Raw genomic sequence first — 115,343 nt, 5'->3', positions numbered from 1 at the left:
CCTTGCAGGGTATTAGGCGCTAGCCTTCGGCAATGCCGCGCATTACCGCCAGAAAGCGGGCAACCTCTTCGCGGCTATTGTAATGGGCCAAGGAGACGCGAACAGCTGACTCCATCCCCAGCGGGCGCAAGATATTGCCGGAGTAGTGGTCTGCCTTGCGAACATGGGTGCGGATCCCCTGATCATTCAATCGCTTCACGACCTCAACAGAATCCATCCCCGCGACGGCCAAACACACAAGCCCTTCACGCGCAGAGTTCTTGTGGCCGCCGATAACAGAAACCCCGTCCAGTTCGGCCAACCCTTTCTGGTTGCCGGTCCCGTGCATCATCGCGTCGATGAGAGAGGCCTCATGGGCCTTCATTGCCCGCCCTGCGGCCTCAATCTTGATGCGCAAGTCGCTGCTGTCGGTGAAGCGGCTGCCCAGCCAGTCGAAATAATCCACGACATCCGAAAATGTGGCGTAGGATCCGGTGTCACGAGTGCCCATTTCCCAGTTCTGTTCTGGTCCGCCGATCAACGCATTGTGCGGTAACGCGGCCAGTCGGTCAGAAATCCAGGCAAGGCCATAGCCATGCCTCGAAAACACTTTGTAGGGAGAGATGACATATCCGTCGATATCCGCCGCATCGACGTCAATCCCGCCGTGGGCCGCATGTTGGATGCCATCGACGATGATGAAGCAATCTGGTGCCACTTTGCGGATGGCCTGCGCGATTGCGGCAATATCAACACCCATGCCGGTGACGGGGGACGTGTGGATAATCGTGGCCACTTTCACATCGGGGGTTATGGCGGAAAGGTAGTCATCGGCCGTAACGGTGCCGGTTGCGTCATTATGCGCGACGACAACCTCTTTCAGCCCCGCAATGCCCGCCCAACGCACAGCGGCTGAGCGGGAGGCAGGATGTTCCAACGTGCTGCCCAGCACCACGCCGGGTTTCTCGGCGCCCAAACAGGCCACGGAAAGCAGGCGGAACAGCAGCTCGGTGCCGCTTTCGCCCACAAAAACCTGCCCGCTTTTGGCATTGAAGAAAGCATGCGCCTTGGCCTTGGCAGCTGCTATCTGGCGCATCAGCTCTTTGGATGCCGGATTGTCACGGCCTTGGTTATCAGGAATTGCTGCCATTCTTACCGAGGTTTCCACAACCGAACTCAGGGTCAATGACCCGCCGCCGTTCTCGAAAAAGATGCGATCCCCTTGCACCGGGCAGGTCGCGACATGGGCAAAGCGGCTGCGGATTTCATCTAGCAGGCCTGTTTGGTCTTCGATCATTTTCATTTTCCTATTTTCTGATGGCCTACAGGTAACCCCTGCATTTTTTGGTTACAACGTGTGCCGTTATGGTTCCTGTCTATGGTCACGAATTCCGTTTGGCGTGGTTACCCCCAAAAAGGCCATGTCGCGATCGACCTCTTCTGAAAGCAGGCGCATGGGCGCTGTCAGAAGAAATTGGCTTGAGCGGGGCAGGGTGGATGCGTAGGCTTTCTGCATGACCAAGCGCTCGCCTTTTCGATACTTCAAGACCAGCCCCGAGATCATCAGCCTTGCGGTGATGATGTATGTCCGGTTTCCACTGTCGCTTCGCAACGTCGAAGATCTGCTCCACGAGCGGGGCATCGACGTTTGCCACGAAACCGTCCGATATTGGTGGCTTCGGTTTGGCCCGATGTTCGCGGCGGAAATCAAGAAGCTGAAATCGAGCCGCTGGCAGTGGCATCTGGACGAGGTCTTCGTTAAGATCAACGGCAAGCAGCACTATCTTTGGCGGGCCGTGGATCACGAGGGCGAGGTTCTGGAAAGCTATGTTACCAAGCGTCGTGACAAGAAGGCGGCGCTGAAATTCATCAGAAAAGCAATGCGTAAACATGGCCAGCCTGAGATTTTCGTCACTGATAAGCTCCGCTCATACGGTGCCGCGCTGAAAGAGACGGGTGGTGTTGAAAGGCAGGAAACTGGCCGCTGGATAAACAACCGCGCTGAGAATTCACACTTGCCCTTCCGACGACAAGAGCGGGCGATGCTTGGATTTCGGGGCATGCGAGGTCTGCAGAAGTTTGTCTCGGTTCACGCCTCCGTCTACAATCATTTCAACCAGCAACGTCACCTCTATTCTCGGGACACTTTCAAGACCAACCGCGCCGCTGCTCTGAACGAGTGGCGCGGCCTTTGCGCGGCGTAATAGGGAGAGCCTCCGCCATAGCTGAGGCTGGTTCGGATTTGTCTGACAACGCCAACCCTTGTGTTGCGCGTCATCAGCGCCTTGATCGGGATCGCCCCCAGATCATCGGCGCGTACCGACGCGAGGCTGCCACCGAAACGGTCAATTGGCGTGCGGATATAGTCACAGATATACACATCGGACATATTATAGTTCCGGAACGATCAGATCCGCGACTGGACCGTCTGTGTGAAGAGATGCGCCAGTGAGGGCTTGCAGCGCGTCAAACGAGATCGCGGGCAGCTTTTCTCGCAGCACAAAATGGCTATCCTCAATGTCTATCACTGCTAAGGACGTATAAACCCGTGTGACACAGCCCACGCCAGTCAGGGGCAGGGTGCAGGCTGCAACCAGTTTTGGCTCGCCCGTTTTGGTCACATGGTCGGTGATGACAGCCACGCGCTTGGCCCCGTGGACCAAATCCATCGCCCCGCCAACGGCAGGCACGCCGCCTTTTCCGGTGGACCAATTTGCCAAATCGCCGTTTTGTGCAATTTCATAGGCGCCCAAAATGGCAACATCCAAATGCCCGCCACGCACCATCGCAAAGCTATCGGCGTGATGGAAAAACGCGGTGCCGGGGCGAATAGTGATCGCCTTTTTACCGGCGTTGATGCAATCCCAATCCTCATTGCCCGGTTTTGGCGCTTTCCCAAAATCCAGGACGCCGTTTTCGGTGTGAAAGATTGCCTGACGTCCTTCAGGTTGAAATTGCGCAACCATTTCTGGGAAACCGATCCCGAGGTTCACATAGGCCCCGTCTTCAATATCTTGCGCCGCGCGCCAAGCAATCTGGCCGTTTGAAAGTTTGAATGCGTCGATCTGGGTCATGGGTAAACCGCCTCCGCGCGGTTAAGCAATTCTTCTTGGGCGGGATGCGCAACCTCGGTCACGCTGTCCACAAAAATACCGGGGGTGATGATATGCTCTGGGTCCATGTCGCCAAGCGGGACAATCCGGCTAGCCTGCACGATGGTTTTTGCGGCAGCGGTGGCCATGATCGGATTAAAATTGCGCGCCGCCATCCGGTAGATCAGATTGCCGTGGCAGTCAGCGACTTCGGCCTTGATCAACGCGAAATCGGCTTTAAGCCAGCGCTCTTGCACATAGGATCGGCCATCGAATTGGGCGATCACTTTGCCCTCGGCCAATTCTGTACCAAAGCTGGTCGGGGTGTAAAACGCCGGAATCCCAGCCCCGCCCGCGCGGATCCGTTCGGCTAGCGTGCCTTGTGGGACGATCTCTAGATCAATCTTACCCGCGAGGTAGGCTTGGGTAAAGACGCGGGGATCGGCGGATCGCGGGAACGAGCAGATCATTTTGCGCACGCGGCCCTGTTCGATCAGTGCGGCGATCCCTACATGACCGTTGCCTGCGTTGTTGTTGATCACGGTAAGATCTTTGGCACCTTGGTCGATCAGCGCGTGGATCAATTCGATCGGCGCGCCAGAGCCACCAAATCCACCAATCATCACGGTTGCGCCGTCGGTGATGTCGGCGACAGCCTCTGCGAGCGATGCGCGTGTTTTGTCCATATTGGAGTCTCCAGGTTACCGCAAGCTACGGAGCAGATTAGGCCAAGCGCTCGTCAATTACATATTCAGATTCGGGGAGTTTATTAGCCCAATACAACTGACTGGGGTTCTCGAGCAGAATTTGACGTTCCAACCTGGTATCATTGATCCAGCTTCGGAATAACGAAAGCAATCGCGCGACATCAGGAGTGGGTGCCGGATATCGTACAAATGGAAAGTCTGTTGCCCAAAGCAGTTGACCGGCATTGGCTTCGACAAGCGCATCGTGGAAGGGGCGGATGGTATCAAATCCTTGGCCCTTAGCCGGGCGTCGGCAAATCGAGAGCTTGACTGACACGTCGCCGTCACGTGTCAGAGATAATAGTCGTTGAAAATACTCGTGGTTGACGCCTAGCGAGCTGTCAAAGCTACCCATGTGATCCAGCACGAGGCGCACGCCGCAACGTGATAGGCGCGACCAATGCGACAGCACAACAGGTAAGGGGGCCCAAATTTCCGCATGCATGCCGATTTCGGCAAGTTTCGGAGCGAGGTGGTCCAGCAACACATCCAGCGGCGTAGTACCAGGCATCCGGGTCCCATCATCAAGACGGTTTTCAACAAACCGAAGGCCGCGTATTCCCAGCTTTTTCATACGCGCAAGATCATCGACGGTCGTTGTGGCATCGGCAACACCGATCCCACGTGCTTGATCGCCAAAATCGTTTAAGGATTTCAGCAATAGCCCAAGGTCCCGTCCATAGGGTGTCGGTTGAACAAGCACGAGACGCTCAATTCCGGCTTCATCCGCAGTATTGCGCAGTGCGGACACTGGTGCGTACGGGGGCTCATATGCCGGTGCGTTTTCGAAAGGATAATTTTCCGGTTCGTCAAAAACATGTACATGACAATCGCATATACCAGTGGCGGTATGATCGGCGGTTGGGTTAGCATTCGAATTCATTTCAAACCTGCGTGCAAAAACTATCGAAGTGACGGTGCGCAAAACACTATGAGCGCGCCCTTTATGAACTGGATGTGTAATCTCCAGCGTTGTGCATCCAGCCCTTTTCTACGAAATCACGACGCACTGGTCCAAAGACATCGATAAGGATATGAGGGCCGACACCAACACCTTCGGTGGTGTGAATAAGGTCTGGTGGGATGATCGCAAGGCTGCCTGCTGATGCCTCAAGGTGCGCATCTTCAAGCCAGGTATTCGCGTCACGAGCCCAGGGCGCGCGGATGTGATGGATGAAGTCACCTTCAATTGCCAGCGAGCCCTGCTCAAAATCATCATGTGCGTGTGGCGATAGCTTCGTGCGGTCTCTTGGGCCCTGATATTCGACCCAATTGATACTCATTGTCGCGCTTTGCAGGAACTTTAGCCGTGGGTTGCCAACGGGAAAAGGCACCTCATCTATCGGATAGACATGGACTTCATGTGCCTTGGGGTGGTTTACCTTCAGCGGTTGCCCGACGGGGCGCACACGCGTATCCTCCTGAGCGTAAGCTTCGGCGTTCAGGACCGGGTTGGCATCGTCAATAAGGCCTGTCGTCAGAGCAAACACTTGTCCGTTCTTTGGGATGCCAATCTCCATATTGCCCGCCGGCAAAATTGCGACCGAGCGAGGGAGGATCTGCGTTTCTACCCCGTTCAGCGTTACTGATGCTTGGTTCCGCGCGGAAATAAGGATCGTTTCATCTGTGCTACCGAAGGAAAATGCCGTTGCATCCTGGCCCTGAAAGCAACTTACCGTAAAATTGTTCCCGCGAATGACCGACGGGCTTTCGGGCAAAAAATAATTGAGAGATACTGGGCGCAAAGTCATTTATCCTCTCCCTAATAATTGTTTTCGTTTGCACGAACGAATTGGCGCTGCAGTTCGAAAGTTGGTTGCGAGATCGCATATTCCGCCCCGCCAAGCCGCGTTACGGGTTGGGCAAGCGCAGTGTTGAAATACCCGTTATCGTCCAGAAAGCCGGGGGCAATATGCATGCCGATAATTTTTCCAAAGGTGACGTTCACTGATGGGCCGCCTTGTTCTTCACCAAACCTATGTGTCTCAACCACTTTGCACTCAAGAGAAACCGGCGAGCGCGCAACGCGCGGAACGTTCACAAATTGGCATGCCGCTTTTTCAAGTCCTGCATATTCGAATTCATCAACATCATGAGGGACCGGTGCAGAGGTCGCGTTCATCTCGTTCACCAGATCATAGCTGACCAAATTGAAAACGAATTCGCCTGTTTCACGCAAATTGCGTAAGGTGTCTTTTTCGGGGCGATCTTCGGGAGTATTGCACGAAAAGACGAGCAAAGGGGGATCGTTGCTCATGATGTTAAAGTATGAATAGGGGGCAAGGTTGGCTTTTCCATCTGCGCCGAGTGTACTAATCCATCCAATTGGTCGCGGAGCAATGATGGCATTAAAGATACCGCGCTTATAGTCACGCTTTCTAATATCTACAAAAATAGGATCCGGATTTGCCATCTAAAATTTCCCGCCTAGGCGCTTCAAGTGCGCATACATTTGGAGTGTAGCGCCTAGTGAAACGTGATTGCTGGGGCAACAGAGTTATTTTTCTGTTTCATCAAGTGAAACAAGGATGTGTAAATCTATAAGGATAGTTGCCTGGAGCGCCCCCCCCTAGCTATTAATCACCGGCATGCCGTTCTATTTTTTTGAGAAGGAAGAGTCCGTTGGCACAACAAGTATCAACCCTGAGTTTACGCGAAAAAATTGCCCAAGGCACTTTGATGAAGGGAAGTTTCGTAAAGATGGCTGGGCCCTCAAGCGTAGAGATCATGGGGGCTGTCGGATTTGATTTCGTGGTTATTGATTTAGAACACGGCGTGTTCGGGAATGCGGCAACTGATACTTCGCTTTTGGCTGCAAAGGCTGCGGGGATCGCGGCTGTTATCCGAGTTCCTTCGTTTGAAGGAGATAGCATTGCAACAGCGCTCGACGCCGGCGCGACAGGGATTCTTGCGCCACATATTTCCAGTGTTGCAGATGCCAACGCGCTTGTAGGAAAGTGTCGTTATCGCGGCGGGCGGCGCGGTTTTTCAGGCGTGACACGGGCTGGAAATTATGGCGGTAACCGCATGTGGGAACATATTGATGCGGCCGATGCCGCCATCGGTGTCATCGCGATGATTGAAGATCCAGAAGCGCTTTTGGTTATCGATGAGATACTAGCTGTTGAAGGGCTGGATGCGGTGTTTGTCGGTCGCGGGGACTTGACCGTCGCCTTTAATGCGCCGTCGCGCGACAGTACATGTGTCGTGAATGCCGTCGATAGGATTCTGGCGGCAGCAAAACAGCATGGTAAGGCCGTTTGGCTGATGGTTGAGAGTGCGGAAGAGGCAGCTGATTTTGCAGCCAAAGGCGCTAGTTCATTTATTATTTCGTCAGACCAAAGCGTGCTTTACCGAAACTGTGCCAAAATTTCAAAAGAGTTCGATAGCCTAGTCAGTCAAGATTGATGTGGTTTTTTAAGGCCAATAGGCCGCTTCTAATGCGGCCTCAATCTTGGTTACGGTGTCGCGGGTCTTGTCAATCAGTGCCTCACGAGTCTGTGCTTTATCAATAGCCGATCGAAAATAAGTAACGCCGAAAGTTGCCATAACCCTCTCGCCGAGCATGATTGGGAAGGCAATTGTACCTGACGACCTTGGTTCCAGATCGGCGTTCCTTTCGACGAAACCATCCTTGCGGGCCTGAGAAACCATGAGTTTGAAAGCTTCATCTGTGATGCTGTAGTTCTCGGGGTCTCTCGACGTCCGCATGACGCTGCGCAAAATATCCTGTTCTGCTTGCGGGCAAAAACATGCGTAGGCGCGCCCAAGCGCACGGCCGCCCAAGCTTAGCCTGCGCCCAAGAGATGCATGAAAGGGCGCGATGGGGCTGCTGGATGTTGTGCTGTAATTGATAACAACGGCATCAAGATCAAGCATGCAGATCGCACAGGGCCACATAATGTCATCGGTCAGGGCATTGGCCAACGGATGGGCGACTTCAATGACCATCGGAGCGCCATGAAACCCGGAACTTAGGCGGTTCACGGTTGCTGTAACATGATACCCACGTGTTCGTTCGTCTTGGGCCACATAGCCAACACCTACAAGCGTTTGCAGCAACCGCACGATAGTGGGTTTGGGGATGCCCGTGGTTTCGTGGATGTCTTTAATAGATGCAAGCCCGCGACGGTTTACATACTCAAGAACGGTGAAGGCCTTTGTTACGGATTGGACCGGATCGAAGCTCATAGTGTCTATAACTCTCTGTTTTCATGGTTTTGCTTTAAGGGGCGGTGCCGCAGGGAGGGCAGAACTGTTTACGCAAATCTTGTTTGAAAGAAGCCGGATAATTGGTGTGAGATTCAGGCATGGACTGATTGAAAACACAAGACCGGTTGTTTCACTCAGTGAAACTATTTGGGTTGTGCGCTTGTGGTTGAGATTTATCTTCTCTAATTAATTGGAAGTGGGTGACGGGAGGCCCAAAGCTCGTTTGGCCGCGGTGAACTGCGCATTTGCCGGGTAGTTGAGCTGAACGAGGTAGCCAAAAATAAACTGGGAGGAGCCGTCTTGATGTTAACCACGACAAGTCGTCAGACATGTGAATTTTGTTCGCGCGGCGCGTGGCCAGTGCAGAACGCACAGGGAGATCGCACATGACACTTCAATCATCAGGCGCGCTGCCGCAAATTGAAATCACTGGTTCTGACCTTACCATCGAACAGGTGGTTCAGGTCGCTCATCAAGGTGCGGGCGTCATTCTGGCCCCTGTTGTGGCAGAGCAGATGGCCACGGGTCGTCAGATCCTTGAAGAGGCGATCGCACGCGGCGAGCGGATTTATGGCGCAACCACCAGCGTTGGCCCTCGAACATCTGCAAGTCTAAGTCCAGAGCATATCGCGGAGTTCAGCAAGCGCCTGCTGCGCACCCATCACGTTGGTCACGGACCAGAAGCAAGCCAGAACATAGTTCGCGCAACGCTTTGTGTTCTTTTGAACGCCTTGGCAAGCGGCCGGACAGGCGCGCGCATGCAATTGGCACAGATCTTGGTAGATGCACTGAATCAGAACAAGCCGGTTGTGATGCATCTGTGGGGATCTATGGGTCAAAGCGACATGTCAGCGATGGCTGACATTGGGCTCGCGCTTTTTCAGGACTGCGAATTGGCAGCTGGCGAAGCGCTTGCGATTTTGAATAGCAGTGCGCTTGCAACAGGCATGGCCGCGATATCTTATTCGGCCTTGCATGGTATACTGCGTTTTGCCACCAGCGTCGCCGCTGTCAGCATGGATGGCTTTGCAGCAAACCCCTCAATTATTTCAAACACCGCTTTGGAATCGCGCCACTTTTCAGGGGCGCATATTCATGGTGCTGCACTCCGCACAGAGCTTGACGGCAGCTATCTGTTTGAAAAAGAGGGCCCCAGAAACCACCAAGACCCGTTGTGCTTTCGGGCATTGCCACTGATCCACGGTGCCGCAGATGACAGCCTAACATTCGCCGGTCAGCAGATCGCCCAAGAGTTGAATTCGGCCCAATGCAATCCTGTGATTTCGCTTGAACATCGCACGCTGGCTGCGACGGCAAATTTCGATATGGTGACCTTATGTATGGCGCTTGATGTGATGCGCCAAGCATTCACACCGGTTTTGACAAGCGCGACGGAACGCGTGGCGAAGATGGTTGATACAACTTGGTCCGGGCTTCCCATCGGATTGATCGAAGACGACGGAATTGGCGCGCCGGGCTTCAACGGTGTGGCACTCTTCCACAAATCAATCACCTCGGAAGCACGCCTGCTGTGCGCGCCCTTGGCGGGCGAGCTGGCCAGCTCCAGCCATTCGAATGCAGTGATGGACCGTGCTTCACTTGCGGTTCTTGGCGCACGGCGGGCGCTTGAATTGCACACTTTGGCGCGCTCCATCATCTCGATGGAGCTTATGGTTGCCGCACAAGCTATCGACATGCGAGGTCAAAAACCTCTCGGAAAGGGAACTCGTCAACTTTACGAGTTCACGCGCGAAGTTGTGCCGTTTGCTTCTGGAGCCTCTGGAATACCCGATGTCCGGCGTCTCATGGATCATCTGGACAACGCAGAAAGCACAGCGCTGGCGGACTGGACAACAGAACAGAACGGTACTGCTTATGCGGCACCTCGCCCCCAACGTATGTAAGGAAGATAGCGATGCCGACAGCTACGACGCAATCACGGCCACATCCGTTCAACCTTAAGGGCTTCAACTGGGGGCTTAGCTATTGGATTCTACTACCTTCTCTGGCGCTCTTGGTTGGCGTATTTCTCTATCCGATTATATCCATCGGGATTAGAAGCTTTACCGATCCAGAGGTTGGCTTTTCAAACTATACTGCGCTGTGGCAGGATGGAGGAACAATTCGGGTCATCCTCAGGACGCTTAAAGTTGGCGCGATAGTCGCGATTGTCACTGCGATAATCGCTTACCCCTATGCATATACAATGACGCTTGTTTCGCCAAAGATGCGGAATATCCTGATGATTATTGTAATGTTGCCTTTCTGGACGTCTGTCATCGCGCGCAACTTTGCTTGGGTGCTTTTGCTTCAGCGTGGTGGACCTGTCGACTCGTTTTTCTCTTTGATTGGCATTGATGGTGTTGTCCTGTTACGCACCTCGACCGGTGTGACAATTGCGATGGCGCAAGTTCTTCTGCCGTATATGGTGCTGCCACTTTATAATAATCTTCGCAGTATTGACCGTCGTTTGCTTGATGCGGCCTCCTCTCTCGGAGCACCGCGCTGGCGGGCCTTTTTTGATATCTACCTTCCACTTTCGGTTCCTGGTCTGCTGGCGGGCATCTCGCTGGTATTTGTTATGACGTTGGGCTTCTATGTGACGCCTGCAATCTTAGGCTCACCACAGGAATCCCTTGTGTCTCAGCTGATTGCCGCGCGCATTACAACGATGTTGGATTTTGGTGGAGCAGGTGCTCTTGCCGCGGTCGTCCTATTGATAACTATCGTCATCATGGGGGTCGTGCGCAAGATTGGAAGTCGTCCTGGCTTGGATCAAGATGAATTGGGAAAATAAGAACATGATTACCTTTCCATTTTTTAAGAAACGCGATGCTGGGCCGGGCCCGATCTTGCAACTGATCACGCTTTTGATTGCGTTGCTTATTATCTTGCCGGCATTCATCATCATTCCCGCCAGCTTCAGCGCCGGGACAAGCTTTCAATTTCCTCCGCAAGAATGGTCCTTGAGATGGTACCACAGTTTTTTCACGTCACCGGTTTGGGTAAAATCACTCTTTCGTTCGCTTGAGATCGCTAGCATCGTTGCAGTTCTTTCGACGATCTTGGGTGTTGGAGCGGCCATCGGGATGAAAAATGCGACGCGGCGAATCCACTCTTATTTGTTCCTGTTCTACACGGCGCCAATTGCTGCACCGTCAATTGTGATTGCCCTTGCCGTTTATTCGGTTTTCCTTAAATGGCATCTCGCAGGGACCCAAACAGGACTTGTTCTTGCCCATACGATGCTGTCGATTCCCTTTGTTGTCACAACAGTCGTGGCGAGCTTGGCGAATTACGACGAAAGGCTAGAGCTTGCTTCCTCAAGTTTGGGCGCGCCTCCGTGGCGTACTTTTGTTCAAATAAAGATGCCGTTGATCGCACCGGGCGTGATTGCGGGCTTTCTCTTCGCATTCGTAAACTCTTTCGATGAATTCACTGTCGCGTTGTTCTTGCAAACGCCCAGCATGCGAACGCTGCCCGTGCAGATGTATAATTCAATCATCCTCGACTTGGACCCGACAATTTCTGCTGCCTCAAGTGTAATCATCGTCACGACGACGGCTGTCTTTTTGCTGTTCTCGTTGAAGATACAGAATAAAAACACCTAGATACTGTACTGGACCGATCATGGAAAAGCACTCAATTCGCATTACGAACACGACCCACTACTACCCCGGGGGGTAATCGCCCCCTTTTTAACGGGGTGCATCTGTAGAACTTACGCGGCCATTTTCAGTTTCATAGCGGGTGTGATGCCGCCGATGCCCATGTTCGGGCGGTCGTTGTTATATGTCCAGAGCCATTGTGTGGCCTGATCCTGAGCCTCCTCGATGCTTTCGATGATGTATTGATCCAGCCATTCATGCCGAACCGTCCGGTTGTAGCGCTCGACATAGGCGTTCTGCTGGGGCTGTCCGGGTTGGATGTGCTGGATCGTAACACTATGTTTCTCAGCCCATTTTCTCAGTGTTTCGCTGATATATTCCGGCCCATTGTCGACCCTGATCGTGCCCGGTTTTCCGCGCCATTCGATAATGCGATCAAGGCTGCGGATGACCCGTTCGGCAGGGAGCGAGAAATCAACCTCGATCCCCAGCCCTTCGCGGTTGAAGTCGTCCAACACATTCAAAAGCCGAAAAGCCCTGCCGTCGCCGAGGCGATCCGCCATGAAGTCCATGGACCAGGTCACATTCGGTCTGTTCGGGACCGCCAGAACGTCAGGCTTCTCCCGTTTCAGCCGCTTGCGCGGCTTGATGCGCAGGTTCAGTTCCAGCTCACAGTAGATCCGGTAGACCCGCTTGTGGTTCCACGGATGCCCCTTCACGTTGCGCAAATGCAGGAAACACAGGCCAAATCCCCAAGTCTTGCGCGCATCCGTCAGCCCTGTCAGCAGATCGGCGATCACCTCGTTCTCGTCTTTCAGCTTCGGGCTGTAACGATAGCAGGTCTCGCTGACCTCGAAGGCCCGGCACGCCAGCGCGATGCTGACGCCCCGTCGCTCTACCGCCGTTTCGGCCATCTCGCGGCGCTGAGATGGCCCCGTTACTTTTTTCCGAGGGCTTCCTTCAATAAGTCCGCCTGCATGCTCAGATCTGCATACATCCGCTTCAGCCTGCGGTTCTCTTCCTCCATGGCTTTCATCTGGCTGACCATGGATGCATCCATGCCACCATACTTCGCACGCCATTTGTAAAACGACGCATTGCTCATGCCATGTTCACGGCAAAGCTCGGCCACCGGCACACCACCTTCGGCTTGGCGCAGGATCGCAAGGATCTGGGGTTCGCTATATCTGGTCATTTTCATTCAAAATCTCCTCGTTCATCTTGCCGAGAAAATTCTACTTCCGCAGCCCCTTACTTTCGGGGGGGATTACCCCCACCAGTCCTTCCGAAGCCCAATCGTCCGCCTCAACCTTCCAGACAGTCTGTCGACTGGTGTAGAAGTACCATTCCCGCCTATCGGCAATCGGCTTCCAGTCAACACGCACATTGCGGCCGTCATTCATATTCTCAACTATTGTACCGACCGCTTTGATGGCCATGACGGAAACTGCATGGCCATGGTTTTCAAATGGCAGGTCGTGCTTTCGAGTGTAGGAGGATTTGATCGCAATTTGGTCACCAGATCGCATCGATTTAACTTCAGATTGGAATTTGTCATGCGGCCCACTGTCCGGCGTCTCCTGCGGTCCCCGCGCTTGTCGGGTCCGGGTCCCCATCAGATCTGGCAGTCTTGGCTATTCCGCCTCTGGCGGCAGGGTCGAGGCCATATCTGTGATCGCTTGAAATTCCGCCAGAAACTCAGGCCGATGCTGCATCAGATACCGGATGATCCGGGCGTTCCCGAGCAGCTTTGCCAGATAGCCCTTGATGACGGTCAGCTGCAGGTGGTCCTGGCCGTAGGAGTCTTGGATCGAAGTGATACCCTCCTGCAGCCGGGCCAGCTCGCGCTCCATGCGGGCCATGGCCTCCGGAGTGATGCCCCTCATCTTCTTGGGTTTCTTCGTGTCCACCAGCTGCGCCTGGGGCGTTCCTGCCAAAATTGCGGAGATGTAAGCTGGCGAGTAATTGTTCGCGTTCATCATCAGCTCTGCCGCCTCGATCTGGCGCATGGCTTTCATCTTGCGCAGGACTTCGAACACGGCGGTCGCGCAGTGTTTGTCCTTCAGGATGCCCACGGCCTCTTCGCAGATCCCGTCGAGGAGCTTGGCCTTGCGCACAATGCTGCGCGGATTGAGGTCCAGCGCCAGGGCGATCTTTTCTTCGGAGACACCGCGCTCGATGGCCTTGCGGATCATCTTGTGCTCCTGGATGGGCGCAAGACGGCTGATCCGCTTGTTGTAGGTGAAGGCCTCGTCGTCGGTGGAAATCAGACATTCGACCCGTTCGATGCCGAGATCCTTCAGCACCTCGATCCGGATATGCCCGTCAAGCAGCATATAGGTGTCTTCCGCACCCGTGGATCGCGTGACGACCGGCGGTTCGACCAGGCCAACCTCTTTGATGGATGCCGTGATCTGGCGGTACTTGTGGCTGGATTTGACCGAAGCGCTGAGGGCGCGCACGGGCAAGACGGCCTCAACCGGCACGGTGACGCAATCGCTTTCAAAGCCGAGCGTAACCGTGTCCGGGGTTTTGCGCTTGCCCCGGCTCATTCTGCCGCTCCCGCATCCAGTGGTTGCCCGAGACAGGTGGGAAGGGTGTCCAGCCCCTCGGCACGTAAAAGCGTCAGGAAATGGTCATCGTCGCGCAGTGCGCGAAACGCCTCCACGACAAACATCAGGCGGCCTTGTGTCAGTTCGGCTTTCTTGATCAGTATCTTCTGTCGCTCTGCTTCCTGTTGATAAGCTCGCACAAGCGCGTCGCTGGTCAGGGGGCGCTTGGTGCCGTCGCTTCTGCCATAGCGGGTGCGATGAAGATGCGGACCCTGTGCATCGCGTTGCTGGATGAGACGGCGCACGGCGGCCAGTTTCTTGCCGCGCAGTTTTTTCTGGGTGTAGGCGTCCATCAGAGCGCGCTGACCGCCCTCGGCATCAGTCTTTGAAATGTCGATGGCGAGGTTCAGCGGCAGAAGGCCGGTTTCCACGGCCGAGACCAGCCGTTCTTCCCCGCGCTCCAGAAGCCCCGCGATCATGCCGACATAGTCTGGCGTGACGCCGATCTTGTTAGCGATCTGGCGATCATTGTAGCCTCGTTTGCGCAGGTTACCGATCTCGCGCATTAGGTCGATCGGGTTGTGCTGGCGGCGTGCACAGTTCTCCACCAGGCTCATAACCAAGCAGTCGCTCTCGTCGGCGTCGATGATAATGGCCGGTATGGCATCCTGCTGAAGCTCCATGAACGCCTCGAGCCGCCCTTGTCCACAGACGAGATCATATTCGGTAGGGTCGGTTCCTGCACGCTGCGCCACGGTGATTGGTCGCTTCAGACCGATCTTCGCTATGTTCTCGACCATTTCTTCGAAGTTGCGCCGGTTGCGCACACGGGGATTGAGGATGCGAATTCGGTCGGTGGGGATGAGAGTGACGTGTTTCTGGGCAATGTTTTGGGCGTCGTCTGGCATCAGGCGGCCTCCGTGATCCGGGCCCGGCCAGCGAGCGCATAAAAATAGTCGAGCGTGTCAAAGCGATAGGCGTCCAGCGACAGCCCGTTCTGCTCGGCCAGATTCAGTCTGGCCATGGTCATATCGATGCTCGGCAGCAAGTAATAATCGCGCGGCGCTTCGTTCAATTCGTCCATGCGCACGGCAATCGTGATGTCCGGCACCAGGCCAGTATCGAGGCGGATGCGCCATCGCAGGGAACCGCCCTGCGTCTCGAAACACCGGGCCAGCACCACCGACACCGTGAACTCATCATTGATGCGGATCAGGTCGGTGTCCGGATCTTGCATAGCCTGGCCGCCGCGTTCCGCGACCCCGTCGAGGATCTGGGCCACAATGCCCGGATGAGCCTGCCGCAAGGCCCGGTTGATCTCGACGTAGCGATAGTCGCGCTCCGGCTCGTAGCCGATCATCTGGTAGGCGCGCAGCAAGCTGCCGAAGCGGTTCCGGAAGGCGCTGGAGGATGGCACGTTGTCCTGTTCATCAATGATCAGTCCTGACAGCACGCCTTTCTGTTTCAGCACGGCGCGCAGGGCTTCGAGCAGTTCGGCGTCCGTGAAATACTGGCTGCGCGCGTCAACGATCTCGCGCGCGCGCAGAAATAGCGCCTCGTCCACGATGGCGGGGTAGGCCCCCTCGGCCCGGATCCACATTTCGCGTGGGTTCACCACTCGCTTGTGCTTCAGCTTGAAGGACACCTTGTTGTAGACGTTGTTGCCGATGTATTTTTCGTTGGTCAGGACCTGGTGCACCGATGCTCGGGACCATGACCGCTCAAGATCCGTCAGATGCCCCTCGGCATTCACGGTTTCCGCAATCTCACGCTCCGAGCAGCCGTCCTCGACGAACATCCGATACATGCGGCGCACGACGTCTTGTTCCTGCTCAGGGCCCGGAACTAAAACGACACGGTCAGTCTGAAAACTCTTCTGTTGGCCGCGGGACAAGGCACCCTTCGGGTTGCCGTGTTCGTCGATCAGTACCCGGCGCAACCCATATCCAGCCGCACCGCCTTGCCGGTATCCAAGCTCCACCAGGCGGCATTGCCCCGCGAAGACCTTTACCGAAAGCTCACGGCTGTATTCGCCCGCCATCACCCGCTTGACGGTTTTCAGAAGGTTGGAGCCGATGCTGCCGTCGTTTTCGAACTGCTCGCCGCAATAATGGACCCGGATCCCGGCGCGAGAGCAGACATGCTCGTGGTAGGCCCCTTCATCAGCATCCTGAAACCGGCCCCAGCGGCTGACGTCATAGACCAGAATGGCCTTGAAATCCGCCTGGCCGGTTCGGACCTCTGCCATCAGGTTCTGCAGCGCTTCGCGGCCGTCCAACCGCAATCCGGACCGACCGGAGTCCTCGAAGACGCGCAGGATCTGCAGGCCCCGGGCGGTGGCGTAATCCCGAATGATGTCGAGCTGGCTCTCGGTCGAGTACTTTTGGTGATCGGTCGACATCCGCACATAGGCGACGGCAGGAACATCCGTTTCATGCGGCTCGTCGCTCTTGTCGGAATGGGTCGCCCATCGACCAGTCACATGCGTATCTCCTCATAATTCCAGGAAAATCCATCGCTTCCGTCGGAATCAACGGTTGAATTCCTCTCACTCATGTAAAGCGAAGGAGTGTGGAATGTCGTTTCCGAAAAAGGGCAAGTTCTTTCCAAAAGAAAACGGATATAATGGAAAAGGCGGCCATCAGACGAACGGATGCTTTGTCGAAGAAATCGCATCGGCGTTAAAGCGGTCGCTCGGCGACAGTCGGGCGGGTGTCAAAACCGTGGCGGCTTGGACGGGTGCCAACGAGAAGACGGCGAAGAACTGGTTCTCGGGCACGTATGGACCGAGCGGTGCGCACCTGATTGCGCTGGCGCGGCACTCTGACGAGGTGTTGGGCTCCTTCCTGGCGATGGCAGGACGCGAGGATCTGATGGTGGCGATCAAGCTCGCGGCTGCCGAAGACGCGATTTCGGATCTGCTTGATGCCGTGCGCCAGCTTGGTGGTGACGACCCGAACGGCAAAATCAGCTGATCAGCCGAGCGAACTGAAAGCTATTGTCCCTCAATGGCGCGCAGGATTTCGGAGCAATCCCGTGCGGTGGAAAACTGCACGGGAGAGGGTTGGGCGCGTGACTCATTCCCTCCGCCATAAATTCTTACGCAATAATTTACTTTACCCAATGTAAACAGCGTATTAGTGCTATTTTCGGGTTCCGATAATGCCGTGGTCAGGACTGTTGCCGACCAACATTGAGCACGCCTATGAGATAGGCACATCGGAATTGCATTTGAACCAGCACGATGTTGGCAGCCATCGCGCTGCCCACGGGTCGAAGCATGCACCCGGGATGATCTCCGACGAAGGCCGCGGCGAAAGCAGAATGGCTCAGAAAGACGTTGTTATCAAATCCGCAACTATGCGGTCGGATGCGTATGTCAAAAAGCACTTGACTGAGACGTCCCCGTTACCGAAGGCCTGAACCTAGGCTTGCGGGGCGATAAAAGTGCGGTTCCAGCAGCGCTTCGTATACTTTTCGCATTTCGGCACGCTAGAAGTTGCGTCGTTTTCAAGCAATTGAAAGAAAACCATAAATCCTAGAACTGTGATCGGTTTCTGGGTGTGATTGGAAAACTTTTACGTTTGATCGGGTTAGTGGCCTTGGACGCGGGCGCGCTTTGCCTATATGGGCAGGACGTGCTGCTTTCGCATTGGCTTGCGAAGGGCGCGCACCGGATATAGGGTGCGCGGCGATAAAACGGGGGTTTTCCCCACCGACCGAGAGGAATTTTTGAATGTTTGCAACCCCCGCCTATGCGCAGGCCGCTGATGGTCTCACCGGAACCTTGACCTCGTTGATGCCATTGGTCTTGATCTTTGCGATCATGTACTTTTTGTTGATCCGCCCCCAGCAAAAGAAGCTGAAAGAGCATAAAGCCATGGTTGAGGCGCTGCGCCGTGGCGATCAGGTGCTGACCCAAGGCGGTCTTCTTGGCAAGGTTGTCAAGGTTGGTGATGATGGCATCGTCGAGGTGGAAATCGCTGATGGCGTGAAGGTGAAAGCGCTTAAGCACACTATCGCGCAAGTCATGTCCAAAACCGAACCGGCTGCGGCCTAAGTTCAGAAAGCCATATCTTATGTTGCAGATCCCGCTGTGGAAGCGCGCGATAATCTGGGGGCTGTGCGCCCTTGGGGTTATCCTGACCGTGCCGAACCTGTTTTATACACAGGTTGAAACGCATAATGACGCCGTAGCGGCGGTGGAAGCAGCAGGGGGCGTGGCCACGCCCGAGCAGGAGGCGGCCATTGCGATGTGGCCGTCTTATTTGCCCTCGGGGCTGGTGAACCTCGGGCTTGATTTGCGCGGCGGCGCGCATTTGCTGGCAGAAGTGCAGGTGGCAGATGTCTATGCCGCCAGAATCGACGGCATGTGGCCCGATGTGCGCGATGCCCTGCGCGACGTGCGCGATGATGTTGGGGGCGTGCGCCGTCAGCCTTCGGTTGACGGAGTTTTGCGGGTCGCGATTGCCAAGCCCGAAGGGATGCCTGTTGCGCTTGCTGCGGTGCGGGCCTTGGCCACGCCGGTGGTTTCGCTGACGGGCGTCGGGCAAAATGATATCGAGGTGACGGCAGAGGGCGACGTGATCGTCTTGCAACTGTCAGAGGCTGAACGTGTGGCAACCGACAGCCGCACCATCCAGCAGTCGCTAGAAATCATTCGCCGCCGCGTTGATGCGGCGGGCACGCGGGAACCGACGATCCAACGGCAAGGCGATGACCGGATCTTGATTCAGGTCCCCGGCATCGGTTCCGCCTCGGAGCTGAAAGCCCTGATCGGGACCACGGCGAAGCTGACCTTCAATCCGGTTGTGGGGCAGACCAGCGATGCGGGGACCAACCCCGGCGCGCGCAACCTGCTTTTGCCGTCGCTCGACAATGAGGGGCAATATTACATTGTCGAACAAACGCCTGTGGTGACAGGCGAGGATTTGACCGATGCGCAGCCTGCCTTTGACCAGAATAACCGCCCCGCCGTGAGCTTCCGTTTCAACCCGTCGGGCGGGCGCAAGTTCGGGGATTATACCGCGAATAACATCGGCAGCCCGTTTGCTATCGTGCTGGACGGGGCGGTGATCTCGGCCCCTGTTATCCAATCGCATATCGCGGGTGGCTCGGGGATTATCACCGGGAACTTCAGCGTTGAAGAAAGCACCAATCTGGCCGTGTTGCTGCGTGCAGGTGCCTTGCCGGCCGAGATGACCTTTCTTGAAGAGCGTACGATTGGCCCTGAATTGGGACAAGACAGCATCGACGCGGGGCGGCTTGCCTCGCTGGTTGCGATGGGGGCGGTTCTTGTCTTCATGATCGCATCTTATGGCTGGTTTGGTGTGATGGCCTCTGTCGCGTTGGGGTTCAACGTGATGCTGATTTTCGGCACGCTGAGCATGATTGGCGCCACTCTGACCTTGCCGGGGATTGCGGGGATTGTGCTGACCATCGGCATGGCGGTTGACGCCAATGTGCTAGTGTTTGAACGTATCCGCGAAGAGCTGAAAACAGCGCGTGGGCCTGCACGGGCGATTGAGCTGGGCTATGAAAAGGCGCTTTCGGCGATTGTGGATGCCAATGTCACCACCTTCATCATCGCGACGATTTTGTTTATGGTCGGCTCCGGCCCGGTACGCGGGTTCTCGGTTACTTTGGGGATCGGGATTCTTACCTCCGTCTTTACCGCGATCTTTGTGACGCGGCTGTTCGTGGCAACGTGGTTCCAGTACCGCCGCCCCAAAACCATCGAAGTGTGAGGGTGAAACCATGCGTCTAAGACTTGTTCCACAAGAAACAAACTTCAACTTCTTTGGTTATGCCAAGTATACCTTTGGCGCGTCTGTTGTCGCGGTGACCGCATCCTTGATTATCATCGTCATGATGGGGTTGAATTTCGGCATCGACTTCAAGGGCGGCACCACGATCCGCACCGAAAGCACCGCTTCGGTGGATGTCGGGGCTTACCGCGCGGCGTTGGAGCCCTTGGGGCTGGGCGATGTGACCATCACCGAGGTTTTTGATCCAAGCTTCGGCGACGATAAGAACGTGGCGATGGTGCGTGTTCAGGCGCAAGAGGGCTATGAGGCGGTGACGCCGGAACTGATCCTTGAGATCGAGGGTGCTTTGCAGGAGGTTGATCCTTCGATCAGCTTTCCGTCGGTCGAATCCGTCGGCCCGAAGGTCTCGGGAGAGCTGATCTGGTCGGCTGTCTTGGCGGTTCTGGGGGCGCTTGGGGCGATTTTGATCTATATCTGGCTGCGGTTTGAATGGCAGTTCGCGGTCGGGGCCGTGGTTTCGCTGGCGCATGACGTGATTATCACCGTGGGGATATTTGCATTGTTCCAGATCAAGTTCGATCTGGCGGTGATCGCGGCACTGCTGACGATCTTGGGCTATTCGATCAACGATACCGTGGTGGTCTTTGACCGTTTGCGCGAAAATTTGGTGAAGTATAAGACCACTCCGCTGATCGATGTGATGAACCTTGCGGTGAATGAAACCTTGAGCCGGACATTGATGACCTCGGGGACGACATTGGTGGCACTGACAGCGCTTTTGGTGCTGGGCGGTGATGTGATCCGCGGGTTTACCTTTGCCATTACCTTTGGTGTTGTGGTCGGGACCTATTCCTCGGTCTACGTGGCCAAGAACGTCGTGCTTTACCTTGGTGTCGATCGGGACCCGAAGAAGGGCGATGCGCCGGGCACACAATTTTCCAACATTGATGCGTAACTGATGCGGTTAACCGAAATCACATATGACAATGCCCAGCCCATCGACAGCTATGGGCCGGGTTTCTTTCGGGTTGCCGGGCAGGTTATTCATGGGCCGATGTTGGTAACGCCGTGGGATGCGGGGCCGTGGGGTGGGTTGCAAGATACGGATACGCCGCTTGCCTTGGTCGGCAAGATTGATGTGCTTTTCGTGGGTATGGGGGCCGAGATTGCGCATGCCCCCACAGCGTTTCGGGAGACGCTGGAAGCCGCGGGAATTGGGGTTGAGGTGATGAACTCCCCGGCGGCGGCGCGCACCTATAATGTGTTGCTGTCCGAGGGGCGCCGGATTGCTGCCGCCCTGTTACCAGTTGGGTGACCGCAACCCGATTTATGCTAAATCCGCAACAATCGACGTTTGCCGTGCATTTACCATCAGCGCATGATAGGTGCAAATTGGGGCGGGCTGGTTGACAGCGTGGCAGCGCAACACCAAATAAAGTATCCAAAGTGGGGAAAGCCGATGTTGCCGAAATGCCGGGACATGGCCTTCCTGCCAGATAAGGAAATGAGATGAGCGAGATCAAATCCCCGAGCTACCCAGTATTGCCATTGCGCGATATCGTGTTGTTCCCGCATATGATTGTGCCGCTATTCGTAGGGCGCGAAAAATCTGTACGTGCGCTGGAAGAGGTGATGGCAGAGGATCGCCAGATACTATTGTCCAGCCAGATCGACCCGACGGTCGACGACCCGGACGCGGATGGTATCTACCGCGCCGGTGTTTTGGCGAATGTGTTGCAGCTGCTGAAATTGCCCGATGGCACCGTAAAGGTGCTGGTTGAGGGCAAATCCCGTGTGCGCATCACCGAATTTGTCGAAAACCCCGATTTCTTTGAGGCCGAAGCCGAGGCTCTGACCGAGCTTCCGGGTGAGGAAGAGACTGTGACTGCCTTGGTGCGTGCCGTGGCCGATGAGTTCGAGCGTTACGCAAAAATCAAGAAAAACATCCCCGAAGAGGCGCTTTCTGCCGTGGCCGAAACGCGTGAGCCGTCACGGCTGGCCGATCTGGCTGCCGGGCATCTGGGCGTTGAGGTTTCCGAAAAGCAGATATTGCTGGAAACGCTGGATGTCGGCAAGCGGCTGGAGCTGGTTTACGGCCATATGCAAGGCGAGATGAGCGTTTTGCAGGTTGAGAAAAAGATCAAAACCCGCGTCAAAAGCCAAATGGAGCGCACCCAGCGCGAGTACTATTTGAATGAGCAGATGAAGGCCATTCAGAAGGAGCTTGGCGACGGCGAAGAGGGCCAGAACGAGATTGCGGAACTTGAGGCGCGGATTGCCAAAACCGACCTGTCGAAAGAAGCTCGTGAAAAGGCCGAGGCCGAGCTGAAGAAGCTGAAAAACATGAGCCCGATGAGCGCGGAAGCGACCGTTGTGCGCAACTATCTCGATTGGTTGCTTGGGGTCCCATGGGGCACCAAATCTCGTGTGAAAAAGGATTTGGCCAAGGCGCAAGCCGTGCTTGATACCGACCATTACGGGCTTGAAAAGGTCAAGGAACGGATCGTCGAATATCTGGCAGTTCAGGCACGTTCGGCCAAAATGAAGGGCCCGATCCTGTGCTTGGTCGGCCCCCCCGGTGTCGGGAAAACCTCTTTGGGGCGGTCTGTTGCCAAGGCGACGGGGCGTGAATTCATTCGCATCTCGCTGGGGGGTGTACGTGACGAGTCGGAAATCCGCGGTCACCGGCGCACCTATATCGGGTCTATGCCGGGCAAGATCATTCAAGCGCTGAAGAAAGCAAAGACAACCAACCCGTTGATCTTGCTGGATGAAATTGACAAGATGGGGCAGGATTTCCGCGGCGATCCAGCGAGCGCGATGCTTGAGGTGCTTGATCCAGAGCAAAACGCGACCTTCACCGACCACTATCTGGAAGTGGAATATGACCTGTCGAACGTCATGTTCCTGACCACGGCCAACAGCTACAACATGCCGGGCCCGCTTTTGGACCGGATGGAGATTATTCCGCTGTCGGGTTACACCGAGGATGAAAAGCGCGAGATTGCGAAGCAGCATTTGATCCCCAAGCAAATCAAGAATCACGCCTTGAAAAAGGGTGAATTCTCGATTGCCGATGATGCGCTTTTGGAGGTGATCCGCACCTACACGCGTGAGGCGGGCGTACGGAACCTTGAACGGGAGCTGGCAAAACTGGCGCGTAAGGCCGTGACAGAGATCGTGAAGGGCAAAACCAAATCGGTTGATGTGACAATCGAGGGGCTGGAAGGCTTCCTTGGTGTGCAGCGTCATCGCTATGGTTTGGCCGAAGAGGAAGATCAGATTGGCGTGGTGACAGGCTTGGCTTGGACCTCTGTCGGGGGTGAGTTGCTTTCGATCGAGGCGCTGCGTTTGCCGGGCAAGGGCCGGATGAAAACGACTGGTAAGCTGGGCGATGTGATGAAGGAATCCATTGAGGCGGCAAGCAGCTTTGTCCGCTCCATCAGCCCGGAAATCGGGGTGAAACCGCCGAAGTTCGAGACGACGGATATTCACGTCCACGTGCCGGACGGGGCGACGCCCAAGGATGGTCCATCTGCCGGTCTTGCAATGGTCACGTCGATCGTTTCGGTGTTGACACAAATCCCGGTGCGCAAGGATATTGCGATGACGGGCGAAGTGTCGCTTCGCGGGAATGCGATGCCGATTGGGGGCTTGAAAGAAAAGCTGCTGGCTGCATTGCGGGGCGGTATCAAAACCGTGTTGATCCCGAAAGAGAATGAAAAAGATCTTTCGGAAATCCCCGATAATGTGAAAGAAGGCTTGATCATTATCCCGGTGACCCATGTCCGCGAGGTTTTGAAACACGCTTTGGTGCGCCAACCAGAGCCTGTCGAATGGGATGAGGCCGCCGAGGAGGCCGCCGCCGCCGCGCGGCAGGCCCGTGCTGATAGTGCCATTCAACAGACTGCGCATTAAGCACGCTATTGCAGATCAATGGGGGCGCAGGCATTGCTTGCGCCCTTCTGTCGTTAGAGGGGCGCATTGCACAGGATTGTCAGCCCTAGAATACGCGAGTTCACCCCGACCAATGCATAAAAGGAAGCAGGTTCCATCATGGCGAAACCAAATACAGTCGTCCCGAATGCAAAAAAGACACGCACAGCGGCCATCAAGCCAGCGACGGTGATCGTTCCGACCGTTTCGGTGCAGGGGGCTGCAAGTGCTGATGCGCCGAAGCTGGCCAATGCGGGTGCTGACCAGCCGCATATGCTTAAAAAGCAAGAGTTGGTGGAACGGATTGTCAAAGCGACGGGTGTCAAAAAGAAGGACGTTAAGTTGATCTTGGAGGCGTCCTTGGGTGTTCTTGGCGATGCGCTTTCAGCGGGAGAAGAGCTGAACGTCCCACCTCTGGGTAAGATGAAGGTAAACCGCCAGAAAGCCGAGGGTGGGACCGAGGTCCTTATCCTTAAACTGCGCCGGTCGGGTGCGAAAACCGGCTTGCATGACGGTCCTAAAGAGGGACTTGCAGCTGGGGGCGACAACGATTAAACCACCCACTGTCGGGTGATTAGCTCAGTGGTAGAGCGCTTCGTTCACATCGAAGATGTCAGGGGTTCAAATCCCTTATCACCCACCATTTTTGAAATATGTTCGGTGTTTGGGACTGAATAATTTTAAACAATTTACCCCATTCGACAACGCCCACCACGACCGCGCTCCAGATAAGAGCCGCTGCGATAGAGGCCCATTGCGCCCATTTTCGCTCTTTGGGTGAGGAGGGAACGGTCGTGTTGCGGGCATTGATAGCTTGGTAGCCGCCTTCAACCCAATCTTTGCTGGCCAGCATGACGCGCTCTGAATCGTAGGGTGGGCGGCGGTCGATGTGGTTAGCTGCGCCGTTTTCTTCTTCCATAGAGGTGGTCCTTCGTCTTTTCCCGTCTGCGCAATCGATTGCCACCGCAGTGGTGGCGTTCCGGTTGACGGTGGTGCCGAAAGGCCAGCGCCGAAATGCAAATTTTCTGTCTGCATAAGTTGCGTTAAACAGCGGAACCCCTGGCATTGTCACTATCCTTTTCGATGACTCATTTAGGCTCTTTGTAGCGCCTCAATCAGGGCCTCAGTTTGGCGGTGGTAAGGCGTGCAGATGTTCCCTAACCGTCCGTATCCGTATTCATTTTCGTCCTCTGAACCGATTGCCAAGGAGGTTTCAGGGGCAGCGTTCGGTGCATTTTCAAAACCTCAATCCGGGTGGGTGATGTTGTTGGGCGGTTCCATTGTGGATTGGCCAACCTGAAGGTGATGAAAATGAGAAAGCAGATCCAAAGCAAGCGGTCACGGATTGGCCTTGTGGGTGCGGACAATCCATAGCGATCCGGTTCCAGCCATGTGGGCCTGCGGCTGTCTTGGAAAAAGCTCGCATGGTCGAACCCGCCCAGATCATGGACGTATCGGCGCAGGCATAATTGTTTGTGTAGCCGTTGATCAGGGTGGTTAGGGCGCAAACTAGTGAATGTAGGCGTCTCTTGTCCGGCGCGAAATGAAAACAACGGAGAACGAACATGAGTGCAGTTGATGAATTCGGAACTTTTGCATCTGGTCTTGACGCGCCTGCGGATAAGGCCTTGGCAATTGCACCAAGCAATGGAGTCGACTTGGAATTTGCCACGCGCGCGATTTATGTTGGCAGCGGCGGAGATTTGCGGGTGGAGATGCAGGGTGGTGGCCTTGTGACCTTTGTGGGCATTCCGGGTGGTACTGTTCTGCCTGTACGGGTGGCGCGTGTTTATGCGACTGGCACAACAGCGACAAACCTCGTGGGGCTTCGCTAATGCTGGGACTTGGTTCAGGATTGATGCAGACCGCGGTGAGGCGGTCAGGCGGTGGTGGCCCTGTGCCACCCCGCCGTCCGAGGGTAACGGCGGTTTTGGGGCAGTCCGAAAATGCGATTGCCCTGATGCGTGGCGGGAGCAGGTATAAGCAGATTCCGGTGCCGGAGTTGCTGCATGGTGTGGAAGGTGTGTTTATCCGCTCGGGTCACAATAGCGATAGCGGGGAACCCGAGCGCGTGGATGTGTCACAGGATAATATTGATGCAGGCAAGCTGTCTGCCGGTGCTGTGGCGTGGTTCAACATGATGCACTACGTGTCGGGGGGCTATCCGCAGGTGTTGGTCGACCTGAGCAAGTCCGGAACGAGCATGAACAGTATGCTGGACGACGACAACACTTCACGTGATGGGTCGAAGGACGTGGCGACAGTGGCTTTTGCCCGCGCCGAGGGGTTTGAGCCCGAGCTGGCGATCTATTGCTGGTCAAATTCAGAAGCATCCGTGTCGCCGTATCTCATCGATCGACGTAACCCGCATTTTATAGGGCGCAATGGCGATGGCACGCCCTATGATTTCACGAACAGCGATCCGTCCACGATTGAGCGTTGTATCATTGATACGACGGGGCGCGGTTACGGGCTGCTCGGGGATAATTGCAAGCTTGGCTTGATGCTTTTGCATCCGAAAATCATGACGGCATCGCAAACCTATGACCCACCGAATCCGAATTATGGCTATAATAATGAGGGCGGGGTAATCTATGGGATGCCGAAGTCAAACGGCTACCCGGCCGTGCAGGTCCGTAAGGATTTCCTGGCGCAACCCTATCTTGATGGCAACCGCGCCAAGGTCGGTGTGTCGCAGGCGGTTTGCTTGTTTGGTGATTACGTAGATGGGGTAAAGGATCAATATGGGGAAACCTATATCCATCCATCAATTCTGGAAGCAGATGGACAGATAGTTTACGCGCAGCACATTGCAGCGCATGCAGGCTATTGCTACGACTGGATGGAAATCCCGTCCGCATTGGAGTTCAGCGTATCGAGCGATGGTTCGACAGTGATGGGCACCGCGACACTGCCTGCCGGGACGACGATGACCACCATGCGCAAACTGCGTGGCGAGTCGGTTGCGAGCCCCCGTCCGCATCAGCAAGAAGCAATGGGCTTCGCGCTTTGGCGGGGTGGTGACACATTCTCGGAAAGGGATATGTTGCCGATCTGGCGCAATGGCCAAGGGTTGAGCGCGGATTACGAGGGAACCGTCGCAATCACCAATGCTGCTGCAGGGCAGGTCTCAGTCAATTTGGCCAATCCGGTCGCGAATGGGGATGTCGTGGATTTTGGCACAACCGGACAGTATGGCACCTTCATTCTGTATGGTAGCGCGGACTACGATGCACGCATGTATAAAGACTGTCTGATCGCACATGATCCTGCACTTTATGCCGCCACAGGATACCCCGGTGTTCCGATAGAGCCGCAAACCCGCTGGACTGTTGCCGGTGTCGGGCTCGAAATACCTGATCCTGTCGATCCAGAACCAAGCGAATGGGATGTGATCGGCGGCGAGGGGAAGTTCACAGTCAATGCTATGCCTGGCATCGCGCCGCCTACGGTCGCTGGTGGCACAGGCAAACTCACAATCACAGGATAAAGATATGCCCTTCATTTATAGACCAGATGGCGACACAGATTATGCGAATGCGGTCATCCTAGAGGATGGCGCGCGGCCACAAGATGTTACCGGCCTTGCTGCAGGGTTATATCAAGTTGGGAATATCGGTTGGATGCCGGATCCTGTTGCGGTTTCTGCAGTGCTTACCAGCGGCCCTTATGCCACAAAATCGGCATCGGATAGCTATATCTCCGGGCCGGTTCTGGCCTCCGGGACGGAAGCGATTACCATCGTGCTGGACTGTGACCTTGATGCTGCGACATCGGGCTCCATCACGTTGATGGAGTATAGATCAACGACGTTGAAAGTGGTCTACGACTCGCGGTCTGCGTTCCGCCGTTTGAGCATCAGCGCGGGCACGCAAAGTTCACCGGAGTTTTCCAGTCTTTACACGCCGACCGACAGTATGTCGGACGGCCGTAAGCGGTTGGTTATTTCGTTCTCTGCGAATGATGGCAGTAGTGCTGCTCTAAAGGTCTGGATTGATGGTGCCGAGATTATCTCCGAGACGGCAACTGCGGATAATCCAGCTTTGCCAACCATTCGGGATTTTGAGGCCTTGAGGAGCGCAAGCTTGCGCGGTGAATTCTATGAGCTGTCCATTTATGGTGGGACGCATGCGCAGGGCTTTGCCGGGGACGGAGGCGATGTGACGGGCTTGACCCAACTGCACCACCTTAGCGGAGATGCGGCAAACTGGAATGCGCCGGGGACGGGGTTGAGCAAGGCCGGGTCTGACCTGTTCACATAGGTCAGATGCAGTTTGCTGATGATCTGGGACGAATGAAGTGAGGCGGTGCTGCCGGTTGGTGGTGCCGTTTTGCCGCTTGCCACACATTGGAACAGTAAGGCGCGGACGTATCCTCAAGGCGCCCCGTCTCGCAAGTAAAAAACGGAACTTGATAAATGCGCGGCCGGAAAGGTAAGGGTTCTGTCGCAAACTTTTGCGATCTTTCGTTTGTTGGCTGATTTTGCGACATGGTTCTCAAACAAGCAAGCAACAGGATGTATCGGATGTCGGTTGATTTCAAGGGAGCCCATTATCCTAAAAGCGTAATCCTGTGCGCGGTTTGTTTCTATGTACGATATAGAGTTTCCTATCGCGACCTGGAAGGAATCATGGAGGAGCGTGGGGCTGAAGTTGACCATGCAACCTTGAACCGTTGGGTGGTTAAGTTTGCGCCGTTGATGGCGGCACAAGCGCAGTCCCGCAAGAAGCCAACCGCCAAATCTTGGCGCATGGACGAAACCTACATCAAGGTTAAAGGCAAATGGACCTATTATTACCGGGCGGTCGACAACACAGGAAAAACCCTTGATTTCATGCTGTCTGAGCGTCGCGACAAGGCCGCCGACCGTCGATTTCTCAAGCGCGCGATTGGCAAAAATGGCCTGCCTGACCGTGTCGTCATTGACAAGAGCGGCGCCAATCTGGCGGGTCTGCAAAGCATCAATGTGATCCTGAGGTTCACGGGCTCAGGCAACAGCATCAAGATACTGCAGGTCAAATACCTCAACAACATTATTGAACAGGACCACCGCTTCGTAAAGCGGATCACGGGCCCAATGCTTGGCTTCAAGGCCTTCCATTCTGCCGAGGCTACCTTGGCTGCGATCGAGACCGTGCACATGACCCGAAAGGGGCAGATCCATGCCAACGGCCTCACCGCGTTTCAGCAGTTTGCTGCGCTCGCAGCATAGGTATGCCCAGGCTAGCGGGTATGCAGCCCGCTGAAATCTTCAGGTCTGCTTAATGACTCCAGATGGTTAAAACGGAATTTCGTCAGGATCATCTGGTCGCTGAGGAAGCGCGTCGGCAGGGAGAGGCAGATTTGTTGTGATAAACAGATTTAGGATGTCATCTCGATCTATAAACATTACTTGGGATCGCTTTGCGGCGTCGAGCTTACCGCCCAGCCAGTTTCTAGCCTGTTTCGTGATTTCACCGCCAGCGACAATGAACATATGATCAACCAAGACTCTGCGGTTCAGTTCGGGGTCGAATATTTCATGACCAATCATCATGCTGACTTGGTTATGTATTTCTGCGACATTTGCGTTTCCAGACTTACTCACACCTGCCGAGTTCAGTTTTCCCTTTTTCACCTGGATGCCAAAATACAGAACATGAAGCGTAGGGAGGGTATACTTCATCCATACATCTTTTCCGTATTCCATGGCTTTGTCTTTATGACCCGCCGCGGTGATGCGGTGGAAACCGAGCTGTCGAAACAGAGGTAGAAGAACTTCCTCAATAAGTTCATCTTCGGAGCACCGTTCCAAATAATCAGAAAGCTGCTTGCTTCGAGCAACTTCGACCGGTGATAGAGGGCGATGTGGATTTACGATCTGAGCAATACTGTTTGTCTTGATGTGCCGTAACTGAGCAGCGGCGTCCTGATCGTAGAACGCTTCCCATCCTTCCCTCTTCAAAACTGAATTAAGAGCGGCCAGCGCATTGGACCTATTTTCATCGCCCGGCTGAGCATCGCTCATATCGAGCAACCTGCGGATGATCCGAATAAATGAATCGGATGGCACATCCGCTCTTTGCTGAGGAAGCGCCAAAACTTCCTCAAGTCGGCTCATTACCCATTGCCGCCTCCAGCTGCCGTCATGCGTAAATTGGACCTGTCGCGGTTTGATGCCGCTCCTTTGATAGCATTTATTGCAACAAAGGAGACTGACTATGGGACTGAAACGAACAGACGAATTTAGGCAAGATGCGGTGCGTATAGCGCTGACCAGCGGGCTTACACGCAAGCAAGTGGCTGATGATCTTGGTGTCGGTATGTCGACGCTGAACAAGTGGATTACAGCGCACCGAGACACGGGTGTGGTGTCGAAAGATGATTTGGGACTGGCTCAGGAGAATGACCGGCTTCGGCGTGAGAACCGCATCCTCAAGGAGGAGCGGGAAATCTTAAAAAAGGCCACGGTGTTCTTCGCGAGTCAAAAGCCGTGAGGTTTAGATTCATCGAAGAACACCAATTTGCATTTTCCATTGGACGGATGTGCCATGTCATGAATGTCAGCGCGCGCGGATTACGGGCGCTCGCCTAACCGCCCAGGCAGTCGCAGACAACGGTCTGATATGGTCACCTTGGCACATATCAAAGAACAATCCCGTCTCAGCCTTGGCAGCTATGGCAGGCCGCGCATGACTGAAGAACTGAAAGAGATAGGCTTGGATATTGGCCATCGTCGCGTGGGGCGTTTGATGCGCCAGAACAGTATATCTGTGGTCAGAACGCGCAAACATAAAGCCACGACGGACAGCAATCATAAGTTCAATATTGCGCCGAACTTGCTGGACCGTGAGTTCTCAGCGGACCAACCAAACCAGAAATGGGCTGGTGACATTACCTATATTTGGACGCGTGAGGGATGGCTGTATCTCGCTGTGATACTGGACCTGCATTCAAGGCGCGTGATCGGCTGGGCCATAAGTAACCGCATGAAACGGGATCTGGCGATCCGGGCATTGAACATGGCAATAGCCTTCCTAGCGCCGCCGAAGGGCTGCATTCATCACACGGATCGCGGATCGCAATATTGTTCGCACGACTATCAGAAAATCCTGCGACAGCACGACTTCAAAGTGTCCATGAGTGGCAAAGGAAATTGCTATGACAATGCGGCTGTTGAGACGTTCTTCAAAACCATCAAAGCGGAACTGATCTGGCGCAGATCTTGGGAAACGCGCAGGCAGGCCGAGATGGCGATCTTTGAATACATCAATGATGGGGTGGATGCCCCACCCGGCGGCATCGCAATGTGCCAGAATGATAGCAGCTTAAACTGTCATACAAAGGAAGAGCATCCATGGAGAATGTTAGCATAGTAGGAATTGATTTAGCAAAACGGAGCTTCCAGCTGCACGGGGCTGCCGCTGATGGTTCTGTCGTGTTCCGCAAGAAATTGTCGCGCCCTCAGCTTACCGCGTTCCTGAGTGAGCTTCCAAAGTGCGTTGTTGCGATGGAGGCTTGCGCTACATCCCATTATTGGGGGCGTGAGATTGGCAAGCTTGGCCACGAGGCGCGCCTTATTCGGTAATCCCCCCCGAAAGTAAGGGGCTGCGGAAGTAGAATTTTCTCGGCAAGATGAACGAGGAGATTTTGAATGAAAATGACCAGATATAGCGAACCCCAGATCCTTGCGATCCTGCGCCAAGCCGAAGGTGGTGTGCCGGTGGCCGAGCTTTGCCGTGAACATGGCATGAGCAATGCGTCGTTTTACAAATGGCGTGCGAAGTATGGTGGCATGGATGCATCCATGGTCAGCCAGATGAAAGCCATGGAGGAAGAGAACCGCAGGCTGAAGCGGATGTATGCAGATCTGAGCATGCAGGCGGACTTATTGAAGGAAGCCCTCGGAAAAAAGTAACGGGGCCATCTCAGCGCCGCGAGATGGCCGAAACGGCGGTAGAGCGACGGGGCGTCAGCATCGCGCTGGCGTGCCGGGCCTTCGAGGTCAGCGAGACCTGCTATCGTTACAGCCCGAAGCTGAAAGACGAGAACGAGGTGATCGCCGATCTGCTGACAGGGCTGACGGATGCGCGCAAGACTTGGGGATTTGGCCTGTGTTTCCTGCATTTGCGCAACGTGAAGGGGCATCCGTGGAACCACAAGCGGGTCTACCGGATCTACTGTGAGCTGGAACTGAACCTGCGCATCAAGCCGCGCAAGCGGCTGAAACGGGAGAAGCCTGACGTTCTGGCGGTCCCGAACAGACCGAATGTGACCTGGTCCATGGACTTCATGGCGGATCGCCTCGGCGACGGCAGGGCTTTTCGGCTTTTGAATGTGTTGGACGACTTCAACCGCGAAGGGCTGGGGATCGAGGTTGATTTCTCGCTCCCTGCCGAACGGGTCATCCGCAGCCTTGATCGCATTATCGAATGGCGCGGAAAACCGGGCACGATCAGGGTCGACAATGGGCCGGAATATATCAGCGAAACACTGAGAAAATGGGCTGAGAAACATAGTGTTACGATCCAGCACATCCAACCCGGACAGCCCCAGCAGAACGCCTATGTCGAGCGCTACAACCGGACGGTTCGGCATGAATGGCTGGATCAATACATCATCGAAAGCATCGAGGAGGCTCAGGATCAGGCCACACAATGGCTCTGGACATATAACAACGACCGCCCGAACATGGGCATCGGCGGCATCACACCCGCTATGAAACTGAAAATGGCCGCGTAAGTTCTACAGATGCACCCCGTTAAAAAGGGGGCGATTACCATTCCACCTGTTTACGTTAAGCCGTTTGTGAAGCGTCAAAAGAACGACGCAAATGACGCAGAAGCGATCGCTGAGGCGGCATCGCGCCCGACGATGCGCTACGTCTCGGTCAAAAGCGCAGAACAACAGTCGCAGGGCATGGTCTTTCGAACACGCGATTTATTTGTCCGCCAACGCTCCCAGTTGGTAAACGCTTTGCGGGGTCATTTAGCAGAATACGGTGTCGTCGTCGCTCAAGGGATGGTTCAGTTTAGACGAATAATAGCCAGCTTTGATGAAGTCGCGGTTGACCTGCCCGCGCAAATTCTAAGCCTTTGCCAAGCATACATTGATCAGATCGCTCTTTTTGACGAAAGGATTGTGGTGCTGGATCACGAGATCAAAGGCCGAGCAAAAACAGATGAAGCAACATCACGGCTTATGACGATCCCCGGAGTTGGGCCTATGTGTGCTACGACCATTCAGGCCTTCGCGCCACCAATGGAAGAATTTTCTAATGGGCGTGAGTTTGCAGCTTGGTGCGGGCTTGTACCAAGGCAGAAGTCGACCGGTGGGCGACAAATCCTGGGTAGAACCTCAAAAATGGGGCAGCGCGATATAAGGCGATTGCTGATCACAGGCGCAATGGCCGTCATCCGTTGGGCCATCCGGAAAGGTCCACCACCTGGATCATGGCTTGCCAAGATGCTGGCGCGCAAGCCTCGTATGCTGGTGGCGACTGCCCTGGCAAACAAGCTTGCCCGTACCGTTTGGGCGTTAACAACCACAAAAGAGAACTATCGAATTCCACCGCTGGCTACATAAGCTTTGCACCATGCGTTGGAGTAAACCGGCAATGTGAGAAGGGCGAAGGAGAGTAAGGAACAACGGTCATAAGACGGGGTTGGGAAAACCAGATAGAAGCCAGGAGCCTTGTGCTCGCATCAACGATTTGGACCCGATCCACGGACACCATACAGGCCAGCGGCGTGTGAAAGCCGCATTCAAAGGCCGGACACACGACTGCACTGATCACTTGTTCCAAGCAATCTGAAAAACTTCTTGCATTGAAAGGGGCATCCACACACGGCTTCTACAATCCGCGACGACGCCACTCAGCATTGGGTTGGAAAAGTCCGGTCGCTTTTGAACGAAAGGTGGCTTAAACGAGCACTTGGAGCGGCACGAAAGCGCGACAGGTCCAAAGCTAAGGTCGCAATCCTCAAAGAACTCCGTGAGATATGTGCTGGAACGATAATGAAAGTAAGAGCCCGGATCTTGACTCCCGCAGATCATCTCAGCCAACGTCCCGGACGTTTCTTTGCTTCCATTCCATGAACCTTCGTCTCCTTTATGTTCCTTTGAAAGAACTTGGGGCTTTCTGGACTAATACGGAAGAGGATTATTCTGATTGGTGGACTTTCAGGATGAGGAGATCCCAACACGATATGCGGACATCCCCAAAAAATAAACAAAACTCATCAAACGTTAACCCTTGTGGACGACTAATGGCACAGCAAAGGCGCCGCGCGGCTTGTTTCCGCAATACCAAGGCATCATTGTCGAACTGCGGAGCTTAGTCTAATGTCCCAAACAAGAGCAGTTTTCGCCAAGATAGTCCTTGGTTATGCTCGGCTTGCAAGCTTCTTCATGCCCGCTGTGCTCCTGTCCGACCGTGATGTGGCGAATAGCGCTCGAATGTTTCTGATCAGTCACATCCTCGGCCCTTTCATGGGCTCGACTGTTCCTCTAGCTCTCTACGTTTTCGACCCGACGCCGGGGTTCGACATTATCATTTTGCTCGTCAGCATCCTAGGGTTCTGGATCTTCCCGTTTCTTTTGCGCATGGGCGTAAAATATTCTTGCCTCGTCCTGACTTCGATCCTCAACCTGCACTTTGCGGTTCTATGGAGCTGCTTCCACAATGGCGGCTCCACTTCGCCCACACTGGGTTGGGTTATGATCATCCCGATCTTGTCGGTGTTCTATATGGGTGGAGATCGGCATCTGAAATTTCATCTCATCATTACCTCAGGCGTTTCAGGCGTCATCTTCCTGGCTGCCTATTTGCTTTTCCCGCCAGAGCAGAACGACATGTCCCTTGCGGCGCTGCGTGGTCTTGGTGCTGTTTCGACGGTGGCTACTCTTTGCTACGTTGCAGTGATGGCAATCTACTTTGCCAGAATATTTGACGCAGGGGCCAAGCTTGAGGTCGAAGTCAAGCACCGCCGCAACCTTGCAATCGAGTTACGCCAAGCGGTGGCGATAGCGAACAAAGCCAGTTCGGCCAAATCAACGTTCCTGGCGGGGATGAGTCACGAGTTACGTACCCCACTCAATGCGATCATCGGATATGGCGAATTGCTGTTGGACGATGCTGACGACGTTGGCGATGGGCAGCTACGGCAGGACGTAGAACATATCGTCGACGCGGGCCGCTACCTTGTCCGTCTAATCAGCATGATCCTTGATCTGTCCAAAGTAGAGGCAGGCCAGATGGAGTTCGACATACAGCCTTGCGCCATAGAGCCCCTCGTGCGGGGCGTCGTCGAACGGCTGCGTGAGACAATCGAGTCACGCAGCAATACGATCGTGCTAAATCTTGAAGATACACCCGCAAATGTTTGGACCGACGCGCACCGGATACGTGAAATCCTAGAAGGTATCTTGGAGAATGCCGCTCAGCATACACAGGATGGTACGATTACGGTTTCGGTTCGTGAGCAGTGGGACGCAGAGACGCGGGTTTTTTGTATCGTCGTTGCTGATACCGGCGAAGGTCTCGATCCAGAGACCGCCCGATCGGTCTTCGAGGCGTTCTCGACGTCCCGATGCGGCACTACCGGTCGTTACGGCGGTACCGGACTGAACCTAACCGTCGCGGACAGTCTCTGTCGTGCCATGGGCGGCTCGATTGCAGTCGAAAGCACACAAGGTGTAGGCAGTGCTTTTACTGTAATACTGCCCGCTGATCATTTGTCTTGTCTGCCTGACGTCAGCGCCTATGGGTCCAATTTGGGTGATTTGATCCAGTCGCGGTAATCCCCCTGAAATCAGAGACGCCGTATGAAGTCGGTGGGCAACTCCTTTGACAATCACCGGCCCATTCTCATCGCAGCAAGGTAAGCGTTGCGCCGATCCCACCTATTTGACGTAATTCCACGGCAGCAGGTCGTTGATCTGGTTCTGTTTGTGGCCTGCGACGATGGCTGTGAGCGTATCGGTCAGATAGTCATGCGGATCGACACCGTTTAATTTGCAGGTCTCGATCAAGGAAGCGATGACGCCCCAGTTTGTGGCTCCGGCGTCGTGGCCAGCGAAGAGCGCGTTTTTGCGATTCAAAGCGATGGGCCGGATTGTGCGCTCGCACGGTATTATTGTCCATCTCGATGCGACCGTCAGTCAGAAACAGGCACAGTCCATCCCAGTATTTTGCGATGTATTTGAGCGCTTCGCCCAAAGGGGCTTTTGCATGCAGCCGGGCGCGATTGGTTGTGAGCCACGCTTCAAACGCGGCAATCAACGGTGCTGATCTGTCTTGCCGTGCTGCCAGTCGCACCCCGGATGCCAGGCCTCGGATATCCTTTTCGATCCGGTAGAGTACAGCGATCTGTTTTGACCCGTCTTTGGCGATGGGGGCAGTGCCAGATTGTGCAACTTCGTGCAGTTTGCGGCGTGCGTGGGCCCAACAGTAAGCCAGCGCAACCCTATCATCGACACGTTTGAGCAGGCGATTGTATCCTGCATACCCGTCCACTTGGAGGATGCCTGAGAAGCCTTTCAAAATGAGTTCTGTCGCAAATTTTGTTGGAGTTTGAGTGCGGGCATAGCCTGGACATACCTATGCTGCGAGCGCAGCAAACTGCTGAAACGCGGTGAGGCCGTTGGCATAGATTTTCCCCTTCGGGTCATTCATGTGCACGGTCTCGACCGCAGCCAAGGTAGCCTCGGCAGAATGGAAGGCCTTGAAGCCAAGCATTGGGCCCGTGATCCGCTTTACGAAGCGGTGGTCCTGTTCAATAATGTTGTTGAGGTATTTGACCTGCAGGATCTTGATGCTGTTGCCTGAGCCCGTGAACTTCAGGATCACATTGATGCTTTGCAGACCCGCCAGATTGGCGCCGCTCTTGTCGATGACGACACGGTCAGGCACGCCATTTTTGCCAATCGCGCGCTTGAAAAATCGACGGGCCGCCGCCTTGTCGCGACGCTCAGACAGCATGAAATCAAGGGTTTTTCCTGTGTTGTCGACCGCCCGGTAATAATAGGTCCATTTGCCTTTAACCTTGATGTAGGTTTCGTCCATGCGCCAAGATTTGGCGGTTGGCTTCTTGCGGGACTGCGCTTGTGCCGCCATCAGCGGCGCAAACTTAACCACCCAACGGTTCAAGGTTGCATGGTCAACTTCAGCTCCACGCTCCTCCATGATTCCTTCCCGGTCGCGTTAGGAAACTCTATATCGCACATAGAAATAAACCGCGCACAGGATTACGCTTTTAGGATAATGGGCTCCCTTGAAATCAACCGACATCCGATACATCCTGTTGCTTGCTTGTTTGAGAACCATGTCGCAAAATCAGCCAACAAACGAAAGATCGCAAAAGTTTGCGACAGAACCGGCCCGGACGCCTGACCTGCGAGATCCGCATCGCAATCGCCAGTCTCCTCCGCAAGGCATGACGTCCGTAGGCCACCTCCCGATGTTCGTGTGGAAACACCGGGAGGTGGCACAAGTTTTAGCTACGCCGCGTCAGGAGATTGATCACCGCGCGGCAATGCCGTCAGGCTGTCTTGGAAAGGACATCGTCCTGCAAATAGGACTCCAGTGAATCGTCGAGCGCCTCATTCCAGGGTGTGTGATGCGCAGGTGCCATGGTTCCGGTGATCACCGATTTGTAGGACTTGTTGCGGAATTCCATGATGGCCTCCTTCTTGTGGTTTTTCCACGCGAAGAATGCTTCACAAGCGCCCTGCACATCAAAGCTTGGGTAATCGGTTTCCGCGATCAGCTCCTGAACATAATCGCCCTGATACTGGATCGCGCCCTTGTCACCGACAGCTGCATCTTCTCTTGCGATGCGATCTGCGACATCAGCCTTCAGGGTATTGATATCCGATGGAATTTCGATCTTCCCCATAATCGCATCGCGGACCCACCACGCCTGTGCGTCGAACATATTAAACGTAAACCACTGGTCTTGCATGCCCAGATAGAACATCTTCGGGTTGTTCACAAAAACCACGCCCTTGTACAAATCCGCCGCTGCCAGCCGGTTCGACGTTTTCAGCCGCAGATCATCAGGTAGGAAGTTGAAAAAGTGCTTGTAGCCGGTACACAGGATAATCGCGTCAACGTGGCGTGAGGTGCCATCCTTGAAATATGCGGTATTTCCATCCACCTTGACCAAACCGGGCACCTCGTCCCAATTGTCAGGCCAGTCAAAGCCCATTGGCGCGCTGCGGTAGGATGTGGTGATCGATTTGGCGCCGTATTTCCAACACTGCGAGCCAATATCCTCGGCGGAATAGGAGGCGCCCAGGATAAGCAGATCCTTGCCCTCAAATTCGCGCGCGTCGCGGAAATCATGCGCGTGAAGAATGCGGCCGTTGAAATCCTCGAAACCCTCGTAATAGGGGACGTTCGGCGTGCTGAAATGGCCGGAAGCGCAGATCACATGATCAAAGGTTTCCTCATAGGTGCTGTCCTTGAGGTGGTCATGCGCGGTGACGATGAAGGTTCCGTCGGCCGCATTATAGCGGACGTTACGCACCGGCGTATTGAAACGGATCCAGTCGCGCACGTCGGCCTTTTTCACACGACCTTCGATGTAATCGAACAAGACAGCCCGCGGCGGATAGGAGGCAATCTGTTTTCCAAAATGCTCTTCAAAAGAGTAATCGGCAAATTCCAGACCTTCCTTCGGGCCGTTTGACCAAAGATAGCGATACATCGACGAATGAACCGGCTCCCCGTGGATATCGAGCCCTGTGCGCCAAGTGTAGTTCCATAAACCTCCCCAGTCGTCCTGCTTTTCAAAGCAAACGATTTTCGGAATGTCTTCGCCATTTTGGCGGGCAGATTGAAATGCCCGCAATTGGGCCAATCCAGATGGCCCGGCACCGATGATGGCTACCCTCTTTGCTGTCATTGCGTTTTCCTCATTTTGTATGCCGACATCCCCTCCGAAAAAATCGGGGAAGGTTGCGGTCTGATTATGCTGGTTCAATCCGATGGCAGGCCAACAAAGAGCCTGTTTCAAACAGACTCTCCATGGTGCATCTACACCCTGCGCCGAAGTCGATCCGGCGCTACAATTTTGAACACACTTGTATCCTTACCTGTTTTGGTCAGGAAGTTGAACCCCATCGCGGAACAGGCCGCGTTAAAGCCGCATTACGACTGTTTTTCACGTGGTTATCGGTGGTCTGGGTGGCGCCATTCTTTGACGAACAGGATCAAGAACGCGGCGGCGATTGCACAGAGGGGCACAACCGACATCGCCCTGTGATAATTGTCACCGGTCATATCGATCAGCCAACCGATCAATGGCTGGAACAGGATGGCCGAGGCGATCCCGATCATGTTGATAAAGGAAATGACCTTTCCGATTTCTGCCGTGGGCCGGCCTTCTTTTGCCATGGCAAAGGTAAGCATTTGCGCGCCTCCAAAGACGCCCGCAACAAAAAGCGCACCGCCAATCAATGCGACCGAAGACGTCTCGAAGTAGATCGCGAAGGCATAGGCCAACCCCGAAAGCGCCGCACTTGATGCGATGACCCATTTTCTGTGGCCAAGCCAGTCAGAAACAGCACCGGCGCCGACACTCCCCAGCGCCATGCCGAAATAGATCATCGAGACGGCCATCTCGGCCGAGACCGGTTCCAGTCCGTGATCATTCACAAGGTCACTTTGCCCCCACAACCCGCCAAAGACATTGATAGGCATGTAGTATAGGGCCCCTGTCAGCGCGATAATCCAGATACGACGGCTTGCAAGAATATCGTAAAGCCCTGAAAATGCTGCGGTAATACGATCCGGCGGCCCAACCGCGATCGGTTTTGGCAGCCCCCTTAGAAACAGGAATGCCAAGACAAACAGCACCAATCCGGCAATGCCCGTCGTGTCGAATACCGGTCTCCACCCGTAAGTACTGATTGCATTCGCCAGCAGGTTCGCCCCCACTGCGGTCCCGAGCATTCCGACGGTATTCACCAATCCGGACAGCACCGCAAACCGCTCGGGCGCGAAGCTGTGGTTGACGACATAGAGCGCCCCAACGAAAGCAAAAGACGCCCCAAAACCGGTCAAGATACGCCCCACTGCAGCAACCGCCGGATCGTTGCCCAAACCAAAAAGCAACACGCCCAAGGCACAGGCCGCAATGGCCGGAACGATCAGAGGGCGCGCGCCATATCGGTCAAGCAGAACGCCCACCACCAACTGCATCGGAGCATAGACCCAAAAGAAAATGCTCGACAAGGTTCCGACACTGCCATGCGCCAGGTTGAAATCGGTGGCGATCGCCTCAATGGCGAGGCCGGGTTCGATGCGGGTAACAAACTCGAACAAATAGAAAAAGGTGGTCAGGACCAATGCTGTTATGCCGGCGCGTTTTCCGCTCATTCGACAGGTTCTCCGAAAATGGCGATGGCGCATCCTAAAACCGCCATTGCGCCGAACAATACTGTCTTGCCCCGCAGCCCCTGCGCCTGAGAGGACAGCGCCGCAATGGCGGCTTGAATGGCGTAGTAGGCCGCAAAGGCCCGTGACGCATAGCTGATGATTTCAAATACATTCGCAGTCCATGTCAGCAAAAGACCAACCCCCACCAGCATACTATATGCAAGCTTTGGGGAAACCTTTCCTTTTGAGATCTCGGCGATCAAACCGCCCGAGCCGCTTGTGTCGGCCACGGCGGCGCTGAATTGTGCGCTTAGGGCCGCGGCAACCAGCAGCATCGGCAGGATGGGAGAGACGACTTCCATCAGATCGATGATCGCAGTTTCATCGAGCGTCAATGTGCTGGTATCAAAAGCATATGTCAAAAGGCCGATATAAACCAAGTAGATGGCGGTAGAAAGCCATTGTGCCAGCCGCATCGAGCGGATCCGCGTCCGTGCATTATAGGTCGCGCCAAGATAGCGAGAGGTCTCAAACCCCTGCACGGTCACCAGCAAACCGGCCATAAGCGTAACTGCGGCCCATCCGCTGACGCTCGCGGGTTCGAACTCCAGCCCGCCCCCTCGGGCTGTCTTGCCGAAATGAACGGCAAGACCGAACAGCAACCCCGCAATGATCGCCAGTTTGATACCAACCGAGATTTGCTCCATGCGCTCCAAGGCCGAAAACCCCTTGGTCCAGCCAACGACCAAAATCAGCAGGAAAACAGCAGTGGTCAGCAAGCGCGCATGAAAACCATCGTCTACTGCGGTAAGGCTGACACCGAATGCGCCAAAAAGGTTCAGGTAATACGCGACAGAGATGATGAAAGCGAAGGCGAGAACCGCAGAGGCGACGGTCTCGGCTTTTACGACAAGGCTTTGGCGTTCGGCCGGTTGATCGATGCGGGCAATGTTGGCGCGGATCGCACTGCCGAATAAATATGCGACCACACAAAGGCCCAGCATGACCGCGGGCGCAAAGGCCCCGAAACTGACATCGAGGATCGGGCCGAGGACAAGGAACCCGCTTCCGATGATCGAGGCAAGGGGCGTAATCGTTGCGCGCCAGACAGGGGCATTCGCGACACGTGGCCACAACATAAGCGCCCCGGCGAGAACGGCGACACCCAAGATTAAGATATTCAACATCGGCGATCCTTATCGACACTGCGCCATGCTCAGATCGAGCTTTTCGGTCAGGGCCATTGGGGCCAATCCGTCCATCATTCGGGCGAAGACGCCCATGTCACCCCACCACTTCCAACGGTTGTAGAGATGGAGTGGGTGCCGCCCTCCCAAGACGGCATCGTAATGTGCCAAAGTGGTGTTGTTCAACGCCACGCGAAGAGGAGGACGGCGAGATGAAGGATATGATGATTGGGGTCGATCTGGCAAAGAATGTTTTTCAGGTTCATGGTCCCCCTCGAACGGGGGAGGTTCAGTTCCGCAAAAGGCTGACGCGAACGCAGTTTTCTGTGTTCATGGCTCAGCAGGAGCCCTGCCTGGTCATTTTTAAAGCTTGCGGCAGCGCGCATTACTGGGCGCGCGAGATGGAAGCAGTTGGCCATGAGGTAAAACTGATCGCGCCACAGTACGTTAGCCCGTTCGTTAAACGTCAGAAAAATGATGCTGCTGATGCTGAAGCGATCGTCATCGCTGCCCGCCAGCCGGAGATGCGTTTTGTTGAACCCAAAACGGTCGAACAGCAGTCTCGCGCAGCCTTATTCCGTGGCCGTGAACGACTGGTTCATCAGCGGACCGCGGATGTAAATGCATTGCGGGCGCTTCTATATGAGCACGGACATGTGTTTCCCGTAGGAATGCACCACCTCAATCGCATAACGGCCCTTGTAGAAGATGAGACCGTCGACTTGCATGCACTTATCCGCGAGGAGTGCTTGGATCTGCTGACGCAGATTGCAGAAAAAACGGCGCGTGTCATCGAGCGCACCACAAAACTCAAGACGCTGGCCGCCGAGTCAGACAGGGCGCGCCGGCTTCAGACCATGCCGGGTGTTGGACCGCTGACGGCCGTTGCCGTGGAAGCTTTCGGCCCAGACATGGAACAGTTCAAAACTGGACGCGACTTTGCGGCTTGGTTGGGTCTTGTTCCCAAGCAACATTCTTCTGGAGGCAAGGAACGTTTGGGGCGGATGACCAAGGCTGGCCAAGCCGATATCCGACGTCTCCTGATCATTGGCGCAATGTCGCGATTAGGCTGGCTTGGGCAGCGAACCATTTTGGAGGGCAGCTGGTTGTCACGAATGTTGGAGCGCAAACCCATGATGCTGCTTGCGATCGCGCTGGCCAACAAAATGGCCCGCCAAATATAGGCGATGCTAACGAAGAACGAAGATTACAGGGATCCGGCGCTGGTGGGCTCGGCATGATGTTCATGTCAACCTGCTAGCGACGGTGCCAAGGGAGTGTAAGAAGACGACGACCTGAATGGGCAAAACGATCGAACAGATCCGGATAGGGAAAACCAGTAAGACCCTGAGAGTAAGAAAGCTCGGTGTAGAGATTTGGACCCGATCCGCTGATCACCATCCCGGCCCGCGGCTTTTGGAAATGCCGCATCTTGAGGCCTGACAAAAGTTCGCACTCGATCACACCCCAACAGGGTCAAAAACTTCTTGCAATATGGGCGGCAACCACAAAAGGGTCTTGGCCGGGCCTACTCTTTCGGAGCGTCGCTCCAACGTAAACCATTGCGGTTAATGAATATAATGCCGCTCAAAACCCGCCCGCTCTCACGGTTTGAAAACCAACCGTTGCCGGGCAACGGATCATCCACCCGTGGCTTGCCATGGCTCTTCGGAAAGAAAGGCCGCAGCCGCGCAATTTGGTCTTCGCTCAGCCAGTAAAGATTACTCATAATTCCCCCCATGCTCAGTGGGAATTGAATCACGCGCGCCGCCAGTCCTCAACCAATTTAATGGGTCTGGAGGCTAGGAAGCAACGCAGTTCTTCGCGAGCCAAAAGCCGAGATGGCATTGCCCGGAAGGGGTTTGCACGGCAAACCATGAGAGCGGTTTATGAACCGCCCCTTGTTTGCCGGAGAGCGTTTGTTTCGAATGTTAGGCTGCTTTTTCATTTGGGTTCAAGGTTGCATAGAACATCTCCTCTGCTTCATGCGGCGTGACATATCCGATGGCACTGTGCAGGCGCTTGGTGTTGTACCAATCGACCCATTTCAGCGTTTCCCATTCAAGCTGGCCCATTGATTTCCATGGGCCGAGCAACTTTGTAACCTCAGTTTTGAACAGGCCAATGATGCTTTCAGCGAGGGCATTATCGTAGGAATCTCCCACGGTTCCGACAGATGGATCGATCCCAGCGTCCGCCAATCGCTCAGTGTATTTAATGGACAAATATTGAGATCCGCGGTCGGAATGATGTATCAACCCGCCGCCTTTTTCAGGGCTGCGCTGACAGATCGCCTGGTTCAAGGCATCGAGCACAAAGGCTGTTGTCATCGATGTTGAGACCCGCCAGCCGACGATCCTTCGAGAGAAGACGTCGACAACAAATGCGACGTAAACCATGCCCTGCCATGTGGAAACATAAGTGAAGTCACTGACCCAGAGCTGGTTTGGGGATTGTGCTTTGAATTCGCGGTTCACTTTATCGTCCGGACACGGCTGAGAGGCATCGGGGTTCGTCGTGATGACTGGCTTGCCGCGAACAACGCCCTGTAATCCCATAACTTTCATCAAGCGTTCGACAGTGCATCGGGCGATGTCCTTGCTCTCACGGCGCAGTTGGTGCCAGACCTTTCTGGCGCCATAGCGGCCACGACTTTCATCGTGAACGCGCCGGATTTCCACGCTGTCCGTTACGTCTTGGCGCGCCCTGTTTGAGGCGAGCCGGGGATCTCGTCTGATCGCCGAATTTGCATAGTAGGACGATGGTGCGACCCGCAAAATCTTGCAGATCGACCCGACACCAAAGTCCGTGCGGTAATCTTCAATGAATGAAATCATTTCCTGAACGGGCGGTCGAGTTCCGCCTGAGCAAAATACGCAGAAGCCTTCTTCAGAATCTCATTTGCTTGGCGCAGTTCCCGAACCTCACGCTCAAGCTCTTTGATCCGGGCCTTCTCCTCACAGGTGGGACCGTTGCGGGCACCAGCATCGCGTTCAGACTGACGGCACCATCCCCGCAGGCTATCAGGAGCACAGCCCAGCTTGGGTGCAATTGCCTGATAAGCAGCATTGTCACTGCGATATTCCGAGCGTTGTTCATTGAAAAGCCGAACGCCGCGCGCGCGGAACTCAGCCGTATAAGACGGGATATGTTTGCGTTGTGTCATAAGGGTTATCCTTGGAGAGTTTTACTCTCCGGTAAACCCGGGGCGGTTCATTAAGTTTATCCGCTGCCCGCGCCGCCGTCACTCAGCATTGGGTTGGAAAAGTCCCGTCGCATTCGAGCGTAAGGTGGCTTAAACGAGCACTAGGTGCGGCACGAAAACGCGACAAGTCCAGCTGGCATTTATTGCGCCGCACGGCGGTGGTTACATCTTTGTTGCTCAAAGATTATCATCCATACGGTGAAGTTGAAAAGATTTTGTTGATATTTTGTTGGTATGTAGAACTTGTGGTGAGCCAAGAAGGAAGACAGCCAAATGGATGGACAAAATGCACAAGATAGCCTTGTGGTAACTCGGTGGCTTCAGGCGTGGGGTCTTGCGACGCTTATAAGTGTTGCGATTTCTGCGGAAGCAAGCGCGCAGGAAGTTTGGAACGATTGGAGCGGGCCCTATGTTGGGCTAAGCTTCGGAGCGTTTCGCTCTACTGGTGAAGCTGAGCGGGCTGGGTATTCTGGTTCGCTCCTTACGCTCGACGTAGAAAACGGGTTGTTCCCGAATTCGATTGACGGATCGAAAGAATCCCTTACAGGAGGAATTGGGCTTGGTATAAACAGGCAGCATGGCGCGTTCGTAAGCGGGGTCGAGATTGATATCTCTGGACTTGACCACGCGCAGGAACTGAAGTTCAGTCGGGTCGACCCAAATCCTTTGCCTCCATTTAACGGCATTGATACCAATACCGCTTACCGTACAGAATTTGGCACACTGGCAACACTTCGCGCCCGTGGCGGCTATGCCGTGGGTCGCAACCTTTACTTCGCGACGGCGGGCCTTGCAGCCGGACGAGTCCGAAATACGTTCTCTCTCGACCTTCCTGACCTAGGCTACTCCTCCCCTGGCTGGAGCAACAAAAGCACCCGCGTAGGGTACGTGGCTGGCCTTGGGATGGAGCGGCGAATGACAGAGCACCTAAACCTCAAAGCTGAAGTTCTTTATGTCGATCTTGCCGACGAACGTATTAAAGGGACAGACTCGGTCGCGTTTCCCGGCGAACAAATCGATTATAAATTCAAGAATGAGGCTGTGATCGCCCGTGTGGGTATAAACTTTACCTTCTAAGTGGACATTTTTTCTTTACCTCTTGGTAACCTTTTGATGCGAAATGATTCTATGTATAAACTTCGCTGGAGGTGATCCGCCATGACTGACAACATATTCTTTGACCCCGTCCCCAACGCAGCACTTCTTGGAAGCATGCGCGACTTTCGTCAGCCTAAGGGGCGGGACCTTCTCGATCGTTGCGGGGGGTTCTTTGAATGGCAGGACACTCGTCGGCGAAGTGGCACGTGGCCCTTCTCGCGCTCGACCGAAAGTGGTCCCAACGCGAGCTGCGCGGTACGCGACGACCGCGGCAACCTGTTCGAAGGCGCGAACTTTTCTTCACAAGATTATTTGAGCCTTTCATCGCACCCGGTGGTCAAAGCAGCTGCAGTCGAAGCCATCGAACGGATGGGCGTGCATTCGGCGGGTTCGCCGGCGCTTGTCGGCAATACCTCGACCTCGGTCGAGTTGGAGCGGCGGCTGGCCAGCTTTTTGGGCATGTCCTATACGGTACTCTTCCCAACCGGCTGGGCCGCAGGATTTGGTGTTATTAAAGGGCTCGTCCGCTCCCAAGATTATATTTTGATCGATGCCCTCGCCCATTCCTGCCTGCAAACCGGAGCGGCCGCCGCGACGCGCAACGTGGTCCCGTTTCGGCACAACAGCGTGGACGACTGTCGGGCCAAACTCGCCAAGATTCGAGCCAAAGATATTGATGCCGGCATCATGATTGCCACGGAAAGCCTGTTCTCAATGGACAGCGACACTCCCGACATTGCAGCCTTGCAAAGCCTCGCGCGTGAGTATGGTGCAACTTTGATGGTCGACGTCGCGCATGACCTTGGCAATCTTGGTCCGAGCGGCACTGGGCATATTGGTATGCAGTCAATGCTCGGACAGGTTGACTTGGTGATGGGGAGCTTCTCTAAGACCTTTGCGTCGAATGGTGGTTTTGTCGTAACAAACAGCCCGGCGGTGAAGGAGTATCTGCGCTTCTACAGCCCTTCATGCACCTTCTCGAACGCGTTATCGCCATCGCAGGTCGCGACCGTTACCTGCGCACTTGACATCATCGAGGCACCAGAAGGGGCAGTGTTGCGCGAACGGTTGATGAACAATGTTCTTTCTTTGCGCGAACAGCTCACCCGCCGTGGGCTTGGCTATTATGGAGATCCTTCAGCTATTGTCGCAGTGGCATCAGGAGATGAGGGATTGGCGCGCCTCACCGCACGTAAGCTACCTGAACTCGGTCTGCTGGCGAACCTTGTTGAATTTCCTGCGGTCGCCAGAGGCAAGGCCCGCTTTCGCCTGCAGGTGATGGCTGGACATACCGCCAACGAGATCGAGACAGCAGCCGCTTGCATGGAGGCTGCTGCAATTTCCGCCACTGCGCAGCTTGAAAACCGGAAGACTAAGCCACCGCAAGCTTTGGCAATCTAGCCCACCCCCGCAAGTTCGATCAACGCGCCCTTGCCTATCGTGACTGCTGGAGAAGCCGAGCCGCTGCTTACGGCTTCGGACGTGTGCGATGGGAATAACAAAGGCCGAGCTTATGACAATGAATACCAAGATTATAGATTGGTTCATACCCGAAGCTATCCGTCAGCGGAGGACTGCGCGCGAGATGGCGCGCACCTTCGTTTTCACACATCTTTTCGGACCGCTCATCGCGCAACCGATGTGCATCTACCTTTTCATTGCCTCCCCGCAGGGGAAAGTAGGTCTCTTCGTGCTAGCAGCATCGATCTGCAGCTTTTGGGCGTTACCCTTCGTTCTGCGCGCGACAGGCGACATCGCACTTGTGGCGCTGATCTCGTTCCAGGGGTTGGCAATGACCTCTCTCTATGGGGCCTATCATTATGGCGGTTTCTCCTCACCCTTTATGCCGTGGCTCGCAGTAAGCCTGCTTCTTGGTATCTTCTATCTCTCTAAGCGCATCTGGCTTGTGCTGGCACTCTTCGCACTCGACGTCGGCGTGTTCCTTGCGCTTGCAGCGGTTCGTCCGTTTCCGGAGCGTATATCTACCGAGTCCCTTGCGATCATGGGATGGCTTTCGATTGGGGCCGCCACGCTCTACATGACATGGATGGCCCTCTATTATTCCAGTGTCGTCGGCTTGCGGTCCGAACTGGAAGTCGAGGCAGTCCGCGGCCGGGCTTTATCAACCGAGCTCGAGCGTGCCCGCGCGGCCGCCGAAGAGCATGGCCGCGCCCGTGCTCAATTTTTTGCGAAGATGAACCATGAGCTGCGCACACCGCTCAACTCAATCATCGGCTATTCTGAGATTTTATTAGATGAGCTTCAGGACTCTCCTGAGGCAAACACCGGCTGCGCTCAGGATGTATTGCGGATCAACACAGCAGGCAAGCACCTCCTGTCACTCGTGGCAAAGGTGCTCGACGGCGACGCTCCAGACCCTGAAGCCATAGTGGTAAACCCTGCTTTGGTCAGGATTGGTACGCTCTGCGATGAAGCAATAGCGAGTACGCTGCCGCTTATTGAAAAGAACGGCAACCGACTTATCGTTGATTGCCCACAGGCTGATCGACATATCCAGACCGACGCAAAAATGCTGCGTCAAATAATTATCAATTTACTTGGAAACGCGGGGAAGTTCACTTCAGAGGGTGAAGTCACACTCAAGATTTTCGTCGAGGTGGGGCCGCATGACGATCATCTACAGGTCGTTGTGCAAGACACCGGGATCGGTATTTCAGCGGATAGAATCGCCTCTATCTTTGAGGACTACCGGCAAGGCGGCCCCTCGGTGCGCACCGCCTTCGGCGGCACCGGCCTTGGTCTCGCCCTCTCACGGGTACTCTGCCTCTCCCTAGGCGGGCAGATCTCGGTTCTCAGCGAGCCAGGGCAGGGATCAACCTTTACTATGACAGTTCCTGCCAGCCTTAGCCTCGAGGAGGAAACCAAGAGACAAGGTTATAGTGAAGCCAATTGACAGGTCCTTAACTTTTTGCTGCCATTATTAAGTTTAATGTGAACGTTGAAATGGAGGACGGATCCGTGAGCAATTTGGTTGAAGAGACAACTCCGGCTGCGAACTCGGCCCCGACGCCACAAGGAAAAAACGAGATTTCAGGCGAAGCGGATATTGTACGGATTCTTGTAGTCGATGATGTTGCTGCCAACCGTGAAATCCTGCGTCGGTGGCTGGGACGACGAGGCTTTGAGGTGATCGTCGCCTGCGACGGAGTCGAAGCGCTCAAAGTCGTGGCTTGCGCGGAAGTCGACCTTATCCTGCTCGACGTCATGATGCCAAATTTAGGCGGCGTCGAAGTGGTTCGTGCAATCCGCTCTTCGGTGTCTACTGCGGACTTGCCGATAATTATGGTATCAGCCAAGAGCCTCAGGGAGGACATCTCTCAATGCATTATGGCAGGAGCGAACGACTATATTACTAAGCCTGTGGACTTCCCTGTGATGCTCGCACGAATTCATGAGCAGATCAAAGGAAAAACTTCCTAACTGGTCTGGAGCTGTTCCGCTCTTGTGCCGCCCCTAGTGCTCGTTTAAGCCACCTTACGCTCGAATGCGACGGGACTTTTCCAACCCAATGCTGAGTGACGGCGGCGCGGATTGTAGACCCCATGTGTGGATGCCCCTTTCAATGCAAGAAGTTTTTCAGATTGCTTGAAACAAGTGATCAGTGCAGTCGTGGGCGTTGTTGCAAAACTCTGACGGCAGGCGATTCACAAGGTGAAACAATGCGGTTAGACAGGCTTTCATGAGCAAGCCCCCAATCGCCCGCTATCGCACGACGAACTGGAAATCCTACAACGATGCGCTGAAGCGCCGTGGTTCACTGTTGATCCGTTGCCCGGCAACGCATGCCTGCATGCGTGAGAGGGTGGTTGGACAAGGACATGATGTGGCTCGCCCCGAAGGCGGGCCGCCCTGGTCGCCCACCAGTGTTTTCTCCCGCAGCGATACAGTTCTGCCTCATGGTGAAGGTTCTGTTCAGCCTACCACTGCGGCAAGCGACTGGCATGGTGGGCAGCATCCTGCAGATGGCAGGCCTGGACTGGACGGTGCCCGACTTTTCGACCCTGAGTCGGCGACAAAAGACCATCACGGTGCAAATGTCGAACCGCCGTGCGCCGGGGCCTCTGAACCTGCTGGTGGACAGCACGGGGATCAAGTTCTTGGGCGATGGCGCCCTCTCGGGCGATTGCGATGCAATCCCCTGCCGGGTAACAAATGGCTTGCGCGCAAGCATGGCACACATCGCCGCCGCCAGTATCGTAAGGTGCATCTGGCGATGGATACTGCCACCGACGACATCCGGGCGGTGGAGTTCACCTCAAGCGACCACGGTGACAGCCCGGTTCTATCTCATCTTCTGGACCAGATCCCGCCCGATGAACAGATCGGCACAGTGACCGGTCCCTCACATGCATGTAAACATGCACTGCCGGGCAGTGGATGGCGCCTTCGACACCCGCCGTTGTCACACCGCGATCCTTGATCGAGGCGTCACCGCAGTCATCCCCATTCGCAAGAATGACCGCCGCTGGAAAGAGGATGTCCCTCCGCCCAAGCCCGCAACGACATCCTCAGGGCGACCCAACGCCTGGGCAGGGCCATTTGGAAACGCTGGTCCGGCTATCTACGTCAGAAGTCGTATCGAGGCCGGGATGCGATGTCTCAAAGCATTCGGTGAGAGGATCGCGTCACGAGACCCCGACCGCCAAGCTGCTGAAGTCCATATCCGTGTGGCACTCATGAACCGCTTCAATGCACTCGGCACTGCCGAGATCGAACGCGTCGCCTGACCCAAAAGGGGAACGGGGACGTCGCGTCTTAAAACCGACTTATGCAACAACGCCATATGTAGGGGGCACTGGATCAGAGGCGAAGGCGAGTGTTCGAACGTGGATCGAGTTCTACAATCGCAAGCGCCCCAGAACAGCAGGTGCAAAGAGTAGCTTAACTTACGCCAGAACCTGTCCAACAAATGGGGAGTAGATCAGGCGAACCGGTGGCGGGTACCGCTGATAGCATGGCGGGTTGTCGTCATTCAGAAACTTCTTAATCGTGTTGCGCGACAAACTGGTTGCCCGTGTCACAGGCCAGATGCTGCGACTCTCCTTCAAAATCCAAAGTCGGATCTTCGATACACCTTCGATCAACAACACATCCTCTTTACTCCGCACTTGAAGCGCGGATATTAACGAAACAGGTGGGTCAATTTCGTACGCCGATTCACAGTGTGGTTGCCGCAACGAACAAGTGCGGCCTAAAAAGCTGTCTACAAAGATCGAGGGTGAATCGTTGGGTCTGCCGCATAAAGCCCGGGGGATTACCCGTGTCTATGTCGATCAAATCCGTTGGCTTTGCTACTTTGCACGAATGACTTCAGTCTTCCATTCACGGCAGCGGGCTTCAAGTTCTGGAGCCAACGGCTGGTCCGTGAAGAAAATGTCAATTTCGTCAAGGGAGGCAATGCGCGCCGGGGCGGTACGTTCAAATTTAGAATGGTCAGCAACAAGAAAGCAGCGCCGCGATTGTGCGATGATGGCATGGCTCACTTCTACCTCTTGAAAATCAAAATCAAGCAAATCGCCGTCTTGGTCCAAGGCAGAACACCCAATAACGGCAATGTCAAACTTGAACTGACGGATGGTATTGGACGCCAGACTGCCGACCAACCCACCGTCAGAGCGACGCAGCGTGCCCCCGGTGACAATGACCTGGCAATCCGGGTTGGCGGCCAGAATTTGCGCTACGTTCATATTATTTGTTACGACCAAAAGCCGATGTCGAGATAACAGTTCTTGGGCGACCGCCTCTGTGCTGGTCCCGATGTTTAGGAACAAAGATGCCCCATCGGGGATCTGTTTTGCACAGGCCTGCGCGATGTTTCGTTTGGTTTCCTGGTTTAGGGTCCGGCGGTCTTCGTAGCCGATGTTTGTGGTTCCTGAGGGCTGAATAGCACCGCCGTGGACGCGCTGAATGCGGCCCGCATCCGCAAGCTCAGTCAAATCGCGGCGGATGGTTTGAACGGTCACGCCAAAGCGCTCGGCTAGGCCTTCGACGGTTACCTTGCCCTCGGAGCGGACAATTTCCAAGATGTCGGGCTGACGAAAGCTCTGAGACATGATTCGATTCCTCCGGAGTGACGATGTTCTTTTTTGTTCGTATCGGCAAGTATTTTGCTGCATAGTCGATAAGTTTGCCAGACCCATCGACACAGCAAGCTGCAGTACTCAACCGTTAAGGCGAAAATATATCTTATTTTTGCAGTAAGTTGTGAGAAGTACTCGTTTGAAGTGTTCGCTTTCTTGAAAATCCGAAATTAAAACTTGCAAGAACGAGCATAGCGTGGTTCGCTGTGTTATTGATCTCGATCATTTGGTGGGGAGGCCTGATGTCGTCGATAGCTACTGAAAACCAGATCACGGATCTGTTCATTATCGGCGGCGGCATCAATGGGTGTGGCATTGCGCGGGATGCCGCAGGGCGCGGGTTAAGCGTATCACTGGCCGAAATGAATGATCTGGCATCCGCCACCTCCAGTGCCTCAACCAAGTTGTTTCATGGCGGCTTGCGCTACTTGGAGTATTGGGAGGTGCGCTTGGTGCGTGAGGCGTTGATTGAACGCGAAACGCTGCTGTGCGCGATGCCCCATATCAGTTGGCCGATGCGATTTATCTTGCCTTATCATAAAGATATGCGGTTTGAGGGGGATACGCCCACGTCCAAGTTTCTGGGATTTGTCATGCCGTGGATGAAGGGGCGCAGGCCCGCCTGGCTTATCCGGTTGGGACTGTTCATGTACGACAATCTGGGTGGACGCAAGATTTTGCCTGGCACGGTTACCCTGTCGTTGCCCAGCACACCCGAAGGTGCGCCAATCGAAGATCGTTTCGCGCACGCCTATGAATATTCCGATTGTTGGATCGAAGATTCTCGGCTGGTCATTTTGAACGCCCGCGATGCCGAGGCGCGCGGCGCCGAAATTATGGTCCGAACGAAAGTGCTGTCTGCCACACGGGTCGACGGCCTGTGGGAGATCACGCTTGAGCGGGGCGACCAAATCGAAACCCGCCGCGCCAAAATGCTCGTAAACGCGGCGGGCCCATGGGTCGGCGATGTTATTCAGCAAAAGGTTCGGATCAATTCTACCGAGGGTGTGCGACTGGTTCGTGGTAGCCATATTGTGACCAAGCGGCTGTATGATCATGACAAATGTTATTTTTTCCAAGGGACCGATGGGCGCATTATCTTTGCCATTCCTTATGAGCAGGATTTCACCCTGATCGGAACCACAGATGTTGAACATGACAACCCCGACAAGGCCCCGGTTTGCACCGACGAAGAGCGCGATTACCTGATCGGGTTTGCGAACAAGTATTTCAAACAAGATATCACTGCTGCCGATGTGGTCTGGACCTATTCCGGCATACGGCCGCTGTATGATGACGGGGCGAGCAGTGCCACGTCGGCGACGCGCGACTATACACTAAAGGTCGATGCGACAGGCGGCGCGCCTATTTTGAACATCTTTGGCGGCAAGATCACTACTTATCGCCGGCTTGCCGAAAGTGCGCTGGATAAGATCGGTGCGCATTTTCCCGATTTGCCCGCGAAATGGACGGCGGGTGTGGCCTTGCCGGGCGGGGACTTTCAGCAGGATGGCGTGGCGGATCTGATTGCTGGGCTGCGCCGCGACTATCCGTTTCTAACTGCCTTTTGGGCAAAACGCCTGATCCGCGCCTATGGCACCGAAGCGCCTGCTGTCTTGGGTGATGCCAAGAGCCCCGCCGATCTTGGTCGTGATTTTGGCGCAACCCTGACTGCGCATGAGGTGGATTGGTTGATGACCCGTGAATACGCGCGCCGTGCCGAAGATGTCGTCTGGCGGCGCAACAAATTGGGTCTGCGGCTGGATGCAGGCCAAATCGCAGCATTGGATGCGTGGATGCAAAGCAAAGCGGCTGCAGTGATAAAGGTGGGGGAATGACATGTCGTTAAAATTGCAAGGCGTATCAAAGGTTTTAGAGGGGCAGACCCATATCCACCCCACGGATCTGGAATTGCAAAACGGCACGATGAATGTGCTGTTGGGGCCGACGAGTTCGGGGAAAACCTCGTTGATGCGGCTGATGGCTGGGCTGGATGTGCCGAATACGGGGCGAATATTCTGGAATGGTGCGGATGTGACGGGGATGCGGGTGCAGGATCGCCGTGTGGCCATGGTCTATCAGCAGTTCATAAACTACCCCTCAATGACTGTTTACGACAATATCGCCAGCCCCATGCGCTTGCTTGGCAAGTCGGCTGCCGAAATTGATTCCGATGTGAAAAAGGCCGCAGATCTGATGAAGCTGACACCGTTTCTGGCGCGCAAACCGCTGGAACTGTCGGGTGGTCAACAGCAGCGGTGCGCATTGGCCCGCGCCTTGGTCAAGGATGCAGGGCTGGTTTTGCTGGATGAACCCCTGGCCAATCTGGATTACAAGCTGCGTGAAGAGTTGCGCGCAGAAATCCCCAAGATATTTGAAGAAGCCGGGTCCATATTTGTTTATGCCACGACCGAGCCGGAAGAAGCGCTGCTGCTGGGCGGCAACACTGCCACCCTTTGGGAGGGGCGCGTCACGCAATTTGGTCTGACGCCGCATGTTTATCGCCGCCCAGTGAATGACACGACAGCACGGGTGTTTTCCGACCCGCCGATGAATTTTCTGGATATCGTCAAGACCGGATCGGTTTTGCGCTTTGGCGATGATACAACCGTTCAGGCAAGCGGGGCCATCGCGGACCTGCCGGATGGTCGCTACAAGGCCGGGTTCCGGCCTAACCATCTGGAGTTGAGCCCTCATGTGGCAGGGGCGATGCAATTCGAAGCCAGATTGACCGTAACCGAAATTACCGGATCTGAAACCTTTGTGCATCTGGACCACTATGGGGCGCGTTGGGTGGGCTTGATACATGGTGTTCATAATCTGGCCTTGGGGCAAAAACTGTCCGTCTATCTCGACCCTGCCCATATCTATGTGTTTTCCGAAAATGGTGCTTTGGTTTCTGCCGCACCCTATGCAGAGGTGGCATAAGATATGGCAAAGATCACGCTTGATAATCTGGCCCATTCCTATTTGGCCAACCCGAAATCCGAAGAGGATTACGCCCTTAAAGAGCTGAACCATGATTGGGTCGATGGTGAGGCCTATGCGCTTCTCGGTTCCTCAGGCTGCGGCAAATCTACCTTGCTGAACATTATTTCGGGGTTGTTGCACCCCAGCCAAGGCCGCATCTTGTTTGATGACAAGGATGTGACCCATGCCCCAACCGCCGAGCGCAATATCGCACAGGTATTTCAGTTTCCTGTCGTTTACGACACGATGACAGTGCGCGATAATCTGGCATTCCCGTTACGCAATCGCGGCCGCGATGAGGCCTATATCGCCGAGCGTGTTCAAGAAATTGCGCGCATGATCGGTATGGAGGATATGTTAAATCGCAAGGCGCGCGGGCTGACAGCGGATGTGAAACAAAAGATCAGCCTGGGGCGGGGCATGGTACGCAAGGATGTGAATGCACTGCTGTTTGATGAGCCGCTTACCGTGATCGACCCGCATATGAAATGGGAATTGCGCACGCAGCTTAAGCAATTGCACCATGATTTCGGCCATACGATGATCTATGTCACCCATGACCAGACCGAAGCGCTGACATTCGCCGACAAGGTGGTCGTGATGTATGACGGCCGAGTGGTTCAGATCGGCACACCGCAGGAATTGTTCGAACGCCCGGCGCATACCTTTGTGGGATATTTCATTGGATCGCCGGGGATGAACGTGCTGCCCGCCGATGTGGCAGGCAATCGCGCGCAGGTCGCGGGGCACAGCGTGGATCTGGGCGCGCATTACACCGCTAGCGGCAAGGTGGAACTGGGTGTGCGGCCCGAATTCGTGCGGCTGTCCACAACAGGCGGCATCCCCGCGCGTATTCGCCGCGTCGAGGATGTGGGCCGCCACAAAATCGTCCGGTTGGATGTGGAAGGGCGCGAGATCTCGGCCATTCTGGGCGAAAGCACGCCTATCCCTGCTGATGTGAACGCTGTTCATTTCGCGCCTGAAGGCATTAATATTTACGCCAATGACTGGCGCGTGGCACCCAACGGAAAGGATGCGGCATGAACAAAACTGTCAATCAAAAGGCATGGTTTTTAGTCCTGCCGGTTCTGCTTCTGGTGGCGTTTTCCGCCGTTATCCCCTTGATGACCGTAGTGAATTATTCGGTGCAAGACACATTCGGCAACAACCAGTTTTTCTGGACGGGGCTGGAGTGGTTCGACGAAATGCTGCATTCCGAACGGATGTGGGACGCGCTTGGTCGGCAATTGCTGTTTTCTGGCATCATTCTGGCAATTGAGGTGCCTCTGGGCATTTTCATCGCGCTGAATATGCCAAAGCGCGGGTTCTGGGCCTCATTCTGCCTAGTGTTGATGTCGTTGCCGCTGCTGATCCCTTGGAACGTGGTCGGCACCATCTGGCAGATTTTCGGGCGGGTGGATATTGGATTGCTGGGCTATACGCTTGATAAGATCGGGATCAGCTACAATTACACGCAGGATATTTTTGCTGCATGGGTCACGGTCATTGTGATGGATGTGTGGCACTGGACATCATTGGTGGCGTTGCTTGCTTATGCTGGGCTGCAATCCATCCCCGATGCCTATTATCAGGCGGCCAAGATTGATCAGGCCAGCCGCTGGGCCGTGTTCCGTTATATCGAGCTGCCGAAAATGGCTGGGGTGTTGATGATCGCGATCCTGCTCCGCTTTATGGACAGTTTCATGATCTATACCGAACCTTTTGTGGTCACGGGGGGCGGGCCGGGCAATGCGACGACCTTCCTGTCGATTGATCTGGTAAAAATGGCGATCGGGCAGTTTGACCTTGGACCTGCGGCGGCATTCAGCCTGATGTATTTCCTTGTTATAATGCTGATTTCATGGGTTTTCTACACGGTCATGACGACAATGGATAAAAGGGATGGTGTGTGATGAACAAACGTCTTGGCATCAATGGGTCCACCCTTGTGATGGGTCTTTACCTGCTGTTCTTATTGCTGCCGATCTATTGGCTGCTGAACATGAGCCTGAAAACCAATCAAGAAATTCTGGGCAGTTTCTCGCTTTGGCCCCAGGATCTGACCTTTGCCAACTATATCGTGATTCTGACCGACGCTAGCTGGTACATGGGCTATATCAACAGCTTGATTTATGTTGTGATGAACACGGTGATCAGCTTGGCCGTGGCGCTGCCGGCCGCCTATGCCTTTAGCCGCTACAGCTTCATGGGTGACAAGCATCTGTTTTTCTGGCTGCTCACCAACCGCATGGCCCCGCCTGCCGTATTTGCGCTGCCCTTCTTTCAGCTCTACTCATCTGTCGGGCTGTTTGATACGCACATCGCGGTGGCTTTGGCGCATTGTCTGTTCAACGTGCCATTGGCGGTTTGGATTTTGGAAGGCTTCATGCGGGGCGTGCCAAAGGAGATCGACGAAACCGCTTATATCGACGGCTATTCCTTTCCGCGCTTTTTTATCCGCATCTTTACCCCGCTGATCGCGAGCGGGATCGGGGTGGCCGCGTTTTTCTGCTTTATGTTTTCATGGGTTGAACTGCTGCTCTCGCGGACTTTGACGGCGGTGGATGCCAAGCCGATTGCGGCCACCATGACCCGCACGGTTTCAGCCAGTGGTATGGATTGGGGCGTCCTGGCCGCCGCCGGCATCCTGACGATCGTTCCGGGCGCTTTGGTGATTTACTTTGTGCGCAACTACATTGCCAAGGGCTTTGCCCTGGGGAGGGTTTGATATGGACTGGATGGCTTGGACCGGCCCCACGGCAACCTTTTTTGTAATTATCGCCAGCCTGTTGATCACCTTTACGGTGCTGGCGATCAAATACCCCGAAACACCACGTGTCGGTGTGCTGGGAATTGAAACAACGCGGGGTGATCGGTTGTTCATCACGCTTCTCGGCTCGGCCTTTTTGAATTTGGGCTGGCTGGGCTTGGTTGATGCGTCCCAATGGGGGGCATTGGTTGTCTGTGCTGTTTATGCGGCAGCAGTGTTTCGCTGGGTATAGGCTGCGCAGACAAGAAGACGACGGCCCCGTGGATGTGCAAGACCAATGGGACCACCTGAACTGACAAACTAATCGAAACCTGTTCTAAGGGAGGAACGAGATGAAATTGAGACATTTGTCTACTACGGCGATGGGGGCTGCGCTGATACTGCTCTCGGCCCCGGCATTTGCCGATATGGATGCGGCCAAGGCCTTTCTGGATGCGGAAATCGGCGAACTTTCTTCGCTGAGCCGTGCGGACCAAGAGGCAGAAATGCAATGGTTCATCGACGCAGCCAAACCGATGGCCGGGATGGAAATCAAGGTGGTATCCGAAACGATCACCACGCATGAATATGAAGCCAAGGTCCTGGCTGATGCTTTTACCAAGATCACGGGCATCAAAATTACCCATGATCTGATTGGTGAAGGCGATGTGGTGGAAAAGCTGCAAACCCAGATGCAGTCAGGTGAAAACATCTATGACGCCTATACCAACGACTCTGATCTGATCGGCACGCATTGGCGCTATCAGCAAGTGCGCAACCTGACCGACTGGATGGCGGGCGAAGGGGCGGATGTGACATCGCCTACGCTGGATTTGAACGATTTCATCGGGTTGCAGTTCACCACCGCGCCGGATGGTAAATTGTACCAGCTGCCGTCACAGCAGTTCGCGAACCTTTACTGGTTCCGGTACGACTGGTTCAATGACGAGCCGACAAAAGCGGCGTTCAAAGAAAAATATGGCTATGATCTGGGCGTTCCGGTCAACTGGTCGGCCTATGAAGATATTGCCGAGTTCTTTACCGGGCGCGATATGTCCGCCATCGGCGGGCCGAAATCGGCTTGGGGCAATATGGACTACGGCAAAAAAGACCCCTCGCTCGGCTGGCGTTATACCGATGCGTGGATGTCCATGGCGGGCATGGGCGATGCTGGCACGCCGAATGGCCTGCCAGTGGATGAATGGGGCATTCGGGTGAACGAAGCCTCGCAGCCCGTGGGATCCTGTGTCAATCGGGGTGGTGCCACCAATGATGCCGCGGCCGTTTATGCAGTCACCAAGGCAATCGACTGGCTGAACAAATACACCCCGCCGGAAGCGGCAGGCATGACCTTTGGCGAGGCAGGCCCGGTTCCGGCGCAGGGTCAGATTGCACAGCAGATGTTTTGGTACACCGCCTTCACCGCCGATATGGTAAAGCCCGGATTGCCTGTGATGAACGAGGATGGCACGCCAAAATGGCGCATGGCCCCATCCCCGCACGGCGCCTATTGGCAAGAAGGGACCAAAGTTGGTTATCAGGATGTGGGGTCGTGGACGTTGATGAAATCAACGCCTGTTGACCGTGCAAAGGCGGCTTGGCTCTATGCGCAGTTCGTCACCTCCAAGACAGTGGATGTAAAGAAAGCCCATGTGGGCCTGACGTTCATCCGTGAATCCACGATTCAGGATGAAAGCTTTACCAAGCGCGCGCCGGAACTGGGTGGGTTGGTCGAATTCTACCGCTCGCCCGCGCGTGTGGCGTGGTCGCCAACTGGCACCAATATTCCCGATTATCCAAAGCTGGCACAGTTGTGGTGGCAGAACATCGGCGATGCTATGTCAGGTGCAAAAACCCCTCAAGAAGCGCTTGATGCTTTGTGTGCTGAGCAAGAAAGGGTGATGGAGCGGATTGAACGCGCAGGCATTCAAGGTGACATAGGCCCGAAGATGAACGAGCCAAAAGACCCACAGGAATGGCTGGATGCACCCGGTGCGCCCGTTGCCAAAATTGCAAATGAAAAGCCGCAGGGTGAAACCGTCAGCTATGATGAGCTGATCAAATCCTGGCAGTAAAATGACGGCTGGGGGCAGGGTTTCGACCTTGCCCCCACTCATCCGCTTGTAAATATCTCTGCCGTCGAACAGCTGGGCCATGCGTATCTGCGGGGCTATTTATAATTGGGTGGGGCCGACGCAACGCAAAAATCAAGGGAACGGTATGAGCCATATTCTTGCGATTGATCAGGGCACAACATCAAGTCGCGCGATTATCTTTAATGGCGCGATGCAGACTGTTGCAACCGTACAAGAAGAGTTCCCCCAGTACTTTCCACAAGGCGGTTGGGTAGAGCATGATCCCTCTGACCTGTGGTCTACCACTGCGCGGACTGCGCGGGCCGCAATTGCAAAGGCCGAGCTTGGCGCGGAAAATATTGCCGCGATCGGGATCACAAACCAGCGCGAAACAACGATCGTCTGGGACCGTACAACCGGCCAGCCCATTTACAACGCGATCGTTTGGCAAGATCGGCGCACGTCGGAGTATTGCCGCACATTACGCGACGCAGGCCATGACAAGATGATTTCCGCCCGCACCGGACTGCTGGCAGACCCCTATTTTTCCGGAACGAAGCTGAAATGGCTTTTGGACAATGTACAGGGTGCGCGGGAAAAGGCACGGCGCGGTGAACTGTTGTTTGGCACGGTAGATAGCTTTTTGATTTGGAAACTTACTGGTGGTGCGGTGCATGCAACCGATGCGACCAATGCAGCGCGGACCTTGCTCTATGACATTCACAAAGGGCGGTGGAGCAAAACCATCTGTGATTTGTTTGATATTCCAATGAACATGTTGCCCGAGGTTAAGGATTGCGCGGCTGATTTCGGCATGACAGAGCCTGATCTGTTTGGGCGCGCGATCCCGATATTGGGTGTGGCTGGGGATCAACAAGCCGCGACTGTAGGGCAGGCCTGTTTTGCCCCTGGCATGATGAAGTCGACCTATGGAACAGGGTGTTTTGCGTTGCTGAACACGGGCGACAAGGCGGTCACGTCAGCGCATCGTTTGCTGACAACTATTGCCTATCAACTGGATGGGAAGCCTACCTATGCGCTCGAAGGATCAATTTTCATCGCTGGGGCTGTGGTGCAGTGGCTGCGTGATGGCCTGAAAATTATTCGTGAAGCCAGTGAAACGCAACCCTTGGCCGAAAAGGCAGACCCGTCGCAGAGCGTCGTGCTGGTGCCTGCTTTTGTCGGGCTGGGCGCGCCCTATTGGAATGCGGAATGCCGCGGCGCGGTGTTTGGGCTGACCCGCGCGTCCGGTCCGGCCGAGATGGCCCGGGCTGCCCTTGAATCTGTAGGGTATCAAACGCGTGATCTGCTTGAGGCGATGCACGCGGACTGGGCGACCACGGGAACGCAGCCAACGCTTCGGGTGGATGGTGGGATGACGGCCTCGGATTGGTCCATGCAATTTTTGGCGGATATCATTGGCGCAAAGGTAGACCGTCCCACGGTGCGCGAAACAACCGCGCTTGGGGCCGCGTGGTTAGCGGGCCAAAGGGCTGGCATTTATCCTGATCAGGCCGGATTTTCCGCCAATTGGGCCTTGGACAGAACATTCGTGCCTCAAATGGATGAAACGACGCGTGCTGCGAAATACGGCGCATGGGAGCGTGCTGTCGCCGCGACGATGCTGTTTTGAATACATTTGAGTTCTCAACCGCAGGCCGAATTGTTTTCGGCAGAGGGCGGGCCGATGAGGCGTTGGGCCTTGCACTGACCTATGGCCGACGGGTTTTGCTGGTGCGAGGATCGCATGATTGGGCGGACCATGCCGTCGATGTTTTGCGCAAGGCAGGTGCCGAGGTCCTGGTGATACGCGGCATTGGTGAGCCGGAACTGACACCGCTGGAGGCGGTGCTAACGCAATGCCGCGCCTTTAGTCCGCAGGTGGTCTTGGCGGTAGGGGGCGGGTCTGTCCTTGATTTGGGGAAAGCGCTGGCTGCTCTGCTTCCAAGCAAAAGCCCGCCTTTGGCGCATCTGGAGGTGGTGGGGGATGGTCTGCCGCTGCAAACGCCACCACTTCCCTTTATCGCACTGCCAACGACCGCGGGCACTGGGGCAGAGGTGACCAAAAATGCAGTTATTGGCGTGCTTGGTCGCAAGGTTAGCTTGCGCGACAACCGAATGCTGGCGAATATTGCCTTGGTTGATCCGGCGCTGACCGACGGCTGTCCCAAAGGGGTAACACTGGCCTCGGGTATGGATGCTTTGGTGCAGGTGATTGAACCCTATTTGTGCAATAGGGCAAATCCCATGACGGACGCACTTGCGCGTGACGCGATTCCGAAGGGAATTGTTTCAATAGTGACGCTAATGCGGGGTGAAGATCCAGCTGCACGCGACGATCTGGCCGAGGTCAGCCTGTTTGGCGGGCTTTGTCTGGCCAACTCCGGCCTTGGGGCCGTGCATGGTCTGGCCAGCGTGATTGGCGGTATGACCCCCGCCCCGCATGGCGTGATTTGTGGTCGCCTTTTGGTGCCTATCCTGCGCGCAAACAAGGCTGCGGCACAGGCCGACATGGCTGATCTGGACCGTTTTGATGAGGTAAATGCGTGGCTGTCAGCCGGCTTGGACTGCGCCCCGTCTTTTGCGTTGGAACGGCTGGAGATGGCATTGGATGATTGGGGATTGCCGCGATTGGGTAAATGGCTCGCAGGGCATGACTTAACGGCCATCGCAAAATTGGCGCAAGCGTCTTCATCTATGAAAGCCAACCCGTTCCAGTTGCAGATAGAGGTGCTGACTGAAGCTGTTCGTGTTTCCCTTTAGGCCAACAAGATTCACGCAAAATTAACGTATCGCAAAGAGAACCATGCAAGAGGCTCCAGACCTATTAAATTGGTTGAGGACTGGCGGCGCGCGTGATTCAATTCCCCCTGAACACGGGGGAAATTATGAGCAATCTTTACTGGCTGAACGAAGAGCAGATGGCACGGCTGCGGCCGTTCTTTCCGAAGAGTCATGGCAAGCCACGCGTGGATGATCCGTTGCCCTCAGGCAACAGCATCAAGATCCTGCAGGTCAAATACCTCAACAACATTATTGAACAGGACCACCGCTTCGTAAAGCGGATCACGGGCCCAATGCTTGGCTTCAAGGCCTTCAATTCTGCCGAGGCTACCTTGGCTGCGGTCGAGACCGCGCACATGAATGACCCGAAAGGGGCAGATCCATGCCAACGGCCTCACCGCGTTTCAGCAGTTTGCTGCGCTCGCAGCATAGGTATGTCCAGGCTATGCCCGCACTCAAACTCCAACAAAATTCGCGACAGCAACCGGATCGGACCTGTTGTTGGTTTTGAGAAGCTATTCCTGTTTCTACCTGTCGCCCAGAGGTGAAAGGCTCTAACGCCTTTCATGATACGACACCGGCGCGTTTCAGGCTGTCGATTTCATGGGCGACGGCCTCGGCAAAGGCTTGTCCAACCGTGCTGAGCGGACGCTCATGGGGAATGAAGCGCGCGATATCCCAGTTGATCGCGGGGATCAGACGGTGGACCGTCACCCGCTCCGGATCAAGAAGCTGATGCGCTGTGGGGTCAATGATGGCGATGCCTTCGCCGCGCTCTACAAGCCGGACAATACTATGAACGGTGCGCAGTTCGGCGACGATGGTGCGATGCACTTGAATGGTTTCCATCATGTGATCGATCCGGCGCCTGAGCGGGCTGCCCTGTGCAAGATCGATGAACAGCTCTTTGCGCAGACGCGGCAAGGGGATTTCATCCATATCGCCAAGCGCATGACCTTTGGGCAGAATGCATTGCGCCTCACAATGCGCCAAAGACAGGGCATCGCCGCCGAAGGCCTCGGCATTGAGGGTGATACCAAAGGCCAGATCGCAGCGCTGCTCACTGATCATGCGCAACATTTCGGCCATGCCCACATCCGCGATTTGCACCGTGGCTTGGGGGTGGTTCTTGCGGAATTTGACCAGCGCATCCAACAGAAATGTATCGCAAAAAATCGGCTGGGCCGCGATGACCAAATGCCCGACCTGCCCGCTGGCGATGGCATTGGCTTCCAGTTCCAGATTGCGCAGACCGGCCAAATGATGTGCGACTGTTTGGTGAAAGCGGAAGGCCTCGGCGGTGGGGGCGAGTCGGTTTCGTTTGCGTTGGAACAATTCGAACCCCGCCTTTGCCTCAAGCGAGGACAGCAGACGGCTTACCATTGGCTGGCTTGTATCCATTTGTTCTGCGGCCAGCTTGACCCCGCCCAATTTCATATAGGCGTCAAAGGCCTTTAGTTCCCGTGTCTTAAACATAATGCACCCCCTCAGCATGCAGTTTATGCAACTTCTCATCCGCTATTGTCAATTTTGGCATACTGTGAATTGTATTATTATCCAACAGTTCCGATAAATCGGACGAAAGAGAGGTACATATGAAAAAACTACTCGGATCGATCGCATTTGCCGTCGTGGCAGCAACAGGGCCTTTGATGGCCCAATCTTATCCTGATCAGGCGGTAACGCTGGTGGTGCCCTATGGACCGGGCGGGGCGTCTGACCTTGCAGGCCGTGCGCTGGCGGAAACGGTTCAGCCGTTTTTGGGCCAACCTGTCACGGTGATGAATAAACCCGGTGCCGGTGGTATGAACGGCGCGCGTTTCGTATCCGAGGGAGATGCGGATGGTTACACGCTGCTGCTGGCGCGTGTTGGTATGGCGTTGTCGCCTGCTGTGATGCCGGACTCTGCTGTGGCGTGGGATTCCTATACCTTCCTTAGCGCTTTGGAAGCCACCCCGATGATCTTGGCCGTGCGCGGCGATGCGCCCTATAACAGCGTCGAGGAGCTGATCGCAGCCATCAAAGAGAGCGATGGCGCGATGACATATGCCGCTTCCGGTGCGACCGCGATTGACGGCTTCACCACGCAAGCGCTTCTGGCTGACAACGATCTGGACCCGCTGACTGCGGCAACTTTGGTGCCCTACAAAGGCGGCGGCGCGCTGGCGACGGCACTTTTGGGTGGCCACGTGGATTTCGTTGCGATGGCTGCGGCCTCCTTGATGCCCCATATCGCAAGCGGCGACATGAAGGCCTTGATGGTTTTCGCGCCTTCGCGTGTTGAAACCCTGCCAGACGTTGCAACTGCGCAAGAGCTTGGCTACGAAAAAGCCGGTCAGATCACAGGGTGGAGCGCGCTTTACGCCCCGAAAAACCTTCCCGATGAGGTGGTTGCCAAATGGCATGAAGCCCTCGGCCAGGTGGCAACGGATGAGAAATGGCTCGATCTGGCCGCGCGTCGCGGGTCGATCTCGACCATTGGCACTGTGGATATGACCGATTACGCAAAAAGCCAGTATGAGCTTTTCAACGGTCTTGCCAAAGACTTCGGCTATTTGCCGCAGTAACCTGTTGATGCAGGTGGGCGTTGATTGCGCCCACCTGTCATTCCTTCCGGCCTGACCCGCGGGCCGATTTCCTTTCAGTCCAGATCTCCATCTTTTCAGGAGCGTTGCTATGACCAAGCCTGTTTTACGGGGGCTATTGTTTATTGCGTTTTTTACGCTTTGCGCCTTCGTCCTTGTGCCCGCATATGTGCCCCGCCCCGCCTTTATTCCCGGTTTCGCCCCGCCGCCTGATATGTGGCCCAGAGCCGTGTCTTTGGTTGGGATAGCCCTTGGTGTTCTGGCGCTTGTCTTCGCTTTGCGCGGGGGCCAGCCGGATGAGGAACCGATTAAAACGGATGGCAGTTCCGCAACGCAAATGGGCCTTCGGTTTCTGGGCATTCTTGTTGCGTTCGCCATGTTCCTTGCGGTGATGCCTTATGTGGGCTTTCTGCTCGCAACGATGCTGTTGACCTTCACGATGGTTCTGATGACCGGGGAGCGCGGCTACCGCATCTGGATTGCGCTGCTTGCTGTCGCAGGGCCCGTTTTGCTGTTGTTGTTTTTTAATTCCGCGCTCGGCACGCAGTTCCCTAAGGGTGCGCTGGCCAAGTTGCTCGGCTTTTGATCGGAGATACTTATGATCGATGAGATTCTCTCGGCGCTGGTGGCGGTTGCCACTTTGCAAAACCTGCTGATCATGGCTGCCGGCATTTGGGGCGGTGTGATTGTGGGGGCCATCCCCGGCATGACGGGCACTATGGCCGTGACCTTGGCGCTGCCCTTTACCTTTTATATGGACCCTGTGCCCTCCATCCTGTTGCTGGTGGCTTTGTACAAAGGTTCCACCTATGGCGGGTCTGTTTCTGCCATTCTGATCAAGACGCCGGGCACCGCCTCTGCGGCCTGTACCGCGCTTGACGGTTACCCTTTGGCGCAACAGGGCAAGGCGGGCAAGGCGCTTAACATGGCGCTTTATTCATCCGTGATCGGGGATTTCATATCGAATATGTCCTTGATCTTTTTCGCCGTGCCATTGGCGGCGCTGGCGTTGCACATCGGGCCGCCCGAATTTTTCATGCTGATGCTTTTCGCCCTGACGACCGTCGCAGGGGTGTCGGGCAATTCCTTGTTGCTGGGCATGGTTTCTGCGGCGCTGGGGCTTTTGCTCGCCACGGTCGGTGAGGATATGTACGGCTCTTTCCGCTTTGCCTTTTTGCCGGATATGCAGGCGGGTCTGTCGATTGCGCCGGTGCTGATCGGGTTGTTCGCCTTGCCAGAGCTGATCAAGCTGATCGTGATGCGCGCGGCCAAGACCGAAGATGCCGCCACATTGGGCGCGCAAAACATCACCCGGGCTGAGTTTATGGGCTCGCTGCGCAGTATCCTCAAAGGCTCTGTCATCGGCTCTGTGTTGGGGGCAATTCCGGGCATCGGGCCGTCTTCGGCGGCGTTCTTTTCCTATGGTGAGGCGCAGCGCAGCTCAAAGAACGGTGCGAATTTCGGCAAGGGAGAGCTGGAGGGCATCGCCGCATCGGAATCTGCGAATAACGGGGCTTGTGGCGCGACGATGATCCCGCTGCTGGCGCTGGGTGTGCCGGGCGATGTGATCACCGGCGTGATGCTGGGTGCCTTTATGATCCAAGGGCTGACACCGGGGCCGTTGCTGTTCCAGACCAATATCCATGAAGTTTACATGCTGCTGATTGGTATGTTGGTGTCTTCGGTCCTGCTGTTTTTTGCGGGCAAGATCACGATGCGGATGTTTTCCAAAGTGGCGCATATCCCGCAAAGCTTGCTGACGCCTTTGGTGCTGTTGTTGTGTATTTTCGGCATCTATTCCATCGCATCAAGCACCTTTGACGTGGCCGTGCTTTTGGTGATGGGCGTGGTTGGTTTCGGCATGTTCTTGTTGAACATCCCAGCGGCTCCTTTCCTTATCGCGTTCATCCTTGGCCCGATGATCGAAGAAAACCTGCGGCGCGCGCTTGCAATTTCACGCGGGGATCCGTCGGTGTTGTTGTCCTCGCCAATCACATGGGTTTTTGCCGTGCTGATTATTTTTGTGCTTGGCCTGACGATCCGTCGTGAAATTCAGAAATCGAAAACAGAAAGAAGAGTTGAACAATGACACTCTCGGGTGAGATCACGTTCGCAACCAATGATCGGACGGGCAAGGCCGCAGAGCATCTGGCAAATCTGATCGCATTTGATACGGTCTCGCGCAATTCAAACCGGCCGATCATCGACTTTCTAGCCGGTTATTTTGCCGACCTTGGCGCGCGGATCACGATCTTGCCGGACGCGTCCGGGACAAAGGCCAATCTTGTCGCGGCTTTTGGTCCCGAGGATAAAGCCGGTGTCGTCTGGTCCGGTCATACCGATGTGGTGCCTGCGGATGAGCCTGAATGGACAAGCGACCCGTTTGTCGCCGAGATCCGTGATGGAAAGCTGTTCGGACGTGGGGCTTGTGACATGAAGGGCTTTGCCGCCTGTGTCATGACCGTGGCCCCCGATCTGGCGCGTGCGACGCTGTCGCGCCCGGTCTATCTTTGCTTTTCCTATGATGAAGAGGTGGGCTGCCTTGGTGCGCCGACAATCGCGCAATATCTGACGGGGCTTCCGGTTCCGCCGGAACTTGCCATCATAGGTGAGCCGTCGATGATGCAGCTTATCACCGGCCAAAAGGGCAAGATCGCCATGCGCGCGCGGGTCTCGGGCACATCGGGGCATTCGTCCTTTGCGCCCGAACATGTCAATGCGATCGAATATGCGGCAAAGGCCATTGCCCTGATTTCGGAACGCGGCAAACGCTATGAGGCCGAAGGGCCGTTTGATCCCGATTTCACCGTGCCCCATGCGACGATGCTGGTGACCATGGTGAACGGCGGGGTTGCGACCAATGTCACGCCGGACAATTGTGAGTTTACCTTTGAATTGCGCTCCATCAGCGGGATGGACCCGGAGGCGGATATGGCCGCGCTATTGGGCACGATTGAGCGTGACGTCGCCGCCCCGATGCAGGCAAAAACCGCAGGCACCGGCATCACTTTTGAACGGATCTTCGCCTATCCCGCGATGGGAGAGGCCCGCAATACCCTCGGCTTCAACCGCTACGCACGGCTGTTGCCGGAGTGGGGTGGCAAGGTCTCTTATGGCTCTGAGGGCGGCGTGTTCGAGCAGATCGGCGGCATCCCTGCGGTGATCGTCGGGCCCGGCTCGATTGACCAAGCACATAAGCCCAACGAATTTGTGGCCTTGGACCAGCTGGGCACCTGCGTGCAGTTTCTGGACAGCCTGATTGCGTTTCTTGCCGCAGATGAGGGCGCCGCGTAAAAGGTTCAGTCGTCATTTTGGCGCAACGACCTGCACGCTGCTTTTGCCATTGCCTTGGCGGTTGACGCGGATCTGAACGGGGATGCGGTCCTTCATCGCCTCGACATGGCTGATGACGCCGACGCTGCGGCCCTGCGATTGCAGGGTCTCCAGCGCGTCGATGGCCAGATCAAGGCTTTCGGCATCCAAAGAGCCAAAGCCCTCGTCGATGAACAGCGTCGCGGCCAAACCGCCCTTGCCACCCATCCGTGACAGCGCCAGCGCCAGCGCCAAGGAGACCAAGAACCGCTCGCCGCCCGAAAGGCTGCGGGTGGCGCGGGTTTCGCCGCCCATGTCGCGGTCTTCGATATGCAGGGCCAGATCGGCTGCGCGCCGCAAACGGTAGCGTGGTTTGAGATCGGCAAGATGGTGATTGGCGCGGTCGACCAGCACATCAAGAGTGATCGACTGGGCGGTGCGCGCGAATTTATCGCCGCTGCGCGAGCCGACGGCAGCATTCACCGCCTGCCAGACGTCAAGGTCGGCCTTCGCTGTGGTGATCTCGGCCTCAAGCCCCTGCAAGTTCGCGCGGGTTTGGGCATCTGCGTCAAGCTGGCCCGTGATCGCGCCGATGCGTTCTTGACGGTTGGTCTGGGCCAGATCGAGGCAGTTGATCGCTTCGGTTAGTGCCTCGGCGGTGGCTTCCGGCAGGTCTTTGCTGGCCATTTCAAGGTCGGTTTGACGGGCGGCTTTGGCGGCTTTGGCAGAGGTTGCCGCGTCATCGCATTGGCGCAGTTGCAGGCGCAGACGGTCAATCTCGGCACGCGGATGGGCGAGCAGGCGGGCAAGGTCCTGCGCCGTCAGATCGCATTGAAGCAGGCCCGCGCTCAGGGCGTTCCGGCTGGCCGTCACATTGGCTTTGGCCTTGTCGAGCGCTGCAAGACCCGCCGTTTTTTGACCCAATGCGGCACCGGCCTGGGTGCTTGCGATGCTATGGGCGCGGGCGGCGGCCTCGGCCGATTTGCCCGCGTCAAGACGGGCCGCGTTGATGCGGGTGCGGTGCGCCTCGGTCGGCTCCCCGTCCAACAGTTTGGCACGTTGATCGATCAAATCAGCAAGCGCGGTGTGGCGCGACGTGGCTGCATGCCCGACTTGATCAGCGCGTTCCTTGGCTTGTTCGGCGCGCGACTGTGCGGTTGCAAGCTGCGGCGCAAGCTCGGCAAGGCGCGCGCCAGCCGCCTGAAGCGCCTCGCGTGCGGCGGTGAAAGCGGTCAGTTTTTCAGCAAGGCGCTGTTGCAACGACGCGGTGTCATCAAGCGCCGAGGCGGGTTCTGACAATGTCTTCAGGAACGGCAGCAGCGTGTCATCAAGCGCCTCTATCCGCTGGTGTTGATGACTGGTGGCCTGAGCTGCAAGCGACTGATCCTGAACGATTTTGCTGATGGACGCTTGAAGGGTTGCCTTGGCCTGTGTATGCCCCTCTAGGGCAAGTGTCAGCGCGTCACGTTGTTGCATCGCCTTGGCATGGGTTTGGCGCAGGGCGGATAGGGCGCGCATGCTGTCGCGGGCGGCCTCACGCGATGCCTCGCTTTGCACAATTATTATGGCAAGAGCAGGGGTGGTGGCCTCAGGTGTGGCGGGCAGGGGCGGGCAGATATCAGTTGCGGTGGCGCGGTCAAAGGCCTGATCCCATGCGGCTTGGGCGCGCTGTAATTGTTCGGTGCCGGTGGCAAGATCGGCCTCGGCCTGCTCAATCTTGGCGCGGGCGAGGGTGGCCTTTGTGGCGGCCTCGCCCGCGCTGTCACGGGCGGCTTTGGCGGCTGCACGGGCGGCGGCTTGATCGGCGCGTAGATGGGTCGCGAGACTGGCAAGGGCGGTGTCCGAGGCGGTCGGGTGATCTGTCGCACCACAAACGGGGCAGGGGGTTCCGGCCTCTAGGCGCAGGCGCATCTGGCTGGCAGCATCCGTCAACGCAAGGTCGGCGCGCTCCATCGGGGCGGCGAGGGCCTGGAGGGCGGCCTCCGCCCGTGTCTCGGCCAGATCGGCGGCGGATAGGGCCAAGGCTGCGGCCTCGGCGTCCGATGTCGCTTGGGATTTAAGCGTTTGCGCGCGGGTGATGTCGGCCTGTGCGGTAAGGTGGCTTTGCTGTGCGGCCTCAAGCGCATTCAGGGCGGTGATCAGCATAGCATAGGTTTCGGCGCGGTCTTGCGGTGCGGTGGCTTCAATTACGGCGATTTGTGAGGCGTGCCCCGCGATCTGCGCGGTGAGGGTATCGCGCAGATCACGGTCTTTGCGGCTGGCGGCATCGCATTGCGTGATTTCAGCGGCCAAGGCGACGGATTGTTCGGTCAGCGTTTTGGCTTGATCGGTGGCCGAGGCATGGGCTTTGCGGGCGGCCTCGCGGTTGGTCAGATCTTGGGTGAGCTGGTCCCAGCGGTCTGCAAGCGGCGCAATGGCGTCAAGCGTTGTGAGCTGGGCATTGGCCTCTTGCTGTGCTTGGCCCGCCTTGGCGTGCTCCGACAGCAGATGTTCGGCGTGCCGGGCGGCGCTTGCGGCTTCGGCGCTGGCGGTTTGCGCGGCGGTTGTGGCGGTTGTGGCCTCGGAGCGCGCGGATAGGATTTGCGTGTCCAAACGTGCCGCGAGGGTCCAGACCGGCGCGAAGGTTTTGAATTCCTGCTCGCGGTCGGCTTGGGCCTGTTGTGCGGCGTCGGCAGCGGCATGTTCTTCGGCGGCCTTGGCCTCGGCTGTGCTTAGGGCGGTGACGGCTTCGGCGAGGGCTGCTTCGGCGCTTGTCTGGCGGGCCTCGGCGGCTTTGGCATTTTCCCACGGCAGGCGGAGGGGTTCGGCGGTTTCAATTTGGCGTAGCAGGTCACGGCTGGGGGCCGCATCGGTTTGCGCGGCAAGGGCTTGTGCCTCTGCGGCCTCTGCCTCTGCAAGCTTGGCTTGGGCATTTGCATGGCGGGCGTGGCGATCAAGATCGGCGACAAGGGTCTTGCGGGTGGCTCTCGCATCGTTGGTCTGCGCCGCAAGGGTTGCACGCTCTGCCGCCAGCGCTGTGAGGGCCTCATCCGTCAGCAGGCGATGTTCGCCGCGCCGCAGGGTCAGGCTGTCATATACCCCGCGCACGGCCTCGGTGCGTTGAAAGATGCGGGTAGAGATGTCGCGGTAAAGCTTGGTGCCCGTGACCTTTTCCAGCAATGCCGCACGGTCGTTGGTCTCGGCCCGCAGGAAGGCGTCGAAATCGCCCTGCGCCAGCAAAACGGTGCGGCGGAATTCATCATAGGACAGGCCGGTGAGCGCCTGCACATGTTCCGTTACGGCGGAGATCTGGTTGGCCAGAACGTGACCATCGGCAACCCGGCTAAGGCTGCGCTGCACGCCTTGTAACTTGCCCTCGGCGCGGTCGCGGGCCCGACGCGCGGTCCAGATCGCCTTATAGGAAACACCGTCGAGGCCAACAAAACTGACCGCCGCCCAACCCTGCGCTGCACCGCGCCGCAAGATTGATCGGGCATCCTGGGCCTTGATCGTGTCGGCGCCCACATCGGGCACATCGTCCTTTGATCCGCCCAAGGCAAGGCGCGGGGCCTCGGCGTAAAGGGCAAGACACATCGCATCGAGGATCGAGGATTTGCCTGCCCCTGTCTCGCCGGTGATGGCGAACAGACCTGCGCTGCGCAGCGGCTCGGCGGTGAAGTCGATCTCGAAGGGCGCGGCAAGGCTGGCGATGTTCTGGCCGGAAATAGACAGGATGCGCATGTGCTATACCTCGGACAGCGCGTCGCGGAAGGCGCTTAGGTGACTGTTGTCGGGATCAAGGCTGTGTGTCTGGCGAAAGGCCTCACGGAACAGATCCTCGGGGGTGGTATCGGCCAGCGAGGCAGGCGGTGCCTGTGGCTGTTCCGCTGTGGTGCGGTCAATGCGCAGCGAGGCGAGGCGGACGGGGTGGCGGTCAAGCAGCGCCTCGGCCTCGGCGGTCAGGGTTGTCGCGGGCCGGTCGGGGGTAAGCGCAATGTGGACGAAGGGGCGCAAGCCCATAGGCGTGTCGGCGTCAAGGTCAAGCGCGAGGAGCGCGGTTTCCACCTGATCCAGCGGCGCAAATCCGGTATTGGGTATGCGCAGGCAGGCGACTGTGGGCGGCATCGGGATGTGGCGGTGCGGCGGGCCTGCATCCAGATCCACAAGCGTCACGCCATGGTTATAGCCGATCTCGCTGGCTGAAAGCGGGAAGGGAGAGCCGGAATAGCGCACCCGTCCGCCATCGAGGTTTTGCGCACGGTGCAAATGGCCCAATGCGACATAGGTAAGCTCACTCGGGTAGATTTCAGGTGGCACGGCATGATCGCCGCCAATCAGGATGCGGCGCTCGGCGCCTTCGGATTCCAGCCCGCCCGCACAGGTCAGATGCCCCATCGCCAAGAGCGGCAGGCCGCCCGCGCGGGGCAGGGCCGCCGCAACCATGCCTGCATGAAGCGCGCGGACGGCGGTGACCACGGCACTTTCCCCCGCGCCCTGCATACCCACCGTATAGCCGGGCAAATCGCCCAGACGCAGGTAAGGCACGGCCAGAACATGCGCGCGCGGCGTGCCACTGGCATCAGTTAGCGGGATCAGATGGCGGTCCAGATCGACGGTTGCGCCATCGCGGTGCAGGCCGCCCAAGACATGCACGCCCAGTTCGCGCAGGACGGCTTCGGGGGCTTCGAGGCGGGCGGCAGGGTCGTGGTTGCCCGCGATCATCACAATGGTCAGGCCGGGACGGCGGCGCAAAAAGCTTGCGATTGCGGTGTAAAGCAGGCGCTGCGACTCCCCCGAGGGGTTGATGCCGTCAAAGATATCGCCCGCAACCAGCAAGGCGTCGACCTCTTCGGTGACGATCACATCGGCCAAAGCATCCAGAAATGCACGGTGTTCGGCCTCGCGGTCAAAGCCGTTCAGGGTTTGGCCAATGTGCCAATCGGCGGTGTGCAAAATGCGCATGATGGCTCCTTGAGGGTTGCATGGTGATACACTGTCGCGCAAGGAAGGTGAACTCCTCTATGGGCGGGCAGGAGCATGGACAGGCAGTTGCTCTGATCCTGTAACAACGGTATCAATTGCTGTAATGATGGGTCGGGAAAAGGAGCGCCTTGTGCCGCAAACTACATCGACACTGACGCTTTTTCAAAACCAGACGTTCCGCATGCTCTGGATTGCTGCCCTTGCCTCGAACTTCGGGGGGCTTGTGCAGGCTGTCGGCGCGGCCTGGATGATGACATCGCTGACAGAATCGCAAAGCATGGTCGCGCTTGTGCAATCCTCGGTGACGCTTCCCATTATGATTTTTTCGCTTTTGGCAGGGGTGTTTGCCGATAATTTCGACCGCCGCAAGGTCATGCTTATCGCGCAATCCTTCATGCTTGCCGTCTCGATGGTGCTTGCTGTCTTGGCCTATGAGGGGATGCTGACGCCTTGGTTGCTGCTTGGTTTTACCTTCCTGATCGGTTGCGGAACGGCGCTGCATAACCCGTCCTGGCAGGCATCGATGGGGGATATCGTTTCGCGCGATGAGCTTTCGGCGGCGGTGTCATTGAACAGCATGGGGTTCAATCTGATGCGCAGCATCGGGCCTGCGGCTGGGGGGGCGATCGTGGCGATTGCGGGGGCCGCTGCTGCCTTTACAGTGAACGCCTTTAGCTATGTCGGTATTATCGCAGCCCTGTGGTTCTGGCGCCCGGCCACGCCGCAGCGTCGCTTGCCGCGCGAACGTATGGGCAGCGCATTTTCCGCAGGGCTGCGCTATGTGGCGATGTCGCCCAACCTTATAAAAGTGATCTTTCGCGGCTTTCTGTTCGGCCTTTCTGCCATTGCCGTTCTGGCGCTGTTGCCGCTGATTGTGCGGGAGCTGTTGCAAGGCGGGGCGTTTGTTTATGGTGTGCTGCTGGGCTGTTTCGGTTTGGGTGCGGTCGGTGGCGCATTTATGAATGCCCGCCTGCGGGCCCGGTTTCAAAACGAGCGTATTACCCAGTCTGCTTTCCTTGCCTTTGCCGTTAGCTGCATCATACTGGCCATAAGCCGTCATTATGTGATCAGCGGTATGGCGCTGTTGTTTGCCGGTGGTAGCTGGGTCTTGGCCCTGTCATTGTTCAATGTAACGGTGCAATTGTCGACGCCGCGCTGGGTCGTTGGCCGGGCGCTTGCGCTTTATCAAACCGGGGTGTTTGGCGGCATGGCGGGGGGGAGTTGGGCCTGGGGGGCAATAGCGCAAAACTTCGGTGCGGATGTTGCGATGTTTCTGGCCGCTGCCATGTTGGTTTTTGGCGCTTTGGTCGGGTTGAGGTTGCCGCTACCGGATTCCTCTGAACTTGACCTCAACCCGTTGAATACGTTTAAGGAACCCCCACTGCGATTGGAGCTGAGACAGCGTAGCGGGCCGATCATGATCATGGTCGATTATGAAATCGAGCAAAAAGATGTGGGTGAGTTTCTTGCCGTGATGAGCGCGCGGCGGCGCATCAGAATTCGTGACGGTGCGCAGCAATGGACGCTTTTGCGCGATCTTGAAAACCCCGATGTTTGGACCGAGACTTATCATGTCCCGACTTGGATCGAATATGTCCGCCATCATGAACGGCGCACACAGGCCGATGCTGAATCTTACGAGCAAGTGCTAAAGCTGCACCGCGGTAAAGAGCGCCCCAAGGTACACCGGATGATTGAGCGGCAGGCGATCTCGCTGCGCGATGATACGCCCCGAAAAGATGTGCCGGAAGAGGCTACGGGTAAAAAACGCGGCCTGTGATCCAAGGGCGTTGCCAGCAAACGCGACGGGGCAATTTCAACAGATCACAGGGAAAACTCTGGCCAGATTAATGTGCAATTTTTTCGGCCTTCACGAACATGTTCCCCCAAGCCCGATCAATCAGCGTGGGTGTCATGTGATAGGGGCTGTTCTCAAAGTCGCAGATCGCCATCATCTGTTCGACGAGGAACTTGGGCATGTAGTTGGCATAGACGTTTTGAATGGTCGGAAACTTGACCTTCATCAGATGCATCATGGCCTTTTCATCCAGCGGCATCTTCTTTGCTTTTGCGACCATCGCAAAAATTTTCAGAAAGTTTGCCTGATCTGGCCCATCAATTTTGATCTTGAAGAAAATCCGCCTGAGGGCCGCGCCGTCAAAAATTTCATTAGGGTGAAAGTTCGTGGAAAAGATCACCAAGGTATCGAAAGGAACGGTAAATTTTTCACCCGATTGCAAGGCAAGAATATCCTTCGCCTCCTCCAGCGGAACAATCCAGCGGTTTACCAGCTTTTGCGGAGGCTCCGCTTGGCGGCCAAGGTCGTCCACGATAAAAATGCCGCCCGTGGATTTCAGTTGTAGCGGGGCCTGATAGGTGCGCGCCGTGGGGTTATAGGTAAGGTCGAGCATGTCCAGCGACAACTCCCCGCCCGTGATAACCGTCGGGCGCTCGCAATAGACGTAGCGATTGTCGAAACGGTTAGAGGTGCGGCGCAGGGAGTTGGGGTTATCAATTGCCTCCTCCGCGGCGGAATGGACGATGGGATCATAGAGCGTGATCACTTGCCCCGCATATTCCAACGCACGAGGGACATAGATCTTGTCGCCCATTGCATCACGTATCCCGTTGGAAATACTGGATTTCCCGTTTCCGGGTGGCCCGTACATCAGGATGGAGCGACCGGATGTGATTGCAGGGCCAAGGTTTGACAGAAGATCGGGCGGCAAGATCAGATGCCCCATGGCCGCCGTCAGCTGTTCACGGGTCAACCGGATGTTGCGCACGGATTGACGTTCCACCTGAACGCGGTAATCGTCAAGCGGGATCGGCATGGCGCCGTAATATTCGGATTGCGTCAGCGCATCCAGCGCACGGGCTTTGCCGGCCTCGGTTAATTGGTAGCCCATTTCGCTGCTAGAGGTGGCGTGCATTGTACCTGTCGCCTCAAGCAGGCGTTGGCTTCGGGCGAGGTCAATCAGTTCCTGGGTCAGTTGAACGGGCAGCGAGACGGCACGCGCAATGCTGGACGTGGCATCAAGATTGGTGCGGAACATGGTCTTCAGCAAGATGTCCCGCATCATCACCATCGAAACCCCCACCTCGGCCAGCGTTCTGGGCGGTGGCGGGGCGAGGACATTCGGCTGCACTGTCTGAACGTTCATCAGGTCTACCCGTTTTGGATCAAGCTTGCGGCTATCTTGCGGGCAGAAGGGTTTCGAAAGGGTGAAAACGCCTTAGAATAATACGACAAGCAGCGGGTAAAAGATCAGAGTGCCCGCAAGTGCCAGACCCATCGGGAAATCCTTGTTCGTCCAGCTTTCCCAATCATTGGTGGCCGCGCGAAACTTTGGAACGCGCCTCATCAAGCGGTGGCTGGTAAAGGCAGCCAGCAGGCAGGCGGAGAAGAGCGCGAAAACAACCCGGACATCGGCGGTGGCAAAAAATGGGGCCATGGCCGCCGTAAATTTCGCATCGCCCGCGCCCATCAGCCCGACAGAGGTCGCGATAAATCCGGCCAAAAGCACGATACCCATAAGCGCCCAGCCCCAGCCCCAAACAGCAAGCGGGAACACAAAGGGGCCGACGACAAGATAAACAAGCGCCAAAGCGATAACCGCCTTGTTTGGGATCTTCATGAATTTCATATCCGACCATGCGACCCAGATCGCGATGGGCAGGGTAAAGGGCAGGAACCAGATCAGCTGTGGAAGGGTCATTTGCATCAGTTTGTCACATTCGCGTCCAAGGCTTCAAGTGAGCGCACGGCGGCATCAAAATGCTGCGGATGGGTGTCGATCGCCTCTTGCAGCAAGCCTTTGCCGATCTGCACATCGCCTTGCTTGATGGCGGTCAGCGCAAGGGTGTGTAGCAGTTGCGCGCGCTCTGTCTGGGTCATTTTGATCACGGGCATTTCATATTGGCGTTGCGCACCGCGGGACAAAACAAGATTGTTTTTAGCGGTGAAAAGCGACGGATCATAGGTGATCGCGTCAAAGAACAACCGTTCCGCGCCTTTGAAGTCATTGCGCGTCAGCTTGGAATAGCCCCAGTTATTGTAAACGCCGGCAGGGGCGGTGGTCAGCCCAGCTGCAATCTCATAGAAACTATCGGCTTTTTTCCAGTCCTTGTTGGAGTCCGCAACCATCGCCTCCAGTTTGTAACGCTCGAAGGTTTCATGGGTGGGCGGGATCTTGTTCAGCTCTGCCTCGGCCTGTTTCCAGTTGTTGGACCGGATAAGCGCATCGGCATATGCGACGTGATCATCCGCGGTGGCAGACGGATCGCGCATGACCTCTGCCCAAACGCTTGCGGCCTCTTGCGGTTTTTGGGCGCGTATAAGGGATTTGGCAAGGCCCCGTTTCAGATCAACACGGTCGGGGTTCTCGGCCGCCGTTTTGCGAAAATAGGCGACGGATTCGTTCGGGTCGCCCACGGTCAGCATAATGTCGTTGAGGTTGGATTCATCAATCACGTTCACCGACTTCATGGCACGGTTGACCTCGGATTCTGAGGCCTGTTGGCAGGCCGACAAAGCAACTACGCTGCCAAAGCACAGGGCTAGAAATACTGGGTGGCGCATTTTGCGTCCTTTTTTCTGCTCGATCGTCAGGGTCTTAAAGCTGCGAGAGAAGGACATATTGGCCCTGATCCCGTCGCACCAAGGTGAAATTGTGATTTTGTGCCCCCTCATCATACACAGCGGCTGTGCTGCGCGCGATAGCAAGGCGAAGATTTTCCCGGATTGAGTCTGAACCGCCACTATCCAGCGCATAGGCCTGTTGGAAAACAGCGCGTGCCTCGCCGAGATTTCCGCGCTCCATCAACACCACGCCAAGGTTGTTATGGGCAGGCACAGAGGAGGGATCGGCTTTGATCGCCTGACGCAAAAGCGTTTCGGCTTGGCCCAAACGGCCCAAACGTAAATTGGCAGATCCAATCGCAGAAAGGACATCGGCAGTCATGCCTTGCTCTGCGGCGGCACGCAGATAGGCGCGCAGGGCAAGATCAAACTCTTGTGCTTCCATCAAACGATGGCCGACGAGCAAGCCGTCAACGCCTTTTGCACGAGCATCGGCTGAAGGGGGGGCATTGCGCGCACGTTCAGCAGGCGAGAGACCTTGCGTCGACTGACAGGCGGCCAGCAGGACCATCCACAAGATCAAAACAAATGGTCGCCGTATCATATTAAGCTTTTAGCCCCCGCCAAGCGCCTTGGAAATGCCGTGTACCGACGGCCCGATCAGGATGATCATCAGGGGCGGAACGGTGAACAGCATTGTGCCGAGGGTTAGCTTGGTGGGCAAGGTATTTGCTTTCTCTTCGGCGCGCATGACACGTTTATCGCGCATTTCGGCAGAATAGACACGCAGAGCCTCTGCAATGGATGTACCGAAACTGGCGGATTGTACTAACGTGGTCACAAAGGATGACACATCAGCAATGCCAACACGTTCAGACATATCCTTCAATACGGCAATGCGCTCCTTACCGGCTTTTACCTCATGCGCGATTGTGTCGAATTCATCGGCCAGTGCCGGATAGCCCGCGCGGCTTTCTTTCGCTACGCGCAAGATGGATTGATCAAGTGATTGCCCTGCCTCTACGCAGACCAGCATCATGTCCAGCGCATCCGGGAAACCTGATACGATTTCATCCTGCCGTTGCTGGATGCGGCGTTGCACCCAATATTGAGGGATATAATAGCCGATTGCGCCGGGGCCGATGGTGCAAATTACAAGCATCTGGGTCGAGACATCCCCCTGACTTTGCAAAATCAGGGCATAGATGACGCCAATTGACAAAAGCCCGACGCCCAACACCAATTGCGCAAAATGGAAAAGCTGCACTGCATTCTTCGCCCGGTAGCCCGCACGGAGAAGCTTCAGCCGGGAGGCGGAAAGTTCCTCTGCGTTTTGCGGTTCCAGAAAAGTAGAGAACTTTTGCAGTTTGTCACTGGCCCCGCCATTGCCGCCCATACGCAAGCCGGCTTCTTTCGGTGCTTTATATGTTTCTTGCTGGCGTTTGATCTTGTCAAAAGGTTCAGGGGTTTTGCGCAACATGAACGGCAAGGCCACCAAAATCAACGCAAGCCCAAGCCCGCCAATCACGAACAGCGGCCCCATGGGGCCAAGCATATCGACAAGCATCTGGTGAATGGTCGCAAGCATATTATCAGCCCCTATACCTTGATATTGACCATGATCTTCATGAAGATCACGTTGATCACCAAAAACCCCCCCACCACCAAAGCGGCGGGAATGAAGGCTGATGTCTCTTTTACGTTGTCATAATAATCCGGCTTGATCACCTGAATCGCGATGAGGGCTGCGATGGGAAAGCCTGACAGGAACATGCCGGACCATTTTGCCTCTGCGGTGATGGTGCGCACGCGCCGGAACAATTTGAACCGCGCGCGGATGACCTGTGCGAGCCCGTGTAAAATCTCGGCCAGATTGCCCCCCGAAGTTTGCTGAATGGTGACGGCCACCGCCAGAAAACGCAGATCCTGACTGTCCATGCGTTCGGCAAATTCCTTTAGCGCCTCAGATACATCGCGGCCATATGCAGCCTCATCCGCGATAATACCAAATTCGGTCCCGAGCGGGTCGGCCACCTCTTTGGCTACGATGTTGATGGCAGATGAAAACGGGTGGCCCACGCGCAAGGATCGCACCATCAACTCCACCGCGTCGGGCAGTTGTTCATCCATCAAATCCATGCGCGCTTTTGCTTTGCGGGCAACCCAAGTGTAGACGCCTCCGATGCCCATTGCGATGGCGATAACGGCGCGGACAGCGGGCTCTGCTTCGGTGCCAAGGGTCAACCCCAGGAAGGCAAAAACCGAAACGCCGGCCATGATAAGCACCAGCTGTCGGGGTGAAAAAGCAATATTTGCCTTTTGTGCCTTGCTTGCCAGTATCGAATAGAGCGGGATGCCACGGGCCTTTAGGTGTTGACCCATCTCCTTGCGAAGCTGGTCCAGAACCTGTTCGCGATTGCCCGATTTTTCCAGCAGTTCCAAACGGCGGCTGACCCGGTTGTTGAGGCTGATGGATTTGCCGAATACCGTCAGATAAAGACCTTCGACCAGCACGAGAACGGCCACGAAAATCAGGATGTAGATCAGAGGGGCTGCGCTGAATTGCATGGCAAGTCCTTAGACGATGGGTTCATAGATGGATGCGGGCAGGTCATAGCCCCACTGGCGGAAACGCTCGGAAAAATGCGACCGAACACCGGTGGCATTGAACCGCCCGATAATCGCACCATCAGGCGCAAGGCCAAGCCTTTCAAATCTAAAGATTTCCTGCATAGAGATTACTTCCCCCTCCATCCCCGTAATCTCGGTGATAGAGGTCATGCGGCGGGTACCATCTTGCAGACGGCTGGCCTGTACGACCAAGTTCACAGCAGAAGAAATCTGGGACCGGACGGCCTTCAACGGCATCTCGATCCCCGCCATTGCGATCATGTTTTCCAAGCGCGATACCGCATCACGGGCAGAGTTGGCGTGGATCGTGGTCATTGACCCGTCATGGCCGGTGTTCATGGCCTGAAGCATGTCGATCACCTCCTCACCGCGGGTTTCACCGACGATGATCCGGTCGGGGCGCATCCGCAGCGCGTTGCGCAGGCAGTCACGTTGGGTCACAGCACCTTTGCCCTCGACGTTGGGCGGGCGGCTTTCCATTCGGCCGACGTGGATCTGTTGCAGTTGCAACTCGGCAGTATCCTCAATCGTCAGCACCCGTTCGGCATTATCGATAAAGGAGGATAGCGCGTTGAGCGTGGTGGTTTTGCCCGAACCCGTCCCGCCGGACACGATGATGTTCAGGCGGGTGGAAACAGCGGCTTGCAGATATGCGGCCATTTCCTCGGTAAAGGCGCCGAAACTGACCAGATCGGGGACACCCAATTTGTCTTTTTTGAACTTCCGGATGGATACGAGACTGCCATCCACCGCCACGGGCGGCACCATGCAGTTGAAGCGGCTGCCATCGGCCAATCGCGCATCACAGTAGGGGTTGGATTCGTCAACCCGTCGCCCCACGGCGGATACAATCTTGTCGATGATCCGCAGCAAATGCCGCTCATCCTTGAAGGTGATGTCGGTCAGGGTAAGTTTGCCCGCACGCTCAATAAAAATCCGTTTTGGCCCGTTCACCAGAATGTCATTGACCGTTTCGTCCTTGAGCAGGGTTTCCAAGGGGCCAAGCCCCATGACCTCATCATAGAGCTCTTGATTCAAAATTGCGCGGTCGTCTTTGTTCAGCGCGACAGACATCTCGTCTAGCGCCTCCGCCACGATTGCAGAAATCTCGGACTTCAAATTGGCTTCCGAGGCCGTTTCAAGGGCGGCAAGGTTCAGGTTTTCGAGCAGTTTTTTATGAAGCTCTACCTTCAGTTCCATCAAGCGGTCTTTGCGCTTTTTTTCTTTGTCGACAGCAACCGCCTCGGCGGATGGGCGGATGGTGACCTGCGCGGTGCGCTTCGGGGCTGGGGCGCTCGGCTCTGGTGCCGCGGGCCGGGTCTCGACCGGTTGCAATCCTGAGACCGCAGCGGTTTTCGGAGCGGCTTCGGCGGTCTTCTTATATCGCGAGAACATGGTCTATGCACCCCTTAGGTCGTTTTTATCCCTTTGCCGCCTCCGCTGATTTGTTCAGGTCATACAAAGACTTTGCCAGCTTCTGGATTTCCTTGCGCATCGGATTCTTGGCAGCGGATTCCGCCAAGGGCAGCCCGTGGTCATTGGCTTGCGTAACTTGCGCCCCGCCATCCGGCAGTTGCACGTCTATGTCTATATCCAGGCTTTCAGCCATTCGTTTAACCCGACTTTTGCCGGATAGATCCGTAAACTTCGGCGCACGGTTCAAGATAAAGCGCAGCTTGTCTGATGGCAGCGCATCTGCCTTGAGCGCACGCACGAGGCGGAGAACGTTCTGTGCCGAGCGTAGATCGAGTTCCATTAAGGCGAAGTAAACATGCGCCCGCGTCAGCACGGTTTCTGTCCAGCTGATAATCGTGGAGGGCATGTCGATGATAACAAAATCGAAGTTCTGCCGTGCCATATCAATCAACCGGTCGATATCCTCGCCCTGCACAATGTCCAGCGGCAGCATATCAGGCGGCGCGGTAAACACATGCAGCTTGTCGTTAAAGGTCAGCATGGACTTGAGGAAAGCTTCGGTATCGGCGCCTTCGGTGTCTTGCAAAATATCGAAGACCGCTTCGCGTCGCGGCAGGTCCAGGTAGGTTGAGACCGCCCCGAACTGGAAATCAAAGTCCAAAAGGCAAACGCGCGGGGCATCCGTCTTGCTGGCCGTCGCCAGATCCCACGCCAGATTGCAGGCAAATGTCGATGCACCAACGCCGCCCGCCATGCCGTGTACCGGCAAGACGACGCCTTCGCGGTCTCCATGGGCCTTGAGGATGGGTGTACTCTCGGGGGGGGCAGGCTCTGCTTCGGGGTTGGTGGTGTCAGCGGCCGCGGGCGGCGGGGCCGCAAGACGCATCCGCGCAATGGCATCATGCAGCGCACCTTCCGGCAAAGGGTAGGGCACAAAATCATCGGCCCCGAGGCGCAGCAGTTGGTGCAAGGCAACGGGATTCACGTCATGCGCGATCAAAATCACCTTGACGTCATTTGATTTTGCCTGCGTGATCAGGCCCGCGATCGGGTCCAGATCCTGCACATCATCGCCATCCACGGCAATTGCTACAAATTCCAGACTCGCTGATTCGGATTGGTTCAGAAAAAGCGCCGCGTCTTCGAAAGAAAGGTCCCCCCAACTCTCGCCCAACTCGACTTCCATGTCGTCAATCAAAAGATCGAAGTTCTGCACGTCACGCGAGATTGTGCAGGCCACAATCGGTGTCGGATCGGGATGGAGATTTGCTACGCTTGTCATCTTAGTATGCCCTTCAAAAGCGGGGCCACCCTATAATCGACTTTGCCAATTTGGCATAATCGTCGATACAGTGCGGAAAACCCCACAGCCAACAGCTGCGCAATTGGCCTCATTTTGGGTAAGATGGTAGACAATCTTGGCGATATTGGGGCTAAAAGGCTCTTTTTCTCGGTTTTTTGCAAATTGGTAACCATAATATTCGCGAAACCCGCCCCGATAGTCACAAAATGGGGGGCAGAGAATCAGCCCCTCCGGCTTTCATTGGCCTATCCGGGGTTGGTTTGCGTCACGATAACCTGATTTGACGGATGAGGGCGCTTTGCAAGTTCGATATATTCACGGTGAATAACGGCCGCATATTTGCCGTTCAGTAAGGCCGGATGATTCTTCACGAAACCCGAAACCTCGGTGACCGTGCGGCGGTTACGCTCTTCCGGGGCGGCAGTTTGCACCAGTGGGCGGGTTTCGCCGAAAGAGGCAAGCGCCTCTAGCCGGTCCCGACTGATGCCTTGGCTTGCGAAATACGCCACAACGGCTTTTGCCCGCCGCAACCCCAGCGATTTGTTGTAGCTTGATGTTCCGACCAGATCGGTGTGGCCATAGACGCGGAAACGCACCTCGGGGAAGGTCTTGATCCAATCGGCCTGCTGGCGCAGCAAGGGAATTGATCTGGCATCAAGCTGTGCTGAATCGAAGGCGAATGTGATCGTTGACGGCACTTCGCGTGCGAAGCGGCCAGCCAAGGCGATGGTATAATCCTTTTGCCCGGACTGGATCAGGGTATTGTTCATTGTGGCATTGCCGAAATCAGCAGGGGGGCCGCCGACCTCTTGGTTGAAGCCTGGACCGCAAGCGGTCAGCGTCAGGAGGGATGCCCCCAGAAAGAATTTTGAAATCCGCATCCGTTTACTCCATTACATAGCCGTAGGAGCCGCTGAAATCCTGCCGGGCAACTTCGCCGGCCGCACCTTTGCCGGAAGTTTTGCCAAAGAGAAAGAATTCACGCTCGGTCGGGGGTTTTACGCGGTCGGTTGGCAAGGCCAGCGCCTCTCCGCGGGTTGGGGTGACCAGATGTGGGGTAACGATGATTACCAGTTCGGACTGTGCGCGTTGATATTCGGCACTGCGGAACAGCGCGCCGATTACGGGAATATCGCCCAGCCACGGCACTTGCCCGTTCAGGTTCCGGAAGTCATCTTGCAACAACCCGGCAATCGCAAAGCTTTCCCCGTCGCGCATCTCCACGGTGGTTGAGGTTTCACGCCGTTTGAAGGCGTTGATGGTAAAGCCACCCGCCTCCAGTGTGACGGAGTTGTCGATGGAGGAAACCGAAGCGTTGATCGTCAGGTTGATCACATCGCCATCTACCACGACGGGGGTAAAGTTCATCTCTACGCCGAAGGGTTTGTATTCAATAGTTACAGTGTCATCACCACCGGCGACCGGAATAGGGTACTCGCCGCCGGCCAGAAACTTCGCCTCTTGTCCGGAAAGGGCGGTCAGGTTCGGCTCGGCCAATGTGCGGACAACGCCTTTGCTTTCCAAGGCTTCCAGCAGCACCGCAAATTGGAGGCTGCCCGCGGAAAAGCCCAGCGTCATATTGCCTTTGGTGCCCGATGGAGAGCTGTAGTTCCCGCCCGAAAACGCACCTGCAAGAGTGTTGCCATTGGTGAATGCGCCCGAACCGCCTTTGGTGCCAACATCCCCACCTGCGACGGAGCCGTTGAGCCCAAGCGAGGCAGACAGGCTTTTGGAAACGGAGCGCTGCATTTCGGCAAAGCGCACCTTGAGCATGACCTGTTGGGTTCCGCCCACGCTCATCAAATTTGAAACCCGTTCAGGGGCGTATCTGTTGGCCAGATCCAGCGCGCGGTCAAGCTTGACCAAACTGGTTACGGTGCCCGACAATACGATACCATCATTGGCAGTGCGAACTTCGATTTGCTCTCCGGGAAGGATCTGGCGCAGACGCTCTTTGAACTCCGCGATGTCGGGGGTGACATGGACCTCTACATTGGAAATGAGTCGCCCGTCAGCCCCCAAAAGGGTCATCGTCGTACGGCCGGGCGCCTTGCCCAACACATAGATTGACTTCTCCGAGAGGGTGGAGATATCGGCAATGCCCGGGTTTGCGATTGAAAGTTCCGCGAAGGGGGTGTCGCTTTCAACAACCACGGCGCGGTTCATCGGGACCTGCAAAGCGCGTGACGGTGCACCGCTCATGACCCGCAAACTCTGGGCCTCCGCCCCGGAGTAAACGGGCTGGAGTAGAGCAAGGCCAAGCGCCGTAGCCCTCAAAAGGGTCTGCATTCTCATATCACTGCCTTTCAATCGCGCCTCGGTATCTGACGGACCCGAACAACAGGCACACCAGAACAGCGGGTCTATTTGCCCGTCTTGAGGGTATTTTGAAGGTCTTTTGGTTTTTTTGCAAGAATCAAAACCTTAAAGGTCGTTCTTGATGTGGATATGTTGCAACAGAGAGTTTAGCTCCAGCAACCTAGGGCGGTTTAAGTGCAACCAGCCACTAAATCCGGTAGCCCGTTGTGGGACTCAATTGGTGCAGGGGATTGGCATTTCGACCACATCAGCGCCGCGACGGGTTTTGATCGTGCATTCCCGCTCACGCTCTACTTTAACGGGGGCCGTGGTTTGGATGCCCAAAAGGTCGGCGCTGTCGACCTCGACGTTTTCGACAATGGTTTCATCGCCCGCACCCACCAGAGACAGCGAAAGGCTGCCTGTTGCCTGAGCTTGGGCAAGGCGCGCAACCTGTTGTGGTGTGGCTTCAACCGTGACTGTGCGGGCAATCATGGCTGTCCCGGCACTGCGGTCGCTGTTGGCGGCTTGGTCGACGGCAACCACTTTGACGCCCGTTTCAATCAATTGCGTGAAGTTGCTCCGGCTTTCTTGCGTGGAACCGGTCCAATAGATATCAACATTGTCGCTTGGCTGGACAAAGCCCGACACGCCAGAGGCGACATCTACCTTGATGGCAAAGGCACGCTTGCCTTTAGACAGTCGCGACGTCAGGCCGATATCCGCCCCCGGTTCGGTGACCTTCACAGCCAGGATCGGTTCCAGTTTTTCCATCTGACGCAAGACATATCGTGGTTGCTTGTAATCGCCCGGAAACAGGCTTTCTTCTGTCAGGAAAGCACCTTTCGCCAAGGATTTGACCGGAAATGTTGCTAGCTTCACATCATCTTTGGTGATGGGGACACCGTAAGGCATGGTTTTGGTGACGACGTAAACATCGATCAGCTCCCCCAGCTTGATACGGGTGGCTTTCTCGCGCGCAACCTCGACCTGTGCCTGGCTGACATAGCCTTGCACCATCCATACCGCGGCACCGGCAAGAGCCAGTCCAACAAGCAGGACAAGTCCGAATATCATGCGCATTTTGATCCCCTTAACGCTTCAGGGCCAGCGGCCCAAATTCCTATCTGCTACTCTTGTAGCTTAGCTCCACATCGCCGATTTTTTCGCCGATACTTTCAGCAGAGCTATTTGTGATATAGGCGATAGGCATTAACACAATCATACCAAGACCGATGATTGCAGCCGATAAGACGACCCAGTCGACAGTAACCGCGCCGGTTTCTGATTTCCAAAACGTGATGAGCAATTTTTGCATAGGTCAGCCCTCAGTTCTCGATGAGCAACTGATACGGGTCGGTCCCGAATCTAGATGTGACATGTGGTTAAAGTTGGTCTTATAAACGTATTTTTGTGCGGCAGTGCGTAGTAGAAACCTAATTCTTGCAGTAGCCAGGGCCGCACCCTTTCGGAAGCGGCCCTGTATTTCGCATTCAAGCGACGGTAGTGTGGCCAATTACTCGGTGGGCGATTCGTAACCGATTGCTTGGCCTTCGAGGTTGGTTGCGATGTTTTTGCCCATATCTTCGATGCCGCCGCCAACGAGGGTCATTACAACCATGCCGAGGCCGACGATTGCTGCGGTCAGGACGACCCAGTCAACAGTCACAGCACCGGATTCGTCGTTGAAGAACTTGCGGATGAATGTTTTGATGTTCATGGTATTAATCCCTTTCATGGATCGTGTTGTTTCAGGTTCGAAACCGTTTCGGAGCATCTGGTCTTCGTTTGGCCCGCTGCCCGTTGCGGTATGACCCTATATACCCCCTTAAACGTGGCGCGATTGGGGCAAGGATGGGGTCGTTTTTTGATATAATTAACGCTGTGGAAACACTCGATTTCATTAGGGAAACATTAACTTTGTTTGGGGCCTTTCAGAGGGCTTTCGGGGGTGAAATATGGTTAAGGCCAAGACCTGTACAGGATACGGCACCGATGGCGATCCGGGATTCTCTGTAGGTTTTGAAAGAATCGTTGTGGCAATCGCGCCAGATTCGCGCCTAGCCGCCCGTTTTGGGGCCAAAACAGTGGCTCGAGAGGGGGAATCCTGCGATTATCGGAAAAAGAGAAGAAAAAGAGCGGTATTAATATGTCAAAGCGGGCTTTCGCTCTTTTGATTGTCTTGTCGGCAATCGGCAGCTTGGCGGCTGGTGACCCGGTGCTGGCACAAACCACGCCTTATCAAGATGATTTTTCCGCCCGCCGCGTGAAGGTGGATACCGCGAAGACAGGTCCCCGTATTACGGTGCAAATCGATCCGGACGCGCAGGCCAAACGACTGGCCGTGGCCCCGCAGGTCGTGCCCGCTGCGCCTGCGCCGGTCACCGAGGGGGGCGTCCTTACGCCGGGCGCCACCTATGGCTGGTACTGGGATGCGGTGCCCGCTGACCAAGGTGCCAAGGACGGACGCTATACGCTGGCGATGGCCAGCCTGTCGAAAGGTCCGGCGGGGGCATCGGTGCGCGCCCCGCGTTTGCAGCATATGCAAGAGGTAGCGGGAAAATACGGCACCGAAATTTTGAAAGCGACGATCGGGACCAATGTCTCTCCCGCTTTGGTTTTGGCGGTGATCGGGATTGAGAGCGCGGGGCGGGCAGATGCAGTTAGCGTGGCCGGAGCGCAGGGCTTGATGCAGTTGATCCCGGCCACGGCAGAACGGTTTGGCGTAACCGATGCGACGGACCCGGTGCAAAACATCAAAGGCGGCGTGGCCTATCTTGATTGGTTGATGGCAGAGTTTGACCGTGACCCTTTGATGGTGCTTGCGGCCTATAATGCGGGGGAGGGGGCGGTGCGGGCCAATAGTGGCGTGCCACCCTATGCCGAGACCCGCGATTATGTGCCAAAGGTGCTAGCGGCGTGGCAGGTGGCGCAGGGGTTGTGCCTGACCCCGCCCGAGCTTGTGAGTGATCCTTGTGTGTTCAAGGTGATCGCTGCGGGGGGATGAAGGGCGCACAAGACATGCACGCCCTTTTCATTTCGTGGTGTAGGCCCAGCTTAACGCGGGGCCTTTGCTTTTTTCTTGTAGTGGATGATACCATATTCTTCTCAAGTCCACTTGAAGGAGATCTCGTTGATAGACTTTAAAAGGACTCTGTTGCGCAAATCATCTGAGGGACGGTTCTCCCCTTATCGCGGACGGATTTATCCCACGGCCTTTGTGACGGCGATGCCAAGGGCGGTGTATCCGTTCAGGATCTCGGCGACTTGGCGGTCAAAGTCGCGCGCCATCAGCCTCTGGCCCAGCAATTTCACACAATGCATCCGCTGCCCGGCAGGGTTATGCGAAGCATGAGCCCGAATACACAGTGTTGCGGATACTCCCCGGACAAAGGCCTGTAAAATCACAGTTCTTTGAAATCGGCACCCCGTTGGTGATCATCCACAGCACCTCGCGGTTTGCATTGCTGCGATGCTGGCACGAAATGCGCGATCCTACTGTAAATGAGCTCAAGGAGTCCTTGCACTTCCATCTCTGCGTGCCTTTGGCTGTGCATCCCGTTTTTCGATAGAGTTCTGGATACAGAGATAGTTGCTTCTTGTGACTATCACAGGGGATGCTTGGGCAAAAATTACGCGGGCCCCCGGGTTGAAACCGAATGCGAAGCCGGTGATCTCTTCAACGATCGCGCCATTGTTTTTGATTATAGATTGTTGGCCGCATGCACCGCACTTGTAGGTCTTTTCGTCACCGGTGCCCCCAACGGTTCCGCGAGGTTCATTCGATTTGATTTTTCCCGACGGCCTTCCTCTTTTATCACTAGGGTCAGGCGATGATGTAAAAAGCTCGTACTGAGGATTTCTACAGAAGCTGACATAGATCCCAAAACTTGGAAGCGGCAATCGTCTCTTGGACTTTGGCGCAGAAAAGTTCGTGAGTTTGTTCAATCTGAAATCCCCTGAAAAAACCACATCCTGTGGCTATCTGGGAAAAGGTTGGCCAGATTTTGGCCAACCTAAGTTCTTTTCTGCATCACGAAGTGCAAAGAGCTGGCAAGACATGCACGCCCCTTGGATGCTTAACCGACGATGGTCGCCTCGGTCGCGGCACGCAGTTCGGCCTCGGTGACGCCATCGGCGCATTCGACAATGCGCAAACCACCCTCAACCACATCCAGCACGCCCAGATTGGTGATGATCCGGTCCACCACGGATTTACCCGTCAGCGGCAGGGTACATTCCTTGAGCAACTTGGATTCGCCGTGTTTGGAGGTATGGTCCATGACAACAACCACGCGGCCCACGCCGGCCACAAGGTCCATCGCGCCGCCCATGCCTTTGACCAGCTTGCCGGGGATCATCCAGTTCGCCAGATCGCCATTCTCGGCCACTTCCATCGCGCCAAGGATCGCCATCGCAATCTTGCCGCCACGGATCATCGCGAAGCTTTGCGCAGAATCGAAATAGGCGGTCTGCGGCAGCTCTGTGATCGTCTGCTTGCCTGCGTTGATCAGATCGGCATCCTCTTCGCCTTCAATCGGGAAGGGGCCCATGCCAAGCATGCCATTTTCCGATTGCAACGTTACCTCGATCCCCTCGGGGATGTAGTTGGACACCAAGGTTGGAATCCCGATCCCGAGGTTCACATACCAGCCGTCTTGCAGCTCTTGTGCGGCCCGCGCCGCCATTTGGTTCCGGTCCCAAGCCATGATCAAGACGCCTTTCTGACGGTGCGCTGTTCAATGCGCTTTTCGTGTTCACCCTGAACAATGCGGTGCACATAGATGCCGGGCAGGTGAATTGTATCCGGGTCAAGCGATCCCATCGGCACGATTTCCTCAACCTCTGCGACGCAAATTTTGCCGCAGGTCGCGGCGGGCGGGTTGAAGTTGCGCGCGGTTTTGCGGAACACAAGGTTGCCCGAAGGGTCGGCCTTCCATGCTTTGACGATGGCAAGATCGGCAACGATGCCGGTCTCCATGATGTAGTCCTGCCCGTCAAAGACCTTCACATCCTTGCCCTCGGCGATCACGGTGCCAACTCCGGTCTTGGTATAAAAACCCGGGATGCCGGCACCGCCTGCGCGCATCCGCTCGGCCAAAGTGCCCTGCGGGTTGAATTCCAGCTCCAACTCTCCGCTAAGGTACTGGCGCATGAATTCCGCGTTTTCCCCCACATAAGAGGAGATCATCTTTTTGACCTGCCGGGTTTCAAGCAAAACGCCCAAACCGAACCCGTCCACGCCCGCGTTGTTCGATGCAACCGTCAACCCCTTGGTGCCCGCATCCCGAATGGCCGCGATCAACAGTTCCGGAATGCCGCAGAGGCCAAAGCCACCGGCGGCGATCATCATCCCATCAAACAGTACGCCATCCAGCGCCGATGATGCGTCTTTATAAATCTTCTTCACAGAAGCTCCCCCGCAATTTGATAGTCGAAGTTTTGGCTGACCCCCGAGGCGAAGTCAATTGCGCTGGCGAAGCCCTTTTGCGCTATCGGGTAAGTGAATTCGGGAAAATATACGAAAACTGCTTGAAGCGGAGGCATTGGCAGGCTTATCAGTGACCTGTGGCTTTTTGTCGGAGCGGGTCTTGGGCCCGTCGTTCGAAGATAATGCCGGATGCGGGCGTGCTGGAATGGTGGACAGACCAAACTTAAAATCTATCTTTGTGAACTAAAAAGAATAACGATTACATAAGCTTAAGGTCTGTTTGTCTGTTGACAGCCTTACATAAGCCATCTACGCCTGATTGATTGACTTTAAACAGGTTGATAATAGGCAATCTTGGAACCGTCACCCCACGTGGTGGAATGGTAGACACATGAGACTTAAAATCTCCCGGCTGAATGGCCGTGCCGGTTCGAGTCCGGCCGTGGGGACGGTTCCAAAGATGCACTATACGCTAACCTTTTCAATGACTTCTTTGCAATGTTGAATGGTCATTTCTTTGGCGCGTGTCATTGCAAGGTGCTTGTTTATTAGCTCAACCACTTCGGCCCAAGTAACGCTCGGGGCAAGTGATACGATACCCTGAGCAAAGGCTGGCGCCGAAACAAAGGTGAGGTCAAAACCTTTTTCCTCATATTCTGCCACAACAGCCTCCAATTCCATCCCTGCCTTGGCGTTCGGGCCATAGATGGAAATAAGCCTGGAATGGCCCGCCTCTGCCACTTTGCTTGCTGCATGATCTACATCAGGCCGCGTGAATGGTTTGTCCTTGGCTTCGGCACAGTGTCGCAGGGGTTCGCCATCTGCCTCAAAGACATCAATGCCTGCAACTTCGTTTGACGAAGCGCCCCTCTGATTTGCCGGATGGGAAGAAACTTTCAACTCGCCCCCATTCCCCTTTGCCATCAATTCAAAGAGCAACGCCACGCTCAAAGCGCTCGGATCAATTCAAGCAGCTTGGCCTTGCTGATGTAGGTTCCGAAACGGTCTGCCTCGAATGCCCCGGCCCGGGGTAATCCCCCCTAAAATTAGTAGTGTTCAACAGTAGAATTTTCTCGGCAAGATATCTGAGGAGATTTACGCTGAAGAACGGACGATTTAGCGACGCACAGATCATGCACTGCTCGGCAGCACATGTTTACATGCGTGAGAGGGGCGGTGTTGAAGCAGGCTGAAGGCGGTACGCCCGTCTCAGAGCTTTGCCGAGAGCATGGGATGAGCAGCGCCAGCTTTTACAAATGGCGGGCCAAGTTTGGCGGCATGCCCTCTCGGGCTTTTGCTTTGCAAAACCCTGCCGGGTAACAGATGCGTCCTAGATTGCTGAGATGAAGGATATGGCCGAACAGAACCGTTGCTTCAAGAAGATGTATGCCGAGATGAGCATGCAGAATGATCTGCTGAAGGAGGCGCTTGGAAAAAATGTATGGTCCGCCCCGCTATTGCAAGGTTTTCGTGTGTGACGCTCCGGCTTGCGTAAATGTATCCGGCCTCTGATCAGTCAGCCGCTTTTGGCGACAAGGCCTTGATGAGATTCGCCCCTTGGGTTCCAGATTAGTAACACGGGATCATGTCCCGCTTTTTTCGCGTGGCTTACCCATGGTCGATCAACCGTTTGGTCATCACGTCCCCTGCAATGGGTTTTGCGGTAAAGGTCAGCTTAAGCAGCTGCCCCTTTCGAGCGCAAATAGACGGTGCCGGGTTGTGTCAGGATCGCCCAGACAATCCTTGTCAGTTTGTTTGCCAAGGCCACAACGGCTTTGTTGCGGTGTGTTCGGGCTTCTAGCGCATTCAGCCAGCGCCCCAAGGCATGGCTTTCCCGGTTCAGATGCAAAAAGCAGGATCGCGCCCCGTGGATGATCAGACGGCGCACATATCCGTTTCCGCGCTTACTGATCCCAAGAAGAGTTTGCTTTCCTCCGGTCGAATATTCTGCGGGCACCAGCCCTAGCCATGCAGCCATGTTGAACCGCCCCTTGTTTGCCGGAGAGCGTTTGTTTCGAATGTTAGGCTGCTTTTTCATTTGGGTTCAAGGTTGCATAGAACATCTCCTCTGCTTCATGCGGCGTGACATATCCGATGGCACTGTGCAGGCGCTTGGTGTTGTACCAATCGACCCATTTCAGCGTTTCCCATTCAAGCTGGCCCATTGATTTCCATGGGCCGAGCAACTTTGTAACCTCAGTTTTGAACAGGCCAATGATGCTTTCAGCGAGGGCATTATCGTAGGAATCTCCCACGGTTCCGACAGATGGATCGATCCCAGCGTCCGCCAATCGCTCAGTGTATTTAATGGACAAATATTGAGATCCGCGGTCGGAATGATGTATCAACCCGCCGCCTTTTTCAGGGCTGCGCTGACAGATCGCCTGGTTCAAGGCATCGAGCACAAAGGCTGTTGTCATCGATGTTGAGACCCGCCAGCCGACGATCCTTCGAGAGAAGACGTCGACAACAAATGCGACGTAAACCATGCCCTGCCATGTGGAAACATAAGTGAAGTCACTGACCCAGAGCTGGTTTGGGGATTGTGCTTTGAATTCGCGGTTCACTTTATCGTCCGGACACGGCTGAGAGGCATCGGGGTTCGTCGTGATGACTGGCTTGCCGCGAACAACGCCCTGTAATCCCATAACTTTCATCAAGCGTTCGACAGTGCATCGGGCGATGTCCTTGCTCTCACGGCGCAGTTGGTGCCAGACCTTTCTGGCGCCATAGCGGCCACGACTTTCATCGTGAACGCGCCGGATTTCCACGCTGTCCGTTACGTCTTGGCGCGCCCTGTTTGAGGCGAGCCGGGGATCTCGTCTGATCGCCGAATTTGCATAGTAGGACGATGGTGCGACCCGCAAAATCTTGCAGATCGACCCGACACCAAAGTCCGTGCGGTAATCTTCAATGAATGAAATCATTTCCTGAACGGGCGGTCGAGTTCCGCCTGAGCAAAATACGCAGAAGCCTTCTTCAGAATCTCATTTGCTTGGCGCAGTTCCCGAACCTCACGCTCAAGCTCTTTGATCCGGGCCTTCTCCTCACAGGTGGGACCGTTGCGGGCACCAGCATCGCGTTCAGACTGACGGCACCATCCCCGCAGGCTATCAGGAGCACAGCCCAGCTTGGGTGCAATTGCCTGATAAGCAGCATTGTCACTGCGATATTCCGAGCGTTGTTCATTGAAAAGCCGAACGCCGCGCGCGCGGAACTCAGCCGTATAAGACGGGATATGTTTGCGTTGTGTCATAAGGGTTATCCTTGGAGAGTTTTACTCTCCGGTAAACCCGGGGCGGTTCATGTCTCGGGCTTTGCGGAATTGTTTGCCATCACCGGCCGCCGCCACAAGTGCTGTTGCGCCCAAGGGGCCAATGCCAGGGACGCTCAGCAGTCTGCAGATCGTCTCATCCTCTTTGGCTATTGCCTCGATCTTTGCGCTCAAAGCTTTGACCCGATTCTCGATGTAAGCAAGATCATCCAGAAGATCGTTCAGCAGGCCTGCATGCTGCTTTGGCGGGATCGGGATGGTGGTGTGATGATCAATATCGGCTCGGTTGCGGGCATCCGTCCGCGCCCCGGCCTGACGTGGTACAACTCGTCCAAGGGGGCGATCAATCTGATGACCAAGTCACTGTCAGTGGAATTGGCACCGGACAACATCCGTGTCAATTGCATGGCCCCTGTGATGGGTGCGACCGGCCTTCTGGAGCAGTTCATGGGCATGGAAGACACGCCTGAAAACCGCAAGAAATTTATCGCGACCGTGCCGATGGGACGGCTAAGTGAGGCGCGCGATATCGCCAATGCGACGCTTTATCTTGCGTTGTGCGATGCTGGATTCATCACGGGCGTCGTCCTTGAAGTTGATGGTGGGCGTACCATCTAAGATGCACTGATTTATCCCGGAGCGTTTCAGGTCCGTGCCCATTGGCGCGGACCTGTTTCGTGGATCGAGGTGCCGGTTGTGTCGACGGCAACGGTTACCGGCATATCCTTGACCGTGAATTCGCGGATCGCCTCCATTCCCAGATCATCATAGGCCACGACGCGTGCCGCCTTGATCGACTGCGATACCAGATAGGCCGCGCCACCGACGGCGATCATGTAAATCGCACCATGACGGCGGATCGCCTCTATTGCTTCCGCGCCGCGCTCGGCTTTGCCGATCATGATCTTGAGGCCGGTGGCCGCCAGCACCTCCTCGGTGAATTTGTCCATACGGGTTGCGGTGGTGGGTCCGGCCGGGCCGATGATCTCACCGGGGACGGCATCAACGGGGCCAACATAATAAAGCGCGCGCCCCTTCAGGTCGACGGGTAGGGTGCCGCCTGCGCGCAGGGTTTCGACCATGCGTTTATGGGCTGCGTCGCGACCTGTGTAGAGTGTCCCCGAGAGTAAAAGCGTCTCGCCCGATTTCAAACCGGCCAGCACCTCTGCGTTTAGATTATCAAGCGACAAACGACGCCCGACGGGGCCTTGCCCGTCGATCTGTGGCCAAAGCGACAGGTCTGGCGGTGTAAAGACCGCCGGGCCATCGCCGGTAAGCGTGAAGTCGATATGCCGTGTGGCAGCGCAATTTGGGATCAGTGCGACCGGCATCGAGGCGGCATGTGTGGGATAGGTCGCGATCTTGACGTCAAGTACAGTGGTTAGGCCCCCCAACCCTTGCGCGCCGATCCCCAGCGCGTTGACGCGGTCCAGTATCTCCAACCGCATTTCCTCGACACGTGTCGCGGGTCCGCGCGCGCGCAGGTCGGTGATATCTATGGGTTCGTTCAGAGAGGCCTTGGCCATCGCCATTGCCTTGTCCACGCTACCGCCCACACCGATGCCCAGCATACCCGGCGGGCACCAGCCAGCGCCCATCTGTGCGACACGGTCCACGACCCAATCGGCAACGCTTCCCGAAGGGTTCAGCACCGCGAATTGGGTCTTGTTTTCGGACCCGCCGCCCTTGGCAGAGACGGTGATATCCACCGCATCGCCCGCGACCAACTGGACCTGCACCATGGCTGGCGTATTGTCCCCGCTGTTGCGTCGGCTATCCAGCGGATCAATGATGACGGAGGCGCGTAGCGGATTCGTTTCGAGTTTCCAGGCCGCGCGCACGGCGTCGTCTATCATGTCCTGTAGGGGGCGGGTCCAGTCGGTGCGGGCCTCGACGCCGACTTTGACAAAGACATTGGCCGTGCCGGTATCCTGACAGATCGGGCGGTGTCCGGTTGCGCACATGCGCGAATTGATCAGGATCTGTGCGATTGCGGCCTTGGCCGACGGACTTTGCTCGCGTCTGTAGGCGTCTGCCATGGCAGCGATAAAATCGGGCGGATGATAGTAGGAGATATACTGTAGCGCCTCGGCGACGCTGGCAATCAGGTCGGCCTCCAGAATGCGCGCGCTCATACAACAGCCTCGCCGCAATCGGAGACCTGACGCGCGGGGATGATCTTCGCATCCGGACCAATGACCTTGGCAAAGCGGTCATGGCGGCGGGTCGGCACGACCAGGGGCAGGTCTATACGATCGATCGGGGCTGGCATCAGGGGCACTCCGGTATCAGAATTTACCCTTACACCCTAATGCGTCAACGCTTTTCCCGCCAGACCTGCAAGGTATAGTCTGGGTCTATGTCACCCCAGTGTTCCGGCTATTTCCGGGCGGGGCCACAATCGGGCATCATACCGGCGACATGGGGCAAGGAGTACAAATTGGCAGGTGATCCGGATAGGCGATTGGCGGTTTCGGTCGAACAGACCGTGGCCGCGCCATATGTTTCGGAACGCCTAGCCGATGCGTGCGCAAGAAGGCCTGCGTGATGCAGGCGAGACTTGTTGTCAGAGCGGCGTTGCACGTCTGGCCAACCTAGCAGGTATCGCAGCACAAATTGGCGACAAACGGCGTCCTGATCGATATGGTGGCAAGCCCGAGGTCATGGTCCATTCGACTAGGGTTCGCAGAGTACCGGTAAAGAATTGCAAGGTCACTACTTCGATTGAGGCTGACACAAGCCCGGTTCAAAACCAGAGCAAGTGTTGAAGTTTTCTTGAAACGGGGCATTCGACAGCTTTCTGGCGCGTGCTGCGGGGGGCAGGTGGATCGGTTTGGAAACCTTTCGATGATGCGAATTACAGAATCTGTGGCCTTGGCTTGTCTGAGCTCACCTGAAGACTGCAGTCATGGGTGAATAGCCTGGTGATCTGGCTGGCCTTCATTGGTCGCGAAAATAAGAAACCTTGGGTGAATTCGAAGCCGATCGTTCTGATGGCGTCCATTTCTTCTGCGGTCTCGATACCTTCTGCGACAACCCGACAGCCATTCGCGCTTGCCAGATCATGGATGGATCGCAAGAAAATACGGCTGTTGACGCTTGTCCTGCTTTGGGCCACGAGGGAACGGTCAATCTTGATTACGTCGAAGTCATGTTGATCGAAAGTGCTGAAGGATGAATACCCCGTTCCGAAATCGTCGATCGCCATCACGATCCCCTCGGCGCGCAGACGGACGATGTTGGCCCTGACTTTTTCGCAGTCGACGAGCGCCTCGGCCTCGGTAACCTCGAGCCAAAGCCGGTCTGGTGTCAGGCCTTGGTTCCTGATCAACGTCAGGATTGAATCCGCAAGGCCGTGTGTCTTGAGGTCCGAGGCGTTCAGGTTAACGCTGATAAATGTGTCCTTTGGCCAATTGGCGGCGACCGCAGCGGCCTTGCGCAGAACCAATTCGTTGATTTGATCGCTCACGCCAATTTCGCGGGCAAGCGTAAGTATTTCCAATGGCGGGATGGCACCGAACTCCGGGTGTGTCCATCGAAGCAGGGCTTCCGCGCCAAGTACAGCGTCTGCGGGTCCGCCATTGATCGGCTGGTAGTGGACATCGAGACTATTCGTTTCGATCGCTGTAAGTAAGTCCATCGCGAGGCGGCGGTTCCGGCCAATTTCAGCACCTATCTTCGCGTCATAAAACCGGGCACGGCGTTTCCCGGTGGATTTTGCATTGTAGAGCGCGCGGTCCGCCTCGAGTTCCATTTGCGCCAGTCCGGACTGACCGCTATGAGAGATGCTTGCTCCGATGCAGCACGAATAGGCAATGTCCGATTTGCCGAATTGAAAGCTTGAGCGGAGTACCCGCAAAAGCTCAAGCACAATCGTTTCACCGTGCACAGCATCACGGCACTGCATGAGGGCGAGGAATTCGTCGCCGCCTTTGCGCGCTATGAGTGCGTTCTCAGGCAGAGTTTTGGTCAGTTGGCGCGAGATGGTTAGGATCAACTGATCCCCGGCTGCGTGACCGTGTTGGTCGTTGACGGTCTTCAGATCATCCGCGTCTATGAACAAATAGAGATTGTAGGCGCCGGGTGCCGCCCTGCTTATCATACGCTCACCACGTTTGGAAAATTCCCGGTAATTCAAAAGGTCGGTCCACGAGTCCAGCATCGCCAAGCGTTCGCGCTCTTCGGCGGCCAGTGTCTCGGCAGTGATGTCTTTAACGTATCCGAGGTACCCCGATGCCTGTAGTTGGCTGCCCCCGAATTGCCGCGCAGCAACTTTAAGAACCCTGCCGTCTTTTCGTATTGTGATGCCTGTTCCGCCAAGGTCGGCAAGGGTATCTGCCGTCGGGACCTGCACGCCATCATCCGCGGCAGGCAGAGAAAACCCGGCTATTTCCAGCAGATCAAACAGGTTGGTTTTCTGCCCCACAGAGGCTTTGAGGCCGATCATTTGCAACAGTGGCGCGGCGTCCGTGATAAGGTCAAAGTTTGTCGTGGCCCGCCAAAGATATTGGCCGCCTTCTCCATGGTAGGTGTCGAGCAGAAGGTTGGTCATATCCCGCTGGCGCTCTGCCTCGATCCTTGCGGCCAGCTCGAGAAAGAAGATACCGTTATGCCGATGGATCGCCATTAGTATGATGACTGCAAAGGCGATAATTATCGTCATAAAGGGAAGAATGTGCCCGGTGACGCCGCCAAGAACGGCGTATAGCGCGGCCGCCAGCAAGATTCCCGTATAAGAGACCGCAGCAAGTGGAACCGGATAGAGTGAAAGTGCGCCACCAGCGATCATTCCGGCGGTCATTGTCGAGATGAAGGCGAACTCGACCAAGGAAGCCTCGTCGAGGAGGGCGAGCATAGGGTAGCACCAAAACAGCGCCAAAAGGACCGAGGTGATGACGATTTTGCCTGTGCCACGCTCGCTTGATGTCGGACGGAGAGGCGCGCGTAAAAAGTGGCGGGCGGCCCGAAAATTCTGAGCGGCAAAGAAAAATATGATTGCCGCCCACATCAGTGTCGAAAAGTGCAAAGAGCCTAACTCGACTTCGATCAGTAGAAGCGCGCTTGAGTTAACGATATTTGCGGCCATCATGATTGTGGAGATCGATAGAACCGCTCGGATCTGTGCCTGACGGATGGCGCCGATATCGGTCTCGTTGACATTGACAACGCCCGCCACTCTCATGCGGCGGGCAATGAGGTGAGACGTGAACCGATCAGATAGGCGCCCGATGAGGGAGGCGAAAATCATGGGCGAACTCCTAAAACGATTAAGGAGTTCTGAACGAAAAATATTAACTACTTGTTAAGATTGTAGCTGCCGGTGCATTCGTCACGCCTACCTTGCTAAAAGACGACAAGATCTGAAACAAATTCGCCCTCGTTTTATACGCCGACACGACGTAAGGCGTGGTCGAAGATGGTGCCGCAACCCCATTTTCCTATGTCTGCCCGCTGCCTTTGAGATTTGGTGGCTGGGCCAGCTTTTTGCTGTGGCTGTGTAGAACAGAGGTGGTCGCGGGAATTCGGACCATTTGTTAAGATGGATTTCTTGATGCGAGAGATGATCCAGAATGATGAAGAGAAAGAACCGCGCGCCCGAGTTCAAAGCCAAGGTTGCGCTTGAGGCGATCCTTGAGGAGATGACGCTTTCTGAGCTGTCGAAGAAGTATGGGGTGCATGCGACCCAGATCAGCACGTGGAAACGTGCGGCGATTGAGAACATGGCTGCGACGTTTGGGCGACGAGGACCCGATCCTGATATGCCCAGCTCGGCTGATATAGCAAAGCTGCACTCAAAGATTGGGCAGCTTGTCGTGGAGCGGGATTTTTTTGCCGGTGCCTCGGTTCAACTGCTCGGGACGCGAGGCAAAAAATGGTGAGCAAGGATCATACCTCATGTCAGACTATCGTTATCCGATCCTGGATGAAGCCGCCCCAACGCCCGAGCAGTAGCCCGCCTTTAAGGTGATCGCAGGGGGTAAGGCCGAAACCGAACTGGCGTTCTATCGTTTGGTCGAAAATTCCATCCACGGGCACGCAGTTTGTTGGTCAGGTCCGCAAGAGCTATCTTTCGATACCGGTTGGCTGTGTCGGAAGGGCACCAATCACCTTGATCTACCAAGCGTTGAATTGCTGCCTTTAATAGGACTGGCCGTCGCTCCCGCATGAGGAGCGTGCCAATCGGCTTCCTTACACAGCCCCTACTGCTGCCCCGTTCTAAGGCTATTGTGCCGGAAGAGGGGTGCTGTTCTGGTTTTCCCGCATAAGCCGTTGGGCGGCCATGCCCGGATCAGATCCCCATACCGCAATCCAGCGGTAAAAGACCGGCGTTAGGAACAGGGTAAAGACAGTGGCAAAACCAAGCCCGCCGACGATGACCCAGCCGACGGCGATGCGCGCCTCTGCTCCGGCGCCAGATGTAAAGATCAGGGGCAAGCCGCCAAAAACCGTTGAGACCATCGTCATCATCACCGGCCTGATCCGAAGCCGCAAGGCATCGCGGATTGCGCTATCGATATCTTGGCCATCCTCACGCAACTGATTGGCAAATTCGACGATCAGGATACCGTTCTTGGCCATTACCCCGATCAGCATCACCAGCCCGATCTGGCTGTAATAGTTTAGCGACCCGCCGCTAAGCGAGATTGCCAAAAGCGCTGCGGCAAGGCCAAATGGCACTGTCAGCATGATAACGACAGCGCTGGCAATGCTTTCAAATTGCGCGGCAAGGACGAGGAAGACCACAACGAAGGCCACACCGAACACGATGAACATCTCGGTCTGGCTGTCGCTTAGGGTGGCCGCTTCGCCGGTGAACGTCAGGCCCATGCCGTCGGGCAATATCTCGGCGGCGATTTCTGTTACGCGGGACATCGCGGTGCCAAGATCGACGCCTTCGGCGAGGTTGGCCTGTACCGAGACCGCCAGAGAGCCGCCCTGCCGTTCCAGCGTCGACTGGCTGACAACCGGCACCAACTCTGCTGCGGCGGACAGGGGGACATAGCTGCCACCGGGCAGGCGCAACTGGATGTTTTCCAAGTCTGAGGGATCATTGATCGGCTGGCCACCCGGAACGATATTCACGTCGGTTTCAATATCGTCGCTGAATACAGAGACGGCCGTTTTGCCCTGAACCATCGCGCTTACGGTCTGGGTGATCTCGGCCTCGGTCAGGCCAAAGACGCTGGTCATTTCCGGATCAACGCGCACCTCATATTGGGCCTGCACTGAATCATTGGAAAGCTGGGGGTTGAGGAAGGCTTCATCCTGCGCAATCGCGGCAACAAGGGCATCGGCGGCCTTTGTCATTGCTTCGACATCCTTGCCGGTGACCGCAAATTGCAACCCTTGCCCCGCGCCCCGAATATTCAGGCTGTTGGTAGAGCGTGCACTGGCCTGCACGCCGGGAACCTGCGCCAGACTTGTGCTGATTTCATCGATGATCTGCGCTTGGCTGCGGTCACGTTCGGACCAATCGGGAAGGCGCACAACGATAAAGGCGCGGGTGCCGCCGCCGACACCGATGATGCTTTGCACGGCGGCAATCTCACCGCTTTCCTGATAGGGGGTCAGGATCTCTTCCACCATGGCCACTTGGGTATCAAGATAGTCGATGGTCGTATCCGAGGCCCCCCGCGCCTGGATCAGGAAGAAACCCCGATCCTCTTCTGGGGTGATGCTGGATGACAGGGTGCCTGCGGCCCCTGCAGCGATGATGACGAAACCGCCCGCAATGGCCAGCACAAGCAATGGCATCCGGATCGCGCGGTCCATCACCGCGTCAAAGCTGCGCGCGGCAAAGCCGGGTTTGACGGGGGCTGGCGACGAAGCGTCTACCTTGCCCGGGTCAAGAAAGGCGGCCATGACGGGGGCCAAGGTCAAAGCGGTGATCGAGGATAGGGTCACAGCAAAGGCGAGCACAAAACCGAACTCGCTGAACACGCCGCCTGCCTGACCGGGCAAAAACGAGATGGGGATGAACACGGCGGCAAGCGTGGCCGTGGTCGAGATGACGGCGAAAAACACTTCGTTTGTGCCAGCGGCTGCGGCGGCAAAGGCGCCCATGCCCTGTTTGCGTTTGCGCACGATGTTCTCGATCACCACGATGGAATCGTCCACCACCATGCCGGTTGCCAAAACCAACGCCAAGAGGCTGATGGTATTGACCGAAAAGCCCGTCAGCCAGATCGCAGCAATGGTGCCGATCAGCGATACAGGGATGGTTACGGCAGGAATGATCGTGGCGCGCGGCGACCGCAAGAAAGCAAAGATTACCACAATAACAATCACTGTGGCCAAGCCGATGGACTTCATGACCTCGCTTAGCGATCCCGCAATAAAGGTGCCGTCGTCGGATGTGACGATAAGCTGAACACCTTCTGGCAACGATGACTGCAGCTCTGCCACCGCAATGCCCACATCCTTGGAGATGGCCAGCGTGTTGCCCACGGATTGGCGCGTGATGTCCAGCCCAACGGCGGTTTGCCCGTTGACGCGCGTCACTACCGCGCCGTCTTTGGGAACCAGCCGCACAAAGGCCACATCCGAGACCCGCGTTTTCGCATCGATCGGCACCTGACCGACCATGGCGGTTGTCACATTGGCATTGCCGACGCGCAGCGCAAGGGTTTGGGAGTTCGTTTCCAGCTGCCCCAGCGGCGTGTCATCGCGCAGGGCCGAAAGCGCGTCGGATACGTCAAAAACCGTCATGCCGCGGCTCAGGAGGGCGGGCATATCAAGGGTCACAAGGAACTCGTTCGGCCGGTCGCCGCGCAACGTAACCTCGGCAATGCCGTCGATAACGGAAAGCCGGTCATAGACCGCACCTTCGGCCAATGCAGTCAGCTCATCAAGGCTGGCATCGCCCAAAAGCGCAAGACGAATGATCGCGTCGGCATTGCTGTCGCTTTTCGACACACTCGGGTCATCCTCAAGTGCGCTTGGCAACTGGCGCAGTGTGCCGGAGATAATCTCGCGGGCCTCATTGGCAGCAACATCCACATCGGTGCCCTCAGAAAGGTCAATGGTGATGCGGCTGGAGCCGGTAGACGAGGTGGACTCGATATAGGAAAGCCCCTCGAGTGCGCTGAGGGCGTCCTCAAGAACCTGCGTAACCTCGCGGTCAACCGTACTTGGCACCGCGCCCTCATAGGTGGTGCGTACCGACAAAACCGGCTGGTCCACATCCGGCATTTCCCGCACATCGACAGAGGCTAGTGCCGCCAGGCCGGCGATAAGGATCAAAAGGTTGATCACAATGCCGAAAATCGGGCGGGCGACGAATAGATCCGCAAAGCCGGATCGGGTTTTAGGGGTGCTCGGCGCGGTCATTTCGGTTCCTCGGTCGCGGTTTTCTTATCGGCCGTGCGCGGAGGGCGTCCCTTGCCATTACGTGCCCCGCCCGCCGTGGAAATCTTGCTGCCGGCGCGCAGTTTATGCGCGCCCTCTGTCACCACCAACGTGCCTTCGGCAATATCGGCATCAATCCAGACAGAGTCGTTTTGCCGGAACAGGATCGTCACGGGTACCTCTTTGGCGGTGCCGCCCTCATCCACCCATACGCTTGACCCGGAGCGGGACCACGTGATTGCGGTCGAAGGGATCATCGGCAGGGGCGCGCTTTCTTGCAGCAGGCGCACGGCAAAGGTCATGCCCGGCCACAAAAGCGCATCGGAATTGTCGATCCGGGCCTTTACCGTCACGCTGCGCGTCACCGCATCGATCCGGCTGTCAAAGGAGATGATCTCTCCGGTGATCACCTTGCCGGTAAACGCCGAGGTCGAAACCAGAACTTCTTTAGCCTCGGCCAGCAGCCCGATTGCGCGTTCGGGCAGTTCGAATTCCACCAAAAGCGTATCGGCCTGATCAATGTTGACGATGAAGTCATTGGCGCTAAGCCTGTCGCCCACTTGGATATCACTTAGCCCTAAACGCCCGCTGATCGGGGCAGGGATGCTGCGCTCATCCAGCGCAACTTCGGCCAGACCGACGGCAGCCTCGGCCAGCCGAAGGGCCACCTGCGCATCTGATATGGTCACATCGGTGACGGTGGAATTGCCACCCTGTCGAAGGCGCTCATATCGCGTGACCGTATCCGAGGCCTGTTGCAGATTGGCCTGTGCAATTTCAAGGTTCAATGCTTCGGTGCGACTGTCAAAGCGGAGGAGGACATCGCCTTCGGTGACTTCGCGGTTTGCCGATAGGTTCGCCTCGACCACGGTCCCCGCGCTGTCCGATACAATATCGACGCTGCGCAAGGAGGATGCAGTGCCGATTGCGTTCAAAATGCTCTCATAGGGTTGCATTTCCAGCGGGGCGGTCACGACGGTTGTCGTGTTGGAACGCTTGCCCCGGCCTGCGGGGCGGGCACCAGAAGGGCCTGCCGACGTTGCGGCTGTTGTGTGGGTCCCTTCACCAGTACCGGGCGCGATAAGCGCTGAAACCGCTGTAGGCACACCAAAAGTAAGGGCATAGGCCCCAAACAAAATGGCGGCTGCCATCCCCAAGCTTATCAGTCTGCGCATCCGTTAATGTGTCCTAGCCAGTGCATTTAGAGCGTTATACGTTGGTGTAATGCGTTTCCGTTGGAAGAAAATGAATTTTTCTGACGCGGCGGAAAAGAGCACATAGGCCATAGCTGCCTGATGCATTTGGCCGCGCGTCGGGGTTGCAAGGGCGATTTGCATGAAGTTGCTGGTGCAGTTTTGACGTTGGCGTTGTTTCCTTGGGGTTTTGGCACACTTGTAGCGCAGGCCATTGGTCCGGCCAAGCTACAGCACCGGGACCAGACGCTCTGCTTCGTTCCAATGTCTGTACCAGCTTTTCTTGGCGCTCTCTTGATTGTGATGCCGCCGCTGGCGAACGTCCAAATGACGGGTGGCTTCACATCCAGCGATGGCATGGCCGTCGATCAACGCGAACGAGCGGGCGACTTGGCCAATTAAGATTCGGCTGCGATCGGTTAGGCCAGAGATAAATTGATAGACGATGGGGTGGCCTCTGGCCGCCCCATTTGCGCTTCAGGACATGAACCTCAGAGAAGGGGCCCACCGAGTATAGTTGCCCTCTGAGACAACCTATCGCCCTGGTCAGCACACGCGACCACCCCATTCAACGCATCTACCCCATGGAAGCCACACTGTTCCGGGCCACCCACCGGTCAGGTTTCAACTGCGGGACATCCGCCGAGGAGCAATGGGTTTGCCTCCCGTGTTCAGGAGAAATCCAAACAATATTAGAATTTCTTCGAATTCGGTTTTGGACGACACTCCTACCGCACCATATCCCTTGGGACAGAGTCGAACCTTGAGCATCGTGTTTCAGGGGTTAAGCCGCGACAACCGGGCGTTTCTGCCCGGTGGTCACGTTATGCTTCCAAGAATGGCCAAAAAACCACCCAAAAAGGACAATTAGTCCTTTCAGTTACAAGTGTCTCTTACACGGTCTTTATAGCGTATTTCTTTTTTCCGTTTAACAGAAAACGACACCATCTTCTAATGCTTTTTCCCTCGCTCACCCTGCTACGTAGAGAGGCAAAATCCGTAGCTTCGCTCTTCGGCTTGCGAAGTTCGGTCCCACCTGAACTTGGGATTCGACGCCAAAAGCACAGACCCATTTGCTGTTAAGCTAATGAGAAGGCTTGAATAAGCTGCATTGAACAGTAGGCTCTGTCCACACGCATTAATTGTACGATGCAAAAAGAGGCAACCGCGCATCCACAAACATATCCAACGCCTGCAAAGCCCCGTCGCGGGCCGCGGCGAAATGAAAGGGGTTTATGTCGCCGAAATGATCGGGGAAGTTTTCGGTCACGAGGGCGATCACCTCTTGGGTGATGTCATCACTCTCCGGGTGAAATGGATCAGGCATCGTCAGGTTTTCGGGCGGCCGTTTGCGGTTGTCGGCATCATAATTCCACTGCCCGCCAATAGGCCCATCATCACGCATCAACACGCCATGTTTCTTGCGCATCCCGCGGTAAAAATACTCCATACGCAGCTGCTTGCGGCCCTCGGTCCAAACGGCAAATTCATCCGTGCCACAGAAACAGCGATCATCAGGCCGGATGGTCACGGGCACGTTCAACTCCGCCGCCCATTGCTTCATCTCCGCCATCAAACGATACTCGCCAGGCGACGTCACGATCACCTTTGAAACATCCAGCTGATCCACCAGCCGCGCAACTTCACCACGCAAAGACCCCGTGTTATCGGGGTCATGGGCGGTGTAGCCGTTCAGGATCGCAACGCGCACTTGAACCTCGGCGACCTGGCGGTCAAAGTCGCGCGCCATTAGGCCCTGGCCCAGCAGTTTCATGCAATGCATCCGCTGCCCGGCAGGGTTATGCGAAGCATGAGCCCGAAAGGGTTTGTCTCGACGCGGCTCCGGCGGAGGTATCCGCTCCAGTTTCGCCAGAGTGCCCGACCCAGATATCTTGATGCGCGGAGTGCGTCGTTCCTGCCATGGCCCCGGCAGTGGTTGGCTTCCATGGCTGGGCATTTCTACGCGGGGGGATGACCGCAGAGGCTCCATGATCGGCAATGGCGTTATGGCATCGGCGCGTGTCGTATGCACCATCCGCAGTTACGCTGCCGATCTGCTGATCGCGTGGGATCTGGTTGAGCAGATAGGGCAACATCGGTGCATCACCGGTATTGCTGCCCGTGATCTCAACCGCTCTGGCTTCCGGCGTTTGCTCATCGATACCCCCTCTCGGCAGATTGCTTTGCAATCGCCTACCGGGCAGTGGATGTGGATCCTGCGCCAGACGCGTCGCTTGGGGCCGCCGTGCTTGCGGGCGTTCCATTCGCCTTCACCCTCGACCTTGATGCCTGAGAGGGCAGTGGTCAGGCACGTCTGGATGGCAGCGTCACTAAATGTCCGCGACCTGCCCCGCTTGCCGGAAGGTTCGGCATCCCAGTTCATCTCGGGATAGAACCAGCCTTACGGCGATTAGGTAATCGCCCCCTTTTTAACGGGGTGCATCTGTAGAACTTACGCGGCCATTTTCAGTTTCATAGCGGGTGTGATGCCGCCGATGCCCATGTTCGGGCGGTCGTTGTTATATGTCCAGAGCCATTGTGTGGCCTGATCCTGAGCCTCCTCGATGCTTTCGATGATGTATTGATCCAGCCATTCATGCCGAACCGTCCGGTTGTAGCGCTCGACATAGGCGTTCTGCTGGGGCTGTCCGGGTTGGATGTGCTGGATCGTAACACTATGTTTCTCAGCCCATTTTCTCAGTGTTTCGCTGATATATTCCGGCCCATTGTCGACCCTGATCGTGCCCGGTTTTCCGCGCCATTCGATAATGCGATCAAGGCTGCGGATGACCCGTTCGGCAGGGAGCGAGAAATCAACCTCGATCCCCAGCCCTTCGCGGTTGAAGTCGTCCAACACATTCAAAAGCCGAAAAGCCCTGCCGTCGCCGAGGCGATCCGCCATGAAGTCCATGGACCAGGTCACATTCGGTCTGTTCGGGACCGCCAGAACGTCAGGCTTCTCCCGTTTCAGCCGCTTGCGCGGCTTGATGCGCAGGTTCAGTTCCAGCTCACAGTAGATCCGGTAGACCCGCTTGTGGTTCCACGGATGCCCCTTCACGTTGCGCAAATGCAGGAAACACAGGCCAAATCCCCAAGTCTTGCGCGCATCCGTCAGCCCTGTCAGCAGATCGGCGATCACCTCGTTCTCGTCTTTCAGCTTCGGGCTGTAACGATAGCAGGTCTCGCTGACCTCGAAGGCCCGGCACGCCAGCGCGATGCTGACGCCCCGTCGCTCTACCGCCGTTTCGGCCATCTCGCGGCGCTGAGATGGCCCCGTTACTTTTTTCCGAGGGCTTCCTTCAATAAGTCCGCCTGCATGCTCAGATCTGCATACATCCGCTTCAGCCTGCGGTTCTCTTCCTCCATGGCTTTCATCTGGCTGACCATGGATGCATCCATGCCACCATACTTCGCACGCCATTTGTAAAACGACGCATTGCTCATGCCATGTTCACGGCAAAGCTCGGCCACCGGCACACCACCTTCGGCTTGGCGCAGGATCGCAAGGATCTGGGGTTCGCTATATCTGGTCATTTTCATTCAAAATCTCCTCGTTCATCTTGCCGAGAAAATTCTACTTCCGCAGCCCCTTACTTTCGGGGGGGATTACCATTACACGTAATCGCCTACCGGCCAACGGATCGTCAGTGATCCGCGGCGCTTTAACGCCGCGTTATAATCAGCCCAGTTCGTCGTCTTATAGGTAATCCAGTTTTCCAACAAGATGATGTACAAGGAAGAGTTGACTATCTTCCCGTCGCCACAAGAGGACGACCCTGACATGGGTGTCCATATCGTTGAAGTGCCTGGCGCTTACAAATCTGGTCGCAACGAGATTGAGGCTCGGGCAGTTGTAAGTGCTGTTGTAAGACACATGAGCCGTCATCCAGATCAGTCATTAGGCGTCTGCACGATGAACAGTGATCAGGGGTGGCCGTCGCATGACCCTCCTCGCAGATGAGGTCGGCATGGGCAAAACCCGCATCGCAACAGCCCTGATCGAGGCTGGGCGTTTGGACCTCCCAGCAGGAGAATGGCGTTCTGAGTTGCTTCACCGAACTCGGCGAAAAAAAGTCGAACGATCTTGAGGGAAGGGTCCTTCGAAAAAACCGAGGAGGTGGGGGAGAAATTTTCCATTTTTCTGTCCTTTTTTACCGCCGTTCGTGGCGGCTTCAAACGCTCGGTCTCCCTCCCTTTTTCCAAGCGTGTGATGCTACTGGCTGTCCTGAGCAGCAGAAGGTATTTCGACCAGTGCATATGTTTTTCTTCGGCACGTTTTTCCATTTCGTGCTCTCGCAAGGAGGAGTACGAAATGGAAAAATCTTGCCAATGTCTTTACCTCTTTTTTCCTCGCGGCGCCGCTTGACCTAAGGAATGCGGCGATCCTATTGGCTACGGTCCTACGCGGGACAACGGGGCTGCCTTACATCTGGAAAATTTGAAAGGCGTGCGAAGCCATGCGCAAAGAGACGAGAATTTATGGAACAAAGCTTGGGGGGTATTGGAAATTCTTGGTCACGTGCTCCTCGGTAGGCCGGAACCTTACGAGAAATCTCACGAGCTGATCCTACAACTGTCGGGCATAAAGAAAATGTGGTAAAATGTGGGAAGTTGTGTTGCCAAGATCCTGCGGGATTCGCAGCCAGATGCGCCCGATAATACCTCTAAAACCAAAACTCGGTTCAATGAACCTTTTTGGCAAATCGGCGGTTTCAGCTAAGTCACTGAAAAGTATGGTAGGCCCGGCAGGACTTGAACCCGCAACCAAGGCGTTATGAGCGCCCTGCTCTAACCAGTTGAGCTACAGGCCCGGAAGGATGCACGAAGGGTGCCCCCGTTCGGATGGCCAATTGCTATGCGCTACGGATGGGAGGGTCAAGAAGAGTTTGTTGTCGTTAACCGATCAGAAACTTGTTTCTGTAAAATAGAGGAGCGGCGAAGGGGGTTTCTTTGGAACATAACGGTATTAAACGAAAAATCGACCTGTCTCGCAAGAGTGCGGCCCCACCTGAGGTGAAAGGTGCGGGCAGATCGTGGAAACTGGCGCTGGCGCGTGCGGCACGCGATGCGGTGGATCTGGAACTGGCGGTGACGGAGCTTCGTCAAAACCGGCGATCTTTGACCGAATTGTTGGAATTGCTTCCTGAACGTGCGCTGATCATTATGCTGGAAGGCCCGAAGGATGGTCTGGGGCTTTTGGTGTTGTCACCAGAGGTGTTGTCCGGAATTCTGGAAATGCAAATGGTCGGGAAAGTCAGTAGCGCAGCAGCCCTGACGCGCAGGCCGACCCGGACCGATGCTGCAATGGTTGCAGAGATGATCGACCGTGCATTGGACGGTTTGGAAACAGAACTGTTGCAGTCGGCGGATCTTATTTGGACAAGCGGGTTTCGTTACGCCTCGTTTCTAGAAGATGCACGCCCGCTTGGGTTGTTGCTGGAAGACGTGCCTTATCGCGTGCTTCAGACTGATGTATCCCTATCGGATGGGGCGAAAACCGGGCAGATATTGTTGGCGTTACCTGCTGATGGCAAGGGCCGTCAGCCCAAATTGCTTGAGCCTCCTCCAAATCGCGCTGCCGAAATGGTTTTCGGCGTGGCGCTGGGGCAACAGGTGCAGGAGGCTAACGTAGAATTGGTCGCGGTTTTGGCGCGGGTTAAGGTGCCTTTGGACCTGACCTTGCATCTGAAGCCCGGTGACCAGCTTCCGATCGGGGCGGCAGCCTTGGACCATATTGATATCGAAGGGCTGGATGGCGTCCGGCTGGCTGGCGGAAAGCTGGGCCAGAACCGTGGTATGCGTGCGGTACGTTTAGCAGAAGAGGCAAAGCCCTCTGTTCAGATTACACAAGCGACAATACTCGAGGCGACTCCTACCATCGAACCGGATGCCGTAAAGAAGGCCGGGTAGCGTCCGGATAAATCCGAACAGTTTATTATCGTGCTTTGACTTCATGTTCGGTGCAAAACATCGACCTTAGGGCCACTTTGGTGTTAGGTTCAGGACATATAACCAAAATAAGAGGGTTGCGGCCAGAGCGATAGCTGACAGGAAGACCTTGGGACATCGGTCATATCGGGTTGAGACGCGTCGCCAGTCTTTGAGCCTGCCGAACATCCATTCAATACGGTTGCGGCGTCTGTAGCGGCGCTTGTCGTATCTGACGACCTTATTGCGGGACTTACGACCTGGGATGCAGGACTGCGTTGCCCTGTCTGACAAAGCTTCACGGAACCAATCTGCATCATAGCCTCGGTCAGCTAACAGCCATTCCGCATCTGGCAGACTACTCAGCTGGACATGGCACCGGTATAATCGCTGACTTGGCCAGCTGTGATGAAGAAGCGGATCGGGCGACCGCTGGTGTCAGTGACGGCATGCACTTTGTATTCACACCACCCTTTGTCTGCCCCCTCTCGGGCCATTGCTGCGCAATGCCCTGCCGGGCAATGATCAGGACCAACGCCTGGGACCGTCATCATCCGCATGCACACCTCATCTTGGCCGGCAGCGCGTTTGACCCTGCGATCCAGTTCCAAAAAGTGCTGATACAAAGCCACGCGTGGATCCAGCAGCGGCACCAAAGCGTGGGTCAGAACTTCATCCATCTCGATCAACGGTCGCACGACACCGTCAAAGCTGCCGTGCTTCACGGTCATGGGCAGGCGAATGCCGAGAATCTTCAACAGCCCACGAACCTCATTGGCGAGATCCATCGTCTTCTTCAGAAGCGCTTTGCGGGTGCTCAGCAATGCACGGACGCCATGCGCTTCGCGGCTCTTCATGTGAACAGGGCTGAACCAACCGGTGCGCAGTACTTGAGCGATGCCGCGTGCGTCATTCTTGTCTGTCTTGTAACGCATTTCCGACAGCGCTGCATTCACCTGACGTGCTTCCATGCAGACAACGTCAAAACCTTCCGCTTTCAGGCCATGGAACAGATGCTGGCTCATGGTGCCCGCTTCAAAACCAACCCGTTCAATCGGATGGGGAAACGTTCCAAGATACTCAGCGATGTCGCTGATCTCGCATGGCAGGTCTCGCTCAAGCAGTATCTTTCCCTTGCCATAAAAAATGCAAAGCGCACAGGATCGCAGTGACACGTCTATTCCGGCAAAATATTCCATTTCTCATCTCCCTTGTTCACAGGCATCCTGTGATCCTATCGGGAGCTCTACCTCAGAACAGAGGGCAGCCCAATTACGCATGCTTTGGGCCGGCAGCAACGCTCGATACAAAAGGCCGGGAAGCGGTTTTTCGCCGCGTCACATTCAGTGGAACTGCGTAATCAGGAAAAGCGGCCATACCAATTTGATGACCGCAATGCAGGCTTCTTGTGACGCTACAGGGCCGCATATTTTGATGAAGCTCTCAATTGTCGTCGACTGGCACCGCTATATCCGAGCCGCGCTATGACGGTCGACCATTCGTTGAACCATCGGCGCAAAATGCCAGAAGTCGGGCGTTTCCATGTCCGGTCGCTTACCTGCATCGTCCAGATAGCGTACCGCGATGATCTGTTCCAAGTTCGTATTTTTCTCGAATTCCGCGACCTCGTCAGCATCCATTGGGCCGCCCTGAAGGTTCAGGGAGTGGACCGAGGCTTCGGACAGACGTCGAAAATATTCGGGCCGCGTCGCGCAAAGATATCGTTTAGCGGCGACATGATAACGCACGCAATCGGTGATAACGCTTGGAAAAAAGCGCTCCAACACTTCTGCACCAGCGTCCTCATGATGGCGGTCCTCTGTGTCATTCATAGTAAAAGTGCCAAACTCGCTGGTGAAATGTCCAATATCATGCAGAAGTGCGCCGACGATAATCTCCTCGGGTTGGTCATTCTGCTCGGCAATCGTTGCCCCTTGCAGCATGTGCTGGCCCATGTTCACAGGCTCCCCGAGATATTCCTCATCCCCGCGCCGGTCAAAAATAGAACCGATGAAATCCACAATTGTCTCACTGCTCAAATTGTTGATGTCGGGTTTCATTCTGCTGCCTTCAAATCAGGTTTACGGCACAGCGCGTCATAGGTGGATCTGAGCCCGTCCTTGTCAGCGTAACATCCTTGCAGCCAACGTGTGCCTTCGCCGGAATAGCCCTTTCGGGCATGGAGAACACGGGTGTTGTCGACAATAAATGCCTCTCCGGGGTTCAGGCGGAACGTGACCTCCATCGCCGTGTCGTCAATGATTTCCCCGAGGCGACGATATGCGGCGTAATAGGTGGCCATCTGGTCAAATGGCACATCAGTAACGGCAGCCAGCGAGCGGTTGTTGAACCGCACGCCGATCAACTCGCCGTCGGGTGCAAGTTCGATCATTGGGCGGCGTGATGTTAGGCAGACATCCGCTTCGCCCGCATATTCAAAGCGGGCGCAGTGGTCTGCGAGGACGTTAAAATAAGCCTCGTTCTCATCGCGCAGACGTTGCGCGGCGGCAAACCCGTCTACAACCATGTTCTCTCCACCCGCAGCCGAACTTTCGAGGCAATACAGCACTTGCACTGTCGGGACAGGGTCACGGTAAGGGTTGTCGGTATGCGCCTGAAGTCCAAGCCCTGTATAAGCGAGGTTCGTTGGGTTAACTTCGGTTCGAACTTCGAAATGTCGTCCATAGTTGGTTTCACGCACGTGGCCGAATAGATCTACCAATTTGAACAGGGCGCCGTCTTCGATCGGGCCGTTCACCACTTTGCCAAAACCAAACTTGCCTATCAGACCAAGCCATTGGCGCAGGGCGTCATCGTTTTGGGACAGTTCCGCAAAATCGCCGGTGGGCACATTTCCCATCAGCCCTGAACCCCATGTTTCAACTTTGGAAGGCATCCATCCGCGTTGCTGGGCCTCCTCTCCGTCATATGCATGTGCTGCGAGCCAGTCCAGATCGTAGGAGACTTCCTTGCTTTCGGGAGCAAAATTGACCACCAGAGTCTGGCCCTTCAGTTCGGCGCTGCTAATGCTGGTGTCCGCCGGAATATCCCGCAGCGAAATCAGGCGCTGACCATTGGCGGCTGACCGTGTCTCGGGGTCGCCGGCATTGTCACGCAGCCAGATGGCGTGAAATCGTTGTGTTGAATGCTCGGACGCGATTGTTAAGTGGGTGCCCGTTGGGGCGACAATAACTGACATCATGATGCGGTCCTTTGTTGGCAGATTCATAACGACAGTATCGCGACGGCGTGGCATAAGATCAAATTAACAATACCAACCCTAAGATTGTGATTTGCTAATGTCAGGCGCTCCCTTCAAAACTCCCCCGCTGGAATGGATACGCGCATTCGAAGCGGCGGCCCGCTGTGGCAGCTTCACAGCGGCAGCGGCTGAAACTGGACTAACACAATCGGCCATCAGCCAACGGATCGGGAATCTGGAAAAGAAACTTGGCACCCCCCTTTTCTTCAGACGTGCGCGCGCCGTTGAACTTACTGTGGATGGCGAAGCTTGGCTGCCCCATGTGCGCACGGCACTCACCAATCTGCGTGACAGTTCCGAAGCGCTTTTTGGGTCCGGTCGGGGGCAGATGACGATCTCGGCCAGTCAATCGATAATTGACTTGTGGCTGCTGCCTCGCCTTGAGAGGTTATGCGGCATTGCAGAGGGGCAATTGATTATCCAATCTATGGTGCTGGGCGCGCACGAAGCGGATGTCGACGATGTCATTCGCATACGTTACGGTTCGGGGGGCTGGCCGCATGATCACAAATTGGAACTTTTCTCGGAGAAGATCGCACCGCTTGCATCGCCTGAGTTGCTCAAAAGAGACTGTCATTGGACGGACTGGCCTCGCATCGCCTGCTCTGGATCACGCCCGGGCTGGAACAGCTGGGCCACTCGCTTCGGCATTTCGACAACCCCGGTTCCACAATTGCGGTTCGACACGTTCCTGTCTGCCCTTGGTGCTGCACGCGCCGGTATGGGAGTCATTCTGGCTTCACTGCCACTTTGTGAAAAGGACATTCAGGATGGACGGCTCGTTCGGCTCAGCGACGAGACGATAGAACATCACGAAAGCTATTGGGCAATCGCGGGGCCGGATGCAATTGCGCGGTCCCAATGGGATGAACTTGCCAATGTGCTTACCTGAAAACCAGCTTCATCAGAATGCCAAAACTTGATATTTCAAAGGACCAAGTAAGACACATCAAACGGGAAAATGCAGCACAGCCAACGAATAACCTAAGTAGGTGAAGCCAGGCAATGGGACGTTCATTACGGTCAACACCAAGGGCGTGGGGCAGCTTTGGACCAACCCCAAAATCAGATTGCTGCCGCCTCGGCCAAGCTGGCCAGTCGCTTTGCGCTGGTCAATGCTGCATCCTGTGACAATGGCCAAGTTTGGGTTAATCCTTCGATAATCAGTAAAATATCGCTGACACTCACGCCGGTTCCTGCCTTTGCCGCCGCCATCTGCGAGACTTCGGCCTTGTGCTGTTCTAATAGTCTGCGAAGTTCGGGATCATCTGGAGCCGAGGCGACGGCGGCGTGAAACAAGCAGCCGTGGCTTGCTTCCGCCCGCATCCAGTCCGCGACACGCTCAAAGGTCTCGCTCAAGCCTTTCCCTGATGAAGCATTAGCATCGCCAAAA

General features: G+C 55.9%; 93 protein-coding genes, 3 tRNA genes, 16 pseudogenes and 2 other annotated features (1 of these 114 cut by a window edge). Of the genes and pseudogenes, 53 read left to right on the top strand and 59 right to left on the bottom strand.

Translation table 11 applies throughout. From position 1 onward, the window contains the following. Positions 1 to 19: 19 nt before the first annotated feature. On the bottom strand, positions 20 to 1,276 hold the full coding sequence (locus tag EOK75_RS16850; RefSeq protein ID WP_137195183.1) for an aminotransferase class V-fold PLP-dependent enzyme: 1,257 nt from the start codon (positions 1,274 to 1,276) through the stop codon (positions 20 to 22). A gap of 217 nt (positions 1,277 to 1,493) precedes the next feature. On the opposite strand from EOK75_RS16850, the gene EOK75_RS16845 reads away from it, so the two are divergent. Next, positions 1,494 to 2,183: an IS6 family transposase gene (locus tag EOK75_RS16845; protein WP_137195182.1), complete on the top strand. Its 690-nt coding sequence runs from the start codon at positions 1,494 to 1,496 to the stop codon at positions 2,181 to 2,183. 53 nt (positions 2,184 to 2,236) lie between these two features. Here EOK75_RS16845 and EOK75_RS16840 read toward each other — a convergent pair. The 6 genes and pseudogenes from EOK75_RS16840 to EOK75_RS16815 form a co-directional block, all read right to left on the bottom strand. Next, positions 2,237 to 2,368, bottom strand: a pseudogene (locus tag EOK75_RS16840) (3-oxoadipyl-CoA thiolase); the annotation flags it as partial. 1 nt (position 2,369) lies between these two features. Further along, on the bottom strand, positions 2,370 to 3,053 hold the full coding sequence (locus tag EOK75_RS16835) for a 3-oxoacid CoA-transferase subunit B (RefSeq protein WP_137195181.1): 684 nt from the start codon (positions 3,051 to 3,053) through the stop codon (positions 2,370 to 2,372). Further along, entirely contained in the window at positions 3,050 to 3,757 is a 708-nt protein-coding gene (locus EOK75_RS16830) for a 3-oxoacid CoA-transferase subunit A (protein WP_137195180.1), read from the bottom strand. Before EOK75_RS16830 ends, EOK75_RS16835 begins: the two co-directional genes overlap by 4 nt. Positions 3,758 to 3,794: 37 nt before the next feature. Continuing rightward, positions 3,795 to 4,700, bottom strand: a complete 906-nt coding sequence (locus EOK75_RS16825; RefSeq protein WP_137195179.1) for an amidohydrolase family protein — start codon at positions 4,698 to 4,700, stop codon at positions 3,795 to 3,797. A 61-nt stretch (positions 4,701 to 4,761) separates the two neighbouring features. Then, entirely contained in the window at positions 4,762 to 5,568 is an 807-nt protein-coding gene (locus tag EOK75_RS16820) for a cupin domain-containing protein (protein ID WP_137195178.1), read from the bottom strand. 11 nt (positions 5,569 to 5,579) lie between these two features. Further along, entirely contained in the window at positions 5,580 to 6,230 is a 651-nt protein-coding gene (locus EOK75_RS16815; RefSeq protein ID WP_137195177.1) for a flavin reductase family protein, read from the bottom strand. A gap of 209 nt (positions 6,231 to 6,439) precedes the next feature. On the opposite strand from EOK75_RS16815, the gene EOK75_RS16810 reads away from it, so the two are divergent. After that, positions 6,440 to 7,225 (top strand): HpcH/HpaI aldolase family protein, encoded by a 786-nt coding sequence (locus EOK75_RS16810; protein ID WP_137195176.1) that lies wholly within the window; start codon positions 6,440 to 6,442, stop codon positions 7,223 to 7,225. 9 nt (positions 7,226 to 7,234) lie between these two features. Here the strand turns inward: EOK75_RS16810 and EOK75_RS16805 are convergent, their stop codons facing one another. Continuing rightward, entirely contained in the window at positions 7,235 to 8,008 is a 774-nt protein-coding gene (locus tag EOK75_RS16805; protein WP_137195175.1) for a helix-turn-helix domain-containing protein, read from the bottom strand. A 407-nt stretch (positions 8,009 to 8,415) separates the two neighbouring features. On the opposite strand from EOK75_RS16805, the gene EOK75_RS16800 reads away from it, so the two are divergent. From EOK75_RS16800 to EOK75_RS16790, 3 genes are read left to right on the top strand one after another with little or no spacing between them, the layout of a single operon-like run. Next, positions 8,416 to 9,933: an aromatic amino acid ammonia-lyase gene (locus EOK75_RS16800; RefSeq protein WP_168199280.1), complete on the top strand. Its 1,518-nt coding sequence runs from the start codon at positions 8,416 to 8,418 to the stop codon at positions 9,931 to 9,933. Between the two features lie 11 nt (positions 9,934 to 9,944). Next, on the top strand, positions 9,945 to 10,826 hold the full coding sequence (locus EOK75_RS16795) for an ABC transporter permease (protein WP_137195173.1): 882 nt from the start codon (positions 9,945 to 9,947) through the stop codon (positions 10,824 to 10,826). A gap of 4 nt (positions 10,827 to 10,830) precedes the next feature. Then, positions 10,831 to 11,640, top strand: coding sequence for an ABC transporter permease (locus EOK75_RS16790; protein WP_137195839.1), 810 nt, complete (start codon positions 10,831 to 10,833; stop codon positions 11,638 to 11,640). Positions 11,641 to 11,750: 110 nt separating this feature from the next. Here EOK75_RS16790 and EOK75_RS16785 read toward each other — a convergent pair. The 4 genes from EOK75_RS16785 to EOK75_RS16770 all read right to left on the bottom strand — a co-directional run bounded on the left by EOK75_RS16785 (position 11,751) and on the right by EOK75_RS16770 (position 16,671). Continuing rightward, positions 11,751 to 12,838 (bottom strand): IS3 family transposase gene (locus tag EOK75_RS16785; RefSeq protein WP_137192138.1). Its coding sequence is split into 2 segments (ribosomal slippage): positions 11,751 to 12,577 and positions 12,577 to 12,838, totalling 1,089 coding nucleotides; the frame shifts between segments, so codons are not numbered across the junction. Positions 12,839 to 13,271: 433 nt separating this feature from the next. Continuing rightward, on the bottom strand, positions 13,272 to 14,189 hold the full coding sequence (locus EOK75_RS16780; protein ID WP_137195172.1) for a plasmid partitioning protein RepB C-terminal domain-containing protein: 918 nt from the start codon (positions 14,187 to 14,189) through the stop codon (positions 13,272 to 13,274). Further along, on the bottom strand, positions 14,186 to 15,097 hold the full coding sequence (locus tag EOK75_RS16775; RefSeq protein WP_137195171.1) for a plasmid partitioning protein RepB C-terminal domain-containing protein: 912 nt from the start codon (positions 15,095 to 15,097) through the stop codon (positions 14,186 to 14,188). The genes EOK75_RS16780 and EOK75_RS16775 overlap by 4 nt, the downstream gene beginning before the upstream one ends. Beyond that, positions 15,097 to 16,671: a recombinase family protein gene (locus tag EOK75_RS16770; protein ID WP_137195170.1), complete on the bottom strand. Its 1,575-nt coding sequence runs from the start codon at positions 16,669 to 16,671 to the stop codon at positions 15,097 to 15,099. Before EOK75_RS16770 ends, EOK75_RS16775 begins: the two co-directional genes overlap by 1 nt. 94 nt (positions 16,672 to 16,765) lie before the next feature. On the opposite strand from EOK75_RS16770, the gene EOK75_RS16765 reads away from it, so the two are divergent. The 8 genes from EOK75_RS16765 to EOK75_RS16730 all read left to right on the top strand — a co-directional run bounded on the left by EOK75_RS16765 (position 16,766) and on the right by EOK75_RS16730 (position 24,536). Next, positions 16,766 to 17,164: a hypothetical protein gene (locus EOK75_RS16765; protein WP_137195169.1), complete on the top strand. Its 399-nt coding sequence runs from the start codon at positions 16,766 to 16,768 to the stop codon at positions 17,162 to 17,164. Positions 17,165 to 17,925: 761 nt separating this feature from the next. Continuing rightward, entirely contained in the window at positions 17,926 to 18,249 is a 324-nt protein-coding gene (gene yajC, locus EOK75_RS16760; protein WP_137195168.1) for a preprotein translocase subunit YajC, read from the top strand. A gap of 19 nt (positions 18,250 to 18,268) precedes the next feature. After that, the gene (gene secD, locus EOK75_RS16755; RefSeq protein ID WP_137195167.1) at positions 18,269 to 19,936 is read left to right on the top strand and encodes a protein translocase subunit SecD; all 1,668 of its coding nucleotides are present in this window, start codon (positions 18,269 to 18,271) and stop codon (positions 19,934 to 19,936) included. 10 nt (positions 19,937 to 19,946) lie between these two features. Beyond that, complete coding sequence (gene secF, locus EOK75_RS16750) at positions 19,947 to 20,912, top strand: protein translocase subunit SecF (RefSeq protein ID WP_137195166.1); 966 nt, start codon at positions 19,947 to 19,949, stop codon at positions 20,910 to 20,912. Between the two features lie 3 nt (positions 20,913 to 20,915). Further along, positions 20,916 to 21,272: an Mth938-like domain-containing protein gene (locus EOK75_RS16745; RefSeq protein WP_137195165.1), complete on the top strand. Its 357-nt coding sequence runs from the start codon at positions 20,916 to 20,918 to the stop codon at positions 21,270 to 21,272. A 194-nt stretch (positions 21,273 to 21,466) separates the two neighbouring features. Further along, a complete protein-coding gene (gene lon, locus EOK75_RS16740; RefSeq protein ID WP_137195164.1) occupies positions 21,467 to 23,875 on the top strand; it encodes an endopeptidase La in 2,409 nt (802 codons plus the stop codon). A 138-nt stretch (positions 23,876 to 24,013) separates the two neighbouring features. Beyond that, positions 24,014 to 24,448 carry an HU family DNA-binding protein gene (locus EOK75_RS20925; protein WP_168199279.1) on the top strand — a complete coding sequence of 145 codons (435 nt, stop codon included), beginning with the start codon at positions 24,014 to 24,016 and terminating at the stop codon, positions 24,446 to 24,448. Positions 24,449 to 24,461: 13 nt separating this feature from the next. Then, positions 24,462 to 24,536: transfer RNA gene (locus EOK75_RS16730), tRNA-Val, on the top strand. Here the strand turns inward: EOK75_RS16730 and EOK75_RS16725 are convergent. Further along, positions 24,507 to 24,959, bottom strand: coding sequence for a hypothetical protein (locus EOK75_RS16725; RefSeq protein WP_137195163.1), 453 nt, complete (start codon positions 24,957 to 24,959; stop codon positions 24,507 to 24,509). The two genes, EOK75_RS16730 and EOK75_RS16725, sit on opposite strands and share 30 nt — an antisense overlap. Before the next feature lie 499 nt (positions 24,960 to 25,458). On the opposite strand from EOK75_RS16725, the gene EOK75_RS16720 reads away from it, so the two are divergent. The 4 genes from EOK75_RS16720 to EOK75_RS16705 all read left to right on the top strand — a co-directional run bounded on the left by EOK75_RS16720 (position 25,459) and on the right by EOK75_RS16705 (position 29,105). Beyond that, positions 25,459 to 25,728, top strand: coding sequence for a spike base protein, RCAP_Rcc01079 family (locus EOK75_RS16720; RefSeq protein WP_137195162.1), 270 nt, complete (start codon positions 25,459 to 25,461; stop codon positions 25,726 to 25,728). Beyond that, positions 25,728 to 27,383 carry a hypothetical protein gene (locus EOK75_RS16715; protein WP_137195161.1) on the top strand — a complete coding sequence of 552 codons (1,656 nt, stop codon included), beginning with the start codon at positions 25,728 to 25,730 and terminating at the stop codon, positions 27,381 to 27,383. Before EOK75_RS16720 ends, EOK75_RS16715 begins: the two co-directional genes overlap by 1 nt. A 4-nt stretch (positions 27,384 to 27,387) precedes the next feature. Further along, the gene (locus EOK75_RS16710; protein WP_137195160.1) at positions 27,388 to 28,155 is read left to right on the top strand and encodes a hypothetical protein; all 768 of its coding nucleotides are present in this window, start codon (positions 27,388 to 27,390) and stop codon (positions 28,153 to 28,155) included. Between the two features lie 263 nt (positions 28,156 to 28,418). Next, entirely contained in the window at positions 28,419 to 29,105 is a 687-nt protein-coding gene (locus EOK75_RS16705) for an IS6 family transposase (RefSeq protein ID WP_137195159.1), read from the top strand. 66 nt (positions 29,106 to 29,171) lie between these two features. On the opposite strand, the gene EOK75_RS16700 is transcribed toward EOK75_RS16705, so the two are convergent. Further along, positions 29,172 to 29,993 (bottom strand): hypothetical protein, encoded by an 822-nt coding sequence (locus tag EOK75_RS16700; RefSeq protein WP_205965507.1) that lies wholly within the window; start codon positions 29,991 to 29,993, stop codon positions 29,172 to 29,174. A gap of 100 nt (positions 29,994 to 30,093) precedes the next feature. Here EOK75_RS16700 and EOK75_RS21895 point away from each other — a divergent pair, with 100 nt between their 5' ends. The 6 genes and pseudogenes from EOK75_RS21895 to EOK75_RS16670 all read left to right on the top strand — a co-directional run bounded on the left by EOK75_RS21895 (position 30,094) and on the right by EOK75_RS16670 (position 35,674). Continuing rightward, entirely contained in the window at positions 30,094 to 30,369 is a 276-nt protein-coding gene (locus tag EOK75_RS21895) for a transposase (protein ID WP_420821938.1), read from the top strand. A 63-nt stretch (positions 30,370 to 30,432) separates the two neighbouring features. Then, the gene (locus EOK75_RS16695) at positions 30,433 to 31,248 is read left to right on the top strand and encodes an IS3 family transposase (RefSeq protein WP_420821937.1); all 816 of its coding nucleotides are present in this window, start codon (positions 30,433 to 30,435) and stop codon (positions 31,246 to 31,248) included. Beyond that, positions 31,230 to 31,454 (top strand): annotated as a pseudogene (locus EOK75_RS21450) (IS110 family transposase); the annotation flags it as partial. The gene EOK75_RS16695 and the pseudogene EOK75_RS21450, both read left to right, overlap by 19 nt. Positions 31,455 to 31,526: 72 nt before the next feature. Beyond that, positions 31,527 to 32,614 (top strand): IS3 family transposase gene (locus EOK75_RS16685; protein ID WP_137192138.1). Its coding sequence is split into 2 segments (ribosomal slippage): positions 31,527 to 31,788 and positions 31,788 to 32,614, totalling 1,089 coding nucleotides; the frame shifts between segments, so codons are not numbered across the junction. 39 nt (positions 32,615 to 32,653) lie between these two features. Beyond that, positions 32,654 to 33,457, top strand: a pseudogene (locus tag EOK75_RS16680) (IS110 family RNA-guided transposase); the annotation flags it as partial. Positions 33,458 to 34,216: 759 nt separating this feature from the next. Beyond that, positions 34,217 to 35,674: a sensor histidine kinase gene (locus EOK75_RS16670; protein ID WP_137195155.1), complete on the top strand. Its 1,458-nt coding sequence runs from the start codon at positions 34,217 to 34,219 to the stop codon at positions 35,672 to 35,674. Between the two features lie 102 nt (positions 35,675 to 35,776). On the opposite strand, the pseudogene tnpC reads toward EOK75_RS16670, so the two are convergent. The 5 genes and pseudogenes from tnpC to EOK75_RS16645 form a co-directional block, all read right to left on the bottom strand. Beyond that, positions 35,777 to 36,467: pseudogene (gene tnpC, locus EOK75_RS16665) on the bottom strand (IS66 family transposase); the annotation flags it as partial. 6 nt (positions 36,468 to 36,473) lie between these two features. Beyond that, positions 36,474 to 37,163: pseudogene (locus tag EOK75_RS16660) on the bottom strand (IS6 family transposase). A 250-nt stretch (positions 37,164 to 37,413) separates the two neighbouring features. Beyond that, positions 37,414 to 38,781, bottom strand: a complete 1,368-nt coding sequence (locus EOK75_RS16655) for an NAD(P)-binding domain-containing protein (protein ID WP_137195154.1) — start codon at positions 38,779 to 38,781, stop codon at positions 37,414 to 37,416. A 266-nt stretch (positions 38,782 to 39,047) separates the two neighbouring features. Then, on the bottom strand, positions 39,048 to 40,256 hold the full coding sequence (locus EOK75_RS16650) for an MFS transporter (RefSeq protein WP_168199278.1): 1,209 nt from the start codon (positions 40,254 to 40,256) through the stop codon (positions 39,048 to 39,050). After that, on the bottom strand, positions 40,253 to 41,443 hold the full coding sequence (locus EOK75_RS16645) for a hypothetical protein (protein ID WP_137195152.1): 1,191 nt from the start codon (positions 41,441 to 41,443) through the stop codon (positions 40,253 to 40,255). Before EOK75_RS16645 ends, EOK75_RS16650 begins: the two co-directional genes overlap by 4 nt. 212 nt (positions 41,444 to 41,655) lie before the next feature. Between EOK75_RS16645 and EOK75_RS16640 the strand changes: the two genes are divergently transcribed. After that, positions 41,656 to 42,627, top strand: a complete 972-nt coding sequence (locus EOK75_RS16640; protein WP_137195151.1) for an IS110 family RNA-guided transposase — start codon at positions 41,656 to 41,658, stop codon at positions 42,625 to 42,627. 327 nt (positions 42,628 to 42,954) lie between these two features. Here EOK75_RS16640 and EOK75_RS16635 read toward each other — a convergent pair. Together EOK75_RS16635 and EOK75_RS16630 are read right to left on the bottom strand one after the other, a co-directional pair. Then, positions 42,955 to 43,172, bottom strand: a pseudogene (locus EOK75_RS16635) (hypothetical protein); the annotation flags it as partial. 202 nt (positions 43,173 to 43,374) lie between these two features. Continuing rightward, positions 43,375 to 44,609 (bottom strand): IS3 family transposase gene (locus tag EOK75_RS16630; protein WP_137192325.1). Its coding sequence is split into 2 segments (ribosomal slippage): positions 43,375 to 44,315 and positions 44,315 to 44,609, totalling 1,236 coding nucleotides; the frame shifts between segments, so codons are not numbered across the junction. Next, positions 44,206 to 44,322: a sequence feature (AL1L pseudoknot), on the bottom strand. Its footprint overlaps the gene before it by 117 nt. A 312-nt stretch (positions 44,610 to 44,921) precedes the next feature. On the opposite strand from EOK75_RS16630, the gene EOK75_RS16625 reads away from it, so the two are divergent. From EOK75_RS16625 to EOK75_RS16600, 5 genes and pseudogenes are all read left to right on the top strand, one after another. Then, positions 44,922 to 45,725 (top strand): outer membrane protein, encoded by an 804-nt coding sequence (locus EOK75_RS16625; protein WP_137195150.1) that lies wholly within the window; start codon positions 44,922 to 44,924, stop codon positions 45,723 to 45,725. An 81-nt stretch (positions 45,726 to 45,806) separates the two neighbouring features. Next, positions 45,807 to 47,147: an aminotransferase class I/II-fold pyridoxal phosphate-dependent enzyme gene (locus EOK75_RS16620; protein WP_240794076.1), complete on the top strand. Its 1,341-nt coding sequence runs from the start codon at positions 45,807 to 45,809 to the stop codon at positions 47,145 to 47,147. 112 nt (positions 47,148 to 47,259) lie between these two features. Beyond that, positions 47,260 to 48,660 carry a sensor histidine kinase gene (locus tag EOK75_RS16615; RefSeq protein ID WP_168199277.1) on the top strand — a complete coding sequence of 467 codons (1,401 nt, stop codon included), beginning with the start codon at positions 47,260 to 47,262 and terminating at the stop codon, positions 48,658 to 48,660. 65 nt (positions 48,661 to 48,725) lie between these two features. After that, a complete protein-coding gene (locus EOK75_RS16610) occupies positions 48,726 to 49,187 on the top strand; it encodes a response regulator (RefSeq protein WP_168199276.1) in 462 nt (153 codons plus the stop codon). Positions 49,188 to 49,446: 259 nt separating this feature from the next. Then, positions 49,447 to 50,494, top strand: a pseudogene (locus tag EOK75_RS16600) (IS5 family transposase). Between the two features lie 564 nt (positions 50,495 to 51,058). On the opposite strand, the gene EOK75_RS16595 reads toward EOK75_RS16600, so the two are convergent. Next, positions 51,059 to 51,820: a DeoR/GlpR family DNA-binding transcription regulator gene (locus EOK75_RS16595; protein WP_137195836.1), complete on the bottom strand. Its 762-nt coding sequence runs from the start codon at positions 51,818 to 51,820 to the stop codon at positions 51,059 to 51,061. Between the two features lie 269 nt (positions 51,821 to 52,089). On the opposite strand from EOK75_RS16595, the gene glpD reads away from it, so the two are divergent. The 11 genes and pseudogenes from glpD to EOK75_RS16540 form a co-directional block, all read left to right on the top strand. Continuing rightward, on the top strand, positions 52,090 to 53,685 hold the full coding sequence (gene glpD, locus EOK75_RS16590) for a glycerol-3-phosphate dehydrogenase (RefSeq protein WP_137195146.1): 1,596 nt from the start codon (positions 52,090 to 52,092) through the stop codon (positions 53,683 to 53,685). A gap of 1 nt (position 53,686) precedes the next feature. After that, positions 53,687 to 54,775 carry an ABC transporter ATP-binding protein gene (locus EOK75_RS16585; RefSeq protein WP_137195145.1) on the top strand — a complete coding sequence of 363 codons (1,089 nt, stop codon included), beginning with the start codon at positions 53,687 to 53,689 and terminating at the stop codon, positions 54,773 to 54,775. A gap of 3 nt (positions 54,776 to 54,778) precedes the next feature. Next, positions 54,779 to 55,861 carry an ABC transporter ATP-binding protein gene (locus EOK75_RS16580; RefSeq protein ID WP_137195144.1) on the top strand — a complete coding sequence of 361 codons (1,083 nt, stop codon included), beginning with the start codon at positions 54,779 to 54,781 and terminating at the stop codon, positions 55,859 to 55,861. Next, positions 55,858 to 56,730 carry a carbohydrate ABC transporter permease gene (locus tag EOK75_RS16575; protein WP_137195143.1) on the top strand — a complete coding sequence of 291 codons (873 nt, stop codon included), beginning with the start codon at positions 55,858 to 55,860 and terminating at the stop codon, positions 56,728 to 56,730. The genes EOK75_RS16580 and EOK75_RS16575 overlap by 4 nt, the downstream gene beginning before the upstream one ends. Further along, entirely contained in the window at positions 56,730 to 57,545 is an 816-nt protein-coding gene (locus EOK75_RS16570; RefSeq protein ID WP_137195142.1) for a carbohydrate ABC transporter permease, read from the top strand. Before EOK75_RS16575 ends, EOK75_RS16570 begins: the two co-directional genes overlap by 1 nt. A 1-nt stretch (position 57,546) precedes the next feature. After that, on the top strand, positions 57,547 to 57,819 hold the full coding sequence (locus EOK75_RS16565) for a DUF2160 domain-containing protein (protein WP_137195141.1): 273 nt from the start codon (positions 57,547 to 57,549) through the stop codon (positions 57,817 to 57,819). A 100-nt stretch (positions 57,820 to 57,919) separates the two neighbouring features. Further along, positions 57,920 to 59,641 (top strand): ABC transporter substrate-binding protein, encoded by a 1,722-nt coding sequence (locus EOK75_RS16560; RefSeq protein WP_240794075.1) that lies wholly within the window; start codon positions 57,920 to 57,922, stop codon positions 59,639 to 59,641. A 145-nt stretch (positions 59,642 to 59,786) separates the two neighbouring features. Next, the gene (gene glpK / locus EOK75_RS16555) at positions 59,787 to 61,274 is read left to right on the top strand and encodes a glycerol kinase GlpK (protein ID WP_137195140.1); all 1,488 of its coding nucleotides are present in this window, start codon (positions 59,787 to 59,789) and stop codon (positions 61,272 to 61,274) included. Beyond that, positions 61,271 to 62,404 carry an iron-containing alcohol dehydrogenase gene (locus EOK75_RS16550; RefSeq protein WP_240794074.1) on the top strand — a complete coding sequence of 378 codons (1,134 nt, stop codon included), beginning with the start codon at positions 61,271 to 61,273 and terminating at the stop codon, positions 62,402 to 62,404. Before glpK ends, EOK75_RS16550 begins: the two co-directional genes overlap by 4 nt. Positions 62,405 to 62,529: 125 nt before the next feature. Then, a pseudogene (locus EOK75_RS16545) lies at positions 62,530 to 62,619 on the top strand (IS5/IS1182 family transposase); the annotation flags it as partial. A gap of 27 nt (positions 62,620 to 62,646) precedes the next feature. Further along, a pseudogene (locus tag EOK75_RS16540) lies at positions 62,647 to 62,857 on the top strand (DDE-type integrase/transposase/recombinase); the annotation flags it as partial. A 132-nt stretch (positions 62,858 to 62,989) separates the two neighbouring features. On the opposite strand, the gene EOK75_RS16535 reads toward EOK75_RS16540, so the two are convergent. Continuing rightward, positions 62,990 to 63,901 (bottom strand): LysR family transcriptional regulator, encoded by a 912-nt coding sequence (locus EOK75_RS16535; protein ID WP_137195138.1) that lies wholly within the window; start codon positions 63,899 to 63,901, stop codon positions 62,990 to 62,992. A 119-nt stretch (positions 63,902 to 64,020) separates the two neighbouring features. On the opposite strand from EOK75_RS16535, the gene EOK75_RS16530 reads away from it, so the two are divergent. The 4 genes from EOK75_RS16530 (at position 64,021) to argE (ending at position 68,304) form a co-directional block, all read left to right on the top strand. Continuing rightward, positions 64,021 to 64,992 (top strand): Bug family tripartite tricarboxylate transporter substrate binding protein, encoded by a 972-nt coding sequence (locus tag EOK75_RS16530; RefSeq protein ID WP_137195137.1) that lies wholly within the window; start codon positions 64,021 to 64,023, stop codon positions 64,990 to 64,992. 109 nt (positions 64,993 to 65,101) lie between these two features. Continuing rightward, positions 65,102 to 65,596 carry a tripartite tricarboxylate transporter TctB family protein gene (locus EOK75_RS16525; RefSeq protein WP_137195136.1) on the top strand — a complete coding sequence of 165 codons (495 nt, stop codon included), beginning with the start codon at positions 65,102 to 65,104 and terminating at the stop codon, positions 65,594 to 65,596. Positions 65,597 to 65,608: 12 nt separating this feature from the next. Next, positions 65,609 to 67,099, top strand: a complete 1,491-nt coding sequence (locus EOK75_RS16520) for a tripartite tricarboxylate transporter permease (protein ID WP_137195135.1) — start codon at positions 65,609 to 65,611, stop codon at positions 67,097 to 67,099. Further along, entirely contained in the window at positions 67,096 to 68,304 is a 1,209-nt protein-coding gene (argE, locus tag EOK75_RS16515) for an acetylornithine deacetylase (RefSeq protein ID WP_137195134.1), read from the top strand. Before EOK75_RS16520 ends, argE begins: the two co-directional genes overlap by 4 nt. A 12-nt stretch (positions 68,305 to 68,316) precedes the next feature. Here the strand turns inward: argE and EOK75_RS16510 are convergent, their stop codons facing one another. Both EOK75_RS16510 and EOK75_RS16505 read right to left on the bottom strand, forming a co-directional pair. Further along, entirely contained in the window at positions 68,317 to 72,042 is a 3,726-nt protein-coding gene (locus EOK75_RS16510) for an AAA family ATPase (protein ID WP_137195133.1), read from the bottom strand. 3 nt (positions 72,043 to 72,045) lie between these two features. Next, entirely contained in the window at positions 72,046 to 73,263 is a 1,218-nt protein-coding gene (locus EOK75_RS16505) for an exonuclease SbcCD subunit D (protein WP_205965506.1), read from the bottom strand. A gap of 151 nt (positions 73,264 to 73,414) precedes the next feature. Between EOK75_RS16505 and EOK75_RS16500 the strand changes: the two genes are divergently transcribed. After that, positions 73,415 to 75,064 (top strand): MFS transporter, encoded by a 1,650-nt coding sequence (locus EOK75_RS16500; protein ID WP_137195132.1) that lies wholly within the window; start codon positions 73,415 to 73,417, stop codon positions 75,062 to 75,064. 67 nt (positions 75,065 to 75,131) lie between these two features. On the opposite strand, the gene EOK75_RS16495 is transcribed toward EOK75_RS16500, so the two are convergent. From EOK75_RS16495 to EOK75_RS16435, 13 genes are all read right to left on the bottom strand, one after another. Beyond that, the gene (locus EOK75_RS16495) at positions 75,132 to 76,448 is read right to left on the bottom strand and encodes an ATPase (RefSeq protein ID WP_137195131.1); all 1,317 of its coding nucleotides are present in this window, start codon (positions 76,446 to 76,448) and stop codon (positions 75,132 to 75,134) included. 72 nt (positions 76,449 to 76,520) lie between these two features. Further along, complete coding sequence (locus EOK75_RS16490; protein ID WP_137195130.1) at positions 76,521 to 77,009, bottom strand: A24 family peptidase; 489 nt, start codon at positions 77,007 to 77,009, stop codon at positions 76,521 to 76,523. Then, positions 77,009 to 77,866: a tetratricopeptide repeat protein gene (locus EOK75_RS16485; RefSeq protein ID WP_137195129.1), complete on the bottom strand. Its 858-nt coding sequence runs from the start codon at positions 77,864 to 77,866 to the stop codon at positions 77,009 to 77,011. The genes EOK75_RS16490 and EOK75_RS16485 overlap by 1 nt, the downstream gene beginning before the upstream one ends. 34 nt (positions 77,867 to 77,900) lie before the next feature. Next, positions 77,901 to 78,470 (bottom strand): tetratricopeptide repeat protein, encoded by a 570-nt coding sequence (locus EOK75_RS16480; protein ID WP_240794073.1) that lies wholly within the window; start codon positions 78,468 to 78,470, stop codon positions 77,901 to 77,903. Positions 78,471 to 78,479: 9 nt separating this feature from the next. Next, positions 78,480 to 79,454 (bottom strand): type II secretion system F family protein, encoded by a 975-nt coding sequence (locus EOK75_RS16475; protein WP_137195128.1) that lies wholly within the window; start codon positions 79,452 to 79,454, stop codon positions 78,480 to 78,482. An 11-nt stretch (positions 79,455 to 79,465) separates the two neighbouring features. Beyond that, positions 79,466 to 80,434 carry a type II secretion system F family protein gene (locus tag EOK75_RS16470; RefSeq protein WP_137195127.1) on the bottom strand — a complete coding sequence of 323 codons (969 nt, stop codon included), beginning with the start codon at positions 80,432 to 80,434 and terminating at the stop codon, positions 79,466 to 79,468. Positions 80,435 to 80,443: 9 nt separating this feature from the next. Next, the gene (locus tag EOK75_RS16465) at positions 80,444 to 81,892 is read right to left on the bottom strand and encodes a TadA family conjugal transfer-associated ATPase (protein ID WP_137195126.1); all 1,449 of its coding nucleotides are present in this window, start codon (positions 81,890 to 81,892) and stop codon (positions 80,444 to 80,446) included. A gap of 25 nt (positions 81,893 to 81,917) precedes the next feature. Beyond that, the gene (locus EOK75_RS16460; RefSeq protein WP_137195125.1) at positions 81,918 to 83,195 is read right to left on the bottom strand and encodes a CpaE/TadZ family protein; all 1,278 of its coding nucleotides are present in this window, start codon (positions 83,193 to 83,195) and stop codon (positions 81,918 to 81,920) included. A gap of 266 nt (positions 83,196 to 83,461) precedes the next feature. Beyond that, positions 83,462 to 84,097 carry an OmpA family protein gene (locus EOK75_RS16455; protein ID WP_137195124.1) on the bottom strand — a complete coding sequence of 212 codons (636 nt, stop codon included), beginning with the start codon at positions 84,095 to 84,097 and terminating at the stop codon, positions 83,462 to 83,464. Between the two features lie 4 nt (positions 84,098 to 84,101). Continuing rightward, positions 84,102 to 85,511, bottom strand: a complete 1,410-nt coding sequence (locus tag EOK75_RS16450) for a type II and III secretion system protein family protein (protein WP_137195123.1) — start codon at positions 85,509 to 85,511, stop codon at positions 84,102 to 84,104. 237 nt (positions 85,512 to 85,748) lie between these two features. Then, positions 85,749 to 86,597 (bottom strand): Flp pilus assembly protein CpaB, encoded by an 849-nt coding sequence (cpaB, locus tag EOK75_RS16445; protein ID WP_137195122.1) that lies wholly within the window; start codon positions 86,595 to 86,597, stop codon positions 85,749 to 85,751. Between the two features lie 40 nt (positions 86,598 to 86,637). Further along, entirely contained in the window at positions 86,638 to 86,832 is a 195-nt protein-coding gene (locus tag EOK75_RS16440) for a hypothetical protein (RefSeq protein WP_137195121.1), read from the bottom strand. A gap of 198 nt (positions 86,833 to 87,030) precedes the next feature. Then, the gene (locus EOK75_RS16435) at positions 87,031 to 87,234 is read right to left on the bottom strand and encodes a Flp family type IVb pilin (RefSeq protein ID WP_137195120.1); all 204 of its coding nucleotides are present in this window, start codon (positions 87,232 to 87,234) and stop codon (positions 87,031 to 87,033) included. A 429-nt stretch (positions 87,235 to 87,663) separates the two neighbouring features. Here EOK75_RS16435 and EOK75_RS16430 point away from each other — a divergent pair, with 429 nt between their 5' ends. Next, the gene (locus EOK75_RS16430; protein ID WP_137195119.1) at positions 87,664 to 88,521 is read left to right on the top strand and encodes a lytic transglycosylase domain-containing protein; all 858 of its coding nucleotides are present in this window, start codon (positions 87,664 to 87,666) and stop codon (positions 88,519 to 88,521) included. Positions 88,522 to 88,718: 197 nt separating this feature from the next. Here the strand turns inward: EOK75_RS16430 and EOK75_RS16425 are convergent. The 3 genes and pseudogenes from EOK75_RS16425 to EOK75_RS16415 form a co-directional block, all read right to left on the bottom strand. After that, a pseudogene (locus EOK75_RS16425) lies at positions 88,719 to 88,841 on the bottom strand (IS5/IS1182 family transposase); the annotation flags it as partial. 752 nt (positions 88,842 to 89,593) lie between these two features. Continuing rightward, complete coding sequence (locus EOK75_RS16420) at positions 89,594 to 90,223, bottom strand: 3-oxoacid CoA-transferase subunit B (protein ID WP_137195118.1); 630 nt, start codon at positions 90,221 to 90,223, stop codon at positions 89,594 to 89,596. Positions 90,224 to 90,225: 2 nt separating this feature from the next. After that, positions 90,226 to 90,924: a CoA transferase subunit A gene (locus EOK75_RS16415; RefSeq protein WP_137195117.1), complete on the bottom strand. Its 699-nt coding sequence runs from the start codon at positions 90,922 to 90,924 to the stop codon at positions 90,226 to 90,228. A 387-nt stretch (positions 90,925 to 91,311) separates the two neighbouring features. Here EOK75_RS16415 and EOK75_RS16410 point away from each other — a divergent pair. Next, a tRNA-Leu gene (locus tag EOK75_RS16410) sits at positions 91,312 to 91,394 on the top strand. A gap of 16 nt (positions 91,395 to 91,410) precedes the next feature. Here EOK75_RS16410 and EOK75_RS16405 read toward each other — a convergent pair. Continuing rightward, a complete protein-coding gene (locus tag EOK75_RS16405) occupies positions 91,411 to 91,890 on the bottom strand; it encodes a restriction endonuclease, SacI family (protein ID WP_240794138.1) in 480 nt (159 codons plus the stop codon). A gap of 188 nt (positions 91,891 to 92,078) precedes the next feature. Here EOK75_RS16405 and EOK75_RS16400 point away from each other — a divergent pair. Continuing rightward, positions 92,079 to 92,387 (top strand): annotated as a pseudogene (locus tag EOK75_RS16400) (transposase); the annotation flags it as partial. A 233-nt stretch (positions 92,388 to 92,620) separates the two neighbouring features. Here the strand turns inward: EOK75_RS16400 and EOK75_RS16395 are convergent. The 3 genes and pseudogenes from EOK75_RS16395 to EOK75_RS21590 all read right to left on the bottom strand — a co-directional run. Further along, a pseudogene (locus EOK75_RS16395) lies at positions 92,621 to 92,926 on the bottom strand (transposase); the annotation flags it as partial. Positions 92,927 to 92,966: 40 nt separating this feature from the next. Beyond that, positions 92,967 to 94,201 (bottom strand): IS3 family transposase gene (locus tag EOK75_RS16390; protein WP_137192325.1). Its coding sequence is split into 2 segments (ribosomal slippage): positions 92,967 to 93,907 and positions 93,907 to 94,201, totalling 1,236 coding nucleotides; the frame shifts between segments, so codons are not numbered across the junction. Continuing rightward, positions 93,798 to 93,914 (bottom strand) — a sequence feature (AL1L pseudoknot). (Overlaps the previous gene by 117 nt.) A 21-nt stretch (positions 94,202 to 94,222) precedes the next feature. Continuing rightward, positions 94,223 to 94,393, bottom strand: a complete 171-nt coding sequence (locus tag EOK75_RS21590; RefSeq protein WP_168199275.1) for a transposase — start codon at positions 94,391 to 94,393, stop codon at positions 94,223 to 94,225. Here EOK75_RS21590 and EOK75_RS16380 point away from each other — a divergent pair. Next, positions 94,394 to 94,837 (top strand): annotated as a pseudogene (locus EOK75_RS16380) (SDR family oxidoreductase); the annotation flags it as partial. A 26-nt stretch (positions 94,838 to 94,863) separates the two neighbouring features. Here EOK75_RS16380 and EOK75_RS16375 read toward each other — a convergent pair. The 3 genes from EOK75_RS16375 to EOK75_RS16370 form a co-directional block, all read right to left on the bottom strand. Continuing rightward, positions 94,864 to 96,354 carry a fumarate hydratase gene (locus tag EOK75_RS16375; RefSeq protein WP_137195114.1) on the bottom strand — a complete coding sequence of 497 codons (1,491 nt, stop codon included), beginning with the start codon at positions 96,352 to 96,354 and terminating at the stop codon, positions 94,864 to 94,866. After that, the gene (locus tag EOK75_RS20915) at positions 96,351 to 96,491 is read right to left on the bottom strand and encodes a hypothetical protein (protein WP_168199274.1); all 141 of its coding nucleotides are present in this window, start codon (positions 96,489 to 96,491) and stop codon (positions 96,351 to 96,353) included. Before EOK75_RS20915 ends, EOK75_RS16375 begins: the two co-directional genes overlap by 4 nt. Positions 96,492 to 97,076: 585 nt before the next feature. Beyond that, positions 97,077 to 99,467: a putative bifunctional diguanylate cyclase/phosphodiesterase gene (locus EOK75_RS16370; protein WP_137195113.1), complete on the bottom strand. Its 2,391-nt coding sequence runs from the start codon at positions 99,465 to 99,467 to the stop codon at positions 97,077 to 97,079. A gap of 322 nt (positions 99,468 to 99,789) precedes the next feature. On the opposite strand from EOK75_RS16370, the gene EOK75_RS16365 reads away from it, so the two are divergent. Continuing rightward, positions 99,790 to 100,098, top strand: a complete 309-nt coding sequence (locus EOK75_RS16365) for a transposase (protein ID WP_137195112.1) — start codon at positions 99,790 to 99,792, stop codon at positions 100,096 to 100,098. Between the two features lie 343 nt (positions 100,099 to 100,441). Here EOK75_RS16365 and EOK75_RS16360 read toward each other — a convergent pair whose 3' ends face one another. Next, positions 100,442 to 103,549, bottom strand: coding sequence for an efflux RND transporter permease subunit (locus tag EOK75_RS16360; RefSeq protein WP_137195111.1), 3,108 nt, complete (start codon positions 103,547 to 103,549; stop codon positions 100,442 to 100,444). Continuing rightward, positions 103,546 to 104,742 carry an efflux RND transporter periplasmic adaptor subunit gene (locus EOK75_RS16355; RefSeq protein ID WP_137195110.1) on the bottom strand — a complete coding sequence of 399 codons (1,197 nt, stop codon included), beginning with the start codon at positions 104,740 to 104,742 and terminating at the stop codon, positions 103,546 to 103,548. The genes EOK75_RS16360 and EOK75_RS16355 overlap by 4 nt, the downstream gene beginning before the upstream one ends. A gap of 120 nt (positions 104,743 to 104,862) precedes the next feature. On the opposite strand from EOK75_RS16355, the gene EOK75_RS16350 reads away from it, so the two are divergent. Then, a complete protein-coding gene (locus tag EOK75_RS16350) occupies positions 104,863 to 105,162 on the top strand; it encodes a hypothetical protein (protein WP_137195109.1) in 300 nt (99 codons plus the stop codon). Positions 105,163 to 105,898: 736 nt separating this feature from the next. Here the strand turns inward: EOK75_RS16350 and EOK75_RS21440 are convergent. The 4 genes and pseudogenes from EOK75_RS21440 to EOK75_RS16335 form a co-directional block, all read right to left on the bottom strand. Next, positions 105,899 to 107,158 (bottom strand): annotated as a pseudogene (locus EOK75_RS21440) (IS5 family transposase); the annotation flags it as partial. A 54-nt stretch (positions 107,159 to 107,212) separates the two neighbouring features. Further along, positions 107,213 to 108,300, bottom strand: a protein-coding gene (locus EOK75_RS16340) for an IS3 family transposase (protein WP_137192138.1) whose coding sequence is annotated in 2 segments (ribosomal slippage) — positions 107,213 to 108,039 and positions 108,039 to 108,300 — 1,089 coding nt in all. Because the reading frame shifts where the segments join, the coding sequence is not laid out codon by codon here. Positions 108,301 to 108,684: 384 nt separating this feature from the next. Next, positions 108,685 to 109,044: a hypothetical protein gene (locus tag EOK75_RS20910; protein WP_168199273.1), complete on the bottom strand. Its 360-nt coding sequence runs from the start codon at positions 109,042 to 109,044 to the stop codon at positions 108,685 to 108,687. Positions 109,045 to 109,494: 450 nt separating this feature from the next. After that, a tRNA-Ile gene (locus tag EOK75_RS16335) sits at positions 109,495 to 109,571 on the bottom strand. 139 nt (positions 109,572 to 109,710) lie between these two features. Here EOK75_RS16335 and EOK75_RS16330 point away from each other — a divergent pair. Next, positions 109,711 to 110,670 carry a FliM/FliN family flagellar motor switch protein gene (locus tag EOK75_RS16330; protein ID WP_137195108.1) on the top strand — a complete coding sequence of 320 codons (960 nt, stop codon included), beginning with the start codon at positions 109,711 to 109,713 and terminating at the stop codon, positions 110,668 to 110,670. Between the two features lie 66 nt (positions 110,671 to 110,736). On the opposite strand, the pseudogene EOK75_RS16325 reads toward EOK75_RS16330, so the two are convergent. From EOK75_RS16325 to tmpA, 4 genes and pseudogenes are all read right to left on the bottom strand, one after another. After that, a pseudogene (locus EOK75_RS16325) lies at positions 110,737 to 111,172 on the bottom strand (IS5 family transposase); the annotation flags it as partial. Between the two features lie 43 nt (positions 111,173 to 111,215). After that, positions 111,216 to 111,887 (bottom strand): annotated as a pseudogene (locus EOK75_RS21435) (IS110 family transposase); the annotation flags it as partial. Between the two features lie 267 nt (positions 111,888 to 112,154). Further along, entirely contained in the window at positions 112,155 to 112,748 is a 594-nt protein-coding gene (gene tmpB, locus EOK75_RS16315) for a (R)-1-hydroxy-2-trimethylaminoethylphosphonate oxygenase (protein ID WP_137195107.1), read from the bottom strand. Further along, on the bottom strand, positions 112,745 to 113,890 hold the full coding sequence (gene tmpA, locus EOK75_RS16310; RefSeq protein ID WP_137195106.1) for a 2-trimethylaminoethylphosphonate dioxygenase: 1,146 nt from the start codon (positions 113,888 to 113,890) through the stop codon (positions 112,745 to 112,747). The genes tmpB and tmpA overlap by 4 nt, the downstream gene beginning before the upstream one ends. 97 nt (positions 113,891 to 113,987) lie before the next feature. Here tmpA and EOK75_RS16305 point away from each other — a divergent pair, with 97 nt between their 5' ends. Continuing rightward, a complete protein-coding gene (locus tag EOK75_RS16305) occupies positions 113,988 to 114,842 on the top strand; it encodes a LysR family transcriptional regulator (protein ID WP_137195105.1) in 855 nt (284 codons plus the stop codon). A 173-nt stretch (positions 114,843 to 115,015) separates the two neighbouring features. Here EOK75_RS16305 and EOK75_RS16300 read toward each other — a convergent pair whose 3' ends face one another. Beyond that, positions 115,016 to 115,343, bottom strand: the 3' portion of a protein-coding gene (locus tag EOK75_RS16300; RefSeq protein ID WP_240794071.1) for a TetR/AcrR family transcriptional regulator. Its footprint extends 185 nt past the window's final position; the window shows 328 of its 513 coding nt (coding positions 186-513); its start codon lies beyond the right edge, outside the window; it ends in the stop codon at positions 115,016 to 115,018.

This window comes from Pseudorhodobacter turbinis, from assembly GCF_005234135.1.
In the GTDB taxonomy this organism is placed as follows: Bacteria; Pseudomonadota; Alphaproteobacteria; order Rhodobacterales; family Rhodobacteraceae; genus Pseudorhodobacter; species Pseudorhodobacter turbinis.
The sequence above is the reverse complement of the archived record's forward strand: the minus strand, read 5'-3'. Positions and strand labels throughout refer to the sequence as shown.

Bases quoted from the DNA above. Each gene is read 5' to 3' on its own strand.
- EOK75_RS16850 (WP_137195183.1), bottom strand. From the start codon at position 1,276: ATGATCGAAGACCAAACAGGCCTGCTAGATGAAATCCGCAGCCGCTTT.
- EOK75_RS16845 (WP_137195182.1), top strand. From the start codon at position 1,494: ATGACCAAGCGCTCGCCTTTTCGATACTTCAAGACCAGCCCCGAGATC.
- EOK75_RS16835 (WP_137195181.1), bottom strand. From the start codon at position 3,053: ATGACCCAGATCGACGCATTCAAACTTTCAAACGGCCAGATTGCTTGG.
- EOK75_RS16830 (WP_137195180.1), bottom strand. From the start codon at position 3,757: ATGGACAAAACACGCGCATCGCTCGCAGAGGCTGTCGCCGACATCACC.
- EOK75_RS16825 (WP_137195179.1), bottom strand. From the start codon at position 4,700: ATGAATTCGAATGCTAACCCAACCGCCGATCATACCGCCACTGGTATA.
- EOK75_RS16820 (WP_137195178.1), bottom strand. From the start codon at position 5,568: ATGACTTTGCGCCCAGTATCTCTCAATTATTTTTTGCCCGAAAGCCCG.
- EOK75_RS16815 (WP_137195177.1), bottom strand. From the start codon at position 6,230: ATGGCAAATCCGGATCCTATTTTTGTAGATATTAGAAAGCGTGACTAT.
- EOK75_RS16805 (WP_137195175.1), bottom strand. From the start codon at position 8,008: ATGAGCTTCGATCCGGTCCAATCCGTAACAAAGGCCTTCACCGTTCTT.
- EOK75_RS16800 (WP_168199280.1), top strand. From the start codon at position 8,416: ATGACACTTCAATCATCAGGCGCGCTGCCGCAAATTGAAATCACTGGT.
- EOK75_RS16795 (WP_137195173.1), top strand. From the start codon at position 9,945: ATGCCGACAGCTACGACGCAATCACGGCCACATCCGTTCAACCTTAAG.
- EOK75_RS16790 (WP_137195839.1), top strand. From the start codon at position 10,831: ATGATTACCTTTCCATTTTTTAAGAAACGCGATGCTGGGCCGGGCCCG.
- EOK75_RS16780 (WP_137195172.1), bottom strand. From the start codon at position 14,189: ATGAGCCGGGGCAAGCGCAAAACCCCGGACACGGTTACGCTCGGCTTT.
- EOK75_RS16775 (WP_137195171.1), bottom strand. From the start codon at position 15,097: ATGCCAGACGACGCCCAAAACATTGCCCAGAAACACGTCACTCTCATC.
- EOK75_RS16765 (WP_137195169.1), top strand. From the start codon at position 16,766: ATGTCGTTTCCGAAAAAGGGCAAGTTCTTTCCAAAAGAAAACGGATAT.
- yajC (WP_137195168.1), top strand. From the start codon at position 17,926: ATGTTTGCAACCCCCGCCTATGCGCAGGCCGCTGATGGTCTCACCGGA.
- secD (WP_137195167.1), top strand. From the start codon at position 18,269: ATGTTGCAGATCCCGCTGTGGAAGCGCGCGATAATCTGGGGGCTGTGC.
- secF (WP_137195166.1), top strand. From the start codon at position 19,947: ATGCGTCTAAGACTTGTTCCACAAGAAACAAACTTCAACTTCTTTGGT.
- EOK75_RS16745 (WP_137195165.1), top strand. From the start codon at position 20,916: ATGCGGTTAACCGAAATCACATATGACAATGCCCAGCCCATCGACAGC.
- lon (WP_137195164.1), top strand. From the start codon at position 21,467: ATGAGCGAGATCAAATCCCCGAGCTACCCAGTATTGCCATTGCGCGAT.
- EOK75_RS20925 (WP_168199279.1), top strand. From the start codon at position 24,014: ATGGCGAAACCAAATACAGTCGTCCCGAATGCAAAAAAGACACGCACA.
- EOK75_RS16725 (WP_137195163.1), bottom strand. From the start codon at position 24,959: ATGCCAGGGGTTCCGCTGTTTAACGCAACTTATGCAGACAGAAAATTT.
- EOK75_RS16720 (WP_137195162.1), top strand. From the start codon at position 25,459: ATGAGTGCAGTTGATGAATTCGGAACTTTTGCATCTGGTCTTGACGCG.
- EOK75_RS16715 (WP_137195161.1), top strand. From the start codon at position 25,728: ATGCTGGGACTTGGTTCAGGATTGATGCAGACCGCGGTGAGGCGGTCA.
- EOK75_RS16710 (WP_137195160.1), top strand. From the start codon at position 27,388: ATGCCCTTCATTTATAGACCAGATGGCGACACAGATTATGCGAATGCG.
- EOK75_RS16705 (WP_137195159.1), top strand. From the start codon at position 28,419: ATGTCGGTTGATTTCAAGGGAGCCCATTATCCTAAAAGCGTAATCCTG.
- EOK75_RS16700 (WP_205965507.1), bottom strand. From the start codon at position 29,993: ATGAGCCGACTTGAGGAAGTTTTGGCGCTTCCTCAGCAAAGAGCGGAT.
- EOK75_RS21895 (WP_420821938.1), top strand. From the start codon at position 30,094: ATGGGACTGAAACGAACAGACGAATTTAGGCAAGATGCGGTGCGTATA.
- EOK75_RS16695 (WP_420821937.1), top strand. From the start codon at position 30,433: ATGTCAGCGCGCGCGGATTACGGGCGCTCGCCTAACCGCCCAGGCAGT.
- EOK75_RS16670 (WP_137195155.1), top strand. From the start codon at position 34,217: ATGTCCCAAACAAGAGCAGTTTTCGCCAAGATAGTCCTTGGTTATGCT.
- EOK75_RS16655 (WP_137195154.1), bottom strand. From the start codon at position 38,781: ATGACAGCAAAGAGGGTAGCCATCATCGGTGCCGGGCCATCTGGATTG.
- EOK75_RS16650 (WP_168199278.1), bottom strand. From the start codon at position 40,256: ATGAGCGGAAAACGCGCCGGCATAACAGCATTGGTCCTGACCACCTTT.
- EOK75_RS16645 (WP_137195152.1), bottom strand. From the start codon at position 41,443: ATGTTGAATATCTTAATCTTGGGTGTCGCCGTTCTCGCCGGGGCGCTT.
- EOK75_RS16640 (WP_137195151.1), top strand. From the start codon at position 41,656: ATGAAGGATATGATGATTGGGGTCGATCTGGCAAAGAATGTTTTTCAG.
- EOK75_RS16625 (WP_137195150.1), top strand. From the start codon at position 44,922: ATGGATGGACAAAATGCACAAGATAGCCTTGTGGTAACTCGGTGGCTT.
- EOK75_RS16620 (WP_240794076.1), top strand. From the start codon at position 45,807: ATGACTGACAACATATTCTTTGACCCCGTCCCCAACGCAGCACTTCTT.
- EOK75_RS16615 (WP_168199277.1), top strand. From the start codon at position 47,260: ATGACAATGAATACCAAGATTATAGATTGGTTCATACCCGAAGCTATC.
- EOK75_RS16595 (WP_137195836.1), bottom strand. From the start codon at position 51,820: ATGTCTCAGAGCTTTCGTCAGCCCGACATCTTGGAAATTGTCCGCTCC.
- glpD (WP_137195146.1), top strand. From the start codon at position 52,090: ATGTCGTCGATAGCTACTGAAAACCAGATCACGGATCTGTTCATTATC.
- EOK75_RS16585 (WP_137195145.1), top strand. From the start codon at position 53,687: ATGTCGTTAAAATTGCAAGGCGTATCAAAGGTTTTAGAGGGGCAGACC.
- EOK75_RS16580 (WP_137195144.1), top strand. From the start codon at position 54,779: ATGGCAAAGATCACGCTTGATAATCTGGCCCATTCCTATTTGGCCAAC.
- EOK75_RS16575 (WP_137195143.1), top strand. From the start codon at position 55,858: ATGAACAAAACTGTCAATCAAAAGGCATGGTTTTTAGTCCTGCCGGTT.
- EOK75_RS16570 (WP_137195142.1), top strand. From the start codon at position 56,730: ATGAACAAACGTCTTGGCATCAATGGGTCCACCCTTGTGATGGGTCTT.
- EOK75_RS16565 (WP_137195141.1), top strand. From the start codon at position 57,547: ATGGACTGGATGGCTTGGACCGGCCCCACGGCAACCTTTTTTGTAATT.
- EOK75_RS16560 (WP_240794075.1), top strand. From the start codon at position 57,920: ATGAAATTGAGACATTTGTCTACTACGGCGATGGGGGCTGCGCTGATA.
- glpK (WP_137195140.1), top strand. From the start codon at position 59,787: ATGAGCCATATTCTTGCGATTGATCAGGGCACAACATCAAGTCGCGCG.
- EOK75_RS16535 (WP_137195138.1), bottom strand. From the start codon at position 63,901: ATGTTTAAGACACGGGAACTAAAGGCCTTTGACGCCTATATGAAATTG.
- EOK75_RS16530 (WP_137195137.1), top strand. From the start codon at position 64,021: ATGAAAAAACTACTCGGATCGATCGCATTTGCCGTCGTGGCAGCAACA.
- EOK75_RS16525 (WP_137195136.1), top strand. From the start codon at position 65,102: ATGACCAAGCCTGTTTTACGGGGGCTATTGTTTATTGCGTTTTTTACG.
- EOK75_RS16520 (WP_137195135.1), top strand. From the start codon at position 65,609: ATGATCGATGAGATTCTCTCGGCGCTGGTGGCGGTTGCCACTTTGCAA.
- argE (WP_137195134.1), top strand. From the start codon at position 67,096: ATGACACTCTCGGGTGAGATCACGTTCGCAACCAATGATCGGACGGGC.
- EOK75_RS16510 (WP_137195133.1), bottom strand. From the start codon at position 72,042: ATGCGCATCCTGTCTATTTCCGGCCAGAACATCGCCAGCCTTGCCGCG.
- EOK75_RS16505 (WP_205965506.1), bottom strand. From the start codon at position 73,263: ATGCGCATTTTGCACACCGCCGATTGGCACATTGGCCAAACCCTGAAC.
- EOK75_RS16495 (WP_137195131.1), bottom strand. From the start codon at position 76,448: ATGAACGTTCAGACAGTGCAGCCGAATGTCCTCGCCCCGCCACCGCCC.
- EOK75_RS16490 (WP_137195130.1), bottom strand. From the start codon at position 77,009: ATGCAAATGACCCTTCCACAGCTGATCTGGTTCCTGCCCTTTACCCTG.
- EOK75_RS16485 (WP_137195129.1), bottom strand. From the start codon at position 77,866: ATGCGCCACCCAGTATTTCTAGCCCTGTGCTTTGGCAGCGTAGTTGCT.
- EOK75_RS16480 (WP_240794073.1), bottom strand. From the start codon at position 78,470: ATGATACGGCGACCATTTGTTTTGATCTTGTGGATGGTCCTGCTGGCC.
- EOK75_RS16475 (WP_137195128.1), bottom strand. From the start codon at position 79,454: ATGCTTGCGACCATTCACCAGATGCTTGTCGATATGCTTGGCCCCATG.
- EOK75_RS16470 (WP_137195127.1), bottom strand. From the start codon at position 80,434: ATGCAATTCAGCGCAGCCCCTCTGATCTACATCCTGATTTTCGTGGCC.
- EOK75_RS16465 (WP_137195126.1), bottom strand. From the start codon at position 81,892: ATGTTCTCGCGATATAAGAAGACCGCCGAAGCCGCTCCGAAAACCGCT.
- EOK75_RS16460 (WP_137195125.1), bottom strand. From the start codon at position 83,195: ATGACAAGCGTAGCAAATCTCCATCCCGATCCGACACCGATTGTGGCC.
- EOK75_RS16455 (WP_137195124.1), bottom strand. From the start codon at position 84,097: ATGCGGATTTCAAAATTCTTTCTGGGGGCATCCCTCCTGACGCTGACC.
- EOK75_RS16450 (WP_137195123.1), bottom strand. From the start codon at position 85,511: ATGAGAATGCAGACCCTTTTGAGGGCTACGGCGCTTGGCCTTGCTCTA.
- cpaB (WP_137195122.1), bottom strand. From the start codon at position 86,597: ATGCGCATGATATTCGGACTTGTCCTGCTTGTTGGACTGGCTCTTGCC.
- EOK75_RS16440 (WP_137195121.1), bottom strand. From the start codon at position 86,832: ATGCAAAAATTGCTCATCACGTTTTGGAAATCAGAAACCGGCGCGGTT.
- EOK75_RS16435 (WP_137195120.1), bottom strand. From the start codon at position 87,234: ATGAACATCAAAACATTCATCCGCAAGTTCTTCAACGACGAATCCGGT.
- EOK75_RS16430 (WP_137195119.1), top strand. From the start codon at position 87,664: ATGTCAAAGCGGGCTTTCGCTCTTTTGATTGTCTTGTCGGCAATCGGC.
- EOK75_RS16420 (WP_137195118.1), bottom strand. From the start codon at position 90,223: ATGGCTTGGGACCGGAACCAAATGGCGGCGCGGGCCGCACAAGAGCTG.
- EOK75_RS16375 (WP_137195114.1), bottom strand. From the start codon at position 96,354: ATGAGCGCGCGCATTCTGGAGGCCGACCTGATTGCCAGCGTCGCCGAG.
- EOK75_RS20915 (WP_168199274.1), bottom strand. From the start codon at position 96,491: ATGCCAGCCCCGATCGATCGTATAGACCTGCCCCTGGTCGTGCCGACC.
- EOK75_RS16370 (WP_137195113.1), bottom strand. From the start codon at position 99,467: ATGATTTTCGCCTCCCTCATCGGGCGCCTATCTGATCGGTTCACGTCT.
- EOK75_RS16365 (WP_137195112.1), top strand. From the start codon at position 99,790: ATGATGAAGAGAAAGAACCGCGCGCCCGAGTTCAAAGCCAAGGTTGCG.
- EOK75_RS16360 (WP_137195111.1), bottom strand. From the start codon at position 103,549: ATGACCGCGCCGAGCACCCCTAAAACCCGATCCGGCTTTGCGGATCTA.
- EOK75_RS16355 (WP_137195110.1), bottom strand. From the start codon at position 104,742: ATGCGCAGACTGATAAGCTTGGGGATGGCAGCCGCCATTTTGTTTGGG.
- EOK75_RS16350 (WP_137195109.1), top strand. From the start codon at position 104,863: ATGCATTTGGCCGCGCGTCGGGGTTGCAAGGGCGATTTGCATGAAGTT.
- EOK75_RS20910 (WP_168199273.1), bottom strand. From the start codon at position 109,044: ATGGAAAAACGTGCCGAAGAAAAACATATGCACTGGTCGAAATACCTT.
- tmpB (WP_137195107.1), bottom strand. From the start codon at position 112,748: ATGAAACCCGACATCAACAATTTGAGCAGTGAGACAATTGTGGATTTC.
- tmpA (WP_137195106.1), bottom strand. From the start codon at position 113,890: ATGATGTCAGTTATTGTCGCCCCAACGGGCACCCACTTAACAATCGCG.
- EOK75_RS16305 (WP_137195105.1), top strand. From the start codon at position 113,988: ATGTCAGGCGCTCCCTTCAAAACTCCCCCGCTGGAATGGATACGCGCA.